Source organism: Okeania sp. SIO2C9, assembly GCF_010672455.1.
Lineage (GTDB): Bacteria > Cyanobacteriota > Cyanobacteriia > Cyanobacteriales > Microcoleaceae > Okeania.
In genome coordinates this window covers 1-87,781 of sequence record NZ_JAAHGO010000039.1, presented here as the reverse complement: position 1 = coordinate 87,781, position 87,781 = coordinate 1, and the positions used below count along the sequence as shown (strand labels likewise).

The following is an 87,781-nucleotide window of genomic DNA, read 5'->3' as shown; positions in this document are numbered from 1 at the left end:
ATTAGAAAGAAATTCCCAGGGGCATTTACTGCCGAGGGAATAGTGAGCTGTGCCGTACAGCCAGTATTGGTTAATCCAATATCAAGATAAAAGCTGTTTCATTTTTCTACAGTTTTTTTCGTACGGTTGGGAGATTGATGGTGGATCATTACAGGGAATTCCGAAAACATCTAAATCTGCTAAGGAAACTACTTTATTAGCTATATTTCCTGTAGGAAGCACTCCTGATGATTTAAAGGAAATATCAAAAGCTGTTGGAGAGGCTAAAGTTACTAAAGTATTGACGGCAAAAAGTAAGGTAGAAATTACTCCAGCTCAAGGAGATTTAGATGAAAATCAAAGTTATTGGGCGGTTATTACCAGTTTGCCTATAGAAAAATTAAAGGTTTATATTGAAGGGAATTTGACAGAAGAAGAAGGTATAAATTTAGCAAAGCAAGCTCTAGAAGAAATCAATTCTGGTCAAAAATCTCTATATGTGGAACAGGTTGAAGATTCTACAGAAGCTGGTTATACTCTGTTAGTGGATAAAGGACAATACTTGATTACTCAAGGCGAAACTCCTGTGGTTGCTCCCATTCCTAAAAAACCAGGTTACAGTAAAAATGCTGCTGGAGAAGCAATTCAAGCTTTAGAAGCGATCGCTCGTTGGACTAATATTCTTAACTTAAAAAGTGCTAAGAGTAGTATTAAACCAACTGATGTGGAGATGGAAATTACAACCTATGGATATGAGGATGAGGAAGGAGAGATTACAGTCGCTGAAGATTCAGACAAGTCTCTGTCAACAAATTCTGAATATTATCTAGAGTATAAGTATGAAAATGGGGAATGGAAACGTCCTGTTATCAAACTTAAGCTCACTAATCATAGCAACCAAAAATTATTTTGCGCTGTTCTCTCACTTTCAAGTGATTATTCGATAGAACCACGTATACATTTCTATCCCGATCCTGAAAACCCCGAGGAGTATGAAAAAAGTACAATAGCACTTGCAGGAGCAAATTCTAATGAGAGAAATACTTTTGAAAGTTTTGTGTTTGTAGAGATTCCAGAAGATTTTCTCGAAAATGGTATAACTGAGATTAAAGATGTCTTAAAGCTGATTGTGAGTAAGACAGACTTTAATGCCGATCTACTACAGCAAGAGGGACTAGAACCTCCTCAACCTACGAGAGCAGTCCCAGGAGGAACTCTTGAGAGTTTAATGCAGCAAGTTTCTACCCGTGCTGCTGCCAGGTCTCGGAAAAAAATTGATGATTGGATTACTAAAGAAGTAGCAGTTACCGTTGTTAAACCTAGAGATGCGGAACAACTGCAATCAGACCGCAACGCTAAATTAATGAATGGTTTAGTTGAAGTACAATCTCATCCCAGTTTGCAAGCAAAAGTAACTCTAACTACTGTTTCCCAAACCACACGATCTGTGGGTAATGTGGTTACACCACCCCTACTCAGAGAAGAACCAGGAGCAATTGAATCGTTTCAATTTACCACCAGTCGTAATAGTGATCCAGGATTAGCTGCTGTGGAATTATTTAATGTTAATGATGTTAACTTGGTTACTAAAGATGCACCTTTAAAGCTAATAGTTGACCAAACTTTAGAAGAAGATGAGTACATTTTACCTATTAGTCACGATGGTGAATTTTTCTTACCCCTTGGTTATGGTGCGAAGCAGGGAGAGCAAACAGAAATTAGTTTGGAACGTTTACCTAAACCAACTACAAGCAGTCGTAGTTTAGATGGTTCAATTAAAATTTTCTTCAAAAAACTCCGGGGTCAAAAGTTAGGAACTTCCTATGAATATCCGATTTTAGCATCAGCGGAGGTGAAGCAAGAAAATAATCGGGAAAAGGTAATTTATGAGAAAAATATAGAAGAAGTCAAAAAACAAGTTGACTCTGCTCAGAAAATAGTTCTCTACATTCATGGTATTATTGGCGATACTGAAAGTATGGTTGGTAGCGTTCAAAGGGCAAAAGTAGAGATAAATGGGGAAAAACGTCCTCTACGGGAACTTTATGACCTGGTTTTAACTTTCGACTACGAAAATCTCCAGACAACCATTGAAGAAAATGCGCAGTTGCTAAAAAAACGATTGGAAACTGTAGGTTTAGGAGCAAATCATGGCAAAGAATTACATATTGTTGCTCACTCCATGGGAGGATTAGTTTCTCGTTGGTTTATCGAACAAGAAGGAGGAAATGAAGTAGTTCAACATTTAGTAATGTTGGGTACTCCCAATGGAGGTTCTCCTTGGCCACAAGTTCAGGAACTAGCATTTGTGATGTTAAATTTTGGTCTGAATAAAATTCCGACAATGGCATGGCCTGCAAAAGTTGTAGCGGATATGGGCGCTAAATCTTTACAGTTTATAGAAGCAAATGATAATTCTCTAGATCAAATGCAACCTGATTCAGAGTTTATCACGAAACTTGCTGAAAATCCAGACCCTCACGTTCGCTATAGTATTATTTCTGGAGACCGATCGATGCCAACATCGAAAAAGCAATCTAAATTCCTAGAAAAGTTTAAGGCAAAACTGTTTGATAATGTAGTTACCAACTCATTTATTGATGGTTTAGTTTTTGGGACGGAACCTAATGATATTGCGGTGCATCTAGCAAATATTAAAAAAGTAAGTAGCGATCGCTCGCCTCAACCAAGGATATTACCAGATGTTGCTTGCGATCATTTGACTTACTTTACTTCAGAAGCAGGGTTGAAAGCATTAGTAGATGCTCTAGAAGAGTAGGAGAGATGGGGGGATGGGGAGATGGGGAGATGGGGAGATGGGGAAGGCAAAACTTCCTAAAACGTTGATTCAAACCCACAATTGTACTGTACGAATCTTTTTCTCCACACTTCCCACCGTCCCCCACCTATTTACCCACTTTTTTAGGCTACATGGGGCTTGCTGATTCAATATCAAAGCATTGACCTATAAAGGTTAAAGCCTTTTTTGGGTAGAAAAAAGTGCAAATTTTTCAGCTCTTTATGCTCAAAAAGGAGCGTATTTTAGGCAAGACTTGGGCAGAAAAATAAAGGGACAATTCTTACTCCTACCTCTTATAATATCATGTCCGCTGGTATCGTTTGTGTAAAATCAAGGGTTAATATCTACAGGAAATTTACGTTTTTTCAAGCTTTTAAGCCTTCTTCCTTCTTCCTTACTTCACTATACAATACCGATGCGACCGGACATGATATAAATTCCAATTTCTCCTGTCTCCTGTCTCCTGTCTCCTGCTCCTACTACTTTCCTAGTTGTGAAATAACTTATAGTCAATAAATTCCATGAAAAAAATTCTAATTTTAAGCTCAAATCCGAGGAATGACCTCAATTTGAATAGAGAAATCAAAGACTTGCAGAACGTGATTAAACGCGCCAAAAACAGGTCAGAATTCGAGATAGATATTGAGCTAGAAGTACAGATAGACGAATTGCAAGAATTATTACTAGAAAGCGAACCACAAATTGTTCATTTTTGCGGACATGGAACTGGAGAAGAAGGTTTGCTGCTACAAAATCAAGATGGCTATGAGCGGACAGTGAGTACAGAAGCTCTATCTAATCTGTTTAAGCTTTTTGAACAGGAGATTGAGTGTGTTGTGTTCAATGCTTGTTATAGCCAAGTTCAAGCTAATGCGATCGTTGAACATATTAATTATGTGGTTGGTATGAATCAAGAGATTCGGGATGATGCAGCAATTTATTTTGCTACCGGGTTTTATCGTGCCTTAGGATCGGGTAAATCAATTGAAACAGCTTACAAGTTTGGTTGCAATGCTATTGAAATTCAGCTTGCTAATTCTCAAACTGCCCGTTCCCGTAAAGCGTCAAAACCTCGTAAGCTTGCCTCTAGGCAAGTTGTGACTCCAGAACATCGAATACCAGTTCTCAAGACAAAGTCACTGTTGACTCCTATACCGGAAGAAGTATCTGCTCCTCAAAATGATGCTCCTGAGTCTTTGCCTCAATCTGAATTTCCCGGGGAACTGATTGAAGCATTAGAAGCAGAAAAGCATTACAAAGGTTATCGAGAGCAAGCTAGGGAGAATTGGGATGATTTTGGTCAAACTTCGGTGGTTCGTTCAGATTTAACCCAGCAGGAATATCGTCAACGCAAAACTTTATTAAACAAAGTCAAGGACTTCTGGATTGATGGGTTTCTTAAGCCTTCTCTCTATGGGAATACTGCTATTAATCTTGACTGGAAAACTGATGGCGATGCTGTGCTGCGTCCTTTTTCCGGGATTGACGCTGTGGAGTTAGATGAATCCTTTGAGGAGTTACAAACCACAGATATCTTGCAGGAAACGGGGCTGGGTAAAACCCTGTTAATTTTAGGCCATCCAGGTTCAGGAAAAACTATTACCCTGTTGCAGTTGGCGGAAAAGCTGGTCAGACAAACTGAGCAAGATTTAACCAAGCCAATTCCGGTGATGTTTAATTTGTCTTCTTGGGGGGGAAAGCAGCAACCCCTAGAAGAATGGTTACGGGAAGAACTGAAGGATAAATACCAAGTTCCCAAGACTTGGAGTGAGCCTTGGCTAAAGGAAGAACAACTGATTTTACTCCTGGATGGCTTGGATGAAGTAGCAATAGAACATCGCAATGACTGTGTTCGGGCTTTAAATCAATTTATCAAAACCCATAACCTTACCGAAATAGTTGTTTGTAGTCGAGTCAAGGATTATGAGGCACTAACTGAACGGTTACAACTTAGTAGTGCCCTATGTATTAAACCCCTTTCTTTAAAACAGGTATACAGTTTTTTAACTAAAGCTGGGGATTCCCTGGCTGCTTTAAAGACACTGTTGCAACAGGATTCTGAATTGGAAGAATTTGCTCAAACTCCCCTCATTCTCAATATTATGAGTCGCGCGTATAAGGATTGGTCAGTGGCAGATTTACGACTACAGTTTCGTCCTGGGGAAAACCGCTATCAACATTTATTTGATAGTTATATTGAACGGATGTTAAGTCGCCGAGTCATTAAGCGATCGGAGAAAAATAAAGATTCAACTCAATATACTCAAGAGGAAGTTAAGCATTGGCTGAGTTGGTTGGCAAAAACTATGGTCAAGGAATCAAAAATTGTTTTTTTGATTGAGAAGATGCAAACAACTTTGCTGGAAAGTTCTAAGGAGAGGATAGGCTATCGAATTATAAATTTTCTGATTGGAGGGGTGATTTACGGGCTGATTTACGGGGTGATTGGAGGGCTGATTGACGGGCGGATTTCCGGGCTGATTGGAGGGGTGATTTACGGGGTGATTGGAGGGGTGATTACTGCTTCATTAAAAGAAATCACTCTCTTCGAGCAAATGACTTGGTCATGGCAAAGGGTTACGTTTAGGATTATTCGCGTAGGGCTGATTTTTGGTCTGATTGGAGGGCTGATTGGAGGGCTGATTTTCGGGCTGATTGACGGGCTGATTAAGGAGCCGATTGACTGGCTGATTTTTGGTCTGATTGGAGGGCTGATTTTTGGGCTGATTGGAGGGCTGATTGGAGGGCTGAGTAGTGGATTGGTTAGTGCAGAAGTAAAACAGAGAACAGTTCCCAATCAAGGAATGTGGAGTTCAGCTAAAAATGCCGTACGTTTAGGGCTGATTTTTGGGCTGATTTTTGGGCTGATTTTTGGGCTGATTTTCGGGCTGATTTTCGGGCTGATTGAAGAGAATGAAGGGAAAGTGCTGGACGAGCTAATTGGAGGGCTGATTTACGGGCTGAGTTTCGGGCTGATTGGAGGGCAGATTGTCGGGCTGATAAAGGGTGGTGCTTCTTGTATTCAACACTTTAACCTCCGTCGTATTCTTTACCGTAAAGGTCGTATCCCTTGGAACTATGCTCGCTTCCTTGATTACGCTTCCGAACGCCTGTTGATGAAAAAAGTAGGTGGGGGTTATATCTTTTACCATCGTATGTTGATGGAACATTTTGCGAAAAAGGAAATGAATTAATCGAGTTTTAGCTATCACAGGACTTACGCAAAAAATGAAATTACACACTGCCTGTAGGGGTAAATGGCCATTCGCCCCTACTAGATATGGCGGTTATGGGTAATATAAAATCCGGATAATTACTATATCCAAGTCATTGCGACTGGAACGGAGTGGAAGGAAGCAATCTCAGGGATTTAACAGATTGCTTCCCTTCGGTGGCAATGACAACTGTTGAACCGGATTTTATATAATATCATGTCTCATTAAATAGCTGTAATAAACAATTTTTCACCAACCTCGCAGAGACGTTTTCAGCTAAGAGCTGACATTAAACTTATAGCGAGCGCGACCTGTTTGCGGAGCATTCCGGAACGGAAAACGCATTTTTGTTATGCAACCTCCTTACATTGCGGTTAATTAATGTTACTTGATATAATATCAAATCCGGTTAATATAGTTGTCATTGCGAGCGAAGCGTTTGCGGAGCATTCCGAAGGAAAGCAATCTCCGTGCGCCTTTGAGATTGCTTCGTTCCACTCTGTTCCACTCGCAATGACTTGGGTATAGTAATTATCCGGATTTGATATAAGTCCTGATTCTGTTAACAGAAAGTCTCTAATATAAAATAAATGTAATTATTGGAAAAAAACTTGTCTATTATGGTAAGAATTAAGCGCAATTTAGCAATTATCATCGGTATCGATCGCTATCTTCATATTCCTCAACTGAAGAATGCTGTCTTAGATGCTCAAGAATTAGCTAATGTTCTTCAGGAAAAACACAATTATCAAGTTTTAAGATTATTTGATGAACTAGCAACTAAAGAAAAATTTAGTCAACTTCTAGAAAATCTTAAAAACAAGAAGATTGAATTAGAGGGAAAATTAACTCAAATTGAAAAAAGCGATCGCCTCTTATTCTATTTTGCAGGTCATGGGTTTGATCAAGAATCAGAAGATAGCGAAGAAGGTAAACCTGCTGGTTATTTTATGCCTCAAGATGCAGATGCTAATGACAATCAAACTTGGTTGTCTATGAACAAAGTATACGAAACCTTAACTAACTTAGACTGTCATCATCTATTAATAATTCTAGACTGCTGTTTTGCTGGTAGAATTTCTTGGGTGAGCAAGGGTAGAAATGCAGCCAGACCACGGAAACTTTATAAACAAAATTATGACCGCTATATTAAACATAGCACTCAGCAAATTATTACTTCCGCAAGCTATGATGAAGAAGCATTAGATTCATTTCGTTTTGGCAAAAGGGCTGATAAAAATGGGCATTCACCCTTTGCTTATTTTCTCTTAAAAATTATCACAGGTAGTTCCAATGGAGAAGAAGACAAGTTTATGGAAGCAATTATTGATGACAAAGTAATTACAACCCATGAACTGTTTACCTATTTGCAAAACGAATTAAGGAAGGTAGCACAAGGACAAACTCCTGTGCTGTTTCAACCTCAAAAATATGACCCAAAGCTCAATGAATATGTTTTTTTAAAGGGAGAATATATTTTTCCTCTATCTAATTTTAAACCGGAAAAACTAGAAGAATTTAAACTAGATGAAACTACCAATCCCTACAAAGGTTTAGCTTCATTTGAGAAAGAAGATAGTCAGTTATTTTATGGTAGAAAAAAGCTGATTGAAGAGCCGGAAGAAGGTCTGATGGCGAAGGTGAAAAATCATCAACTTACAGTAGTTTTAGGTCTTTCTGGATCGGGTAAATCTAGCTTAGTAAAAGCGGGTTTAATTCCTGCTATGAAAAAAGAAGTAGAAACAGATGGACAGCAGTGGTATATCTTGGAAACGATGAGACCAGGAGAACTTCCTTTTACTGCCCTGGCAACGGTGCTGTTGCCAATTACAACAGGTTTCAAGCTTGATTTATTAGTTAAGAAGTTACATCAAGATGTTCAATTTTTAGCTAAAATCATTCATCAATGGAGTAAAAAGAATCCGAATATTAAGTTATTATTGACTATCGATCAGAGTGAAGAAATAATTACTTTATCTAAAGATGACCAAGATAGAGAAGATTTTTTGCATTTGTTAGCAGAAGCTTTAGCAGCACCAGAAATAGCTGAAAATTTGCGAATTGTTATGACATTGCGTTCTGATTTTGAACCTCAACTGAGAGATTTGAATGAACACAAGTATAAAGATACAAATTGGCAAAAGGTTTGGCAAAAGGTTTGGCAAAATGGGCGGTTTATCGTAACTCCGATGAATAGGGAAGAGTTACAACAAATAATAGAAGAACCTGCTGCACAACGGACATTATTTTTTGAGTCCTCAAAGTTAGTCAATGCTTTGATTGATGAAGTGATTCAAATGCCTGGTGCTTTACCTCTACTGTCTTTCACCTTAAGTGAGCTTTATTTAAGGTATTTGAAGGCAGAAGAAAATAAAGAAAGGAGCGATCGTACTATTACTGAGGCAGATTATCAAAAAATAGGGGGGGTAACACGGTCTCTAACTAATCGTGCTGACAAGACTTATAACAGATTAAAAACAGAAGAAAAAGTTGATGAGTCAACGATTCGTGATGTGATGCTGCGAATGGTCGGTATTCGTAGTGGTGAACTAGCTCGCCGAAGAGTGTCAACTTCTGAATTAGTGTATCCAGAACCAAAAAATCAGCAAGCGAAACAGGTAATTGCTCGTTTTGTAGAAGCACGTTTGCTTGTTAAAGGCAGGGATACAGAAGGTCTAGAATATGTGGAACCAGTCCATGATGCTTTGGTAAAAGGATGGAAACAAATTAAAGACTGGTTGGATGAAAAACAGGAAGTAGTTGAAATAGTACGTTCATGGAATCCCTTCAATAAATTTTTCAATGGTAGAAAAGAGCATCCTGAAGATGAAAAAATATTAAAAGTAAATTTGCCCTTGCAGCGAGAGGTGAATACTTCTGCCAATAATTGGATTCAGCACGCAAAAGAAGACGGTTTCCTCTGGAATACCGATCCACGGCTAGATTTACTTAAACAGATACTCAATTCTCAGGATAACTGGTTTAACAAGATAGAAACTGAGTTTGTAAAGCGTAGTATCTGGCGCAAAACCTTTAATACTCGGCGCAATTGGAGTATTGCTATTGCGGTTATGGTTGGATTAAGTGTTTTGACAATTTCGACTTTGAGTAATCTACGAGATACAAAACTAGAACAAGCTCAGAATTTAATTGATTCTGCAGAAATTAAGTGGGAATCAGATCGACAGTTAGAAGCATTGCTTGATTTATTAAGAGTAGGGAAGTTACTCGATCACTGGCTTTTGCAGTTATTTAATTTAGATGAAGAATTTAAAAAAGAAATACAAGACAACTTCCTCAAGGTAGTTTATGGAGTCAAAGAACTCAATCAACTACAACATAAGGGTGAAGTTATAAACGTAAATTTCCAGCTTGCTGACAATGATGAGATGATTGTTACAAACGATCGGGATAATCAGAAAATAACGGTTTGGTATTTAGATGGGAGACGAAAGAAACAGTCTAGTTATAGTTATAATGATATTAAAGCTATATTAAAGAATTCAGATAGCAATCTGTACCAAACACTAAAGGAAAAGTATTTGTTGCCTGTCTTAAATTTTAACCTTGAGGATAAGAAACAAGTTTATAGCTTTGACAGTAAAAGAGAAGCTTTTAGTCCTGATGGCAAAATGCGAGTAACTGCAGATAATCAAGGAAAAGTCTCTATCTACAAAAGTGATAGCAGTTTGCTCACAATCTTTAAAGCAGATAACACAGAGATAAGGATAGTTAGATTCAGTCCCGATGGCAAGACGATCGCTACAGGAAGTAGAAGTGGCAACCTTAAACTCTGGAAACTAGATGGTAAATTGTACAAAACCTTAAAAGATGGTGAGAAAAAAGCCCATGACAAATCAGTTAATGCCATAGCTTTTAGTCGCAATGGTGAGATAATTGCTTCAGCAAGTGATGACAAAACAGTTAAACTCTGGAAGCGAGACGGCACTTTAGAGAAAACTTTTCGCGGACATCAGAGTATAGTCTGGGATGTGAGTATCAGTCCTGACAAGCAGATGATTGCTTCAGGGAGTAATGACGAAACTGTGAATATCTGGAACCGAAACAACAATAAGCCAGTGAAAACCTTTAAAGGACATAATAATGCAGTTCGTGCAGTGGCATTTAGTAACGATGGCAGTATCCTAGCCTCAGCTAGTGAAGATGGCACTGTCAAACTCTGGCAGATAGGAGGTACAGAGTTTTTAACAATCTTAAAACACAGTTTCGATCAACTTGACGGAGTAATTTTTAATCCTCAAGACAACACAATTCTCACGGCAAGAGGATATGGTAATGTAACATTTTGGACTAAGGATGGCACATACCTAAAGACTAATCCATGGCACTCTGAACCCATTAATACTTTCAAGTTTAGTCCTGATAGTGACCTGATCGTATCAGCGGATGAAAGCGGTATCGTTAAACTTTTTAGAATAGGGGGTTTTAATAAGAAAGACCTAAAAGAAGAATGGAATGATATATTAGATAATGATGTTTCGGCAGTAAGCTTTAGCCCTAACAGCCAAATTTTTGTTACTGGGTATACTGAAGGAAAAATCAAAATCTGGAAGCGGAAGCGAGATGGTAGGTTGCTGGAAAAACTTATTCCAGCACATACAGCTCGGGTTTCGGGACTAAGCTTTAGTCGAGATGGTGAGGTTTTTGCTTCAGGGAGTACTGATGGAACAGTAAAACTTTGGAACAAAAATGGCTCTCTAAAAGAAACTCTTCTAGATAATGATAAATTAGAGGTGTCTAGAGTAGCTTTCAGTTCTGCTCCAGACCCAAACAAGCAAATAATTGCTGCAGTAATTAACAAAAAAATTTCTCCAGAAACTTGCCAAAACACAGATAAATTATTGAGTATCAGGAAATTAAAAAAATTAAATAAGCTTGTGAGAGGAGTTTCAGATAAATTGTTAGAGATGTTTAATAGAGATAGTAAAGATCCGAAAACTGACCAAAAAACTTACCGGGGGATAATCAAATTATGGGACCGAGATGGTGAATGGCACAAAACTTTTACAGCTCATTGTGATTTTATTAATGCCATAGCTTTCAGTCACAATGGTGATTACATTGCTACAGCAAGTGACGATCAAACAGTGAAAGTCTGGAAAACAGATAATTGTAAAAAAAATGATTGTAAAAAAGGATCGAGAACTTTTTATGGTCACAACGATCGCGTTATCGGATTAGCTTTTAGCCCTGATGGCAAGAAAATTGCTTCAGCTAGTGAGGACAAAATAGTTCTCCTGTGGGATAGGAATATCGAGCAAAAGTTACCAGAGTTAGAGAAATACGCCTGTGACTGGATGAAGAACTATCTCAAGAATAACAAAAATCCAGAGCTTAAGGAGAGCGACCGCAAGCTATGCAATAGCCAAAATAAATTAAAGACCTTCTATAAAAATCTCGTACAAAAGTTTAAGAAAAAGTTTATGTAATATCATGTCCGGCTAATAAGTTAAAAAAAATTTTAGTAGGGCTTTATCCCATGTGTAGTAGGGCTTTAGCCCTACTACAAGCTTTAATTATAACTATTTAACCGGAGATAATATTAGATATGATATCAAGTTAATTTTTAGGTGTTTGTGGTTCTTCCCTAACCGCCTCATCAATATCAGAATCAACAGTTTCTGTTGTAGAATCAGCTTGATTTTCTGATGCACCATTAGCTACAGTATGTCCATTATGATGGTCTTTAATATCATCATCAACAGATTCATATCCATTAGATCCATTAGAATGAGCATCATCATAATTTGATACATCAGGTTGCTCTGACTTCTTAGGTTTTTCACCCTTCAACAGCCATCCCTCTAAATTTTTAACAGCAATATATAAATTCGGAGTAATCAACAAACTCAAAAGAGTACCAAACAACATTCCTCCAAATATTGCAGTACCAAGAGACCAACGACTGCCCGAACCTGCACCAGTAGCAATAACTAGAGGCGTAAAACCAATCAAACTGGAGATTGCTGTCATCTGAATTGGTCGAAAACGTTGCTCTGCCGCTGTAATTGCTGCTTTAGTAATATTTACACCTTTATCCCTTAACTGGTTAGCAAATTCTACAATCAAAATTGAGTTCTTGGAAGCCAAACCAATCAACATCACTAAGGCAACCTGAGCATACACATCATTTGTCACCACTGGCCAAACAGAGCCAGCCATAAGTATATTCGATCTAAACCAAATGGCTACCAGAGCGCCCAACACTGCGAGTGGTACAGAGAGCATAATAATTAAAGGGTCGATATAACTTTCGTATTGTGCTGCTAGTACCAAAAATACCATCACAAAACCCAAGCCAAAAATAATCGGTGCTGCACCACCAGAGGATTTTTCCTCCAACGCACTACCCTGCCAAGCATAACCAAAACCAGGGTCTAACAATTCTTCCGAAGCTTTTTCCATGGCAGCGATCGCTTGTCCGGTACCATAACCAGGAGCAGCTCCACCTTGAATTTTCATGGAACGGAAAATATTATAGTGAGTAATAATCTCCGGTCCGACAAAATCTTTGATTGTGACTAAACTTCCCAGGGGAATCATTTCACCATCAACAGAGCGGACATACAATTGATTAATATCATCAGGTTTAGAACGAAACTCAGGTTCTGCTTGAACATAAACCCGATATTGGCGTTGTCCTAAAACAAAATCATTCACATAAGACGAACCGAAATAAATTTGTAAAGTGGAAAATATATCATTAACATTCACATTTAATGCCTTAGCGCGATCGCGTAAAACTTCAATTTGTTTCTGAGGTTTATTAGCGCTAAACTGACTATAAACAGCTTGTAAACTAGGATATTCTGGAGAATTAGCTGCTCCAATTAACCGATTACCATTTTCGAGTAATGCTTGAATAGGCAAACTTCCAGTACGCTCTTGCAATTGAAATTCAAAACCTCCTGTACTACCTAATCCTGGTACTGGTGGTGCATTTACAGCAAAAGCGTTTACTTCTTTTATTCCTTGCAACGCTCCATTTAATCTTCTGGTTATGCCATAAACAGACTGCTCTGGTAAAGTTCGTTCTTCCCAAGGTTTCAGTAAGACGAAAAATACCCCTTGACTAGGGTTGAGACCATCAAAACCAAACCCAGCAACACCAAAAGAAGATTTGATTTCATCAATCTCCTCAATTTCCTGTTGAATTTTGGCTGCAGCATCAGCATTATAATTGAGGGAAACTCCGTCAGGAGCTTGATAAATGACGATAAAATAACCTTGGTCTTCTTCGGGAACAAATCCACCAGGAACTAAACCGTACATCCAAACAGTTGCCACTAGACCCGCAATAAAAATCCCCATGACTATGATATTAATGCGGGTGAGAAAGCTGACTAATTTACCGTATTTATCTTGTATCCAACCAAAACTTTGGTTAAAGGTATCAAATATCCAACCCAAGGGTCCAGTAGCTTCTTGTTTTGGACGTAGTAACAAACCAGATATACTAGGAGAGAAAGTCAGAGCATTAAAAGTTGAACAGGCAACAGCAAAAGCAATAGTTAAAGCAAATTGTTTGTAAATAACTCCTGTTGTTCCAGGGAAGAATGAAACCGGAATAAATACAGCCATCAATACTAAAGAGGTGGCGATCGTTGCTCCAGTGAGTTCCTCCATCGCATCCAACGCTGCTTGTTTTGCCTTCATTCCTTGTTCAATTTTACTTGAGACTGCCTCCACAATCACGATCGCATCATCCACCACTAGACCCGATGCCAAAGTACAAGCAAACAAAGTCAGAGTATTAATTTCAAAATTCAAAATTTTCAAACCCGCCATTGCTCCAATTAAAGCTACAGGAATAGCGATCGCTGGAATCAGAGTAGCTCGCCAATCTTGTAAAAAAATAAAGATAATCAAAACCACTAACCCTACAGCTTGGAGTAGAGTAATAACTACCTCTCGCAGTGATACTTCCACGAACAAAGTTGTATCGTAAGCAACCCTATATTGTAATCCGGGGGGAAAACTCTGACTAAGCTCCAGCATTGTAGCTTTAATTTGATTTGCTGTTTCTAGAGCATTACTACCAGGAAGTTGATAGATTGCTAAACCCGTAGTAGGGTCTCCATTGTATGTGGTAACTAGATCGTAATTTTCGGCTCCAAGTTCTGCTCTACCTATATCTCTAACCTTAACCAAAGTACCATTTTCATCTACTTTCAGCACTAAATCCTCAAATTCTTGAGCATTTTTTAACCTACCAATAGCTTGCAGAGGAATTTCATAAACTAAATCTGGTGGTGCTGGGTTTTGACCAATTTTACCTGCCCCCACCTGAATATTTTGTTCTTGCAAAGCATTAACTACATCCTGAGCTGTTAATTCACGAACTGCCATTTTCTGGGGGTTAAGCCAAATGCGCATAGCATATTTCCGTTCTCCTAAAATTGTTGCCTGACCTACTCCAGGAATACGCTTAATTTGGTCTAAGACGTTCAGATCGATGTAGTTACTCATAAAGTCAGGACTGTAGAAAAAATTGCCATTTTCATCTTTTTCTGAGTAGGTGGCAATCACTAATAGAATATTAGGAGATGCAGCTTCTACAGTAATACCTGTTTGTCTGACTAAATCTGGCAAAGAAGCTTCTGCTTGAGAAACTCGGTTTTGAACATTAACTTGAGCGGTATCTCGGTCTACATCATTAGGGAATACAATATTAATACTCGTCTGGCCACTATTACTGGTATTGGAATACATATATTTCATGTCTTCCACACCGTTAATTTCTCTTTCTAAAATTGTGGTTACGGTATTTTCTGTAGTTTGAGCATCAGCTCCAATATAGGTTGATGATACTTGAATTTCGGTATTAGCTAGTTGTGGTAACTGGGCAATGGGCAACAATGGAATTGAAATTGCCCCCGCTAATATAATTATGATTGTACAGACTGTCGTTAAGACAGGTCGTTTTATAAACGTATCAGCAATACTTAAAAGCATAATTAATCAGTTATCAGTTATAGCGCTGCGCGCAGGCAACAGGCAACAGGCAACAGGCAACAGGCAACAGGCAACAGGCAATAGGGGGAATAAAAATCTTATATTATCAGATTTTAGCTATTGGACAATTCCTGCAATTTGTAAATTTGCCAGCGCACATTGCTATATCAGTTATGAGTACAGCAATAATTTAACTTCTGACTTCAGCTTAAGACATTCTCAAGCTCTCAAATTTAGGGTAGTCCTGCATGGTAATGGTGAGGATATATATTTTTTAATTTTTCCCACACTCCCCATCTCCCCACATTCCCCTACACCGGAGGGGTGCGCGGGTGGTTCCCCATCTCCCCACACTTCCTTTACCATTACTATGCACCACCACCAAATTTAGTTACAAGGGGGTCATTTCAGTTATCAGTTATCAGTTATCAGTTATCAGTACCTCCGACTAAAGCTGGAGGCTTGAAATACTGAACTGAATATTTTTTCATCCCCTTAAAAGGGGAGGCTTTGGACCTCATTTTTTGGTAAGGAATAGGGTTAAAAGACATAAGATATTTTAGTTTAATGCCGAGTAAGTCCTGATATTTATAATTCTATAATTACTTCTATCTCCCAATCTCCCAATCTCCCAATCTCCCAATCTCCCAATCTCCCAATCTCCCAATCTCCCAATCTCCCCATCTCCCCATCTCCCCATCTCCCCATCTCCCCATCTCCCCATCTCCCCATCTCCCCATCTCCCCATCTCCCCATCTCCCCATCTCCCCATCTCCCCATCTCCCCATCTCCCCTACTCCCCCACAACGGGGTTGCCCAACTCAGAATCATCAGCAATAGGTATACCATTCCGGAGTTTGACCACACCTGAAACAACTATTTTGTCAGTGCCTTTCAATCCCTCAATTACTTGATAAGCTTGACCTTGAATGCTTCCCAACTTCACAGGTTTTTGAGTAGCAACCAACTTTTTCTCACCATCCATGATTTTCTCTTCTGCAACAAAAACAAAAGCTTGATCTCCGATCCGTCTAACAGAAGTAAACGGAACAGTTAATCCTTGTTTTTCTTCCCAAATAACTCTTGCCATTACCTGCTGGTTGGTTTGCAGTTTCTTTTCCGCATTGTCATATATTGCTTTGACTAAAACAGTTTGAGTTCCTTGACCTGTATCTGGAGAGATAAAAGATATCCTACTGCTACCAATTAATTGACCTGTTTGTTGAAGTAATTCAACTCGTGTACCTAGTCTAATTTCAGGAAGTCGGTCTATAGGAATATTAATATTAGCTTCTAAAGTATTATTGTCCTGAATAGTGGTTAGTTGAGTTTGACTATCTACATAATCACCTACTTTCGGTTCTACATTTCCTACCACCCCACTAATCGGAGCAAGAATATTGTAATATTGTAACTCTACTTGTTCTGCCACTGCATTTGCCTGAGTTTGTTGTAGTTGACCGCGAACTTGAGCTACCTGACTTTCCTGAGAGGAAATTTGTTCGTTTTGAGCTGCTATTTGAGCATCTAAAGTTTCAATACGACGCTGTAAATCTTTTTTAGCACTTTCTACCTGTGCTTTAGTAGCATCTATAACTTCTTTTTGAGCTGCTATTTGAGCATCTAATGTACTTGTGCGCCTTTGTAAGTCTTTTTTGGCACTTTCTACCTGTGCTTTAGCAGCATCTATAACTTCTTTTTGAGCTGCTATTTGAGCATCTAATGTACCTGTGCGTCTTTGTAAGTCTTTTTTGGCACTTTCTACTTGTGCTTGTGCTGCATCAATTTCTTGTTCTATAGCATCTATTTCAGCTTCAGCTTGTCTAATGTCGCGGGTAGCTTGGTCGAACCTTTCTTTCGGGACAGCTCCTTCTTCATACAGGGTAGAAAATCTTACTTGTTCAATTTTTTGGTATTCTAAAGTCGCTTCCCTTTTTTCTTTTTCAGCTCTTTGTGCTCGTAAAGCTGCTTCGGCATCTTCTAATTGTGCTTCTTCTGATAAAGAACTTGATTCAGCTAGTAATCTATTTAGTTCCTGACGCTCTGACCTGAGAGTTGCTTGAGTATTTTCTAAATTAGCTTCTTCAGACAGAAAGCCAAATTCAGCTAGTAATCTATTTAGTTCCTGACGTTCCCTCCGGAGGTTCGCTTCAGCATTCTCTAGATTAGCTCTTTCAGAGTTTAAGTCTCTTTGTGCAATTAGTTCCGTTTTATCATCTCTCAAGGCTCTTAGTTGAGCTTCTGCACTATCCAATTGTGCCTGAGCTGAACTTATCTGAGCAATATTACTATCAAGAACTGCCTGTTGTCGAGAAGGATCTATTTGCAGTATGGGGTCTCCTTTTTGAACTCTGTTACCTAATGATACAAATACTTGGCTGACTTGTCCACTAACTCTTGGCGTAATAGTTGCTCTTTCTTTTCCTTCTACTGTTGCGATATACTCTGTGCTTTCTGCCACTTGAGTTTGATCAACTCTGGCTATTTCCACGGCAGTAGGTGGGGGTGCTGCTGCTTGTGGCGTTTCACCTCCACAGGAGCTTAATAGAAGGGCGAATAACAACAAAGGCCAATATCTGGCCTTGTTGACTAATTTACTATCCATTGGTATTAAGTTCACTCGTCAATTATCTCCTTTAGGTCTTAGGTATATGGAATGCGCATTTTGCCCGTTCCTGATATTTTCCCAATGGTATGTGAGGCTGCACAGAATTATTTTTTCCTTTTTCCTTTTTCCTTTTTCCTTTTTCCTTCTTGAAGAAATTTATTAACTTGTCTATCTCGAACTACATTCAACCTTGATTAAAATATTATTCTATGCAACTTAATTATGGCAACTTCTTTTGACACTCCCCGCTCGCGCTTAGATATTTTTACAGGCGACTAAAGTCGCACGTTAGCTTTTCATCCACGCGCTAAGCTACGTGGTTTTCAAGCTCTTGTCCCAATAGATAAATTTGGTATTAAATTCAAGGTTTAATTCTATCTTATGTTTATTATTTTTATTCTAAATTTGACCATTCAAAACCAAAATTATGAGTATTAAGTAATAATTGATTCTCTAGTTGTGGCTGAATAGGTTCATGTGTAGAAAGAACTATTTCAAATCAACCATCATTTCTGACTTCACCAATTCTGACATATTTATAAAGATAAGGTTATAATTTACAAGGCTTGGCTGTTAAGCTTAAGTATTGTGAAAATTCTGACAAGCATTTGATTCAAGTATTCTAGAAAATCAAAAAAATAATCAATAACTTGATTCTTAAATCTTGAATAATGATGATTCAATAGACTTAGAACTATTAGAACTATATTAATATATGGAAACTGCAAATTTTCTGACTTGGTTACTCTTTTTTGGATTGATAAGTAGCATTGGTATTGGTGCTATGATATATGCTTATCGTGGAAAAGGTAGTATTTCTGTCCTATTTACAGAATTTATCTCAACATCTTCATCAATACCATCAGATGCAGAAGTAAATTTTAAACAAGGATGTGAGGCTTTTCAAAAGGGAAATTATCAACAGGCAATAAATAAGTTTACTGAAGCTCTAAAAAATAATTCAACTATTGCTGAAGCTTATCATAATCGGGGTTTGGCTTTTGCTAATCTACGTCAAGATGATGAAAGTGTAGAAAATTTATTGCAAGCTGGAGAATTATATATAGAACAAAAAAATCAAGATGCTATGGTGATTTTGAAAAAAAATTTGGAGTTATTAAAGGCTAGAAAAGAAGCTAGAAAAACTCTTAGTTAATTGTTATAGCAGGGAACAGGGAACAGTTCATTTCATTAATGGATAATGGATAATTGATAATTGATAATTGATAATTACCTCTGGTTAAAACCGCTCTTGATTGAATATAAGGAGATATTATTTATTTTCTTGGTCGATTGGATATGGCTCCGAGACCTCGCCATCCCTCGACTGCTTTTTTTCCCCTATCCAAGGGGAGGCTTTAAACCTGAATTATTTAATTATTAATAATTAATAATTAATAATTCGGTAACAGGCAACAGGCAACAGTGGGAAAAATATTTCCCTGTTTAAGGTTTATTCTCAGTCTATATCCTAACTAACCCATTCTTTAAGCTATATAATTTAGTTTTTTAGGAGTTATATCAAATCGGGGGGATGGGAAAAATATTTCCCTGTTTAAGGTTTATTCTCAGTCTATATCCTAACTAACCCATTCTTTAAGATATATAATTTAGTTTTTTTTAGGAGTTATATCAAATCCGAGGGAATTGAACATAAAAAAATTATCCAATGGTCATAATTACCCTCATCAAAGTGATTCTCTTTCCTCCTAATTCCTGATCTAGAAGGAGAATTATATATAGAACAAAAAAATCAAGATGCTATGATGATTTTGAAAAAAAATTTGGAGTTATTAAAGGCTAGAACAGAACCTAGAAAAACTCTTAGTTAATTGTTATAACAGGGAACAGGGAACAGGCAACAGTGGGAAAAATATTTCCCTGTTTAAGGTTTATTCTCAGTCTATTTCCTAACTAACCCATTCTTTAAGATATATAATTTAGTTTTTTTAGGAGTTATATCAAATCCGGGGGAATTGAACATAAAAAAATATCCAATTGTCATAATTACCCTCATCAAAGTGATTCTCTCTCCTCCTAATTCCTGATCTAGAAGGAGAATTATATATAGAACAAAAAAATCAAGATGCTATGGTGATTTTGAAAAAAAAATTGGAGTTATTAAAGACTATAAAAAAAGCTCATAAAACTCTTAGTTAATTGTTATAGCAGCCAACAGTCAACAGGCAACAGGGAATAGGCAAAGTGGGAAAAATATTTCCCTGTTTAAGGTTTATTGTCAGTCTATATCCTAACTAACCCATTCTTTAAAATATATAATTTAGTTTTTTTAGGAGTTATATCAAATCCGGGGAAATTGAACATAAAAAAAATATCCAATTGTCATAATTACCCTCATCAAAGCGATTCTTTATCCTCCTGATTCCTGATCTAGAAGGAGAAATATATATATATAGAACAAAAAAATCAAGATGCTATGATGATTTTGAAAAAAAATTTGGAGTTATTAAAGGCTATAAAAAAGCTCAGAAAAGTCTTAGTTAATTGTTATAAGCTAGTTTTTTTAGGAGTTATATCAAATCGGTATGATTGAACATAAAAAAAATCTCCAATTTTCATAACTACCCTCATCAAAGTGATTCTCTCTCCTCCTGATTCCTGATCTAGAAGGAGAAATATATATATATATAACAAAAAAATCAAGATGCTATGATGATTTTGAAAAAAAATTTGGAGTTATTAAAGGCTAGAAAATAACCTAGGAAAACTCTAGTTATAGGCAATAGGCAATAGGCAATAGGCAATAGGCAATAGGCAATAGGTAATAGTGGGAAAAATATTTCCCTGTCTCAGGTTTATCTATCAGTCTATATCCTAACCAAGCCATTCTTTAAGCTATATAATTTAGTTTTTTTAGGAGTTATATCAAATCGGTATGATTGAACATAAAAAAAATCTCCAAAGCAGACGTAATTATTAATTATTAATTATTAATTATTAATTGTTGAATCCCCTACTCCCCACCCCCAGATAGTATGATAAGTATTCAACAGGTATTTTATTTTTTGAGGAGGTAATCATGGGATTAGGTATTTTAATTAATGGTAAATGGATATCTAAACGAGAACAAGAAGATTCTCAAGGTAGATTTATTCGCCCTAATAGCACATTTCGGAATGAAATTACAGCAGATAATTCTAGTGGGTTTAGGGCAGAAACAGGACGTTATCATCTATACATTTCTTGGGCTTGTCCTTGGGCACATCGAACTGCTATTATGCGCAAGTTAAAAGGATTAGAAGATGCTATTGGGTTGTCAGTTGTAGCAGCAGTAATTGACCAAAATAGTTGGGAATTTTCTGACTCTGAACCAGGATGTATTCCTGATAGTATTAATAATACTAATTATCTTTGGCAGGTTTATCTTCAAGCTGATGCTAATTATAGTGGGAGAGTTACGGTTCCTGTACTTTGGGATAAAGAAAAAAATACTATTGTTAATAATGAATCCCGTGAAATTATTCGGATGTTTGATACTCAGTTTAATGGTATTGCTAAAAATGACCTAAATTTGTGTCCTGAAGATTTAAAAGATACCATTGAAAAAACTCTTGATACTATTTATCAACCAATTAATAATGGTGTTTATCGGGCGGGTTTTGCTGGTTCTCAATTAGCTTATGAAGAAGGAGTAAAAGATTTATTCGCAGCTTTAGATTATTGGGAGAATATATTATCAAAACAACGTTATTTATGTGGCGATCGCCTAACTGAAGCTGATATTTGTATGTTTACTACTTTGCTTCGTTTCGATTTGGTTTATTATGTTCATTTCAAGTGTAATTTACGTCATATTTGGGATTATCCAAATCTCTGGAATTATCTGAAAGATATTTATCAATATCCAGGGATAAAAGGAACTTGTAATTTTGACCATATTAAACGGCATTATTACATGAGTCATCCTAATGTTAATCCTACTAAAATTGTACCGGTTGGTCCGGAGATTGATTTAGATTCTCCTCATAACCGGGCATAGCAAGAAGGAAGAGGGTGGGGAGTGTGGGGAGTGTGGGAGCTGTGGGTAATGGCGTGACAACGCCTAAAATGTTGCTATAGTAGGGGTGAGTTCCACGTTAAATTAATGGCGTTACAAATTATCAGATGAACCCGCCTCTACCCCAATCATCTGACGCACTTCCTTTTAAGGAAATATAATTTTTAAGCCCCTATTTTTACTATTTTCAAAAAAAATATATGCTAGAATTTATTTTTAGCAACTTTATAATTTTGCATCAAACAAAGGACTCTTGATATAATCACTAATATGCCTGCTAAATATATTTTTCATAATTTTGATATTAAGGAAGAGAAAATATGGCTACAATATAATGGTACAGAAATTTATTTTGCCGAGGAATTAGTCAAAGCAGGGGTGTCTCATCAGGATATTGTTATTGGTTTTCACTCTCCGTTTATGCGTCAGTTTACAGAATATGCTTTAAATAATGAATAATTAATAATTAATAATTAATAATTAATAATTAATAATTAATAATTACCTCTCCTTGAAAAGAAGAGGATTGACAAATTCATGAAAATTTTTCTTCACAGGAGTCGATTGGATATGGCTCCTTTGACCTCGCCATCCCATCCTACGGAATGCTGCGCAAACGACCGCTTATTATCCCCTATCCAAGGGGAGGCGCATACCCACAATTTTTCGGTAAGTTAATAATTTTATCTCAAATCCTCTTGAACCAGAAGAATATTTATCCTACTCTCAGTAGGAGCAAATGGCTGTTTGCCCCTACAACTAAATTATTGATACCAGGGGTTTGATATTATTTGCCTTTTCTCAAGCTATAAGCAACAGCACCAAATATTAATAAACTTATTACAGAAGTTGGTTCGGGAACTGAGGTACTAGGTTCAGGTTCAGAACCTTCTACTGCCAGTGGAGAAAAATTATCAAATGCAAGCCCAACACCTCTTGCACTTCCGGTATGGACTAGGCGAACAGCATAAATATCTTTTTGTGGGCGGTCAAAAGACCAAAACTAGGGCGAAGCTTCTAAGGCAAAAGTAGTACCAGCAGGACTGACAATAGAATCAATTACAGATAAATCAGATCCCAGTGCTTGAACTTCTCATTGTTCAAATATTGTATTGCTGAATTACCATCAATATCCCAAATTTCAGCCGATGCAGCTCTTGTTGGAGAAGTATAAGAAATTAGAAGAGATATATCATTAGGTAGTGAGCTAAGTCCCCGTAGGAAAAAACTACCTAACCTGTTTTCAAAACCAGGAGCAGCCACATCATATCCTCCTCCTTTTGTTGATATAAAACCTATTCCAGAATCTGAATTGCCAACCGCCTCCAATATGGGGAAAAGTTCGACATCAGGTAAACCATCTAGGTTACGGTCAATGCCAAAAGTTACGCCCAAGGATGAAAACTGATCTGTAATTGGCATATTATCTACAGCTACACTGCCATCAGGAAGTTTACCATCCACAGGTTCAAAATTAATTAGAGATGCTGCATTAACTGAATGATTGGGCAATACACACACAGAGGTAGCTACCACAATACCCATCAATATCTGTTTGATTGTAGTCATAACTATTAGGTCAAAAATACAAAGTTGACATAGAGGGGTTTTCTTTTTTCCCTCCATTAATCTCTTTGTCTAAGGTTTTGACTTCTATGCAACCAATAGAAAAAATTTTCGTTAACTTCTGCCTTTGCTGCGGAATACTGCGCAAACAGCATAGCTGTCTTCTTCAATTTACCCTCTGTAGGGGCGATTTCCTACGGAATGCTCCGCAAACGCGAATCGCCTTTACTAAATTATCGATCCTAGAAATTTGATATTATTTGCCTTTTCTCAAACGATAAGCAACAGCACCAAATATTAATAAACCTATTGCAGAAGTTGGTTCGGGAACTGAGGTATTAGCTTCAGGTTCAGAACCTTCTACTGCCAGTGGAGAAAAATTATCAAATGCAAGTCCAACACCACCTGCACTTCCCGTATAAACTAGGCGAATAGCATGAATATCTTTTTGTTGGCGGTCAAAAGACCAAAGCCAAGGAGAAGATTCTAAGGCAAAAGTACCAATAGGACTGATAATAGAATCAATCACAGATAAATCAAATCCCAGTGCTTGAACTTCCCATTGTTCAAATGTTCCTCCTGAACGACCATCAATATCCCAAATTTCAGCCGATGCAGCATTTGTTGGGGAAGTATAAGAAATTAGAAGAGATTCACCATTAGTTAGCGAACCAACTCCCCGTAGGAAAAAACTACCTAACCTGTTTTCAAAACCAGGAGCAGCTATATCATTTCCTCCTCCTTTTGTTGATACAAAACCTACTACAGGATCTGAATTACCAACCGCCTCCAACCTGGGGAAAAGTCCGGCATCCGGTAAACCATCAAGGTTACGGTCGATGCCAAAAGTTACACTCAAAGATGAAAACTGATCTGTAATTGGCATATTATCTACAGCGACACTGCCATCAGGAAATTTACCATCCACAGGTTCAAAATTAATCAGAGACGCTGCATTAACTGAATGATTGGGCAATACACATACAGAGGTAGCTACCACAATACCCGTGAATATTTGTTTGATTTTGGTCATAATGATTTGGTCAAAAATACAAAGCTAACTATAGAGGAGCTTTATTTTTTTCCCTCTATATTTTATGTTTGTCTAAGGTTTTGACTTCTATGCAACCAAATATAAAAAATTCCTGTAGCGCAGTGACACATATTCAATAGTGCCCTGGGGCGAATTGCTAAATAACTTTCACCACTTATTGACATACTCCCGACGTTGCCCTTATGGGACAACGCGGGATTCTTCAGTCTGGGAAACCCTGACCGCTGTTTAGACAGAGGTGATGTCCTCCCCCTGTGTTGGACCTTACAATAACAAAATGTACCTAGCTTGTCAAGGGCATATGAACGTTTAGCTTATGAAGGTATCCGAATCTTGGCCCTGGCTTGACCATACGACGCTAAAGGTGCGGGAGAGCGCGGGACTTCCCGCCAGGGAAGTTAAATTTTAGCCGTAAATACGCACCCTACCGAATCTTGTGAATTCCCCACCTCCCACACCCCCCACACTCCCCACACCTCCCACACTTCCCACCCCTCCCACACTCCCCACACCCCCCACACTCCCTACACTCCCTACTCCCTACTCCTGAGCACAAGCATCATAAAGCATTTGACTATTTTCACTTAAGCCATCCAACAACCATTTTCTTTGAATTCTTTGAGCTTTTTTGTCGTTAGCAAGAAAGTCATTAACATAGCTTTGCCAACTAGAATTTTCTTCCCCTCCAGGCAGGATGAACCCATAACCCGCACAAAATGGACGGCCATTTTCCTGATTGATAGTAATAAAAGTATAATCTTTTTCCAGGTCCAGGTTCATACCCCACGCTATACCTAACAAAAGAGTTCCATCACTGGCAAAACCATTAACTTCACCATCCACTAAAGCTTTAATACCTTGTTCTCTAGTTAAAAATTTATCCTCAATTTGTTCTTCAGGATAAGCACTCTTTAAATCACTTTCATTGCTAGTATTCCTAACTACACCAACTATGGCATTACCTGCATTCACATCTTCTTCTATCCTGCCTCTTTGAGCTAAAACTTGTGTTGCTGTGATAAAAAAAGGTGCAGAAAAATTAATACCATGTATTTCTTCACGTTCGGTACTAATAGTATTAGGGCCACACTCTAAATCTACCATACCACTTTTTACCATATCCCAACGACTTTGGACAGTTGATGTCACAAATCTTACCCTGATTGGCTCAAGTTGATTAGCACTGAGACGTTCACGTAATGCATAGGCAATATCTATACAATATCCTTCCCGTTCTCCCTTATCATTCCTGGAACCAAACCAATAGGAATCTTCCCTAACTCCTACTACTATCTGCTCTTTTCTAATAATTTTTTCTTGTGTTTGTGCTTGACTTATTTTTTGAGTAAAAATAGTCCCTAGAAATGCTAGGGATGAAGCAATAATAATTTTCAGTTTCTTGTTCATAATTGTTAGTTTTAAAATTAAAATCTCCAAACACTTCGAGTCACAAATACCAAAATTGGGTCATTTTTATCATTATGTTCTGGTTGTGTTTCTACGAAAAAACCAGACGTTATATCTATATTATTGGAAACTCGATAACTGTAGAAAATTTGAAATTGTATCGAAGTATCTGGGTCATCTTCACCGTTGTCAATATCTGTCACTTTTGGTTGCTGACCAACTGAAAGACCTAACATTCCATTTTCAAACACCAAGTCATCTATGGCTACCGTTACTGCCCAATGCCAAATATCTGCTTCATCCCCTTCGCGATCGCCTGCTTCTGCTTCAGCATTACTGTATCCAACCCAACCAGAAATAGTAAACGGTGCCCAACGATAGCTAGTTTGAAATCCAAAATGGTCTGCTGAAGTTGCCACTCTACCAAAAGGTCGTTGAGCATTTTGGCTACCTGTAAAACCTGCTACATTAACTAAATCCGCCGTATAATATGCTCTTACATAAGCAAAAGAAAAATCAAAATCTAGAGTAGGTGAGACTGTTAACTGAGCATAAGCACTATTTGTACCATTAAAAAGTCCACCACCCTCATTCGGATCGTTGACTCTACCTGTTCCACCACCAGGACCACCTCCGAGGTAAGCCAAATCTAACCTGAAGTTGTCATTAATTTGATAACTATAACCTAAACCTGCACCCCCTACTTGGATGTATATGGTAGGGTTATAAGCTGGATACAAGGCCAGGCTTCCTATACTACCACTGATTAGTTTCGGATTAAGAGCAGGAGCCATCAAATCGAAGTCAAGTCCAGCAGCTCCAAAATAAAGACTCATTTCGTTATTGAGGGGAAAAATATAGTATACTTCTGTTAGTCTAGCTATGTCGTTAGGTGGAGAGCCTGCGTTCAAGAAGGTCATAGCGGTACCTGTATTTACTCCAGGGAGGTCTCCAGCGCTTATCCTTGTTCTGAGGAAGTCTCTGCCTGTAAAACTGGTATCGAAGTTAAATGTCAAGGCATGACCAAACCCCATTTGGCTATCATCGGCACTCACGGTAGCACCATCTTCTCCATCATTACCAAAGGCATCATAAAGAGCCATAGCCACTTGCCCTTTGAGTAAGGTTGTGGTAGAGAACTGATTAGCTTCGAGAATATCTGTCCGTGTTTCTAGAGCATTCAGGCGGGATTTAGTATCAGCAATTTCGACGGCAAAATCTGCTTGTAATCGTTGACTTTTAGCTAAGTCTTCTTGACTAATATAACCTTCACCGAATTCTTCAATTAGACTTTGAATAACTTCTAAACATTCATTGAGATTAGCAGCAAATTCATAACGACTGATGGCTCTATTTCCACTAAATGTACCATTTGGTGAGGCCAATAGACAACCGTAGCGTTCTGCTAATCCTTGTAAGGCACTATAGGCCCAATCTGTGGGTAGAACATCACTAAGTTGATTGACAGAGTTAACTCGTTCTAGGGGGGGTGGTACTTCGGGAGGCCGATCGAGTTGATTGTATTGTTCTATTTGTCCTAAAGTATTATCATTTTTGTCCGTAACGATTTTTGTTTTTTTTTGGTCTAACTCTTCAAATGGTTTCGATGTCTGTGGAGGTTGCTTGAGTGGGTTGTATTCCTCTATTTTGTCTAAAATCTGAGCAGTTTGGTCAAGACCTTCACTTGATTGTGGTTTCTGGGCTTTACTACTTGGAGTAATAGATAAGACAAATCCTATGCCTAAAATGAATGGGAATACTACACCATAAAACTTACGTCCCATATTTTCAGTTTGATAATTTTACTGGAAGTACAAAAAACATTATTATCTTAATATGGTTTTTGACTTTATATATTAATTAGGTGGTAGTTGATAGGTGGTAGGTAGTAGGTTTTATGGCGTTGGTAATTTGAGGTATGATATCATGTCCGGATAAGAGCGCGATAGAACTCCATGACCTTTACGCGACCAAAAAACTTTATCCTTCTACTCGGGGTTTTTTCTTCTTTCTTTCCTCCTGACTCGGTCTTCCCCCTCCTGGGAGAGGCGCGCGGGTGGGTTGACTTCTAAGCAATTAAGATTAATATCATACACGCGCTTTACCAACGCTTGTTTGATAGGAAATTGAATTCTGACTCCTAGCAACCTCATACTTGATAACAATATTTTTTTTGAAAGTGTTTCGGTCTGGAATGGGGAGCTGTAAGCCGCTCGGCGTTTAGCAATCAGCTTTGCGCTATCGGAGATACAGGACCCCTCCTATAGCACTACGCGCAAGTCACAAGTCAAAAGTCACAGTAATCCCTGACTAACTTTGAGCTACTTGGTGCGCTACCAGTTGCGACTAGTCTCTTCCATAGGAGCTAAAGCTAACGTCGTCGCTGGGTTCATCCGCATTTATAAATGTCCGCACCCTATTTGCGTAGTGCTATAGAACCCATTTGAGATCTATATAATTATGGTAGCCAAGTCTTTTCGCGCATCAATGATATCATGTCCGTTGGTATCGTTTGTGTAAAAGTTGGCGTGGATATTTGCAGGAAATTTAAGTTTTTTTCTTGCCTGTTGCCAGATGAGCTGTTGCCTGTTGCCTATTTACTATACAAGACCGATGCTACCGGACATGATATGAGTGAGGAAAAATCTGAAAAGGAGTGTTGAATTTTTTGTATTATTTCTCCCCACATCTTCCCTCCTGTCTCCTGTCTCCTGTCTCCTAGCTAGAAAAATTTAATATTTATGAAGATACGCTTAGGGGTTCTATAAAATTAAACGACAAGCTAGAAGTCGGGGATTTAAACCCAAGCTTTTAGCGCGCTGAAAGCTGAGTGCTGTTTGCAGAGCATTCCGGTACGGAAAATGCTGATAGCTAGTTAACAATTACCAATTTCCAATTACTATGAATGACTCATCACAAAAATACTATATTATCAAGAAACTAGAGAAAACCTGTGAAATTTTGCCTAGTACACAAGTCGAACAAAAAAAAGACCCCGACTTTATAGAAACATGGGGTCCATTTAATACTTTTGAAGAAGCGATCGCCCGTCGTGTAGGATTGATTCGAGCGGGAAAATGTCAGCCAGAATAATTAATATAATTAATTTATCAATCTACTTTGTTGTTGACTGAGCTTTATTATTTTGGAGTTTTGCAATCTCTTGATTCAAGATTTCCAATGCTTTTGCATATTGAGGATCGTCAAGAGTACCTATTTTGTCACGACTTTTCCGCAAAGCCTCTTTTTGTTCATCTGTGAGAGAAATTTCTATATCTGGTTTAATTCCCTCATGGTTAATATCACGACCGCTCGGGGTAAAATATTTAGCGATCGTCACTGCTAAACCTGCACCTTTACCCACACCACGGACAGACTGCACCAACCCTTTACCAAATGTCTTAGTACCTACTAATGTCGCCCGTTGATTATCTTGTAGAGCGCCAGAAAGAATCTCACTTGCACTTGCCGAACCCCCATCCACCATAATCACCAATGGCTTATCTGTCAAAGACCTATTAGTAGCTTTCTGGCGATCGGTAATACCACTACGGTTTACAGTAGAAACAATATCTCCACGTTCGAGCCACATCCGAGCAATTTCTACGCTAGCATAAAGTAAGCCACCAGGGTTAGAACGTAAATCTAAAATATAACCCGATACATTCTGAGTCTCTAACTCATCTATCGCCTCTTGCATTTCACCAGCAGCATTAGCACTAAACTGATTTAATCGGATATAACCAACTTTGCCCAGAGAACTTTCTTTTTGAGAATACTTTACAGGATGAATTTCAATTTTGGCTCTGGTAATAGGAAACTCTATTTCCCGACCTTCTCGTTTAATGGTTAGAGTTACTTGAGAACCGATAGGACCGCGGATCAAACTTACTGCCTGATTTATATCCATTCCCTCAGTACTTTGACCATCTATTTTGCTAATAATATCTTTAGCTTGAACTCCTGCTTTAAAAGCCGGAGTATCTTCTATTGGTGAAATTACTACCAATTTTTTGGTATCCTGGTCTTGGGTTAGTTGAATACCTACACCTGTGAGTTCTCCAGAAGTGTCTATTTGCATATTTTTAAACTCTTCTGGGTCCATGAAGCGAGTATAAGGGTCTCCTAGCTTTTCTAGCATTTCCCTAATTGCATCATAAGCTTCTTCATCAGTTGTATAAGTTTTATCGAGATATTCAGTGCGAGTAGCTTTCCAGTCTACTTGATTGAAAGTACCATCAACATAAGTTTTATCAATAATTTGCCAAACTTGGTCGATTAATTCTTTAGGGTCATTATTATTTAATGATGCTTGAGAGGAAAGATGAATACCAGCACCTATGACAGTAACGCCTGTTAACATCAATGCTGTTGCACCAAGAATTAGCCCACGTTTTGCTATAACCATTTGTTTGTTGAATTAATTTAAACAATAATTACTACATCACTACTACTATGCCTAATTTAGCATAAGTAATATAATGCTTGTAGTTAGGTTTTTGATATCTAAAAATCAAGAATGGAAAAGGGAATCAGGTAAATGTTCATCAATAAATTTAGGATATTTAAAGCGAATACTTTATTTTTTTCTTATGGTGTATGTCTAGAAAAAAATATTCTTATCTAACTTTAGGAGCTTGGTCAAACTTCAGCACTAATACCTTATTAACAGATATCAAATTATGAAAATTTATAGCAGTCGAAGCAAAGGTCTAAGATATATCAAAAGCTTAAAATTCAGACAACACCAGATTTTTCCTTCTTCCTTCTTCCTTCTTCCTTCTTCCTTCTTCCTTCTTCCTTCTTCCTTCTACTATAACTGTTGATTTTCCTAGTATTAGTAAAGGTGTGCATCGATAACTCTTTTTTTTACTCTCCTTAATATAAATTTAAATTTAGTGTTAACCATTTTTTAGGGGTATATAAAATTATGATTTATTTGTACAGTTCTTGAATATTATTTTTAGCAGAGATAGTTAAAAATAATATTAGGCTTACTCTCGTCTATTAATTACAGCAGTTTTCTAGTTGATAAGGTAAAAAGTTTTATGCTTTTAGGGAACAGCGGTGCGACCCCACGTCGGCGACAGACGTATTTGGTAGCACACTCGGTATGAGGGAACATAGGAATGAATAAAAATTATAGATTAGTCTTAAACTTTACCTCACGCTTTCTAAAATTTTCTGTACCAGCTTTTCTAGTTAAGAAAAATAGTAAATTTATTTCCAATATTCCAACTAAAACATTGATATTTTATCTGTATCCAAATTAACTAATTTAGATTCTTATTAGATTCCTCATAGCTAACAAAAAGAAAAGCTCCATCTATCAATTGTTAATTTAAAAAGCGTTTCAGTCCGGAATGCTCCACTTTTTCCTAAGGAAATGCTGTTTGCGGAGCATTCCGGTACGGAAAATGCTGATCACTAGTTAACCAAGGAGTGTAATTAAGAATACACTCCCAATTAAATGTTAATTATAAACTAGGGTTCAACCCAACGCCCATCAGCTTTAATTAAATTAATTAATTCTTCAACACCTTGATACTCAGGAACTTTTTTAATTTCTTCCCGTCCACGGTATAAAGAAATATACCCTGGTTGTTTACCTACATAACCATAATCTGCATCTGCCATTTCTCCAGGACCATTGACAATACAACCCATAACAGCAATGTCCAATCCTGTTAAATGTTTTGTCGCCTCTCGCACTTGATGCAGAACATTTTCCAGATTAAATAGAGTTCGGCCACAGGAGGGACAGGCAACATACTCTACCATTGTTTTCCGCAGACCCAAAGCTTGAAGAATACTGTAGCAAACTGGTATCTCTTTTTCGGGTGCTTCAGTTAAAGATACGCGAATTGTATCCCCTATTCCGTCTGCTAAAAGTGTACCTATACCAGCAGTAGATTTAATCCGACCATATTCTCCGTCACCTGCTTCAGTTACACCCAAATGTAGAGGATAGGCCATGTCTAGTTCGTCCATCCGTTTTACCATTAATCGGTAAGCGGCAAGCATTACTGGTACCCGCGATGCCTTTAGAGAAATTACCAAATTGTAGTAGTCTAAGGATTCACAAATTTTGAGAAATTCCAGGGCAGATTCTACCATGCCTTCTGGGGTATCTCCATAAGTAAATAACATCCTTTCTGCTAAGGAGCCATGATTAACTCCAATTCGCATGGCTTTATTTTGGTCTCGTAAAGAAATTACTAAAGGTTCGAGGGTTTGGCGGATTTTTTTGCCTATTTCCTCAAATTCTGCTTTGGTATATTCATTTCTACCAGATTGAGGTTTCTCGAATACATATAATCCAGGATTAATTCTGACTTTATCAACGTGTTTGGCAACTTCTAGAGCAATTTTCATACCATTATGGTGGACGTCCGCTACCAGTGGTATGGGTTTGTAGGTCTCTATTAATTTCTGTTTAATCTCTGCTAAGGATTTTGCATGAGCCATACTGGGAACGGTAACGCGGACTATTTCGCACCCAATTTCATGTAAACGACGAATGGCAGCTACGGAACCGTCAATGTCAAGGGTGTCTTCATTGATCATTGACTGGACTACGACTGGATGGCCACCACCGATAGTTACATCACCTACTTTGACGGGGCGAGTTTTTCGTCTATGGATAGTTGTGTCAAAGGCGGGTTGATTTGCAGAAGTTTTGATTGGGTTTGGCAAGGTTTGCATAATTTACTTTTATACTTCTGTAGAGAAAATTTGAGTAATATTTTTTGTCCTATATTTTAGATTGCCATATAATTTGTCAATCTTATTAGTCAAGAGTCGAAAATTAAAAGTCATCTGGAGATTTTAAAAAAGTAAGTGGCAAATATGAAAAATGTTAGTTTAGTTCTTTTATTTGAAGCCCTATTTATTCCTTTAGTAATTATATTTATAGGTTCTATTGCTAAGAATTTAGCAAGAGGGAAAGGTTGGGAAAGACAAGATTTCTTTTGGGGAATAGAACTTACCAATGGATAATTGATAATTGATAATTGATAATTAATCACCAAAAGTTTAAAGCCTCTCCTTTTAAGGATAAAAAAAATCAGATTTCCTTATATTCGATTCCGTTTCGTAACAGTTTTAAGCAGAGGTAATTATCCATTATCAATTAATGAATTTATTTTCTCATTTATGGAGGTTTAACACTATTGTTTGACACTAATATTAATGCTGATGACGCTCAACAACAAGACTATTTATTACATAAAAATCAAGGTATAAAGCCTCTCCATTCATGGAAACAAAAGAAAAAAACTTTTAGCAAATCCTCTTAGTTGACAAGAAAATTTAATTATTAATTATTAATTATTAATTATTAATTGTTAATTATTAATTGTCTAAGATATCTTTTGGACTTTTTATTTACGTTTTAAGTTTGCATCAAGAATTGCAAGACGCTACACCGAGAGAACAATCTTTTTGGTTGATTTTCTTTTCTAATATAATAGGTATAGGATTAATGAGTTTATTTGTGTTTGGAATTAAGAGGTAACAATTTTAGTTATGAAAGAAGAAGCTAACAACAGTTATCAAAAAAATGAAGCAGCATCTAGTACAGAAACATCTAGTACAGAAAATGAAAATACTTCTACAACAATAGCTAGTACAGCAATGGTTACAGCATCTCTAATTGGAGCGGGAATAGGAGTAATAGCTGCATCAAGTCCAATATTAGGAGCCGCTGCAATAAGTGCTGGAGCAGCTTCCGCACTAAAAATTATTCAAAGAAGGAGAAAAGAAAGAAAAGCAACGCAAGAATTAGAGGAATAATGATAGTGATATTAAGTATTATACCAATTTGATAAATGTTTGGTGCAAATAGCTAGGCTATTTCTTAGGAGTCAGGAGTCAGGAGTCAGGAGTCCTATGGGAATAGTTTCAATAACAGTTTTTAGGTCGTAAATTCTCTTTTTTGTCAAAGGAAAACTTCCTGAACTTGTCTTTTAACCGCACTTATTATTAGACATCTCCAGAAAAGAGGGAGTAGGGAGTAGGGAGTAGGGAGTAGGGGGAAATAATTGATAATTTCTGTGCGATAATTGATTTAATTTTTTATTATTGGAGATGTCTATTCGTAACATTCTTTTTTCAAATTGGAATTATAGAACATTTATAAGCAAAATATTAAGACTCAAATATCGTAATGAATTTATATTCATGGCTAATATTCAATAATTAATACAGGACGTAAGCATTCAGCGGTCAGCTATCAGCTATCAGCTATGAGTTATTAACTTATTATCTGGGAAGAAGGAATTAGTAGTCAAGGAGAATTAAAAGTTATGTTAGCTCCGCATTCCGCACGAAATGAAATATTTCTGTCCGCTAACCTTAGTATTTGCTTGATTCTTTAAAAAGCTGATAGCTGTTTGCTAATAGCTGAATGCTTACTACAGGACTTGCCTAATAATGAATAATTAAGAGTTGATAGTTAATAATTATTTATTCAACAATTCAGGTTTAAAGCCTTCCCTTTTAAAGGGATAAAATAAAAAAAATTATTTTAGTCAATCCTCTTCTTTTAAGAAGAGGTAATTATTAATTGTTAATTATTAATTGTTAATTGTTAATTGCTGAACGATGAGGCAGGAAAAACTAGGATTTGAGTGTGAGATTGTTTCCCTGTGGGTTGGAATGACAAAAATGTGTTGTAATTCGTAAGTCCTATAATAATTACTTCTCTTTAAAAGAGAAGAGTCAATTAAAGTTATTTTTTTCTCTTTTTTATTCTGAGAAGGAGAGACTTTCAAATTTAATTATTTTGTAAAATTTATGACTTTTTGATAACTATAGTGTTTTTATTTAAAATGTAAATCTAGATTGATTTTTTTTTCTGATAAAAAAAGTGTGCCGTTCGAGTAACTTATATTCTTATCTTTGCTACTATTTAGGGTTTGCTGATTAAATATTAAATAATTACCAGATAAAGGTTTTAGCCTTTTTAGGTATTGAAAAAGTACATGGTTTTCAGCTCTTCATGCTCATGCATGGAGCGCATTTTTAGCGCATAGTTGGGCAAAAAAATTCTCCCCTACTCCACTACTCCTTAAAAAAGACTTTTTCAGCAAACCCTATTTAATGCTGTTTTCCCTCCTTTAATATTCTCTATTCCCTATTTCGTAGCACTTGATCTCCACATTCCAGAGCAAAAAACTAGATCGGGAATTTAGTCAAAAACATCTAGAAAATAAACTCAAAAGTTGATACCAATTCCCATTCATTAATGCTTAATTTAGGTAATACTTCAGTTATTAAGTAATTAAAAATAGCAGAATAACTTTTTTGCTAATTAGCAGCTCAGTTAATGTTAATTATTCATATCTTTATTTCTCCCTTACTCCCCTACTCCCCTACTCCCCTACTCCCTATTCCCTTTATTCTCTATTTGTTCAATTACAAAATTATCATAATCAACTTTAACTTGCTGCGCATATTTAAAAGCTATTTCACGCACTAATTCTCTAAATTCTTGATGCTTACCATCAGTAATTTTTTTGACTTGTTTTTCAAAGGAATTAGAAACTAATTTTTTATCAAAATCTTTATCTGCTCTAGCATGGTCGGTAGCCAGAATTTTTCCCCATTGTTTAGCAACTTCTATCAAACTATTTTTATCTGTTAAATTTTTAATTTTGAGAGATTTTTTATAGGGAGATATTTCTCTAACAGAATAATCACCAGAAAAATCTCCATCAATAGGATTATTATCTACAAGTTTTATCCATCCTAAAAAATCATCAGCGTGCTTAATCAGTGCTTTATAAGCTAGAGCATGACGTTGAGCACTATTATTAAATATTTTCCGATAATTAATGCGGTCATATAAGCTGAACAATTCATAAGTAGGTGTCGGTTGAAACTGATGTTTAATATCTAGGATATGGTCATCATCTAAAGCATCAGTTTTCCCTTCTATCAATACATAATAACGTGGTGTTCCTAAGGAACCTAATCCGGCATTTAATCTTTGGGCAACATCTTTAACTTTAAAATATTCTGGGTCATAATTTAGGTTGCCGGAAAGGGTTTTACCATAATCTAGCATTCCTGATTCAATAGCGTTTTTAACATCAGTGGCAAGACTTAATTTTTCACTGGAAAAATCAAACATTCTTTGATTTTCTATAACTTTACTCCACTTATCTAACATTCCTTGTCGTGTTTTTTTAGCAGCTTTTTCTATGGTTTTTTTTAGCTCTCCTTTAGTATTAGTTTCTGTAAAATATATTTTAGTTTCTTCATCATTTCCTACATAAAAAGCTAAGGTATCTAGATAAGTTTCACTAAGGTTATCAACAACTTCTTCTTGTTCTGATTTAGATAGGGTAGAATCATTAGTCACTAAAATAATACTGACTGCTAAACGCCATAAATCATATTGATAATCAGCAATAATTGATTCGTCAAAATCATTCATATCGAAGATAATTTCTCCTTTATCGTTATTAAAAGCACCAAAATTATCAATATGACAATCTCCTAAAATCCAAGTTTTTGTATTAGCATTACCAAATTTTATGATTCTACTATCATTAGCAAAATCTTGCCAAAATAGATAATTTGTTGCTCTGTAGAATTTAAATTCTGACTCTTGCATTCGAGCATACTTTTCGTTTTTTAACTGTTGTTTTTCCACCGGATTTGCATTTTCTAAAATTAAATCCGTATTTAATTCAATTGATTGTAATACTTGTTGTTCGCGCCGACTATTATCAATCGGTTGAGCTAAAGTATTAGAAGATAGCAATAACCAATTTATAATAATTAGGATAGTTATTACTATTAGGCTATTCCTCATCGTATTACTTAATTGATTAATCATTATTAGAGTAATTTGAGTGACATTAATTATATAAGCAGGTTGGCGTTAAAAATTATTGTTATGACAAGACAAATAGGGTAACTGTTGAATTTGTAAAGTTACAAAGGGCACAAGGAAATAAATTTTTGACAAACTTTCTTTTCGTCAAATACTTAAGTTTTTTTGCAGCTTATTCTTCTTATTTAGTAATATTCGACGCAGTTATAAGTAAGCATTCCGAAGGAAATGCTTACTATTAATTTAAACACTGTTTTTAAAGATAAAGTCTTGTTGCTGAAAGCGCTTCCCTGCGGGATGCTACGCAAACAGCAATAAGACTCAGTTTTTGTAGTAAGCTCTAATTTGGCGTTAATTAATAAAACTGTTATCTAAAACCAGAAACAATAGCTGATGGCTGATGGCTTAATGCTCCTTTATTCTATCTATTTTTGAGTGTTTGACAAATCTGACAATAATTACTACTTCCTAACTATATTGGAAAACTAAAGCGTCATTTTTGCTTCTGCCCAAAACTAGCTAATTACCTGAAACTGCTTCCTATTTCCTCAAACATTTTAATTCTCTATTCACATCATTTAAGGGAAATTATAAATTAGTAATAATACTAATTCTTTGTCTATCTTCTCTTAAATTTTATCTTTTCCCTTATGGGTTTAATACCCACGCACATGATCAGCGGTGTCTACAAGCTTGTGGGAGTTTAAGGGAGCAGAGTGGCTTCTTTTAGTCTCTACCATCCACTTTTTTCTTCCTTCTTCTTCCTTCTTCCTTTTTCCTTCTTCCATGGCATAAAATCAATCTTATCTCTGCACTTATTTCAATTTAAATCATTATCATTACTCAAAAATTCTCGCATATATTGATTAACCAATTGAGGCTGTTCTTGTTGTACCGAATGACCACAATTAGGAATATAGCGAATCTGAAAATTTTCCACATATTCTTCTGTACCATAAGTTAATTCTTTTCCTAAAGCCGTATCCTCTTCACCCCAAAGCATTAAAGTAGGAATTCGCAATATTCCCCATTCTTGTTGATTGAAAAATCCAGAAAATATATTACGATAATAATTAATCATTGAAGTTAAAGCACCTCGTTTAGCCACAGCGTCCTTGTAAGCTTCTATATCAGCATCAGTAACAGCAGATTTATTTACCATACTTTGAAAAATAGAACCAATAGCTTGATAATCATCAAATTCAAGCATTAATTCTGGCAAAAAAGGTAACTGGAAAAAAAACATATACCAACTTCTCAAAAGTTGCTCTGGAGTACCTAATCCCTCCCTAAATTTTGCCGGATGAGGAATATTCATTACAATTAATTTTTCTACCATTTCAGGATTTGCATAAGCAAAAGACCAAGCTATTCCCCCTCCCCAATCATGTCCTACTAAAACACATTTTTCATAACCTAATTCTTTGATTACTCCTTCTATATCTTTAATAAATTCTGACATTACATAAGCAGATTTATCTTCTGGTTTATCACTTTCATTGTAGCCCCTTAAATCTAAGGCAACTACTTTATAATCTTGAGCAAATTCAGGGATTTGGTGTCGCCAAGAATACCAAAATTCAGGAAATCCATGTAACATTAACATTAAAGGACCTGAACCTTGAGTCACATAATGAATCTTAATACTATTTACTGTGATAAAATTGCTACACCAAGTATTTTCTTTGATTGACATTGATACCTCCGGAATAATTACAGTAAGTTTAAATAGTTGAACTTCACACTTCATTCTATCATTTTCTGATGATGCGATAAATTATATATCGATATAAATTCAACTATTCTACTACATATTCTAGTAGTAAAATATTCCACATAATCATTGTTATTACTGTGGCGATCGCTGCTCCGACGATACTAAAATTTGCTATTAAGATTATTATTTAAAATATATTTATCGCCACGCTAAATCAAAACATCAAAATCAATGTACTTTGATATCCAGTCATAATCATTAACTAATCTACAGAACTAATTCCTGTATTTACCGAAAAATTGGGTTTAAAGCCTCGCCCTTGTAGGGCGACTTTTTATTTTATTTGTAAGTGAATTGAATATATGCTATAGTGTTATTAGTTGCCGGGGGGCACTCGGAAACTCGTGCGCGGACGTGGAGGGAAGCGTTAGACTACCGCCAAGGAAGCAGCACCCTGTGTTAGCGGCAGCTATGCGAAGCCAAGCGTTAACCCGCCGAGGAGCTACGGCTCAGTAGTAATCCCTGTGTTTAGGCCGGGGAGGATGTCAATAACTACTCTAAAATCAGAACAATCATTTCCTCTTTTGCTTCTACAAACTCTGTACCAAAAATTTTAAAATTGGAGAGGCAAATACAACTATTAGAATAGTAAAAGTTAATGAAGCTCAGAATATCCAATGATAAACTGTAGCAATTAATTTTTTTTGTAGTGTTAACTAGCTCTGGGCTAAGAGCTTTTAGCTTTAGTTGAAATCTCCGGCATATAAATGCCAGATAGTTTAAGAGTGGTTTAAATCCTCTTTTAAATTGCATTTTTATCGGTTTCAGCTATTTATCACTCGCTGTTTACCACTCGCTGTTTACCGAATAATTAAGGTTTAAAGCCTCTCACTCGCCGTGGAGAAACAGCGGTCGATCTTCGGAGCTTCGGGTAGGGTGGGATGGCGAGGAAACCTGCGCCATATCCAATCGACCAAGAGAAGAAAAAATTTTCCTTTTATTCAATCCCCTTCCTTTTAGGGCTATACTTTGTAAGCATCTTTCTTAACATAAAACTTGACAAAATAAACAAATTATGTTTAAGCCTTCAAAAGGCTTTTTCCTGAGAAAAAATGTATTTAAAAGCACATTTATTTGGATAAGTTAAGTAGTTTTGCCAAGCTTTATTGACTATTTCTCCCTTCTCCCCTGCTCCCTTCTCCCCTACTATCCAGAAGGTTTTCAGGAGTTCCTTATCAGGGATAGCTTTTAGGGAGAGGTAATTATCAATTATCCATTATCAATTATCAATTATTGAAGGAGCATGACCTCAGGAAATGCTTTTTCATAATAGGTACATCAATAATATCAATAATCAAGGATATTTAATCACCAAAATAATAATTTTTTTTTGACCCTCAAATCCATTAAATAATAATAGTAGCATCTAACTATAGTAAAGCAATAAACTTATCCATAAAATTAACTACCAACTAACACGAAGTAACAATTATAAATAACTCCATTCTTCAATTCTAGTTTGATATTTCAGATATCAAGGGTATAGCAGTGGAAGGAAAGGGCACAGACATATCAAAAACTTAAAACTCAGACAACGCCAGATTTTTCCTTCTTTGGTAGATAACTAAACGCTTTCTTCCTTCTTCCTTCTCCTATAAATTAGCTGCTGGTAATCCTAACTGGGCAAAAATTATTAATACTAAAATCTATTAAATAACATATTCATATAGGAAATAAAGAGTTGCTGATACCAATGTTATGTAAGGCTGAACAGAATTATGAAATTAATTAACTTGTCTGTCTTGATATACAGTCAACTCTGATTAAAATTTTATTCTATACAACTTTATAGCCTTTCTCAGTCTAATGAGGTACACCTATCTTTATTTATCTTCTATTCCCTGTTGCCTGTTGCCTTTCGGGGCTCTTGCCTAAAACCAACGAATGTCCGTACCTCACGCTTCTTAGGAATTGCTATATCTTAATTTGGTATAACATAGACTAATAATCAACCTTAGACAAGAAAGTATTTTTCCCGCTTTTGTCTTCTGAAATTGCTATAAATAGATGCCAAATTAAGTAATATCCATCTAGAGAGCTAGAGAAATTTATAAAAAATTCTAGGTTAGCACACTAAATACTCAGACAGTGAAAGAAATATTTGCTCCTTTAGCTAAAAAAGTTAAAATTTTCTTGCTCTATCTATAGCAATTACCAAAAATAATACTACAAAAAAGAAATTGGAAATTTATGCCTCAAAGGACAATACTCAATTCTATTACTCACCTATTTCTATCATTGTTTACCTTTTTATTTTTTCTTATTTATTGAAATTTATTTGATTATTTTTGTTTTCTTTTCCTATCAATATAAGGAGGTAAAAATTTAGTTTCCTCCTCCTCATAAATAGTATATTGCCAAGGAACATTAATATCGTGAGCCGTACTCTTACCATTGTAAGAAGATCGACGTTGGGGTTGAGCTAATAAAATAATCATTCCGACTAAAATAATACCACCGCCAAGAAGTAAAATAGCTAAGACTATTCCTCCAATAAACCACAGTATACCTTTTTCTAAATAATTCGCAGAACTACCTGAAGATCTTCTGCTATAATTATCCATCCCCTGTTGTAGACTCAAGCCAGAAATCAAACGTTCTTGCTGCTGGACTTGAATCAACAATCGGTCATTTTGTAGCCTCAGTTGATCTTGTTGCAGTCTAAGTTGTTGTGTCTCTGCCCATTGTTGCTCTAACTGAGTTTTCAACTGTCGCATATCAAGTAATTGCTGCTGTAGTTGAGTTTTCAGTTGCTCATAAGCTGAACGTTGTTTCTCTGATTGATTTTTAATTTGTTGTTCCAACTGATAGTCCTTAAAGTCAGGAACTGAAGGGACTGAAATTGGTGGGGGTGGTAGTGGCTGAGGTGAGACAGTTACTAAAGGAGAAGGATATACTTTTGGAGAAGGAGAAAATGTGATTGAGGGAGAAGGGGATGCTTTTGGCGCTTCCGTCCGATAATCAGGAGAAGACTTGCCAAATACAATCCAACCCATGAGCAAGAGGACAATCAATATCCCCGTCAGAATACATCCTCCTATAAACGCTGCAGTCTGATTCATTATTTAATTTCACTTGATGGTTAAACCAGGACTATTTGACAAATCATATAGAGAATCTATTCTCTAATGCCGATTAATATCATAACCAAGCTTATGCAACAAAAATCAAAAACATCACTACTGTATTTACGTCAAGTTAAAATTATCTCAGTTATTCTGAGTTTCAAATGTTTAACCTTCTGTTAAGAGTAGGATCTGTTGGGCATACTGCACTGGTTTCTAGAAAAAATTAATATAGAAATATACGGACTTTGAGATAAGATCCTACGACAATTAGTATTTTGATGCTACCTCGATCTAACAACATTTGTCTTGGACTTCGAAGTTTTCTTCTAGGAAATAATCTGAAAAATATTTTTACCACAGAAAAGCAAATAGCAGCGTGGCAGAAGATTAGGAGAAAAAAATCTTGGTAGAAAATCACTCCCCCCTTTTTTAGCAAAGCTGCCTTTCTTTTCTTGTCCTTTCCTTTCCTTTCTTATTTCTGTATAGCACTACGTCTTTTGGCGTTTGACAATAAATTTAGGTTGTAAGGGAACACCGGATCTGGGAATAGGGGTACAACCCCGTGGGGTGCAACAGAGGCAAGCGGTCGGAACCCGGGGAGGTCTCCTCGCCATGGGAATGCCTACTAACAGAGGTAATGGGCACTCCTGTGAGGAAACAAAGGAATGTCAAGAGCGTATTTGAGTAGCGCTATACTATTTCACGGAAGTAAGAAATCAAAAATTAAAAGTCAAGGGTTATAAGGTAAGAAAAATCTATCAAAAACTCAAGGGGTGATAGAAATCATATCTGATTTATACCACAAGATATGTTAAACTTAAGAGTTTTGTTGTTCTTATATTTATAGATACAGGGATTTAGTACCTTATATATTTTTGGTAACATATTGACTCTTAACATATTAATTAAGCGAATTAATAATTTTCTTTTAATAATGGCCTCTGTTTTTCCTATTTATTAAAGAACAAGTAAGTTAGAAGAAAAAATGAAAAGATGCTAGGAAATCTCAGGGTTATAGTAATCTTCAGATTTGACCTTTCCAACTTCATCTAGATCTTGATTTATACAACCTTGTCTTTGAGCATATTGACAAACACGAGCCCATAACTTTGCTTTAGTACCAGGTGGTCCAGAAGAAAACAACACCCGATCTCCACCTACTATTTTAACTAGGCAGACTGGGCAAATTTCTTGCTGATTTTCTGACATTGTTAATTATTTATTGTTTAATCATAAATTGACTTATAAGTATATAACGCTTTTTATTCAATTTGGCAAATCTCATATCTAGCAGATGCGATATTTTAGGAGGGAGGCATATTTAGATTTTCAAGAAAAATCTCAAATTTCAAGTTATTCATTAAGTTCTTTATTGGTGTATAGCATTTACATTTGAAATGTGAAGAGAGAATTAAATCTTTGATAGAACATATTAATTGAGAATAGTATCAGGTAATAATAGAGTTTTTGTTATTTTTTAAAATAACAATCTATTATCATAAATTACCTAAAAACTTTATAGCTACATCAAGAAGTGTTTAAGTGATAAAATTGCTAGTGCTAAACAAGTAATGACTTTGGTCTTGGGATATTAAATCCTAATAATTAAAAGGGAAAAATAAGTAATATTTTTTTAATATATAGCAATTCCCAAGAAGCTTGAGGTACGGGGATTCGTAGGTTTTAGGCAACAGCTCCGAAAGGCAATAGGCAACAGGGAATAGAAGATAAATAAAGATAGGTGTACCTCATTAGACTGAGAAACGCTATATTTATAAATGCCATGAAATGAAACAGAAATAATCTAATATCTGCTCTTTATTTTACGAATTAAATATTGTTACTATATAATAGTATGCCTATATGAATTTTACGAATCAACAAATAAAACAACTATAGATTAATCAAATTGCTTTAAATGATTTGCTTTCTCAGCAATTAAAAATAAAGTAATACTAAATACTATTGATATGGGCGCTCTATTTCAATCATAAGTTAGGATGTAATAGACTTATAGATAGTTAATCAGTACCTTTTTATAAGCAAATTTGGTATAAAAAACAGAAAAATTCACCCTTTTTTCCTAATTTGGCCTATGTATTCTATACAAGCATTATAATCATTCGCATAACATATATGAACTTCATAAATAAAATCAATCATTTACTTAAACTATCTGTTCAAATGTTTGCAAGATTCGCGAGATAGCTTTCCTATTTTGATTCATGCAGTGGCAAAATTAAAGCCGTAAATTTGGTTATTTGAAAACGTAAGAGGGTTGGTTTATCGGAATAAATGGTATTTGGATGAAATTACTCCAGCACTTCAATCTTTGGGTTATATTATTGAGCTTAAATTGTTAAATTAAGTAGAACGGTGCAAAAAAACAGAAGTATGTAACGAAAAGTAAATTTGCTAAAAACTCTCTTCCCTTCTGCCTTCTGCCCTCTGTCTCCTGCCTTTTCATAACGATAATTTTCAACACCGACCTACTTATGTTTATTTTGGTGTGCCTCAAAATCGTCAACGAGTAATAGTTATTAGGCATAAAGGTGAGTTGAAATTTCTTCAAGTTTTAGAGCTGATTTAATTTTTATCACAGCTTTTCTAGACCATCATACTTTTCGCAAGTTTGCTGCTGATATTCCTTGGGAAACATAAGTTTGCATTGCTGATGCACCAGACCATATAATTCATTTTGATGCGGAAAAATTTTTAGGACTTTATTCTCAAATAACTAATACTTGAAAGACAATTATGAATGAAATTAACTGGCAATTATTCTGGATATTAATGATTTTGCATTGTGTTATTGGTACTGCTGCTGCTTTTGTGGCAAAAAGTAGAGGTAGGAATTTTAATATTTGGCTAGGTTGGGGTTTCTTGGGGGGTACTATTGCTTTGATAACTGCATTTTTGATGCCTGCTAAAAATCTAGATTGAAAAGGAAATTAATTAGCAAAAAATTAGAGAAATTTATGTAGAGATAGAAAGAGAGGAAGGTTGACAGATATTACTCTTGGCTTACCTATAAAAATTTGTCTCCTTTGGAAGAGCTTTTTAGTATTTTGAGAGATGGAATAATTGAGAGAACCTAGAAAGTAATTTACTGAAGTAATTATAATATTTAGCCAATAAATTTAGTTGAATAAAAAGTCATGCGTAGGGGCGAACGACTCCTATCAGTTCCTACTATATCAAAATTTTTGTGGAGATGCAACCGAAAATCCTTTGACGCGCGATTTTTTTTGAGCTTAAGAGAATGAAATTCTTGATGCTTTTCCACTGAGGAGGGATGGATGGAAAGATTTGATGAGGGAAAAACAAGCATATATCTTGACTAAAGCTTCACAGGATGACAATTTCAGAAAATATCTACTTTCCTCTAGATAGACCAGACATCTGGAAAAATTTCTGACAAATTTTTGACTATCTATATATAAGAGTGAAATTTTCATTTGCTCCGAAAACTGTTAAAAAGTCGAAGGGAGTTAAGAGGCGATCGCTCTACTTCAGAAAATATCTACTTTCCTCTAGATAGACCAGACATCTGGAAAAATTATCTGACAAATTTGCGACTATCTATATATAAGAGTGAAATTTTCATCTGCTCCGAAAACTGGTAAAAAGTCGAGGGTAGGTAAGAGGCGATCGCTCTACTTCAGAAAATATATACTTACTTCTAGGTAGAGGAAATATTTGGGAAAATTTTCTGACAAATTTTCAAGTATCTATATAGGTCATTGAAATTTTCATTTGTTCCAAAAACTGGTAAAAAGTCGAAGGTAGTTAAGAGGCGATCGCTCTACTTCAGAAAATATATACTTACTTCTAGGTAGAGGAAATATTTGGGAAAATTTTCTGACAAATTTTCAAGTATCTATATAGGTCATTGAAATTTTCATTTGTTCCAAAAACTGGTAAAAAGTCGAAGGTAGTTAAGAGGCGATCGCTCTACTTCAGAAAATATATACTTACTTCTAGGTAGACCAGACATTTGGTCAAATTATCTAACAAATTTTCGACTACCTATACCTGGAAGTAAAATTTTCATCGGTGAGGAAAACTGGTAAAAAGTCGATGGGAAGTAAGAGGCGATCGCTCTACTTCAGAAAATATCTACTTACTTCTAGGCAGACCAGACATCTGGAAAAATTCTCTGACAAATTTGCGACTATCTATATATAGGAGTGAAATTTTCATCTGTGAAAAAAACTAGCAAAAAGTCGAAGAGAGACAAGAGGTGATCGCTCTACTTCAGAAAATATCTACTTACTTCTAGGTAGAGGAGATAGTCTAGAAAAGTCTCTGATAAATTTTCGACTATCTATATAGGTCAGTGAAATTTTCATCTGTGAAAAAAACTGGTAAAAAGTCGAAGAGATACAAGAGGTGATTGCTCCACTTCAGAAAATATCTACTTACCTCTAGGTAAACCAAATATTATGGAAAAATCTCTGACAAATTTTCAAGTATCTATATATAGGAGTGAAATTTTCATCTGTGAAAAAAACTGGTAAAAAGTCGAAGAGATACAAGAGGTGATTGCTCCACTTCAGAAAATATCTACTTACCTCTAGGTAAACCAAATATTATGGAAAAATCTCTGACAAATTTTCAAGTATCTATATATAGGAGTGAAATTTTCATCTGTGAAAAAAACTGGTAAAAAGTCGAAGAGATACAAGAGGCGATCGCTATTATATTCAATAACTAATATGCAGAAATATTTCTAGCCATCACCAATTTAGATTTTCAATTTCCTAACTTATTTATTTTTTGTTGCTCTTTTTTAATTAGCTCTTCAATCTCCTTCGCTTTTTCTAAAATTTCTGGATTACCATACTCATTCATAGCCTCTACTAACTTACTTGTTAACTCTTTACCTTTCTTGAGACGATTACGACGTTTTTCGTACTCCAGATTATCTAGATTTCTTTGAATAGTTTTTGGTTCTGGTACTGTAAATGTAATTTCTTCATAACTTGCTAATATCTTCTGAATTTCATGGAATAAAATATGAGCTTTTGAACTTATCCCAGTTAAAATACACCACCCCCTAGCTCTGGTCATAGCTGTAAAAGCTTGGTTCCTTTCTTGAACAATTAATTGAGGATTGCTATCTACTTGTTCAAATCCAATTACATAAACAATAGATGCCTCATTTCCTTTAGCTCGGAAAATACCAGCGAGTGTCACATTGTTAGATTGTCGGAAAATTTCATTCTTAGATATTATCGCTTTTACCTCTGGCTTAAGTAAACCTTGCAATTCTCCAAAGTCTCTCTCCATATTCTTCCAATCTAGAGATATAACTACTATTTCTTCTGGCTTTAGTTCGTCCTCATAAACATTTTTCTTTATTTGTGCAGCTACCCAATTAAGCTCTTGACTTCTCTGATTAAAAGTTTTGTATTGAACTAACTTCTCTCCTTGTGGTACTAATTTTTCTAGACTATGAGGAGAATTTTTTTCTGGTCTTTTTATTGTTACTTTTTTCCCTGGTTGAAATTCTCCTGAAACTACTTCATATCCAATATCTTCCCATCCTCCTGGTGTGGGAATAAATTGAACTGCTCCCTTATTTCTTAGTAACCCCATTCCAAAGAAATGAGCAGTAACCATAATAGGACGAGGAGTGCGATAACAATGATAGAGAATCATATCTTTTTCTATTTCACTATCTGGATAATTACCTTCAAGTTCTACAACAGGCGTTCCATCTGTATGAGTACCAAAAATTTCAATGGCTGTTGGTATAGAAAGACTTTCTAAACTTTGAACTTCATCGTATGCCCAGATTAAACGTTTAGGTTCGCGCAAAATGTCATAGCACAATTTATAAAACTCAAAGTTAAAGTCTTGGGCTTCATCAATAAGAATTGCATCAAATAACTGAGGAGTTTTATCCTCAAGTTCTCTAAGTTCTTTACAGCAATTACCGAGTATTTGACTGTACTCTTTATGAGTAAAAGCATTTTTTGCTTCTAGATATGTGCGTGAATTACGCCCCATTTTTTTAGAAACAAAACGATATAGACCTTCCTGATCTTTCCTTCCCCAAGCATGAAGTATATGAATTTTATTCCAGTTTGGATCTACATCAGCCCACCAACGGTAAAAACGAGTAATGTTACTCTTAATTTGTTCATATAAACTTCTGGTGTAAAAAGTATAAGCAATATCTCAATTAGGATGTTTATTGTGCATCCATGCTGCTTTCATACACATTACAACTGTTTTTCCTGAACCTGCTAAACCTCTAATTCTTTGAGGACCATTTGGTATTTGAACTGCTATTTTGTGCTGCTCTCTATCTAGACCTTCCATTTGTAATTCAACTTGCCTAAGTAAAGCAGCTTTTGATGAATTTTTCTTTGGTTCCGGTCTAATTTCACGACGTAAAGTAGGGGCGCCTTGGAGAATACTCAATGCGAGTTTCCATTGTTCATCTGTTATAAATTCTTGTTTTTCTTCAGCAGGTATTTTAGTTAATCTCTTTCTCAAACTATCAGGCTTTTGTAAATCATCTGCAAAGATAATAGTTAATGGAGCAGCAGGAGATAAATCAAGACCTTTTCTTTTCCATTCAGACTCAGATATTAAAGGTAAACCAATAAATACATGACCTTGAATTACATCATATTTTCCTTTACGTAACTTACGCTCATTTTTAAATTTTCCTAGTATTGAAAACATCTGGTCTTCTGCCTGAGAGTAAGGAGTTTCTTGGGTAGAATACCAATCTTTCATTTCCCAAACTTGCCCATTAATCTTTTCAATATTTTCGATTTTGCATCCCTTTGTTTCAATAATATATAATCCCCAATTTTTATGAAGCATGAGAATATCTGGTTCTCTTCTCGATCTATCTGGGGAAAATATAGGATAGCGATGATAACAAATTCCTTCATCTTCAAATAAAGCATTTTTGAGGCTTTGCCACATCATCTTTTCTGCACGATTATTATCTTCAGAATCCGACCAAATAAATTCCATAAATTTTTCTTCTCTTGAAATTAAAATTGATAGAAAGAGTATAACTTAGATTAAATTTCAAATCAATTTACTAATAAATTATGGATATTGATTGATTTTTTTTCTAAATTTACTTTTGGGTGCATCTCATAGCAAGCAAAAATACTTTTTTCCTATATATTCCCTGTTGCCTAAAAGAGATAAATTTTTGAATAAAGGCAAAAATTGAGATGCACGCTTACTTTTTGTTAATTTTCAATTTTCGGCGGATACTTTTCTAATACTTCTCGCAAATATTTCCCAGTATAAGAGTCTGAATTCTCTGCTACATCTTCCGGTGTTCCACAAACAATTATTTCTCCTCCTTTATCTCCACCTTCCGGACCTAAATCTATTACCCAGTCGGCACAACGAATCACATCTAAATTATGCTCAATTACTACAATGGAATTTCCTTTATCTACTAATCTTTGCAAAATATTCAATAACTGATGAACGTCATAAAAAGATAAACCAGTTGTTGGTTCATCTATTAAATAAATAGTTTTTCCAGTTGCTCGTCGAGATAATTCAGAGGCTAATTTTACTCTCTGTGCTTCCCCACCAGAAAGAGTCGGTGCGGGTTGACCTAATCTGACATAACCTAACCCTACATCTACTAAAGTTTGTAATCGACTTGCTGCCCTCGGAATATTTTTAAATACTTCTAAACTTTCCTCTACAGTCATATTCAAAACATCAGCAATTGACTTATCTTTATATTTCACCTGTAAAGTTTCTCTACTATATCTTGCACCCTTACAAACATCACATTGCACATAAACATCTGGTAGAAAATTCATTTCAATTACATTTACACCTTGTCCGCTACAAGCTTCACATCTGCCACCTTTAACATTAAAAGAAAATTGCCCTGGTTTATAACCTCTAGCTTTTGCTTCTATAGTTTCAGCAAAAATTCCTCGAATTACATCAAATACTCCTGTATAAGTTGCCGGATTAGAACGGGGAGTTCTACCAATAGGTGATTGGTCAATTACAACTGCCTTATCTATTGCTTTTAATCCTTTGATTTTTTCTAACTGTTTGGGAAAAGGAATTTTTCGACTCAGATAATTTTGCAAAGCTGGATAAAGTAATTCATTAATTAAGGTAGATTTTCCCGAACCAGAAACTCCAGTAATACAGACCAATTTTCCCAAAGGAATTTCTACATCTATATTTTTGAGATTATTTCTATGACAATTTTTCAGCAGTAAAGACTTTCCATTTCCCTCCCTTCTTTCTGCTGGAGTAGCAATAACTTTTTTGCCAGATAAATAAGCACCAGTTACTGACTCTACTGTTGCTAATAATGTCTGAAAATTTCCCTGAGAAACTATCCGCCCCCCATGCACTCCAGCCCCCGGACCAATATCAATAATATGGTCGGCTGTTCTAATAGTTTCTTCGTCATGTTCCACGACTATTAAAGTATTTCCTAAATCTCGAAGTTTGATTAAAGTCTGCAAAAGACGACTATTATCTCTCTGATGTAAACCAATACTTGGTTCATCTAAAACATAGAGAACTCCTGTTAAACCAGAACCAATTTGTGTTGCTAATCTAATTCTTTGAGCTTCTCCCCCAGAAAGTGTCATTGTTGCTCGGTCTAATGTTAGATAATCTAAGCCAACATCCAACAGAAATTGTAATCTTGCCCGAATTTCTCTCAATACTAATTCGGCAATTTTTGCTTGCCGTTCGCTCAGTTGTAAATTATTGATTTTCTCCAAACACTCCCGAATCGAAACTTCTGTAAAATCTGTAATTCTGTATTGCCCTACTTCTACCGAAAGAGCCTCTGGTTTTAGTCTTTTCCCTTGGCAAGTTTCGCAGGTTTGATTGACTAAATATTGTTCTAATTTTTGCTTAATTAAATCCGAACCAGTCTCCTTATATTGCTTTTCCAAAGTCGGGATAACTCCAGGATAGTAACGATAATCTCCTTCTCCATTTTTCCTTTCTATCCAAATAGGTTCGTCGCTACCTTCAAGTACTAACTTTTGCTCCTTCTTGCTCAATTTATTCCAGGGAGTTTCTATCTCAAACCCATAAGCTTCAGCCAAACTATAAAGCAGAGAAAAATAATAGGGATTTTCCTTATTCGACCAAGGAGCGATCGCTGAATATAAGGGTGCATTGGGGTCGGGTACGATTAACTCTTGGGAAAACTGCTTCAGACTACCCAAGCCATGACAAGTAGGACAAGCACCGTAGGGAGAGTTGAAGGAAAATAACCGAGGTGAGAGTTCTTCCATCACTGCTCCATGTTCCGGACAGGCAAAATTTTCCGAAAATACTATTTGAGTATGAGATTTTTCTATTTCTGTATCTAGTTCCTGACTAGAATTAGTCGAATTATTAGCAGATTTAGAATTAGCTGAAGTTGCTATTTTTGCCGAGGTTAGGTTATACTTATTAAAACTCTGCACTGCACCTACCTCTGCTGATGTATGATTTAATACGTCAATTAAAGCAATTCCAGTAGATTGACGTAGACAAGTACTGAGAGAATCCGCTAAACGTTCCTCTATACCTGGCTTTTTAATCAGTCTGTCAATAACAACTTCTATCGTATGTGTATGATTTTTATCTAATTTGATGTTTTCGGCAATTTCTACAACCTCTCCATCAACCCTCAAACGAATAAATCCTTGAGCGGCTAAACTAGACAAAAGTTTCTTATGAGTCCCCTTTTTTCCTCGAACCACGGGAGCTAAGATATGAAATTTAGTCCGGTCCGGAAGAGCCATAATTCTGTCACACATTTCATCTATAGTTTGGGGAGCAATATTATGGTGGCAAATTGGGCAATGGGGTTCTCCTGCTCTACCAAACAGTAATCTCAGATAGTCATAAATTTCCGTGACAGTGCCGACTGTAGAGCGAGGATTATGAGATGTAGATTTTTGGTCGATGGAAATGGCAGGGCTTAATCCTTCGATGGAGTCTACGTCTGGTTTGTCGAGTTGTCCGAGAAATTGTCGGGCATAGGCACTGAGGGATTCGACGTAGCGACGTTGCCCTTCGGCGAATATTGTGTCGAAGGCAAGGGAGGATTTGCCAGAGCCAGAAACTCCTGTGAAAATAATTAGGCGATCGCGTGGTAATTCGAGGTCAATGTTTTTGAGGTTATGTTGTCTGGCACCTCGGATGCGGATGGTCATTTCAGTTATCAGTTATCAGTTATCAGTTATCAATTATCGGTTATCAGCAAAATTTGTAGTGTTATGACACATCTAAATCAGTTATCAATTATCGGAAAATTAGTTCTGTCAAAGGATTTCCAAGAATCTTCCCCATGAGCAATGCCAGAATATTTTCATTGTGTGAAGCACCTATAAAGATATGCTTGTTGTTCTCAAAATCTTTCCATCCATCTCTCCCAGTGGAAAATCACCATTTTTTTCATCTTGTGAAGCTCCGAAAAAATTAGCCCTGTCGAAGGATTTCCAAGAATCTTCCCCATGAGCAATGCCAGAATATTTTCATTGTGTGAAGCACTCATTAAAGATATGCTTGTTATTCTCAAAATTTTCCCATCCATCTCTCCTAGCGTGAAAAATTACCAATATTTTCATCTTGTGAAGCTCCGAAAAAATTAGCCCTGTCAAAGGATTTTCAGGAATCTTCCCCAGGAGCAATGCCAGAATATTTTTCATTCTGCGAAGCACCTATAAATATATGCTTGTGGTTCTCAAAATTTTTCCACCCATTCCTACTAGCGTGGAAAATCACCAACATTTTTATCTTGTGAAGCTCCGGAAAAATTAGCCCTGTCAAAGGATTTTCAGGAATCTTCCCCAGGAGCAATGTCAGAATATTTTCATTCTGCGAAGCACCTATAAATATATGCTTGTTGTTCTCAAAATTTTTCCACCCATTCCTACTAGCGTGAAATATTACCAATATTTTCATCTTGTGAAGCTCCGGAAAAATTAGCCCTGTCAAAGGATTTTCAGGAATCTTCCCCAGGAGCAATGCCAGAATATTTTCATTCTGCGAAGCACCTATAAATATATGCTTGTTGTTCTCAAAATTTTTCCACCCATTCCTACTAGCGTGAAATATTACCAATATTTTCATCTTGTGAAGCTCCGGAAAAATTAGCCCTGTCAAAGGATTTTCAGGAATCTTCCCCAGGAGCAATGCCAGAATATTTTCATTCTGCGAAGCACCTATAAATATATGCTTGTTGTTCTCAAAATTTTTCCACCCATTCCTACTAGCGTGAAATATTACCAACATTTTTATCTTGTGAAGCTCCGGAAAAATTAGCCCTGTCAAAGGATTTTCCAGAATCTTCCCCAGAAGCAATGGCAGAATTTTTTCATTCTGTGAAGCTTCAATAAATATATGCTTGTGGTTCTCAAAATTTTTCCACCCATTCCTACTAGCGTGGAAAATCACCAACATTTTCATTCTCTAAAGCTCATGATAAAAATTCGCGCGTCAAAGGATTTTTGGTTGTATCCTGATAAAAATTTTGATATCATAAAAACAGTTGGGGGCTGTTCGCCCCTACGCATGACTTTTTATTCAACTAAATTTTCTGGCTCAGATATGAATCTCAACTGCTTAAAGATTTCCCAACCCTAAAGGAAATCTCACTTGAATTAATCAGTTATTTAACTGATAAACACTAAAGTTTTTGTTTGAAATTATCTAAGAGTTCTTTACGGTTATTAATAGCTTTTTGGTTGTTAGGGTCAATTTCAATTGCTTTATCAAAAGAATCAAGCGCTTCATCATAACGTTTTAATCCTTGTAGTGAAACCCCTCGGTTATTCCAAGGCCAGACACTATTGGGAGCAATTTCTATAGCCTTGTCACAGGAATTTAATGCTTCTTGATATTTTTGTAAATCATTAAATGCCCAGCAACGACCATTCCAAGCATAGTAATAGTCTGGTTTAATTTCCAAAGATTTGTTATACGATTCTAATGCTTCCTCTATTCTCATCAAACTATTCAAAACATTACCTCGAACATTCCAAGCCCAATAAGCATTGGGATTAATTTCTAAAACTTTATCGCAAGCTTGAAGAGATTCTTGGTAAAGAGCGAATCGTCGCAATACTCTACAGCGACCATACCATGCTGCGGCATAATTAGGGTTTAATTCTATTGCTTGATCCTATGCTAGTAAAGCTTTATCATATTTACCACTATTAAATAATTTATCACCTTGTTTTTCCAGTTTTACAGCTTGAGAAAGAGGGTTAGAAACTGATTGTTTACTTTCTTGTTTGTTAGCTTTGGGAAATGAGGCAGCAGTTTTTTGTTGTCTGGAAAAATCTTGAAAAACTTTAATATTAATGCCAGCGACAATCATCAACAGAGTAGTTAGAGCTAAAGGTTTAACTTTATCTATCCCTATAAAATTATTAGTTTTTGTAGGCACAATTGGTTTTAATTTTTTTAAGGCAATACTAGCATTAGGATAACGTCGTTTAACATTTGATTCTACAAGTTTTTCCAACCAATAAACAAAACTTTGATTAACTTTTTTAGGGATTAAATGCTTGAATTTAAAACGATAGTCTTCACCAATTAAATTACTAATTTCTCCACTCTTTGTACCAGTTAATAAACAGATTAATGTAGCTCCTAAACTATATAAATCTGATGCTTCTGTGAGTGGCAGATTAAACATTTCTTCTGGTGGCATAAATCCTGGCGTACCTGCTGCTATACTACTCAATGCTTGTTTTCCCATAGGTCGAATTCTGGCTAAACCAAAATCAATTAGATAAACATTCAAATTTTTATTAATCAAAATATTTTCTGGTTTAATATCCCTATGAATAATCGGCGGACTATACTTTTGCAAATCTACTAATATCTCTAAGATTGAGACAGCAATTTGTTTGATTTATTCTGGTGTAAAAGTATATTTTTGTGCGAGGGATGGTGCATTTATATATTTAGTTACTAGACAAAAACCTGATGGTGTTTCAATAGTCTTAAGATATGGAGGAATCCGAGGATGGTTGAGTTGTCGTAGCACTTCAATTTCTCTTTGATATGCTTTAAAACCAGATCAATTTGCATCTGCACTAGCAAAACGGAATTCTTTAATAATTACTTTTCTATTTGATTCAATTTTAGTAGCTAGGTAGGTTACTCTTCCACCCTGGATATTATCACCTAATACTTTGATAATTTGATAGCCATATTGGGTAAAGTCTGGATATTTTTTCATCTTTTTTGGCTTTATTTTTTCAAAATTTTTCACAAGCGATCACTCTTATCAAGTCAAGCATTTTTGATTGGAAAAAATTCACCAATTTTGCAGAAAAAATTATAGCAGTTTGTGTATATATTCTGTTATTAATTCTGCAACTTTACCTTTGTCTTTAACTGTGGCAATGCTTTGATGACTGTTCTAATTAGACTACTTTTAGTTAAGTATATTTGCAATTATATCAAATGATTTTTGATGGTTGATAGATGTAGCTCTGAAAAAGAGCGATCGCTCTTCAACCTCTTGAAAATTAAGTAATTTTCCCACTTATCAAAAATTATAGATAACTGCCAAATTTTTTCCCATTATCAAATCTTTCCATCCATCTCTCCTAGCGTGAAAAATTACCAACATTTTCATCTTGTGAAGCTCCTGAAAAAATCGCGCGTCAAAGGATTTTCAAGAATCTTCCCCAGAAGCAATGGCAGAATATTTTCATTCTGTGAAGCACTCATGAATATATGCTTGTTGTTCTCAAAATTTTCCCATCCATCTCTCCTAGCGTGAAAAATCACTAATATTTTCATCTTGTGAAGCTCCTGAAAAAATCGCGCGTCAAAGGATTTTTGGTTGCATCCTGATAAAAATTTTGATATTATAAGAATCGTTGGTGGTTACTCGCCTATGCACATGACTTTTTATTCAACTAAAATCATAGTATAGCTTCTCAGCGATAGAACTCCATTCCGTAGGAAAGCGGAATGCTACTCTCAAAAACTTGTGTGCCATGTCAGTCCAACTGCTAAAACGATAATTTAACGTCAAAGAATATAACAAAATGCCTGAAGTAGGCATCCTGAAAGAAGATGAGCGAGTAGAACTAATCCGAGGAGAAATTCTCAAAATGTCCCCAGTAGGTCGTCACCATGCAGCTTGTGTAAATCGTTTAAATAGATTATTTTCTCAAAAGTTAGGCGATCGAGTTTTAGTCAGCGTTCAAAACCCTGTTGAATTAGATGATTATTCTGAACCAGAACCAGATATAGCTTTGTTAGAGCTAAAAGCAGATTTTTATGAATCAGGACATCCCCAGTCTCAGGATTTATTAGAGTTGTTGGGAATTAAGCTAAAAAAATGGCTAAAACCCTTATTAGTCAAAGTTTATAGTGTTTTTTAAGCCTAAAAGCCTCAAAAGCTTATATAGTAAGCTTTTGAGGCTTTTGAATTTTTATTTCCCAACAACTCTATTTTTGATAGTTGAAGTGGCAGATAGTACGATTAAATTCGACCGTGAAGTAAAAATTCCTCTTTATGCAGAAAATAATGTAATTGAGGTTTGGTTGGTAGATATTAATGGGGAATGTTTGGAGGTGTATCGACAACCTATTGGTAGTAGTTATAAGGAAGTACAAAAGTTAGAACGCGGTGAAATTTTTTCTATTCAAAGGTTTCCAGATATTAATATTCAAGTGGATGAAATATTAGGATGAGATATAGCGCTGCGTGCAAGTCAGAAGTTAGAAGTCAGAAGTAATCTATGAGTGAATTTTAGTATTGAGAAATTCATAATCTGACATAACACTTACCCAGTAATTTCTCTTTTGTATAATTAAACCTACCTCTACCTGTAAATAGGAAAAATCTCTGGTTAATTTAGTGGGGGAATTTGATTATCTTTTGGTTTGTCATCCCACTGATTAAAAAAGGCAGAAGGAAGGATTATCACCAGAACTAATACCAATTTCATAAAATATTGCTACAGTCACGACATAGGGAAAACTTAACTGGGAAAGAAAAACATAATAAATAAAGAGGGCAAAAAGTTGATTTTTTAGAATTTATGGGATTTATATTTTTTTTATTGTACGAATAAATCACAAATTAAGATGTAATTAACTTTTTTTAATTTTGGTATAATTTTAACCACTGTAACGACCGTAAGGTATTGAATAAACAGCAGTTAGATAATTTTATTATCTATCTAACTAAGTAAGTAGAGCTAAAAAATAAGGTAAGAAAGATTGCTTTCTTTCTATTCTCTTTTATCTGTCAAAAAATAATCTTCTATTTAATTTTGCCTACTTATTTATTGATCTATTTTGCCATTATATATGCTCCCATCCGGCATAGTTGCACCATCTAGATTTGCACCAGTAAAATCAGCACCTTTAATATTTGCTCCTGTAAGGTCAGCATTTTTGAGATTAGCATTTTTAAGATTAGCATTTTCTAGGTTGGCATTTTTTAGGATTGCTAGTTCTAGCCAAGCATTTTCTAAATTTGCTTCCTTTAAATTTGTATTTTCTAAGAAAGCAGCTACTAACTTAGCCTTCCTGAAATTGGTTCCCTGCAAATTAGCATCTTGTAGGAAGGAAAATATTAAGTCGGCAGTTTCTAAATTGGCATTTTCTAAATTGACCTGCCGTAAATGAGGAGAACTATCGCCATACGTTGTTTTATTAATTTTAGCACCCTTGAGATTAGCATTTTTTAAGTTTGCACCGGCTAATATGCTATTTGTGAGATTACTGTTTTCTAGGTTAGCTCCCTCTAAGTCAATATTTTCTAAATTTCCCACTAGAAAAGCATTAGATAAATCAGCCTTTTTCAGATTCAAATCCTGATATTTGTTATTAACAATTTTCCAAACTAAACGCCATTTAGGATTCAAAATAGTTTGCTCATTAATTGATGTACGTCGGAGATTAGTAAGTTTTAAATTTGCATTTTTTAGATTAGCATTTTGTAAATTAGCATTTACTAAGAATGCTCCCTGTAAATTAGCATTTTCAAGATTGGTATTTTCTAGATTTGCACCTAAAAGAGAGCAATTTATACATTCCTTTCTAATCTGAAGTTGCTTTATGTTTAAAGCAACTTCTTCCTTACACGGATGATTAGCATAGCCATATTTATCTGGCCAATAGAACGTACAATTTGAGGTCCAGTACCAAAATGATTTATCAGACTTCCACATCTCCAAAAGTTTCATGGCTAAACCTTCTGCGAGAATTCTGTGTACTAAATCACTATATTTATTTATTGTTAATGCTGAATTACTATATTCCCTATTACTATATTCTCTTGGGATTTGAATACGTTCAATTACTGAATAATTTTTTACCAAAGTGTGACTTGCTGGAATTTGATTTTTTACTAATATTTTATCTCGTAAACTAATCACTGATCCAATACTAAATATAGCAACAAGAGCTACTATAGTTCCTACAAAACCAGCAACTTTTTTATTATTTTTAATTTCTCCCCTACGAGTAGCAAAAATTTCTCCCTTATCCGCAACACCAATAAATTTTTCATTAACCCTAACTTCATCCTCCAGAAAAGCAAATCTTTCTTTACCCCCAACAACAGGAATTTCCCTAGCAACAAATTTTCCATCAACCTTAACTTCATCCTCCAAAAAACCAAATATTTTCCCACTTCCAACAACAGGAACTCCCTTTAATTCTTGCAAAGCCAAAACAGCATTTTCATAACGCTTATTCTGATGAAGTTCCACCATTTTTCTCAACCACTGAGTAAAACGCCAATGTAAATTAGGAACCAAACCTTCAAACTTAAATCGATAATCTTCACCCAATAACCTATCAACTTCTACACTCCTAGTTCCCGTCAATAAACAAATTAAAGTAGCCCCCAAACTATATAAATCTGAACCAGTTGTCAAAGGTCGATTAAACATTTCCTCCGGTGGCATAAATCCTGGAGTTCCTGCCGCAATACTACTCAAAGCTAACTCCCCTCCTCGCAATCTTGCCAAACCAAAATCTACCAAATAAACCTGCAAATTTTCATCCACTAAAATATTCTCCGGTTTAATATCCCGATGAATTATTGGAGGTTGAAAATTTTGCAAATATACCAAAATTTCCAAAACAGAAATAGCAATTTTTTTCACCTCTTCAGGAGTGAAAATATGTCTTTCCGCCAAAGATGGAGCATCAATATATTCTGTTACCAAACAAAAACCAGACTCAGTTTCAAAAGAATTTAAATAACAAGGAATTTGAGAATGTTTTAATTGTTTGAGAGCTGAAATTTCCCGTTGATAATTCTTAAAAGCTGACCAACTTCCATCAGCAATAGCAAATCTAAATTCCTTAATTACAACCTGTTTATTTGAGGTGAGGGAGGAAGCTAAATATGTAATCCTTCCACCTTGTAAATTACGCCCTAGTTCTTTGCTAACTTGATAACCGTAATTAGTAAAATCTGGAAAATTTTTCATATTCTGTGACCTACTTTATTTTTCAAGCAATTAAAAAAATGGTTTTCCCAAGGTTGCGGAGGAATATTGCTTTTGTCATAGGAAACAATTTTTATCTGACAAAATTAACCTATTTCATGGAACAAGTATAGTAACTTGTATAGATATTCAGTTATTACTCCTGCAACTTTAGCTTGCTCTTTAATTATGCAGATAATTTGATGACTAATTCCTATTCCTAGTAAGCTTCTTTGGGTATTAGTATTTTCTCTTGATTCTATAAGTTTTAAATTAGTTGAGTATATTTACAATATCGAATAATTTTTTCTGGTAGGGAATGACTTATGAGAAGGTGAGCTAAGTTCAAAGGTTAGAGTTGCAATAGTACTATTTCTGTATTTGATTTACCAAATAGCTCAAACAACTAAATATCTAATCATGAAATTAATTTCTTCTCTATTATTCCCATCTATTATCCAAAAACTACAAGGATTTTCATTCTGTGAAGCTCTAATAAAAATTAAAAATTATAGGTCTATTTTTTCTAGCGATCGCCTCAACTTTGCCAAGCAATATGCCTCCCTATTCTCCCCAAAATTTTCACTCCACGAAATTCACTCATTTTCTCGCCGAAAAATAAAAATACCGCCAAATTTTTCAATTCATTCAATTAATGTCTTTTCTTTCCATGATTCCCATCTACAACTCCTCACCACAAAAAACATCATCCTGTGAAGCTTCTAAAAAAATCGGCGCTCGGAAGGATTTCCCATTGCATCCTCAAAAAAATTGTGATAGTATTTACTTAGTGGGGTTTATTCGCCCCTACGCATGACTTTTTATTCAACTAAAAAAGTAAGGTTAGGATATTATAGAGATTTTAGCGATCGCGAAGCGTGGCATCAGCCGTATCGTCAACAGCAGATAAAGCTCCTAGAAAGAGCAGAAGATAGAGGTTCACTTAAAACCCGAGAAAATCATTCTGTGAAGCTCCTAAAAAACAACCACATCTTTGTTTTGTAGCGATCACCCCAACCTTGCCAAGCAATATCGCTTCCTACTCTTCCCACAATTTCCACTCCACGAAATTCACTCATTTTCTCAGCTATCAAAAATCAAATAAATATAACCACCAAATTTTTCAATTCATTCAATTAATGTCTTTTCCATAATTCCCACCTATAACTCCTGACCACAAAAATTATCATTCTGTGAAGCTTCTAAAAAATCGGCGCTCGAAAGAATTTCTAATTGCATCCTCAAAAAAATTGTGATAGTATTTACTTAGTGGGGTTCGTTCGCCCCTGGTCATGAATTTTTATTCAACCAAGAAAGTAAGGTTAGCATACTAAGAGATTGTAGCGATCGCGGAGCGTGGCGTCAGCCGTATCGCCAACAGGATATAAAACTCCTAGACATAGCAAAAGATGCACGCTCATATTAAAACCAGAGAAATAATCATTCTGTTCAGCTCTTAAAAAAACATATGTAGTTGTTTTAAGAGCGATCGCCTCAACCCTTCCAAGCAATATTGTTCCCTACTCTTCTCACAATTTCCACTCCACGAAATTCACTCATTTTCTCAGCTATCAAAAATCAAATAAATATAACCGCCAAATTTCTCAAATTATCAAATTAATATCATTCCGATAATTCCCACCTACAACTCCTCACCACAAAAATTGTCATCTTGTGAAGCTCCTAAAAACGGCAGAAATTCCCATTGCATCCTCAAAAAAATTTTGATACTATTAACTTATTGGGGTTCGTCCGCCCCTATACATGACTATTTATTCAACAAAAGAAACTAAGATTCGGATATCAAGAGATTGTAGCGATCGCGAAGCGTGGCATCAGCCTTATTGTCAACAGCAGATAAAACTCCTAGAAAGAGCAGAAGATACACGTTCACTTAAAACCAGAGAAAATCATTCTTTGAAGCACCTAAAAACAACCACATCTTTGTTTTGTAGCGATCGCCTCAACCTTGCCAAGCAATATCGCTTCTTACTCTTCGCACAATTTCCACTCCACAAAATTCACTCATTTTATCAGTCATCAAAAATCAAATAAATATAACCACCAAATTTCTCAAATTATCAAATTAATATCATTTGGATAATTCCCACCTATAACTCCTGAGCACAAAAATTATCATTCTGTGAAGCTCAAAAAAAAAACGGCAGAAATTCCCATTGCATCCCCAAAAAAATTTTGATACTATTAACTTATTGGGGTTCGTCCGCCCCTATGCATGACTATTTATTCAACTAAAAATATAATCTTTAACACTAGATAAACCAATCAGCTCTGAGCAATTAAGCATTACTTAGTATTTGAAGCGATCGCCAATTCATACCTGCGATTAATTTCCGGCCAATTAACAACATTCCACCAAGCCTTCAAATAATCACCACGACGATTTTGATAGTTCAAATAATAAGCGTGTTCCCAAACATCATTACCCATAATCGGATAATCCCCTTGGAAAAAAGGACTATCTTGATTAGGGGTGCTTGTCACCTTTAACTTTCCATCTTTACCCAAAACCAACCATACCCAACCACTACCAAAACGACCACCACCAGAAGCATTAAACTTTTCCTTAAAACTATCAAAATTACCAAAACTTTCATCAATAGCAGCAGCTATTTTTCCATCAGGTTCACCCCCACCATTAGGAGTCATAATTTCCCAAAACATTTTATGATTTACATAACCACCACCATTGTTTTGTACAGCAGTACGAATATCCTCCGGCAAAGCATTCAAACTACGCAATAAATCTTCTGCATTTTTGTCCTTAAGTTCAGGATACTTAGCGATCGCTCCATTCAAATTTTTAATATAACCAGCATAATGTTTATCATGGTGAAACTGCATAGTTTCTTTATCAATATAAGGTTCCAAAGCATCATATCCATAAGGTAGAGGTGTTAATTGAAAAACCCCAGAATTTTCTACTAATTTAGTATCATTTACTGAAGTAGAAGGAGTTACAGATGAAGAAGAATTATCTCCTGATGTTTGGCAAGCACCTAGAGTAATAGACCCTAAAGTGACACTCGTTAAGATTAAGAAATTGCGCCGATTAATGTTCATTATTAGTTTTTCATAAAAATAGTTTACATAAAATATATTAACAGCTATAGCACCCGATATAGAAATCTAAAAATTATTTCGAGTATTTTGTGTTGGGAAATAAATTATTTATGAGATACAATTTTTTTTATTTTATGTTTCTTGTACCTCCAAGCAGATATGTTATAGCTTCAAAAATTAATAATGAATAATGAATAATGAATAATTACCTCTCCATGAATTGAAGAGGATTGACAAATTCATGAAAATTTTTTCTTCACAGGAGTCGATTGGATATGCCTCCGAGACCTCGCCATCCCATCCTAAGGTCATGCTCCGCAAACGACCGCTTATTATCCCCTTAAAAGGGGAGGCGCATACCCACAATTTTTCGGTAAATTTTCCAGATTTACTCTCAGATCATACCCGGTTGAAGACTTAATAAATAACTACGGAGCAGTCAGGGGTCAGGAGGAAAGAATAAGGAAGTTTTTTATTACTCATTAAACGCACATTATATCATCTCTAATTTTCAACTTACTTTGGCGTAAGTTGATGATTTCAAAAGCCAGGAATTAATGATATTTTTTAATCTTTAATACCTCATAATTTTAACAGCAATATACTTTTGGCAAAACAAATCCAAATTATTGAGAGGAGACAGAGAATTACAATAATTTTAGCTGTGGGATTTCCGGAAAAACATATTATACTTTGGTTAAAGCAACTTCTGTTTAATTTTTTTTTCGACCTCAATAAATCCTTGGATTTATACTTTGCTGGAAGGAAAGCAGAGGTTCAACAATGAATAATGAATAATGAATAATGAATAATGAATAATTACCTCTCTATGAATTGAAGAGGATTGACAAATTCATGAAAATTTTTCTTCACAGGAGTCGATTGGATATGGCGAGGAGACCTCGCCATCCCCCGACCGCTTATTATCCCCTTAAAAGGGGAGGCTTTAAACCACAATTTTTCGGTAAAAGGCACTTATGTTTAAATGTTTCTTCCAATTCCGACTTAATTCTATACACAAACCATGCTATCGGAAATGATATAACAAAAACTTATTACTCTTGGTATTAGTTAATGCTATTTTTGAAAACAAGAAGTAATTGTTAATTGTTTAAACTTCTGCTTTCCTGCTCAAAGAAGAAACAAAATAAAGAGAAAAATTATTACTTTATTTGAGCGAAAAAAATCTGCATTTTTTCTTATAATTCCTGTTTTTTTATTGAATAATATATATTTTATTGATTGGAAATTATGCTAGTTCATCAGTTATTAAACGCCTCAAAATTTCCGTAACTTCCGTTGCCATTCGAGCATCTATTTCTACTGCTTCTTTATCAAAATTTCCTAAAGCTCTTGCTCCTCGCAAAGTCATCGCTATAGACCTAAATTTTTGCTGATATTCAAACTGGGTAAAACAAGTATAAGTAAGTTCTGTACGTTTGCGACTACTACTATATCCAAAACCTAATTTAGATAGAATAACAGGATATTTAATACTATTTTGAATACCCAATTTTTCCAGAGCAACATCAACATAACGGGCAGTATCTTTACCCGCATTACGAATAAAAGATTGTAAATTTTCCCCAGACATTCCTGGCAGTTTTGCTGATTCTGGTAAATGATAATAGCAACCAACCATTGACATAATTCTAGTTAAATCATAAGTAGCGACAGTATTTTCTCCAGGTTGTTCTGCTCGCTTTTTACTTTCCGATACTGCACTTAATAACACCCGGTTTTCTTGTGTTATTTGGGGATAAAAAATAAACGGTTCCTCACCATATAAACCTTGAAATTCCGTATGATTATTACCTGTAATTTCCTTGATCCATGATTCTAAATCTACATAAATCTGAAAACATTTAAACATTGCGGCTAAAGCATTTGAACTACCAATTTTATTTCCATAAGTAAAAATATCTTCCACAACTTCATTAAAGTCTAAATTTTTTCCATCTCCTCGAATTTGACAAGTATTAATATTGCCATTAATAGAACAAATAACATTTAAGATTGCGATAATTTTAGTAGAACTCCAATATTGACATTTATCCAAAGAATTTCTGCCTAACCAACGAGATTTCAACGGTCCGCCAGCAGTACCAGCTAGACAAATGCAAGCCTCTTTAATATCAGGATGAATAAAATTAAGAGCCTGTTCATCAATATCAGGAAATTCGCCAACATTGGGAAAAACTTTTGCTCCAGGGATTGCTAAACTAGGCAGCATAGTTAAATGTTTTGGATAATTTTCTACCTGGTTTTGATAGGGAGAATTTTTAATACCTTTATCCAGAAAAGCTAGTTTATAACTGTTAAAACCAGCCTCAGCTTTTAAGAAATCGTTATATACTTTTTCTCGGTCTATTGCTAGTAGCAGAGTAAATGTTTCTTTTTGAGCAAAATAGGCAAAAAACTCTGCCACTATATTGATTATCTTATCGTTGATATCTTCCATAATTTGAGTTTGTTAAAATACAGATAAACGGATAAAGGAGTAATTTTTTTTGCTATAGCCATCCCAAATGATTTGTAAAAAATCTCAAGATATATAAAAATCCTAAAACTTTTACCGAAAAATTGTGGTCTAAAGCCTTCCCTTTTAAGGATATAAAAAAAAGAGCGTATTTCTTATGTTAAGCCTCCTCATACCATTTCTCTGTAACAATGCGCTTAATAATTCTTACCAAAACCTGAATTTTACTAATAGCTGTTATCTTTTATTAAGCGCAACTTCATGGAGAAATGGTATCACTCCAGAGGTACTGTTAACGAAAGTTATTTTTGTAACGGGGATTTGAGCAAGGCTCCAAAAATATTGCGCCTTAAAAGGCGAGGTTTTAGACCCATTATTATTTTGATAACTGATAACTGAAATAGGGTTAAGATACTACTATTATCTTTGTTGATATTGGTAAGCCATGGAATAATTTTACCGACTTAGAAACAAATTATCAATAGTTTTACCGAATAATTAATAATTAATAACTAAATAATTAAATAATTCTGGTTTAAAGCCTCGCCTTTTAAGGGGAAAACAGCGGTCGATATTCGCAGCTTACCGAAGGGTGGAATGGATGAGTTTCCTAACCATATCCAATCGACCAAGAGAAGAAATAATATTTCCTTATATTCAATTGCGTAACGGTTTTAACCAGAGGTAATTATCAATTAATGAACAATTTATTTATACCATAAATATTGAACAAAGTCAGACATTAAAGATTAAGTAGATGGTAAGCATTCAGCCATGAGAAGTCAGCGCTTCCCTACGGGATACTACGCAAACAGCAATTAGTAATGAATAATTACTTCTCAGGTTTATTCCGGGGAATTTAGCAGTAACTGTTTATTCAAATTAAATTTCAAAGGTTGCTTTTACCGAAAAATTGTGGGTATGCGCCTCCCCTTGGATAGGGGATAATAAGCGGTCGTTTGCGCAGCATGACCTAGGATGGGATGGCGAGGTCAAAGGAGCCATATCCAATCGACTCCTGTGAAGAAAAATTTTCATCTCTTTGTCAATCCTCTTCAATTTATTCTCAAGGAGAGGTAATTATTAATTATTAATTATTAATTATTCATTATTCATTATTCATTATTAATTATTAATTATTCATTATTCATTATTCATTATTCATTATTCATTATTCATTATTCATTATTCATTATTCATTATTCATTATTCATTGTTGAAGCAGACCCAAAATTAATGGCTGATAGCTGATAGCTTACAGCTAAATGCTTACATCAATATTAACTGAAAAAAATTAAAATCATAACAGCAGTACATCGCAAATCTGACTTCTAGCCACCTCAAAAATGTTACAACTGAAATAACATTGCTATATGAGCTATTTGACAAAAATTTAAACTATGTTAAACATAACAAAGATTTCCTCTTTACCCAAGTTCAAGTCTACATTATCAACAGGATTTGTATTTGGAGCTGCAATGGTAGTAGCGATCGCCAGTGCAAGTGTAATTTATCAACTCAATCATATAACAGAAACGAGTAGTAATGCCAGACTACTCTTAACTCAATTAAAAGAGCAAGTTAGCCGACTTAATTCTCTAGAATGGGAAGGTATTTCTAAAGGAGAAATAGATCAAAATTTAACTGAAGAACTTGCTGAAAATAAAGAAAATACCGATGCAATTATTCAAGGAATTCAAGAACTTGAAGAACAGGAATATCTGAAAAGTCTTTGGGAACTATATACCAGTTATCAAACTGAAATGGAAACTTCCCTGGAACTAATTGCTCAGAGAAAAGTTCAGGCAGCAATAGAGATTAATGCCCATAAAATTGATGAAATTTATGATGAACTATATGATGAAATTAAAACTTTAGAAGAAGGCTATATAGAGCAGTATCAACAAACCCGAAAACTTGCCGATATTGGAACCACCTTTACTTTAATTATGGCAGCCCTTGTGATTGGTATTTTATCCTACATATTTAGTAAAAGATTGTTGAACAAAAATCAGGAATTAGAAGTTGCTTTAATCAATCTCCAACAAGCACAAAATCAATTAATTCAACAAGAAAAAATGGCCGCTTTAGGACAACTAATTGCCGGAATTGCCCATGAAATTAATAACCCCCTCGGTGCAATTCAAGCCTCAGCAAACAATACCGATAAAGCTTTAAAAGAATTCCTTCATCAACTCCCCCATTTACATCAATTTCTCAGTGACGAAGAACAAAACAATCTTTTTCAGCTCATCGATCAGGTACTCAAAAATAAATCTTCTATTGCCTCTCAAGAAACTCGCGCCCTCAAGCGTAGAATTACAGCTCAACTTCGAGAACATAACATTAAAAATGCTCGATATATAGCAGACCTCCTAGCAGATATGGGAGTTCCTGAAACCCCCGAGCTGTGGCTACCCATACTCAAGAGCGAACAGGGAGAATGGGCCATCGAATTTGCCTATAACTTAGCCTCCTCCTGTAATAACAATCAGATTATCCTCCGTGCCGTTGAACGCTGCTCCAAAACCATTTTTGCCCTCAAAAGCTATGCTCGTTTTCAGCCTTCTGGAAAGAAGCAGTTGGTAAAAGTAGTTAATGGCCTAGAAACTGTATTAGAAATTTATAATAATCAACTCAAACGTAATATCCATGTAATTCGAGACTATCAGGAAATTCCTGATATCTGGGGATATACCGACGAGCTGATTCAGGTATGGACAAACCTAGTACACAATGCCATTCAAGCAATGGAATCTGGAGGAACACTAACCATTGCCACTCATAAACAGGAAAATGGTATTCAGGTGAATATTAAGGACACCGGAGCAGGGATTCCACCAGAAGTACAGTCCAAAATCTTTGATGCCTTTTTCACCACCAAGTCAGCAGGTGAAGGAAGTGGTTTAGGACTGCATATTTGTCAGAAAATAATTAACAAACATCAAGGAAATATAAGAGTGGACAGCAAGCCAGGATATACATTATTCTGTATAGAGTTGCCTATTAGTTCTCCTTAACTTTTTAATCTGTGGAGATATTGACTTAATCAACAAATCACGGTACTATAAACACTCAACACAAATATAGTCATATAATAGTTAAATATAGTCATATGGTCTCCAGAAATTACCGAAAAATTGTGGGTATGCGCCTCCCCTTTTAAGGGTATAATAAAAAAAAATTTTCATGAATTTGTCAATCCTCTTCAATTCATGGAGAGGTAATTATTCATTATTAATTGTTGAAGGTGAATATTGATATAATCTAACAATGTATGTGATCATAAAAGATTAAATAGCCTCAAGAGTCAACGATCGGAGCTCAATAGGGTTAAATTCCTGGACTGACACGCTTTTATGGAGCAGCAGCAAGATTAAATATGTGTGATACAGCGATTCTCTGTGTGGATGATGAAATGCCTATTCTCAAGGTTCTCAAGGAACAACTACAACGTTGCTTTGGCAACAAGTATATTTATGAGGTTGCTCAAAGTGCTGAAGAAGCTTGGATTGTAATTGATGAGTTAGAAGAGGAAGATATTAAAATTCTGGCCATTGTTTCTGATTGGCTGATGCCTAATGTCAAAGGTGATGTGTTTTTAACCCAGGTCCATAAACGTTTTCCAAACATAGTTACCGTGATGCTGACCGGACAAGCTGACGAGGCTGCCATTGAGCGAGCTAGACAACAAGCCAACCTTTATGCTTGCCTTCATAAACCCTGGACAGAAGAACAATTGCAGCAAATTATTAGTACAGCTTTAAATCAGTAAGCTGTTCAGCATTTAATTTTGAAATGGGCATAGTATATTATTTAATTAAAAAAGCGGGGTTGCACATTATGGAATGATACTGCCAAAAATTGGTTGAGATTTTGACTAAAAAAAACCTAATATTAATCATTCTAGCAATTCTCAAATCCACAATCCAATTCAATCAAAAATCTCAAATCATTCGTCACTGTGCAACGCCAAAAAAGTGGTCAGCACTCAGCACTCAGCAGTAAAACTTTAGAAGGTGATTTAAACCCCTCCGCGCACCTTCCGGTTTATAGAAACCGGGGATTTAAACCCAAGTAGGGGCGAATGGCCATTTTCCCCTACAAGCTGTTAACGTTTCGCTTCGCGACATGAAAAGCGTTTGCGCAGCATGACCATAGGAAAGCTCCTCCGGAGGAGGCAAGAAGCAGTTTCTCTGCAAGAGGATAACTGAATCCTAAAAGCTAATAGCTAGTTAACAAAAAGTGTAAGGCGCTTAAAAAAAATTAAGACTAACAAAAGCTTTAGAAAATGAAAGCAGCAATTATTTGTGTTGATGATGAATGGACAATACTTACAACTTTGGGACAACAACTCAAGCGCTATTTTGGCAAAGACTATGAAATTGAGTTAGCCAATAGTGGCGCAGAGACACTTGCACTATGTGCAGAATTGACAGCAGAAGGTTTAGAAATTCCTCTAGTGATTTCCGATCAGCGAATGCAAGGAATGGAAGGGGATACATTGTTAATTCAACTCCACAAACTTTATCCCAAAATGTTAAAAATTATGCTGACTGGGCAAGCTGATGCTGATTCAGTAGGGAATGTTGTCAATGCTGCCGCTTTATACCGCTATATCCGTAAACCTTGGGATGAAACCGATCTAATTCTCACAGTTGCTGAAGCCTTGCGAAGCTTTGAGCAAGAACAACAACTTGCTTATCAAAATGCGCTACTCAAAGAAATTAATGCCAAGTTAGAAAGCTCTTTATCATTACTATTAGCTACTCTAGAAGCAACAATTGATGGAGTTCTTGTTTTGGACTTTGCGGGAAAAGTGGTCAGTTTTAATCAAAAGTTTGCTGCAATTTGGAATTTGCCAGGATCAACCTCAACGGATGATAGCCAAAAGTTAGTTGATTTGATTTTAGAATCTTTGATAGAAGCAGATGCGATCGCCTTTAAAGCATTACTTGTGCAAGAGAATATCAAAAAACGGGATTTATTAAGATTAAAAAATGGTAGTGTGATTGAGTATTATTTACAGCCTCAACAGTTGGCAGGTAAAATTGTCGGTCAGGTCTGGAGTTTTCGAGATGTAACTCAGGAAAAGCAAACAGAAGAAACCTTCAAACATCAAGCATTGCACGATCCTCTCACGAACCTGCCGAATAGATCTTTATTCGATCAGAAACTTTCTGAAGTCCTAACCCATGCCACCTATCACTCAGAAATCGTGGCACTAATGTTTCTTGATTTAGATCTGTTTAAGGAAGTTAATGATACATTTGGTCATTCAGTAGGAGACCTATTGTTACAGAGTGTGACTAAGCGTCTTGTCGCCTGTCTCAGGGAAATTGATTTGATCGCGCGCTGGGGAGGAGATGAATTTGCCATCATCTTACCGCAAATTCACTATCGACAAAATGCTAGTGAGATTGCCAAGAGATTGATTGAAGTGCTGCAACCCGAATTTATCCTCGAAGGCCATTGTCTCAGGGTAACAATTAGTATTGGAATTGCTCTGTATCCTGAGGATGGTTTAGATAGTAGCACATTGCTTCGGTGTGCCGATAAAGCATTGTACAATGCCAAAAAATCTGGGCGCAACAATTATTCGAGTTTAGAGTAATATCATGTGCGGTTGAATAGTTACTATTAGGATAGTAATACCAAATTGAAATGAAGCTGCATAGAATAATACTTAAAGCGCTTTTCAAATTGATGAACCACATCTTCACAAGCAAAACTTTGTAGGGGCGATTCGCGAATCGCCCCTACTGTGGTCTACCCAAATGAAAACCGCTGTAAAGCACAATTGACTGTAGATAGGCATAGATAAATATAGATTAATGAATGAATTTCGTAATTCTATGCAACCTCATACAAAATTGGTATAAGAAAGTGGGGATTCAACAATTAATTATTAATTAGGGCTTGCTGATTAAATATCAAAGCATTGATAGATAAAGGTTTTAGCTGTTTTAGGTTGAAAAAAGTGCGCCTGTTTTCGTTAAAGATTGCTCAAAAAACTAGCATTTTGTGCAAGAGTTGGGCAGAACAATTTTGGGACAAAACGCCCGCTGCTACCTCCTCTACATTCCCATTTCTCCTGTCTCCTACAAAGAGCAAAAAGACTTTTTCAGCACACCCTAATTATAGCAATGAGCGCTGGTGTATTTACATACTACTATTGTATTTGACATAGTACAAAGCTCTGGTACATGACAGATATTTTTCACAAACCATGCGATCGCGCCTACCTTAAAGTTTGATAGACTCGCGCGTTTGACGCGTGATTTAACAGACAAAAGACTTACGCAAATACACTAGAGTTGTTGGGAAATAAAAATTCAAAAGCCTCAAAAGCTTACTATATAAGATTTTCAGCATTGGAGGCTTCAAAAATACTATAAACGTTGACTAATAAGGGTTTTAGCCATTTTTTTAGCTTAATTCCCAACAACTCTACTATAGCTCATGGAGAATAGAGCGATTGCTGAGGCAAAGCTCCCCTAAGGCTATGATTTTTTCAGCGATCGCTTCCTTGAGCGACTAAATCCGATAGGAATAATTGATATCTTTCACCAAAGCGTGAAAAACTTGAGGATTTTCCATAAAAGCTGCATCCACACAGTCTCTAAAATTATCAAATGCTTTGAGTGTTTGTCTGATCCAATTTTTTAACACAAACCACCAGCGTTCTATCTTATTAAAATCTGGTGAGTATGTTGGTAAATACCAGATTTCACACTCTTGCTTGGCCCGTAATTCTTCAATATAAACTGACTTATGAAACGTTGTGTTATCCAATATGATCACTTGCTCTGGTTGTAATTTTGGTAGTAAACAATTTTCCTACTAGTTCTCATGCCATACACGATTACAACCTGACTCAGTCCTCCCCCTCCTGTTAGGGGTTAGGGGCGGGTTGACTCCTCCTGACTTAACCATTCTATAACTGTCATTTTTTTTGACAAATATCAAAAATTATGGTATTTAAATATGAAATTTTAGAGGAAATGACTAATGAAAATTGGGTTTTTAGGTACGGGTTTAATGGGTTTACCAATGGCTCAAAAATTGTTAGAAGCTAATCATATTGTAACTGCTTATAATCGGACTCAATCAAAACTAGAACCTCTGCAAAAAGCAGGGGCTAAAATTGCTAACTCTCCGGCAGAAGCTATTCAAAGTTCTGAATGTTTAATTTTGATGTTGACAAATTATGAAGCTATTAAAAATGTACTTTTATCTGACAGTTCAAAAGCGGAATTATCGGGTCGAACAGTAATTCAAATGGGAACTATCTCCCCCACTGAAAGTAAAGAAATTAGAGATGAAGTTGTTGCTTGTGGCGGTGAATATTTAGAAGCTCCTGTTTTGGGTAGTATTCCTCAAGTGAAATCTGGTAGTTTAATTGTTATGGTGGGAGCTTCATCAGAACAATATGAAAAATGGTGTGGTCTATTAAAGATATTTGGTCCCGAACCATTACATATTGGCGCGGTAGGTAGTGGTGCTGCAATTAAGTTGGCAATGAATCAATTAATTGGTTCTTTAACAACTGCTTTTGCTTTGAGTTTAGGGTTGATAGTTAGGGAAGGAATAAATGTAGATTTGTTTATGCAAATTGTTCGGGATAGCGCTTTATATGCTCCAACATTTGATAAAAAATTACAACGAATGTTAGACAGAAATTATGAAAATCCTAATTTTCCAGCTAAACATTTATTGAAGGATACGAATATATTTATTAATGCTACAGAATCATTAGGACTTGATGTAAGTATTCAAGAAGGAGTCCGTAAAGTTTTGGAGAAAACTATTGAATTAGGTTTATCAGATGTGGATTATTCTGCTTTATTTTCGGCAGTTAATCCAAATAATTAGAATATGTTTTATTTTGATAAGCACGTTCTTCCAAAGTTATGAAAAAAAATTATCCTTAATTGTGGTTTTGTTAATTTGATGTATGAAATTCAATTAGTGGTAAGTTTTCACCCCATTTTGAGTTGAATAAAAAGTCATGCGTACGGGCGAGCAGCACCCAATAATAAAATCATATCATGATTTTTTTGGCGATGCAAGGGGAAAAACCTTGCCTTTTTTTAGAGCTTCACAAAATGATAATGTGCTGGATTTGTGAATATAGCGATCGCTTCTACATGAATAATATTGATACTGTTGATGGGGTGAAAAATTTTCTGATCGTTACTTTTCCAGCAAAGTCTTCACAGGATGATAATTTTTCTGGTGCTTTGATGGCGTTAGTATCTCTTCTATATGTATTCAGTGACCATATGCTGTTTTTTAGTTGAATAAAAAGTCATGCGTACGGGCGAGCAGCACCCAATAATAAAATCATATCATGATTTTTTTGGCGATGCAAGGGAAAAAGCCTTGCCTTTTTTAGAGCTTCACAAAATGATAATGTGCTGGATTTATGAATATAGCGATCGCTTCTGCATGAATAATATTATTGATATTGTTGATGGGATGAAAAATTTTCTGATCGTTACTTTTCTTGCAAAATGCTTCACAGGATGATGATTTTTCTGGTGCTTTGATGGTGTGAGTATCTCTTTTATATGTATTCAGTGACCATATGCTGTTTTTTAGTTGAATAAAAAGTCATGCGTACGGGCGAACAGCACCTAATAATAAAATCGTATCATAATTTTTTTGGGGAATGCAAGAGGAAAAACCTTGCCGTTTTTTTGGAGCTTCACAGAATGCAGATTAATCATCCGTGTATCCGTGACCAAGTCCTTGTCTAGCAACGCCTTAATTCTATTTTCCCAAAATCTGATTTCGATCGCTAGCTCCCAAACCCAACCTATCGCCATTAATCTGAGGAGTAATAACTTTGGGTGCTTTTGTAACTCCCCAAAGATTTACTAATTGCTGTAAAAATTTATCTTGCTCCACCCGTGTTACCTCCCAGTAAGGACTTCGGTTGATCATTGTAAACCAAACCAAACCCTCTTCACGGGTAGGAATAACTCCAGCTAAAGCAATCACATCATTCAGAGTACCAGTTTTCACCGCCGAACCCTGGGGAATATTCCTCGACTGGTCTACTAAAGTTCCTCTATCATAACCAGATACCGGAAACAAGTCAGCAATAACCCACTCAGAAGTTTGAAGATACCTTTGAATAGCTATTAACATCCCACTCACTGCTCTTGGAGAAATTTTATTTTCCACTCCCAACCCAGAACCATTAATTAACTGAATTTCTGCTTGAGGCACTCCCGCAGTCCAGGCAGCTTTTTGTTGAACAACTTTTGCTCCACCCAAATTACTAGCTATGATTTCAGCCAATTCATTATTACTTTCCACATTCATAGTTTTGAGAATATAGATAAGTGGCAAAGACTTGTGTCGAACAATTGGAATTTCTGTAGATACAGATTTTTGGGATATCACAGAACCAGCGATCGCCACTTTTGGCTGAAGTGTTCCTGGTGGCATTCGGTTGTAGATATTTCTCACATTATTAGACCAAGTGGCTGAATTTATACCTTCTCGCAATAATTGGCCTGCAACTATAGGGTTAGTCTGATAGTTCATCCAGAAATCACCTACTACAATCAAATTACCTGTGACTTGATTAATTCCCAATTTTTGGATGGCATTACCCAGGGCGATCGCTTCTTCCCAGACAAAATATGGGTCATTGCCACCATTAATTACTAAATCTCCTCGCAATATTCCATTTGTAATTGGGCCTGTGGTACTGATAGAGGTTTCAAATTGATGTTGAGGTCCCCAAGTTTCTAGTGCAGCTAAGGATGTGGCGATTTTTGTTAAGGAAGCACCAGGCATGGGAACTGTGCCTTCGTGGCCATGCAAAAGTTTAAATTCTGACTGTATCCATATACCCTGAGCATCGGAAGTTAGTAATCTCTTGGCTGCCAAACCTTTCAAGTATTCATCTACTTTTATAGTTAATATTTGATCGGAATTTTCAGGTGAAATTAATTGAGGTAGACCTGCTTGCCATTTCATTATCGTTAGAGTATTTTGCCCAATAGTTTGTATGCCTGCCATTTCTAGCCATAGAGATATAATTCCATAGCTGAACAAATCCCACATAAATCAATTCAATTTTTTTCAAGTTTTTCTATCATAGTGGACTTCAATCATATATATCCCACATTCCGCACTTCATCATACAAAGATTATGTTTTTAGGGATAGGAAACAGAAAATTTATTGTTCGGGAGCTTGACTAATTATTGAATCAAAAAAAGAAAATTTATTCATTACTGTTTTGACATACGCAACAGTAAGACATTAAACATCTGCCAATTATGAATTTGAAGACTTCTACTGAGGAGACAGGAAATTTATTGCTCTGGAGCTTGTGTAATTATTGAATCAAAAAAAGAAAATTTATTCATTACTGTTTTTCCATACGCAACAGTAAGACATTAAACATCTGCCAATCATTAATTTGAAGACTTCTACTGAGGAGGCAGAAAATTTATTGTTCGGGAGCTTGTGTAATTATTGAATCAAAAAAAGAAAATTTATTAATTACTGTTTTGCCATACGCAACAGTAAGACATCAAACATCTGGCAATTATGAATTTGAAGACTCCTACTGAGGAGGCAGAAAATTTATTGCTCGGAAGCTGGTGTAATTATTGAATCAAAAATAGAAAATTTATTCATTACTATTTTGTCATACGCAATAGTAAGACATCAAATCTTTGCCAGCCATTAATTTGGAATTTCCTATTGAGGAAACAGAAAATTTATTGTTCGGGAGCTTGACTAATTATTGAATCAAAAATAGAAAATTTATTCATTACTATTTTGTCATACGCAACAGTAAGACATCAAACACCTGACAATAATGAATTTGAATACTCCTACTGGGGAGGCAGAAAGTTTATTGCTCGGAAGCTGGTGTAATTATTGAATCAAAAATAGAAAATTTATTCATTACTGTTTTGACATACGCAACAGTAAGACATCAAACATCTGGCAATTATGAATTTGAAGACTTCTACTGAGTAGGTAGAAAATTTATTGCTCTGGAGATTGGCTAATTATTGAATCAAAAATAGAAAATTTATTCATTACTGTTTTGCCATACGCAACAGTAAGACATCAAACATCTGGCAATTATGAATTTGAAGACTTCTACTGAGGAGGCAGAAAATTTATTGCTCTGGAGATTGGCTAATTATGGAATCAAAAATAGAAAATTTATTCATTACTATTTTGTCATACGCAACAGTAAGACATCAAACATCTGGCAATTATGAATTTGAAGACTTCTACTGAGGAGGTAGAAAATTTATTGCTCTGGAGATTGGCTAATTATGGAATCGAAAATAGAAAATTCATTCATTACTGTTTTGCCATACGCAACAGTAAGACATCAAACATCTGGCAATAATGAATTTGAAGACTTCTACTGAGGAGGTAGAAAATTTATTGCTCTGGAGATTGGCTAATTATGGAATCGAAAAAAGAAAATTTATTCATTACTATTTTGGCAGACGCAGTCGTTGACTATCCATAAGTAATGTTCCTTTCTGCCTTCTGCCTTCTTAAAACTTACATATTTCAAGTATTATTTTTTACTATAATTACTGAAATTACTGAGAAAATAAAAGATTAAAGGTTTACAAAATTTTACTAAATTATTTGCTAAACTTGTTTATTGAATATGCTAAGTTCTGAAAATGAGCAAAATTTCTATAGGGAAAGCCGCAGAACTACTTGGAGTAGCAGAAAGTACTCTAAGAAGATGGGAACGTGAAGGCAAAATCCAATCAGAAAGAACTAAAAATGGACATCGCCGATATGATGTTACCACTCTTCTTGGACTAAGAGCCGGAGAACGTAAAACTATTGGTTATGCCTGCATTTCCAATTCTGAGCGAACAGCCGATTTAGATAGACAAATTATGGTACTAGAAGCCTACTGTAATAATCAGGGTTGGCTAGTAGAAATTATCCGAGATTTAGGTTCCGGAATAAACTATAGAAAACGGGGGTTAGTAAGATTAATAAAAATGATCTGCTCAGAAAAAGTAGAGCGTTTAGTTTTAACGAATAAAGACCGTTTAGTAAGATTTGGTTCGGAACTAATCTTTACAATTTGTGAGATTTTTGGTACAGAAATTGTGATTATTAATCACTTTTCTGAATCTACAGAAGAAGAAGATTTGGGTACAGATATCTTAGAAATAATCAAAGTTTTTAGTGCTAGATTATATGGTAGCCGTAGCCAAAAAAATAAAAAAATAGTCGAAAAATTGCAAGAGGCAGCTAATCAAATAAATTGATAGTTATTAATTCAAAAAAAATCAGTAATTAAGACCTTGGTAAATCGACTAATAAAACTGTACCTTGTATATTTTGTGTGTTTATAGAAAATATTTTTTTGCTGTTATCAATTGAATTAATGTCCGAGAGAGTAATTTTTCAAAAGTCATTCATTCAAAAGTAAATAAATATCAATTAACTGATAAAATCTTGAAGGTTTCTCTAACTTGGGTCAATGGTAATAACACCTACACGAATCGCAATCGATGCTATGGGTGGGGACTATGCCCCATCAGAAATTGTTGAGGGAGCAATACAAGCACAAGAAACTCATGGTGTAAAAGTATTGTTAGTTGGCGACCCTCAGCAAATAAAAGCCTGTATTAATCACAAGTCAAATCAACCTCTGCCAGAAATAGTCCCTGCGGAGGAAATTGTGGAAATGCACGAAGAGCCTTTGACTGCCATTCGACGTAAGTCCAAAGCATCAATTAACGTGGCGATGAAGTTAGTCAAGCAAAAAGAGGCTGATGCTGTGGTATCTGCAGGTCATTCAGGAGCAGTCATGGCCTCCGCTTTACTACGTTTGGGACGAATATCAGGAATCGATCGCCCTGCAATTGGGGCAGTTTTGCCAACTATGGTTCCCAAAAAACCAGTGCTGATTCTTGATGTTGGGGCGAATGTAGACTGCCGTCCTAAATTTTTAGAACAGTTTGCAGTTATGGGGACAATTTATAGTGAATATGTCCTGGGGACTACTGAACCAAAAGTGGGACTACTTAATATCGGGGAAGAACCATCAAAAGGAAATGATTTATCAGTCAGGACTCATCAAATACTGCAAGAAAATAATCAAATTAAGTTTATTGGTAATGCAGAAGGTCGGGATGTTTTATCTGGCAGTTTTGATGTGATAGTCTGTGATGGTTTTGCTGGAAATGTTTTATTAAAATTTGCTGAGGCAGTGGGTGATGCGGTATTGCAAATGATGAAAGAAGAATTAACGCCAGGACTGAGTGGAAAAATAGGTACTGCAATATTACGACCTAATTTAAAACGAATGAAGCAAAGAATAGACCATGTAGAACATGGAGGTGGATTACTATTAGGAGTAGGAGGAATTTGTATTATTAGTCATGGTTCTGCTAAAGCTATCGCTATATCTAATGCAATTCGTTCAGCAAGGGACGCAGTGGAAAATAAAGTAATTGAACGAATTAATTCTAACTATGTACCGGAAAATCACAAATCAATAGTCAGCAATCAGTAATTTTTCTATATATTTTAGATTGATTAACTGTGATTAGAAGCTACTAAAATTATTGAACAAAAATTGGAAAGGTAAAGTTAATTCAATATCGTCCAATACCAGAAGGGTTTATAATTAAAACAGTGACTATTAGTCGTAAAGCTGATGGTTATTATGTTACCAAAAAATCAAGTCAATAAAAGGTTGCTGATAAACGTAAAGGTTTTAATTTCAAAACAGCCAATGAATTGTTATTAAAAGCAGAAGTTATTGCCCAGACGCGGAGCGGCGTGCCGGAGGCAAACTTAAATATCAAAGGGTTAGCAAAGACCCGTTTGAGTAAATCAATTTAACGATGCTGGATGGGGACAATTTCTAACTATTTTAACTGTCAAAGCCGGAAATGCTGGACAGAAGACTATAGCAGTAAACCCCAAAAATACTAGCCAAGATTCCTCAAATTGTAGTGAAAAAGTCGATAAAGAATTAAACATACGAACTCATTCTTGCCCACACTGCGGTATCGTCATAGACCGCGACTTGAATGCAGCAATAAATATAGCGCTGTGCGCAGGCAACAGGCAACAGGGGAAATAAATTGCCGATAATATTAAGACTTTTAGCTATTTGCTCTCTCCTGCAATTTGTAAATATACCAGCGCTCATTGCTATATCAAAAATAGGGCGGCAGGGCATTCCGTCTTTGAAGCACGCGCGTGCCTGACGGAATACCAGGGCTGCGAAACGAGAAGCTCACACTATAGCGTCAGCTTAGTGTGGGAGTATGTCACTCACGTTTAAACCAATAAGAGCTTAAAAACTGACAGATGACAAATATCGGTATTGCCATAACAGGAAGCGGTTCAGCTACGCCAAAAGTCTCCCTAAGTAACCAAAAGTTATCCCAAATAGTAGAGACCTCTGACGAATGGATCGGCACTCGTACAGGAATTCATAATAGACGACTGGCAGATACAACAGAATCATTATGTACTCTTGCGACTCAAGCATCTCTAGCAGCGATCGCCCAAGCGAACATTACTTGTGCAGATATTGACCTCATAATTTTGGCCACATCTACTCCAGATGATTTATTTGGCACTGCCAGTCAAATTCAAGCAGAATTGGGTGCCCAGAAAGCAGTGGCCTTCGATCTGACTGCTGCTTGTTCTGGATTTTTATTTGGTCTGGTAACAGGAGCACAATTTATCCGTACAGGAGTGTATCAGAATGTTTTACTCATTGGGGCAGATATTTTGTCCCGATGGGTAGACTGGGGAGATAGAACCACTTGTGTGTTATTTGGAGATGGTGCTGGTGCTGTAATTTTACAAGCTTCAGAACAAGACCGACTCTTTGGGTTTGAACTTCGCAGTGATGGTAGTCAAAATAATTGTTTAAATCTTTCTTATCAACCCCAAGCAAAACAAATAATTGAGGGAGTAACTGTTAGTCAAGGTACTTATCAACCAGTCACTATGAATGGGAAGGAAGTCTATCGTTTTGCGGTTCAAAAAGTTCCGGAAGTGATAGAAAAGGCATTATTTAAAGCTAATATGAGTACGGATAAAATTGACTGGTTATTATTACATCAAGCTAATCAAAGAATTCTTGATTCTGTTGCTAGTAGACTCAAAATTCCATCAGAAAAAGTTATTAGTAATCTCGAAAATTATGGCAATACTTCTGCCGCTTCTATACCTATAGCTTTAGATGAAGCTGTTAGGGAGGGTAAAGTTAAACCGGGAGATATTATTGCTGCTTCTGGTTTTGGAGCAGGGTTAACTTGGGGAGCAGCAATTTTTGAATGGGGGATTTAATTGAGTAGGAATTAAAATAGACCCCTCAGGAAAAGAGGCAGTAGGCAGTAGGGAGTAGGAAGTAGGAGGAAATAATTGGTTATTTATATGCGATAATTGATTTTATTTTTTATGATCGCCAGATGTCTAATATAATTTAAGTTAAAAGGCATTGATGATTTTATACTCTCTATTTCCTTTTACAAAAAATTGGGATATATACTTTAAAACTGGAAAAGAGGGAGTAGGAAGTAGGCAGTAGGGAGTATGGTGAAAAAATTGATTATTTATATGCGATAATTGATTTTATTTTTTATTATTGCCAGATGTCTAATGTAATTTAAGTTAAAAGGCATTGATGATTTTATACTCTCTATTTCCTTTTGCAAAAAATTGGGATATATAACAGAAGGAAGAAGGAAGAAGAAAAAAGAAACAAGAAAAAAGAAACAAGAAAAAAGAAACAAGAAAAAAGAAACAAGAAAAAAGAAAAAGTCTTATGTCGTCTGAGTTTTAAACTTTTTAACTGTCCTAACCTTTCCTTCGACTACTATATACTTTCAAGGCTGAATAGCTGACAACTTTTAGAGATAAATTATAGTCAAAATTATCATATTAAAATGACAAAAACAGCATGGGTGTTTCCAGGGCAAGGTTCTCAAAAAATTGGTATGGGAATAGATTTATTAGACTTGCCTTCTGCTAAAGCAAAATTTAAGCAAGCTCACGAAATTTTAGGTTGGTCTATTACAGAAATTTGTGAAACCCAAAAAGAAAAATTATCTCAAACTCTTTATACTCAACCCTGTTTATATGTGGTAGAAAGTTTATTAGCAGATGAAATGTTTGCTCATTCTTTTCAACCAGACATTGTTGCAGGTCATAGTTTAGGAGAATATGTTGCCCTCTACGTTGCTGGAGTATTCGATTTTGAGACAGGACTAAAATTAGTTAAAAAACGTGCCGAATTTATGAATAATGCCACTGGTGGACAGATGAAAGCTTTAATGGGATTCGATCGAGAAAAGCTTGAAGAGGAACTTCAGCAAACCCCAAATGTTGTTCTAGCAAATGATAATAATTCAGGTCAAGTTGTAATATCTGGTACACCAGAAGCAGTCGCAACTTTACTCAGCAAAATTAAAGTTAAACGTGAAGTTAAATTAAATGTTTCTGGGGCGTTTCATTCTCATTTAATGGAGTCGGCATCTATAGAATTTCAACAAATATTAGAATCAGTAAAATTTGCTGATGCAAAAATTCCCATAATTTCCAATTCTGAACCAATTGCCACTACAGATGCAGCGACAATAAAACAACGTCTGTATAGACAAATGACAAATGGTGTGCGGTGGCGCGAAACATCTTTAGAGATGCAAAAAGAAGAAGTAGAAAAAGTTATAGAAATTGGTCCGGGAAAAGTGCTCACAGGTATAATTAAACGAACTTGCCCAGATTTTAAATTAGCAAATGTAAGTAGTCTAAAGGATATTAAAGTTACAGTTAAAAGTTAAACAATAAGAATAGGCTCAATGTTTTGATTATTTCTAGTCAAAAATGTAGGTAGATAGTTTGATATTACTTTTGATTTGTTTGTAGTTGGGCTTTAGCTCTTAAAATACTTAGTATTATTGCTAGAGCAAAACTGCGAAGTCCTATTATAACTGTTCTACCGATAGCGTAGCTCCCCTGGAAGGAGCACATGGTATTCACATAATTTGGGATTTCTATATAACAATCCTATTTGAATTGTGATATCTACCAGAAAGAATAAAGAAAAATCGGTTGTGCATCAGCAAAGTGTGGGATTAAGTAAGTATGGCTGGCCAATATAATCTCAAAGTACTGATATATAGAGGTTTTAGCATTAAAGGGAGCGAAAAAAGTGCAAATTTTTAAGCTTGAGCGACCAAAAAGTTAGGATGAAAGGCAAGAGTTGCACAACAAAGATACAGGTACAATTATTCTTCCTACTTTCTGTGTCTCCCTACCCTCCCCTCCCCAAACTTCCCATTTTCCCCACACTTGCCACACTACCGAAAAATCTTACGTTGTCTGAGTTTTAAGCTTTTGATTTGTCCTAACCTTTCCTTCGGCTACTATATTCTCAACTGTTAGGGAACACTGAAAAAAATGTATTTTTGGGAAAAAGAATATATTTTCAAAAAAGGAAGTGAAATAATGGCTGGTGATCGCCATAAGTTCTTGATGGTATATGGTCAATTTCTAGAAGATACAATGAACCGGGTGGGATTTAAATTAAAACAGTTGGATAATTTATATTTGGTTTACCAAAAATGTGTATTCTAGTTGGGTTTGACAACCGAATAATATTTCTAAGTGGTAGTTTGTAGGTGTAAATTCAAGATCGAACACTGGAAACGTAGCAGAAATTTGGGCGTTGGTAATTGAGGAGATGATTGATATTTTGGGGTAGCGCCCTCGTGCCTACCCAGGTGAATGATTGACAACCACAGGGGAATTGTCCCTACAAATTTCATCCTGTGATTTGCCAACGCCACCAACGCCGGGTTTTTTTCTATGAAGGGCATTCATTTATTTGGTCTTTTGATAATATTGCTTCTCATTGGTATCTTTAAGTTGTGACATTTGAGGAGCGTAAAAATACTTATGCTCAGAGCATATCTAGTCCTAATTCGTCAAATTTGACATCCTCCCGACGCTGCTCTACGAGACAGGGCGGGATTCCCTAGCATCACTGTTAGAGACTTTCTGTTTCTTAGCTACCCGCATAAACGAGACTCCCGTCCCAGAAGGTCTAAAGGCGCGCTCCACAGACAAGCCAGCGCGGTCTTGGGGGTCTCCCCGATGAGCGACTGGCGCTGACACTGCTCCTCCCGCAGCCTTCGAGGGTGGGCGTTCCCTCAGAGGAGTCAGCATTCCGCAAGCGAGCTGTGGGTGGCGCGGGGTCTGACCGCTTGCGTCTATCGCACCGCGCGGGTTCCCATCCGCAAAATATTTACCGAAGCGTTTATGTCCCGGTCATGGTGAGCTGCAAACTCTGGGCAATCCCACTCTCTAATATTTAAAGGTAATTTTTCTACTATATGCCCACAATTAGAGCAACCCGCGCGAACTGGGAAAATATCTATCAATCTTGATTAATTCCCGGCCGTACCATTGGGCTTTATAATCTAATTGCCTGACTAATTCTCCCCAATTGGCAATGGTAGTGTGACTATGGTTAAATTAATCAAGCTGATGGAAAATGCTTATGAACAAAAATATCCTAATATTCCAATAACTTATGGAGTACCTGAAGGTAGAGCAAATGGCTCTAATCAAGGCATCAAAAATTTATAAGAAAATAGAGTACAAATAGCAGCAACATCCCGTACTTTACTACCAGAAGAGAGCCTTCAAGGAAACATTAAATTAATTCCTATTGCCAAAGATGCTTTAGCAGTAGTAGTCGGAATTAATAATCCCTAGAAAGGAAGCTTAACATTAGACCAACTCAAAGATATTTATCAAGGAAAAATAATCAATTGGTCAGAAGTAGGTGGTGATGATTTGCCGATAAAAGTTATTAACCGTTCTCCCAAAAGTGGCAGCTACAATTTCTTTCAAGATGTTGTCTTATTAGGAAAATTTTTTGCTCCAGATAGTTCAAACTTTATTACATATAAAACAGATGTCACAACTCCAATTTTACGAGAATTGAACAATAATGGAATTAGCTATACCACAGTAGCTCAGGCAAAAAATCAAACCACCGTTAGAATTGTACCAATAAACGGAATTTCACCTGTAAATCAAACTACTCCTAATAATGATAATTATCCCCTGAGTCGTAGTGTGTTTTTAGCAGTACCAAATCAAACAAGTTTAGCGGTAAAAAATTTTCTAGAATTAGCTTTATCAACCCAAGGTCAACAACTTGTACAACAGGCAGATTTTATACCTTGAGATTGAAGAAGGCAAAAGGCAGAAGGGAAAATTGCTGATGGATAGTCTTGACACGCCACTCCGTTTCTTATACCCCCAAACAATTTTAAGCACCGCAAGTGACGATGGGGGTATTAAACTCGCAAAAGAAAAGATAACGTAGTTCCAACCTTATGAGGCAAGCTGAAAGCTGTTTGCGCAGCATTCCGCAGGAAATGCTTAACCTTCTGCAGCAAAAAACTGATATAGCAAGGAACGAGTTGGTGTTTGACTTATGTTGATGATGAATATTAAGACAGAGAAATTATTTTCCCACTGTTACCTGTTGCCTGTTGCCTGTTACCTGTTACCTGTTGCCTGTTGCCTGTTGCCTGCTATAGGTTATGATGATGAACTAACTTAACCTAAAATCAAGGTCATATCTTGTGGCTAGAAATCGTGAACCAGTCGAGAATTTAATTCTTTATCGCTTATTAAAATGGTCAGTAATAGTTCCTATACTTAAGTTTTATTTTCGCAATAATATTTATGGTGCAGAAAATGTTCCACAACAAAGGCCATTAGTCGTAGTTAGTAATCATGCCAGTGACTTAGACCCTCCAATAGTTTCTGTTTGTATGAAAAGACCTGTTGCTTATATGGCGAAGGAGGAATTATTTCAAGTACCCGTTTTGAAGCAGATTATTACATTATATGGAGCATATCCAGTTAAAAGAGGGTCGGCAGACCGGAGTGCTATTCGTTCAGCACTCAATAGTTTAGAACAGGGGTGGGCAGTAGGTATATTTTTACAAGGAACTAGGACTTCTGATGGTAAAATTACAGAACCAAAATTGGGGGCGACTTTAATTGCGGCAAAGGCAAAAGTACCATTATTACCGGTTTGTATCTGGGGTACTCATGCAGTGAAACGTCAAGGTTTAATAGCTAATTCTGTACCAATAACTGTCAGAATTGGAGAACTTATACCACCTCCAGAATCAACTAAGAAACAAGAGCTAGAATTAATAAGTCAAAAATGTGCAGATATAATTAACAAAATGCACGATTTAGGACGTTGATATATTGAGTTTTGTTAAAATTAGTTAAAAAGAAATGCAGGACATTAGAGAACAATTGGCCGAAAATTTGGATGTAGCGGAATGGGATTGGTTAGTACCCCATGTAAAACGTGATGCGGTAGTAATTGTCGGCAAAAATTTAGATTTATTAGATGTGGGAGTAGCGATCGCTTCTGATAATACATCTTCTGTGCAAGACTGGATTAGCCGAGAACTTATTTATAAGCCCTCAGCCGAACAGTTGTCAATTTGGAATAGTAATGATAGTAAAAAATTTAATGCTTTGATAGTACAACCTTTTGTTTTAGTACAAGAATCTGATGCTACTCAAGAAGATAATGGAACTACCAGTCCTGCACCAGTATAACCAGTAGTTACCCATAAAATCGCTCTAATGCCATCTCTAATAACTTTTTCAATGGGTTCGGGCGATCGCCCAGAAGGTACAGGCATTGGCTCAAAACTAATGCCCCTGCTACCCAAAACAATTTCCCCTATAACTTGGGCACGAAGCATATGGTCATCAGAAGTAACTAAATAAACACTTGTAATACCGTGAGATTTTAATTTATCTACCATTGTAGTAAAATTAGTTACAGTGTCTACGGCATCATAATCTAAATGTAAGCGAGTTTGCGAAATACCACTCCTAGAGAATAACCAGTCGGCATATTCCGGGTTAGTGCCAGAAGACACCCAGATATCTAGCTGGGGATGTTGGCGAGCAAATTCTGCCGCAAAAACTTCTCTTTCTATGGCCCCACCAAGTACAAATAAAGCTTGAGGTGTTTCTAAACTACCTGCAAACTGTTGATAACTAATCCAAAAAGTTAATATAAATCCTATTATAAACCAGAAAATGCGGGAAATCTTCAATTCTTTGTATAATTTTTTACTTGAAACAACCCTCAACACCATATCTTTCACATAAAAAACCATCTGTAGTGTTACAGATGGAAGTAGATTCTATCAAATAAATATTCAGATAGTATTATTTACCATCCGGAGTAGGCAATTACAAAAGATTTTTTGAAGAAATAACAATCTCTTGCTGACAATTGATTAGGAGTTTTGTGCCAAAGTGTAGTAGAAGGAAGAATCTTGCATTGTCTGAAATTTAAACTTTTGATATGTCTGTGTCCTTCCCTTTGAATGCTATAATTAATTCCGTATATTTATCAAAATAACTTATATCTAATAACCCAGCATTGGCGAAATATTTTTGGAGGGTTGCTCAAAATCCACGTAAAAAAAATAACTAAATTCTGAGTTCTGAGTTCTGACTTCGTTAACAGCCTCTTCCTAACCCAACATAATCTTATAGGATAGTGTTGGACTTTTCAATCATATCTGTTAAAATCGGAGCGGCGGGATTTGAACCCACGACCCCCACTACCCCAAAGTGGTGCGCTACCAAGCTGCGCTACGCCCCGACAACCATTTATATACTATAACACTATATTACACTTTTGCAATTAATTATTATATTGTGAGAAGGATATTTCTTATACATCGGATAATTATAGCAGTCGAAGGAGAGGGCGCGGACATTTCAAAAGCTTAAAACTCAGACAACGCAAGATTTTTACCTCTCTCCTAGATAACTAAACGCCTTCTTCCCTCTTCACTCTTTTGTCTTCCTTCTTCCTTCTTCCTTCTTCCTTATGCTATAAGAAACAGTTGAGTTAAAAAACTTTTAACATTTGTGCGGCCTGGACTAAACCAGGCACAGCTTGTACAGGCCACTTTCCTTCTCCCCTGCGCCCTTGATTTAAAATGAACTTAACAGTATAACTTTCTGGAAACCCTTCTACCTGCATCCAGAGCAAATCACTTTCAGCTTCGCAGACTATTCTCTCTTGATCCATCAACTCATCTGAAATCTGATTTATAGCTTTATTTAACTGGTCTAATAATCTGCAAAAATCCTCAAGTTCTTTTTCTGTTAGTTCTATTGACCACTCATCTCCAGCAACTAAACCCTGAAATTTTTCTGCTTTAGGATTCAACCCTAACCGCCAACCAGCTCCACTTTTGACTATCCGTCCCATTTTTATGGCCTCAGCAAATCTGCATCTCCTGGCTGGGGAATAATTGGCGTTCTAGGAGCTGAACGTCCAGAGTTATCTCTCTGATATACATCTGGTATTGATGGAGGGTTAGGATCGCCACTAAAAATATTTACTAATCTATTAATTAAAGTTTCCCTTTGAGAGCGAGTTAAACTTTGAATAGCTTCACGATCGCCCTCCATTGGATTTTTAGTTAAAGCATCGTTTCCTGGATACACCGATGACTGTAGATAATCATTCGCCCCAAGATAATCTGCTAATGTTAATTTCCAGTCAAACCGATAATTGGGAGCACGCCCTTTAACATATAGATGATACCGAATTAAACGTGACACTAGAGTTTCTTCAGTATCTACTTCACCCGTTTCTTGAGATATATAATTATTTTCTAATGGCAAATCTGGTATTTTTTCATATACAAATGGCCATACTTCTGTGGGTCTAACTCGGCGTTGGACAATTTTAATTGAGTCTTCAAAATTTTCTTGGTCTGCAACTGTTTCTAACAGATAATGAGCAGAAGGGTTTGCTGTAATCGCCAGAGAAGTCCATAACCCTTCGATACTAGCGCAAACCATTACTGTGATGATAATAATCTTGAAATATTTGAGCCACCGCTTCTTGCTCATGGCTATTATCAAATAACTACTATTATATTTACCTATACTATGCTACTGCTTACATCACTAATTATTTCTGGCTGCATCAATTCGTCGGACATTTCGACTACAGCACGGATAACAGGTTTCATTAATTGTTCATCCATATTATCAAAATCTTCATAACGACGGCGTTTGGCACGATTAGCTACTTGTACCACAACGCGATAACGATTAGATGCAGCTCTAATCAGCTCTTCAGACCTACGACTTAGTTCTGCAGAATCAATACTAGATTGCTTTTCTATGTGCATAAATTTTATTAGCCTCTATAGTTTAATGGGTAATTTCTTAATGAGTTCATTGACACTCCTCCGGCTGAAGCGCGGAGGATTCTTCGTTCTACGACCCTGGTTGCTGAGACAGGATTTCTCCAACCTCAGTAGTGCCAGAATTTCCCGAAGCGTTAGGATCATCGATCCAAGTTCCG

At 35.9% G+C, this 87,781-nt stretch carries 63 protein-coding genes, 1 tRNA gene and 4 pseudogenes; 31 read left to right on the top strand and 37 right to left on the bottom strand.

The genetic code is table 11. From position 1 onward, the window contains the following. The first annotated feature begins 49 nt into the window (after positions 1–49). From F6K23_RS25295 to F6K23_RS42125, 3 genes and pseudogenes are all read left to right on the top strand, one after another. On the top strand, positions 50–2,758 hold the full coding sequence (locus tag F6K23_RS25295; protein ID WP_293160950.1) for a triacylglycerol lipase: 2,709 nt from the start codon (positions 50–52) through the stop codon (positions 2,756–2,758). A 13-nt stretch (positions 2,759–2,771) separates the two neighbouring features. Then, positions 2,772–2,924 carry a hypothetical protein gene (locus F6K23_RS25290; protein ID WP_293160948.1) on the top strand — a complete coding sequence of 51 codons (153 nt, stop codon included), beginning with the start codon at positions 2,772–2,774 and terminating at the stop codon, positions 2,922–2,924. A 376-nt stretch (positions 2,925–3,300) separates the two neighbouring features. Next, positions 3,301–4,776, top strand: a pseudogene (locus F6K23_RS42125) (CHAT domain-containing protein); the annotation flags it as partial. 321 nt (positions 4,777–5,097) lie between these two features. On the opposite strand, the pseudogene F6K23_RS42120 reads toward F6K23_RS42125, so the two are convergent. Further along, positions 5,098–5,244 (bottom strand): annotated as a pseudogene (locus F6K23_RS42120) (hypothetical protein); the annotation flags it as partial. Between the two features lie 1,370 nt (positions 5,245–6,614). Here F6K23_RS42120 and F6K23_RS25280 point away from each other — a divergent pair. Further along, positions 6,615–11,444 (top strand): caspase family protein, encoded by a 4,830-nt coding sequence (locus F6K23_RS25280; protein ID WP_293160944.1) that lies wholly within the window; start codon positions 6,615–6,617, stop codon positions 11,442–11,444. Between the two features lie 130 nt (positions 11,445–11,574). Here the strand turns inward: F6K23_RS25280 and F6K23_RS25275 are convergent, their stop codons facing one another. The 4 genes from F6K23_RS25275 to F6K23_RS25260 form a co-directional block, all read right to left on the bottom strand. Then, positions 11,575–14,970: an efflux RND transporter permease subunit gene (locus F6K23_RS25275; protein WP_293160943.1), complete on the bottom strand. Its 3,396-nt coding sequence runs from the start codon at positions 14,968–14,970 to the stop codon at positions 11,575–11,577. A 219-nt stretch (positions 14,971–15,189) separates the two neighbouring features. Continuing rightward, a complete protein-coding gene (locus F6K23_RS25270) occupies positions 15,190–15,336 on the bottom strand; it encodes a hypothetical protein (protein ID WP_293160941.1) in 147 nt (48 codons plus the stop codon). Positions 15,337–15,529: 193 nt separating this feature from the next. After that, positions 15,530–15,742, bottom strand: coding sequence for a hypothetical protein (locus F6K23_RS25265; protein WP_293160939.1), 213 nt, complete (start codon positions 15,740–15,742; stop codon positions 15,530–15,532). A 21-nt stretch (positions 15,743–15,763) separates the two neighbouring features. Further along, positions 15,764–17,590, bottom strand: coding sequence for an efflux RND transporter periplasmic adaptor subunit (locus F6K23_RS25260; RefSeq protein WP_293160937.1), 1,827 nt, complete (start codon positions 17,588–17,590; stop codon positions 15,764–15,766). A 703-nt stretch (positions 17,591–18,293) separates the two neighbouring features. Here F6K23_RS25260 and F6K23_RS25255 point away from each other — a divergent pair. The 3 genes from F6K23_RS25255 to F6K23_RS25245 all read left to right on the top strand — a co-directional run bounded on the left by F6K23_RS25255 (position 18,294) and on the right by F6K23_RS25245 (position 22,055). Then, a complete protein-coding gene (locus F6K23_RS25255) occupies positions 18,294–18,734 on the top strand; it encodes a tetratricopeptide repeat protein (protein WP_293160935.1) in 441 nt (146 codons plus the stop codon). 1,884 nt (positions 18,735–20,618) lie between these two features. Beyond that, the gene (locus F6K23_RS25250; protein WP_293160933.1) at positions 20,619–21,578 is read left to right on the top strand and encodes a glutathione S-transferase family protein; all 960 of its coding nucleotides are present in this window, start codon (positions 20,619–20,621) and stop codon (positions 21,576–21,578) included. A 288-nt stretch (positions 21,579–21,866) separates the two neighbouring features. Further along, a complete protein-coding gene (locus tag F6K23_RS25245) occupies positions 21,867–22,055 on the top strand; it encodes an element excision factor XisI family protein (RefSeq protein WP_293160931.1) in 189 nt (62 codons plus the stop codon). A gap of 328 nt (positions 22,056–22,383) precedes the next feature. Here F6K23_RS25245 and F6K23_RS42115 read toward each other — a convergent pair whose 3' ends face one another. The 6 genes from F6K23_RS42115 to F6K23_RS25220 all read right to left on the bottom strand — a co-directional run bounded on the left by F6K23_RS42115 (position 22,384) and on the right by F6K23_RS25220 (position 27,407). Beyond that, complete coding sequence (locus F6K23_RS42115) at positions 22,384–22,497, bottom strand: PEP-CTERM sorting domain-containing protein (RefSeq protein WP_367267813.1); 114 nt, start codon at positions 22,495–22,497, stop codon at positions 22,384–22,386. A 158-nt stretch (positions 22,498–22,655) separates the two neighbouring features. Then, the gene (locus F6K23_RS25240) at positions 22,656–23,165 is read right to left on the bottom strand and encodes a hypothetical protein (protein WP_293160929.1); all 510 of its coding nucleotides are present in this window, start codon (positions 23,163–23,165) and stop codon (positions 22,656–22,658) included. Positions 23,166–23,418: 253 nt separating this feature from the next. Beyond that, positions 23,419–24,195: a hypothetical protein gene (locus F6K23_RS25235; protein WP_293160927.1), complete on the bottom strand. Its 777-nt coding sequence runs from the start codon at positions 24,193–24,195 to the stop codon at positions 23,419–23,421. A 419-nt stretch (positions 24,196–24,614) separates the two neighbouring features. Further along, the gene (locus F6K23_RS25230) at positions 24,615–24,737 is read right to left on the bottom strand and encodes a hypothetical protein (protein WP_293160925.1); all 123 of its coding nucleotides are present in this window, start codon (positions 24,735–24,737) and stop codon (positions 24,615–24,617) included. 19 nt (positions 24,738–24,756) lie between these two features. Beyond that, positions 24,757–25,623, bottom strand: coding sequence for an amino acid ABC transporter substrate-binding protein (locus tag F6K23_RS25225; protein ID WP_293160923.1), 867 nt, complete (start codon positions 25,621–25,623; stop codon positions 24,757–24,759). A gap of 17 nt (positions 25,624–25,640) precedes the next feature. Then, complete coding sequence (locus F6K23_RS25220; protein WP_293160921.1) at positions 25,641–27,407, bottom strand: iron uptake porin; 1,767 nt, start codon at positions 27,405–27,407, stop codon at positions 25,641–25,643. Positions 27,408–28,524: 1,117 nt separating this feature from the next. On the opposite strand from F6K23_RS25220, the gene F6K23_RS25215 reads away from it, so the two are divergent. After that, positions 28,525–28,716 (top strand): DDE transposase family protein, encoded by a 192-nt coding sequence (locus F6K23_RS25215; RefSeq protein ID WP_293160919.1) that lies wholly within the window; start codon positions 28,525–28,527, stop codon positions 28,714–28,716. 22 nt (positions 28,717–28,738) lie between these two features. Here F6K23_RS25215 and ctpC read toward each other — a convergent pair whose 3' ends face one another. Beyond that, on the bottom strand, positions 28,739–30,031 hold the full coding sequence (ctpC, locus tag F6K23_RS25210) for a carboxyl-terminal processing protease CtpC (RefSeq protein ID WP_293160917.1): 1,293 nt from the start codon (positions 30,029–30,031) through the stop codon (positions 28,739–28,741). Positions 30,032–31,107: 1,076 nt separating this feature from the next. Next, on the bottom strand, positions 31,108–32,328 hold the full coding sequence (gene ispG, locus F6K23_RS25205) for a (E)-4-hydroxy-3-methylbut-2-enyl-diphosphate synthase (protein ID WP_293160915.1): 1,221 nt from the start codon (positions 32,326–32,328) through the stop codon (positions 31,108–31,110). Positions 32,329–32,472: 144 nt separating this feature from the next. Between ispG and F6K23_RS25200 the strand changes: the two genes are divergently transcribed. Continuing rightward, a complete protein-coding gene (locus F6K23_RS25200) occupies positions 32,473–32,622 on the top strand; it encodes a hypothetical protein (protein WP_293160913.1) in 150 nt (49 codons plus the stop codon). A 528-nt stretch (positions 32,623–33,150) separates the two neighbouring features. Beyond that, entirely contained in the window at positions 33,151–33,417 is a 267-nt protein-coding gene (locus F6K23_RS25195) for a hypothetical protein (protein WP_293160911.1), read from the top strand. A gap of 1,588 nt (positions 33,418–35,005) precedes the next feature. Here the strand turns inward: F6K23_RS25195 and F6K23_RS25190 are convergent. The 4 genes from F6K23_RS25190 to F6K23_RS25175 form a co-directional block, all read right to left on the bottom strand. Next, positions 35,006–36,469 (bottom strand): DUF2252 domain-containing protein, encoded by a 1,464-nt coding sequence (locus F6K23_RS25190; RefSeq protein WP_293160909.1) that lies wholly within the window; start codon positions 36,467–36,469, stop codon positions 35,006–35,008. An 817-nt stretch (positions 36,470–37,286) separates the two neighbouring features. Continuing rightward, the gene (locus F6K23_RS25185) at positions 37,287–38,216 is read right to left on the bottom strand and encodes an alpha/beta fold hydrolase (protein ID WP_367267809.1); all 930 of its coding nucleotides are present in this window, start codon (positions 38,214–38,216) and stop codon (positions 37,287–37,289) included. A 2,309-nt stretch (positions 38,217–40,525) separates the two neighbouring features. After that, positions 40,526–41,305 carry a hypothetical protein gene (locus tag F6K23_RS25180; protein WP_293160907.1) on the bottom strand — a complete coding sequence of 260 codons (780 nt, stop codon included), beginning with the start codon at positions 41,303–41,305 and terminating at the stop codon, positions 40,526–40,528. A 1,002-nt stretch (positions 41,306–42,307) separates the two neighbouring features. Beyond that, a complete protein-coding gene (locus F6K23_RS25175; RefSeq protein ID WP_293121214.1) occupies positions 42,308–42,520 on the bottom strand; it encodes a hypothetical protein in 213 nt (70 codons plus the stop codon). Positions 42,521–43,873: 1,353 nt separating this feature from the next. On the opposite strand from F6K23_RS25175, the gene F6K23_RS42110 reads away from it, so the two are divergent. Next, on the top strand, positions 43,874–43,972 hold the full coding sequence (locus F6K23_RS42110; protein ID WP_367267812.1) for a BsuBI/PstI family type II restriction endonuclease: 99 nt from the start codon (positions 43,874–43,876) through the stop codon (positions 43,970–43,972). A gap of 96 nt (positions 43,973–44,068) precedes the next feature. After that, positions 44,069–44,254, top strand: coding sequence for a hypothetical protein (locus F6K23_RS25170; RefSeq protein WP_293160905.1), 186 nt, complete (start codon positions 44,069–44,071; stop codon positions 44,252–44,254). 1,812 nt (positions 44,255–46,066) lie between these two features. Here F6K23_RS25170 and F6K23_RS25165 read toward each other — a convergent pair. From F6K23_RS25165 to F6K23_RS25130, 8 genes are all read right to left on the bottom strand, one after another. Further along, positions 46,067–47,326, bottom strand: coding sequence for a DEAD/DEAH box helicase (locus F6K23_RS25165; protein WP_293160903.1), 1,260 nt, complete (start codon positions 47,324–47,326; stop codon positions 46,067–46,069). Positions 47,327–47,497: 171 nt separating this feature from the next. Next, positions 47,498–48,310 carry a nuclease-related domain-containing DEAD/DEAH box helicase gene (locus F6K23_RS25160; RefSeq protein ID WP_293160901.1) on the bottom strand — a complete coding sequence of 271 codons (813 nt, stop codon included), beginning with the start codon at positions 48,308–48,310 and terminating at the stop codon, positions 47,498–47,500. A 227-nt stretch (positions 48,311–48,537) separates the two neighbouring features. Then, positions 48,538–51,498 (bottom strand): excinuclease ABC subunit UvrA, encoded by a 2,961-nt coding sequence (uvrA, locus tag F6K23_RS25155; RefSeq protein WP_293160899.1) that lies wholly within the window; start codon positions 51,496–51,498, stop codon positions 48,538–48,540. Positions 51,499–51,952: 454 nt separating this feature from the next. Beyond that, positions 51,953–52,747 (bottom strand): hypothetical protein, encoded by a 795-nt coding sequence (locus tag F6K23_RS25150; protein WP_293160897.1) that lies wholly within the window; start codon positions 52,745–52,747, stop codon positions 51,953–51,955. 226 nt (positions 52,748–52,973) lie between these two features. Beyond that, on the bottom strand, positions 52,974–53,459 hold the full coding sequence (locus F6K23_RS25145; protein ID WP_293160953.1) for a tetratricopeptide repeat protein: 486 nt from the start codon (positions 53,457–53,459) through the stop codon (positions 52,974–52,976). A 9-nt stretch (positions 53,460–53,468) separates the two neighbouring features. Continuing rightward, positions 53,469–54,185: a protein kinase gene (locus F6K23_RS25140; RefSeq protein WP_367267811.1), complete on the bottom strand. Its 717-nt coding sequence runs from the start codon at positions 54,183–54,185 to the stop codon at positions 53,469–53,471. Positions 54,186–54,206: 21 nt separating this feature from the next. Next, positions 54,207–54,341 (bottom strand): hypothetical protein, encoded by a 135-nt coding sequence (locus F6K23_RS25135; protein WP_293160895.1) that lies wholly within the window; start codon positions 54,339–54,341, stop codon positions 54,207–54,209. A gap of 33 nt (positions 54,342–54,374) precedes the next feature. Further along, complete coding sequence (locus F6K23_RS25130) at positions 54,375–54,569, bottom strand: hypothetical protein (RefSeq protein WP_293160893.1); 195 nt, start codon at positions 54,567–54,569, stop codon at positions 54,375–54,377. 787 nt (positions 54,570–55,356) lie between these two features. Here F6K23_RS25130 and F6K23_RS25125 point away from each other — a divergent pair. Both F6K23_RS25125 and F6K23_RS25120 read left to right on the top strand, forming a co-directional pair. After that, positions 55,357–55,695 carry a Uma2 family endonuclease gene (locus F6K23_RS25125; protein ID WP_375340780.1) on the top strand — a complete coding sequence of 113 codons (339 nt, stop codon included), beginning with the start codon at positions 55,357–55,359 and terminating at the stop codon, positions 55,693–55,695. Positions 55,696–55,738: 43 nt separating this feature from the next. Further along, positions 55,739–56,008 carry a Uma2 family endonuclease gene (locus F6K23_RS25120; RefSeq protein ID WP_293160891.1) on the top strand — a complete coding sequence of 90 codons (270 nt, stop codon included), beginning with the start codon at positions 55,739–55,741 and terminating at the stop codon, positions 56,006–56,008. A 596-nt stretch (positions 56,009–56,604) separates the two neighbouring features. On the opposite strand, the gene F6K23_RS25115 is transcribed toward F6K23_RS25120, so the two are convergent. Next, on the bottom strand, positions 56,605–58,767 hold the full coding sequence (locus tag F6K23_RS25115) for a serine/threonine-protein kinase (protein ID WP_293160889.1): 2,163 nt from the start codon (positions 58,765–58,767) through the stop codon (positions 56,605–56,607). A 417-nt stretch (positions 58,768–59,184) separates the two neighbouring features. Here F6K23_RS25115 and F6K23_RS25110 point away from each other — a divergent pair, with 417 nt between their 5' ends. Beyond that, a complete protein-coding gene (locus F6K23_RS25110) occupies positions 59,185–59,481 on the top strand; it encodes a hypothetical protein (RefSeq protein WP_293160887.1) in 297 nt (98 codons plus the stop codon). A 605-nt stretch (positions 59,482–60,086) separates the two neighbouring features. On the opposite strand, the gene F6K23_RS25105 is transcribed toward F6K23_RS25110, so the two are convergent. Further along, positions 60,087–60,275 carry a hypothetical protein gene (locus F6K23_RS25105; protein ID WP_293160885.1) on the bottom strand — a complete coding sequence of 63 codons (189 nt, stop codon included), beginning with the start codon at positions 60,273–60,275 and terminating at the stop codon, positions 60,087–60,089. 253 nt (positions 60,276–60,528) lie between these two features. Between F6K23_RS25105 and F6K23_RS25100 the strand changes: the two genes are divergently transcribed. Beyond that, positions 60,529–60,819, top strand: a complete 291-nt coding sequence (locus F6K23_RS25100; protein ID WP_293160884.1) for a hypothetical protein — start codon at positions 60,529–60,531, stop codon at positions 60,817–60,819. Between the two features lie 252 nt (positions 60,820–61,071). Here the strand turns inward: F6K23_RS25100 and F6K23_RS25095 are convergent, their stop codons facing one another. Both F6K23_RS25095 and F6K23_RS25090 read right to left on the bottom strand, forming a co-directional pair. Beyond that, on the bottom strand, positions 61,072–61,848 hold the full coding sequence (locus F6K23_RS25095) for a superoxide dismutase (protein ID WP_293160882.1): 777 nt from the start codon (positions 61,846–61,848) through the stop codon (positions 61,072–61,074). Between the two features lie 1,249 nt (positions 61,849–63,097). Then, positions 63,098–64,309 (bottom strand): hypothetical protein, encoded by a 1,212-nt coding sequence (locus F6K23_RS25090; RefSeq protein WP_293160880.1) that lies wholly within the window; start codon positions 64,307–64,309, stop codon positions 63,098–63,100. A gap of 1,418 nt (positions 64,310–65,727) precedes the next feature. On the opposite strand from F6K23_RS25090, the gene F6K23_RS25085 reads away from it, so the two are divergent. The 3 genes from F6K23_RS25085 (at position 65,728) to F6K23_RS25075 (ending at position 69,941) form a co-directional block, all read left to right on the top strand. Next, entirely contained in the window at positions 65,728–67,347 is a 1,620-nt protein-coding gene (locus tag F6K23_RS25085; protein WP_293160878.1) for an ATP-binding protein, read from the top strand. Positions 67,348–67,709: 362 nt separating this feature from the next. Continuing rightward, complete coding sequence (locus F6K23_RS25080) at positions 67,710–68,102, top strand: response regulator (RefSeq protein ID WP_293160876.1); 393 nt, start codon at positions 67,710–67,712, stop codon at positions 68,100–68,102. A 516-nt stretch (positions 68,103–68,618) separates the two neighbouring features. After that, on the top strand, positions 68,619–69,941 hold the full coding sequence (locus tag F6K23_RS25075; RefSeq protein ID WP_293160874.1) for a diguanylate cyclase domain-containing protein: 1,323 nt from the start codon (positions 68,619–68,621) through the stop codon (positions 69,939–69,941). Between the two features lie 923 nt (positions 69,942–70,864). On the opposite strand, the pseudogene F6K23_RS25070 reads toward F6K23_RS25075, so the two are convergent. After that, positions 70,865–71,140 (bottom strand): annotated as a pseudogene (locus F6K23_RS25070) (transposase); the annotation flags it as partial. 198 nt (positions 71,141–71,338) lie between these two features. Between F6K23_RS25070 and F6K23_RS25065 the strand changes: the two are divergent. Together F6K23_RS25065 and F6K23_RS25060 are read left to right on the top strand one after the other, a co-directional pair. Next, positions 71,339–72,202 carry an NAD(P)-dependent oxidoreductase gene (locus F6K23_RS25065; RefSeq protein ID WP_293160872.1) on the top strand — a complete coding sequence of 288 codons (864 nt, stop codon included), beginning with the start codon at positions 71,339–71,341 and terminating at the stop codon, positions 72,200–72,202. 239 nt (positions 72,203–72,441) lie between these two features. Further along, on the top strand, positions 72,442–72,630 hold the full coding sequence (locus F6K23_RS25060; protein ID WP_293160870.1) for a hypothetical protein: 189 nt from the start codon (positions 72,442–72,444) through the stop codon (positions 72,628–72,630). Positions 72,631–73,102: 472 nt separating this feature from the next. Here the strand turns inward: F6K23_RS25060 and F6K23_RS25055 are convergent, their stop codons facing one another. Then, positions 73,103–74,410, bottom strand: coding sequence for a D-alanyl-D-alanine carboxypeptidase (locus tag F6K23_RS25055; RefSeq protein ID WP_293160868.1), 1,308 nt, complete (start codon positions 74,408–74,410; stop codon positions 73,103–73,105). A gap of 1,603 nt (positions 74,411–76,013) precedes the next feature. Between F6K23_RS25055 and F6K23_RS25050 the strand changes: the two genes are divergently transcribed. The 6 genes from F6K23_RS25050 (at position 76,014) to F6K23_RS25025 (ending at position 81,960) form a co-directional block, all read left to right on the top strand. Then, positions 76,014–76,619 carry an IS607 family transposase gene (locus tag F6K23_RS25050; RefSeq protein WP_293160866.1) on the top strand — a complete coding sequence of 202 codons (606 nt, stop codon included), beginning with the start codon at positions 76,014–76,016 and terminating at the stop codon, positions 76,617–76,619. Between the two features lie 215 nt (positions 76,620–76,834). After that, positions 76,835–77,872, top strand: a complete 1,038-nt coding sequence (gene plsX / locus F6K23_RS25045) for a phosphate acyltransferase PlsX (protein ID WP_293160864.1) — start codon at positions 76,835–76,837, stop codon at positions 77,870–77,872. Positions 77,873–78,232: 360 nt separating this feature from the next. Beyond that, positions 78,233–78,448 (top strand): zinc ribbon domain-containing protein, encoded by a 216-nt coding sequence (locus F6K23_RS42105; RefSeq protein WP_367267810.1) that lies wholly within the window; start codon positions 78,233–78,235, stop codon positions 78,446–78,448. Positions 78,449–78,678: 230 nt separating this feature from the next. Next, the gene (locus F6K23_RS25035) at positions 78,679–79,671 is read left to right on the top strand and encodes a beta-ketoacyl-ACP synthase III (RefSeq protein ID WP_293160862.1); all 993 of its coding nucleotides are present in this window, start codon (positions 78,679–78,681) and stop codon (positions 79,669–79,671) included. A 599-nt stretch (positions 79,672–80,270) separates the two neighbouring features. Further along, entirely contained in the window at positions 80,271–81,164 is an 894-nt protein-coding gene (gene fabD / locus F6K23_RS25030; protein ID WP_293160860.1) for an ACP S-malonyltransferase, read from the top strand. Between the two features lie 619 nt (positions 81,165–81,783). Next, positions 81,784–81,960 carry a hypothetical protein gene (locus F6K23_RS25025; protein ID WP_293160858.1) on the top strand — a complete coding sequence of 59 codons (177 nt, stop codon included), beginning with the start codon at positions 81,784–81,786 and terminating at the stop codon, positions 81,958–81,960. A 635-nt stretch (positions 81,961–82,595) separates the two neighbouring features. Here F6K23_RS25025 and F6K23_RS25020 read toward each other — a convergent pair. Beyond that, entirely contained in the window at positions 82,596–82,766 is a 171-nt protein-coding gene (locus F6K23_RS25020; protein ID WP_375340779.1) for a zinc ribbon domain-containing protein, read from the bottom strand. Between the two features lie 85 nt (positions 82,767–82,851). On the opposite strand from F6K23_RS25020, the gene F6K23_RS25015 reads away from it, so the two are divergent. The 4 genes and pseudogenes from F6K23_RS25015 (at position 82,852) to F6K23_RS25000 (ending at position 84,987) form a co-directional block, all read left to right on the top strand. Further along, the gene (locus tag F6K23_RS25015) at positions 82,852–82,974 is read left to right on the top strand and encodes a hypothetical protein (protein ID WP_293160856.1); all 123 of its coding nucleotides are present in this window, start codon (positions 82,852–82,854) and stop codon (positions 82,972–82,974) included. 147 nt (positions 82,975–83,121) lie between these two features. Continuing rightward, positions 83,122–83,580: pseudogene (locus F6K23_RS25010) on the top strand (substrate-binding domain-containing protein); the annotation flags it as partial. Positions 83,581–83,984: 404 nt separating this feature from the next. Beyond that, the gene (locus F6K23_RS25005; protein WP_293160854.1) at positions 83,985–84,620 is read left to right on the top strand and encodes a 1-acyl-sn-glycerol-3-phosphate acyltransferase; all 636 of its coding nucleotides are present in this window, start codon (positions 83,985–83,987) and stop codon (positions 84,618–84,620) included. A gap of 34 nt (positions 84,621–84,654) precedes the next feature. Then, the gene (locus F6K23_RS25000) at positions 84,655–84,987 is read left to right on the top strand and encodes a DUF2288 domain-containing protein (protein WP_293160852.1); all 333 of its coding nucleotides are present in this window, start codon (positions 84,655–84,657) and stop codon (positions 84,985–84,987) included. Here the strand turns inward: F6K23_RS25000 and F6K23_RS24995 are convergent. The 5 genes from F6K23_RS24995 to F6K23_RS24975 all read right to left on the bottom strand — a co-directional run bounded on the left by F6K23_RS24995 (position 84,948) and on the right by F6K23_RS24975 (position 87,599). Continuing rightward, positions 84,948–85,559: a YdcF family protein gene (locus F6K23_RS24995; RefSeq protein WP_293160850.1), complete on the bottom strand. Its 612-nt coding sequence runs from the start codon at positions 85,557–85,559 to the stop codon at positions 84,948–84,950. The genes F6K23_RS25000 and F6K23_RS24995 overlap by 40 nt on opposite strands. Before the next feature lie 420 nt (positions 85,560–85,979). Continuing rightward, positions 85,980–86,053 (bottom strand) — tRNA-Pro (locus F6K23_RS24990). A gap of 252 nt (positions 86,054–86,305) precedes the next feature. After that, positions 86,306–86,671, bottom strand: a complete 366-nt coding sequence (locus F6K23_RS24985) for a DUF1818 family protein (RefSeq protein WP_293160848.1) — start codon at positions 86,669–86,671, stop codon at positions 86,306–86,308. Positions 86,672–86,673: 2 nt separating this feature from the next. Further along, positions 86,674–87,321 carry a hypothetical protein gene (locus F6K23_RS24980; protein WP_293160846.1) on the bottom strand — a complete coding sequence of 216 codons (648 nt, stop codon included), beginning with the start codon at positions 87,319–87,321 and terminating at the stop codon, positions 86,674–86,676. Positions 87,322–87,353: 32 nt separating this feature from the next. Next, positions 87,354–87,599, bottom strand: a complete 246-nt coding sequence (locus F6K23_RS24975) for a DNA-directed RNA polymerase subunit omega (protein WP_124143348.1) — start codon at positions 87,597–87,599, stop codon at positions 87,354–87,356. Positions 87,600–87,781: the final 182 nt, after the last annotated feature.

Bases quoted from the DNA above. Each gene is read 5' to 3' on its own strand.
- F6K23_RS25125 (WP_375340780.1), top strand. From the start codon at position 55,357: ATGCCTGAAGTAGGCATCCTGAAAGAAGATGAGCGAGTAGAACTAATC.
- F6K23_RS25220 (WP_293160921.1), bottom strand. From the start codon at position 27,407: ATGGGACGTAAGTTTTATGGTGTAGTATTCCCATTCATTTTAGGCATA.
- F6K23_RS25100 (WP_293160884.1), top strand. From the start codon at position 60,529: ATGACTATTTATTCAACAAAAGAAACTAAGATTCGGATATCAAGAGAT.
- F6K23_RS25250 (WP_293160933.1), top strand. From the start codon at position 20,619: ATGGGATTAGGTATTTTAATTAATGGTAAATGGATATCTAAACGAGAA.
- F6K23_RS25075 (WP_293160874.1), top strand. From the start codon at position 68,619: ATGAAAGCAGCAATTATTTGTGTTGATGATGAATGGACAATACTTACA.
- F6K23_RS25050 (WP_293160866.1), top strand. From the start codon at position 76,014: ATGAGCAAAATTTCTATAGGGAAAGCCGCAGAACTACTTGGAGTAGCA.
- F6K23_RS25240 (WP_293160929.1), bottom strand. From the start codon at position 23,165: ATGACTACAATCAAACAGATATTGATGGGTATTGTGGTAGCTACCTCT.
- F6K23_RS25080 (WP_293160876.1), top strand. From the start codon at position 67,710: ATGTGTGATACAGCGATTCTCTGTGTGGATGATGAAATGCCTATTCTC.
- F6K23_RS25180 (WP_293160907.1), bottom strand. From the start codon at position 41,305: ATGAATCAGACTGCAGCGTTTATAGGAGGATGTATTCTGACGGGGATA.
- F6K23_RS25090 (WP_293160880.1), bottom strand. From the start codon at position 64,309: ATGGAAGATATCAACGATAAGATAATCAATATAGTGGCAGAGTTTTTT.
- F6K23_RS25290 (WP_293160948.1), top strand. From the start codon at position 2,772: ATGGGGAGATGGGGAGATGGGGAGATGGGGAAGGCAAAACTTCCTAAA.
- F6K23_RS25270 (WP_293160941.1), bottom strand. From the start codon at position 15,336: ATGGTAAAGGAAGTGTGGGGAGATGGGGAACCACCCGCGCACCCCTCC.
- F6K23_RS25165 (WP_293160903.1), bottom strand. From the start codon at position 47,326: ATGGGGCGTAATTCACGCACATATCTAGAAGCAAAAAATGCTTTTACT.
- F6K23_RS25110 (WP_293160887.1), top strand. From the start codon at position 59,185: ATGAAATTAATTTCTTCTCTATTATTCCCATCTATTATCCAAAAACTA.
- F6K23_RS25265 (WP_293160939.1), bottom strand. From the start codon at position 15,742: ATGGGGAGATGGGGAGATGGGGAGATGGGGAGATGGGGAGATGGGGAG.
- F6K23_RS25190 (WP_293160909.1), bottom strand. From the start codon at position 36,469: ATGATTAATCAATTAAGTAATACGATGAGGAATAGCCTAATAGTAATA.
- F6K23_RS25255 (WP_293160935.1), top strand. From the start codon at position 18,294: ATGGAAACTGCAAATTTTCTGACTTGGTTACTCTTTTTTGGATTGATA.
- fabD (WP_293160860.1), top strand. From the start codon at position 80,271: ATGACAAAAACAGCATGGGTGTTTCCAGGGCAAGGTTCTCAAAAAATT.
- F6K23_RS25055 (WP_293160868.1), bottom strand. From the start codon at position 74,410: ATGTGGGATTTGTTCAGCTATGGAATTATATCTCTATGGCTAGAAATG.
- F6K23_RS25235 (WP_293160927.1), bottom strand. From the start codon at position 24,195: ATGACCAAAATCAAACAAATATTCACGGGTATTGTGGTAGCTACCTCT.
- F6K23_RS25160 (WP_293160901.1), bottom strand. From the start codon at position 48,310: ATGGAATTTATTTGGTCGGATTCTGAAGATAATAATCGTGCAGAAAAG.
- ctpC (WP_293160917.1), bottom strand. From the start codon at position 30,031: ATGGTTATAGCAAAACGTGGGCTAATTCTTGGTGCAACAGCATTGATG.
- F6K23_RS25035 (WP_293160862.1), top strand. From the start codon at position 78,679: ATGACAAATATCGGTATTGCCATAACAGGAAGCGGTTCAGCTACGCCA.
- F6K23_RS25015 (WP_293160856.1), top strand. From the start codon at position 82,852: ATGGTTAAATTAATCAAGCTGATGGAAAATGCTTATGAACAAAAATAT.
- uvrA (WP_293160899.1), bottom strand. From the start codon at position 51,498: ATGACCATCCGCATCCGAGGTGCCAGACAACATAACCTCAAAAACATT.
- F6K23_RS25225 (WP_293160923.1), bottom strand. From the start codon at position 25,623: ATGAACAAGAAACTGAAAATTATTATTGCTTCATCCCTAGCATTTCTA.
- F6K23_RS25065 (WP_293160872.1), top strand. From the start codon at position 71,339: ATGAAAATTGGGTTTTTAGGTACGGGTTTAATGGGTTTACCAATGGCT.
- F6K23_RS25115 (WP_293160889.1), bottom strand. From the start codon at position 58,767: ATGAAAAATTTTCCAGATTTTACTAATTACGGTTATCAAGTTAGCAAA.
- F6K23_RS25025 (WP_293160858.1), top strand. From the start codon at position 81,784: ATGTATTTTTGGGAAAAAGAATATATTTTCAAAAAAGGAAGTGAAATA.
- F6K23_RS25170 (WP_293160905.1), top strand. From the start codon at position 44,069: ATGAATGAAATTAACTGGCAATTATTCTGGATATTAATGATTTTGCAT.
- F6K23_RS25150 (WP_293160897.1), bottom strand. From the start codon at position 52,747: ATGTTGGTGATTTTCCACGCTAGTAGGAATGGGTGGAAAAATTTTGAG.
- F6K23_RS24985 (WP_293160848.1), bottom strand. From the start codon at position 86,671: ATGGGACGGATAGTCAAAAGTGGAGCTGGTTGGCGGTTAGGGTTGAAT.
- F6K23_RS25175 (WP_293121214.1), bottom strand. From the start codon at position 42,520: ATGTCAGAAAATCAGCAAGAAATTTGCCCAGTCTGCCTAGTTAAAATA.
- F6K23_RS25200 (WP_293160913.1), top strand. From the start codon at position 32,473: ATGAAAAATGTTAGTTTAGTTCTTTTATTTGAAGCCCTATTTATTCCT.
- F6K23_RS24980 (WP_293160846.1), bottom strand. From the start codon at position 87,321: ATGAGCAAGAAGCGGTGGCTCAAATATTTCAAGATTATTATCATCACA.
- F6K23_RS25245 (WP_293160931.1), top strand. From the start codon at position 21,867: ATGCCTGCTAAATATATTTTTCATAATTTTGATATTAAGGAAGAGAAA.
- ispG (WP_293160915.1), bottom strand. From the start codon at position 32,328: ATGCAAACCTTGCCAAACCCAATCAAAACTTCTGCAAATCAACCCGCC.
- F6K23_RS25275 (WP_293160943.1), bottom strand. From the start codon at position 14,970: ATGCTTTTAAGTATTGCTGATACGTTTATAAAACGACCTGTCTTAACG.
- F6K23_RS24995 (WP_293160850.1), bottom strand. From the start codon at position 85,559: ATGGTTTTTTATGTGAAAGATATGGTGTTGAGGGTTGTTTCAAGTAAA.
- F6K23_RS25185 (WP_367267809.1), bottom strand. From the start codon at position 38,216: ATGAAGTGTGAAGTTCAACTATTTAAACTTACTGTAATTATTCCGGAG.
- F6K23_RS25095 (WP_293160882.1), bottom strand. From the start codon at position 61,848: ATGAACATTAATCGGCGCAATTTCTTAATCTTAACGAGTGTCACTTTA.
- F6K23_RS25195 (WP_293160911.1), top strand. From the start codon at position 33,151: ATGAAAGAAGAAGCTAACAACAGTTATCAAAAAAATGAAGCAGCATCT.
- F6K23_RS25000 (WP_293160852.1), top strand. From the start codon at position 84,655: ATGCAGGACATTAGAGAACAATTGGCCGAAAATTTGGATGTAGCGGAA.
- F6K23_RS25085 (WP_293160878.1), top strand. From the start codon at position 65,728: ATGTTAAACATAACAAAGATTTCCTCTTTACCCAAGTTCAAGTCTACA.
- F6K23_RS25280 (WP_293160944.1), top strand. From the start codon at position 6,615: ATGGTAAGAATTAAGCGCAATTTAGCAATTATCATCGGTATCGATCGC.
- F6K23_RS25060 (WP_293160870.1), top strand. From the start codon at position 72,442: ATGTGCTGGATTTGTGAATATAGCGATCGCTTCTACATGAATAATATT.
- F6K23_RS25215 (WP_293160919.1), top strand. From the start codon at position 28,525: ATGAATGACTCATCACAAAAATACTATATTATCAAGAAACTAGAGAAA.
- plsX (WP_293160864.1), top strand. From the start codon at position 76,835: ATGGTAATAACACCTACACGAATCGCAATCGATGCTATGGGTGGGGAC.